At 39.5% G+C, this 115,343-nt stretch carries 94 protein-coding genes, 1 other RNA gene, 1 CRISPR repeat array and 1 riboswitch (2 of these 97 only partly in view); of the genes, 43 read left to right on the top strand and 52 right to left on the bottom strand.

The window, feature by feature from the left end; genetic code table 11:
• Positions 1–6,771: a CRISPR direct-repeat array (repeat unit 30 nt; unit sequence ATTTCAATTCCTGTATGGTGCGATTGAGAG) (it extends 3,912 nt beyond the left edge of the window).
• A gap of 205 nt (positions 6,772–6,976) precedes the next feature.
• The 17 genes from cas2 to IPZ59_RS11470 form a co-directional block, all read right to left on the bottom strand.
• A complete protein-coding gene (cas2, locus tag IPZ59_RS11390; protein ID WP_236136171.1) occupies positions 6,977–7,240 on the bottom strand; it encodes a CRISPR-associated endonuclease Cas2 in 264 nt (87 codons plus the stop codon).
• A 26-nt stretch (positions 7,241–7,266) separates the two neighbouring features.
• Positions 7,267–8,271 (bottom strand): type I-B CRISPR-associated endonuclease Cas1b, encoded by a 1,005-nt coding sequence (gene cas1b / locus IPZ59_RS11395; RefSeq protein WP_236136172.1) that lies wholly within the window; start codon positions 8,269–8,271, stop codon positions 7,267–7,269.
• 58 nt (positions 8,272–8,329) lie between these two features.
• Entirely contained in the window at positions 8,330–8,845 is a 516-nt protein-coding gene (locus IPZ59_RS11400) for a CRISPR-associated protein Cas4 (protein ID WP_236136173.1), read from the bottom strand.
• A 441-nt stretch (positions 8,846–9,286) separates the two neighbouring features.
• Complete coding sequence (locus tag IPZ59_RS11405; RefSeq protein ID WP_236136174.1) at positions 9,287–10,360, bottom strand: CRISPR-associated protein Cas7; 1,074 nt, start codon at positions 10,358–10,360, stop codon at positions 9,287–9,289.
• 17 nt (positions 10,361–10,377) lie between these two features.
• Positions 10,378–11,694, bottom strand: a complete 1,317-nt coding sequence (locus IPZ59_RS11410; RefSeq protein WP_236136175.1) for a hypothetical protein — start codon at positions 11,692–11,694, stop codon at positions 10,378–10,380.
• The gene (gene cas3 / locus IPZ59_RS11415; RefSeq protein ID WP_236136176.1) at positions 11,691–13,838 is read right to left on the bottom strand and encodes a CRISPR-associated helicase Cas3'; all 2,148 of its coding nucleotides are present in this window, start codon (positions 13,836–13,838) and stop codon (positions 11,691–11,693) included. The genes IPZ59_RS11410 and cas3 overlap by 4 nt, the downstream gene beginning before the upstream one ends.
• Positions 13,838–14,422 carry a hypothetical protein gene (locus IPZ59_RS11420; protein WP_236136177.1) on the bottom strand — a complete coding sequence of 195 codons (585 nt, stop codon included), beginning with the start codon at positions 14,420–14,422 and terminating at the stop codon, positions 13,838–13,840. Before IPZ59_RS11420 ends, cas3 begins: the two co-directional genes overlap by 1 nt.
• Positions 14,423–14,427: 5 nt before the next feature.
• The gene (gene cas6 / locus IPZ59_RS11425; RefSeq protein ID WP_236136178.1) at positions 14,428–15,084 is read right to left on the bottom strand and encodes a CRISPR-associated endoribonuclease Cas6; all 657 of its coding nucleotides are present in this window, start codon (positions 15,082–15,084) and stop codon (positions 14,428–14,430) included.
• Between the two features lie 171 nt (positions 15,085–15,255).
• Positions 15,256–16,041, bottom strand: a complete 786-nt coding sequence (gene cas6 / locus IPZ59_RS11430; RefSeq protein ID WP_236136179.1) for a CRISPR-associated endoribonuclease Cas6 — start codon at positions 16,039–16,041, stop codon at positions 15,256–15,258.
• 259 nt (positions 16,042–16,300) lie between these two features.
• Entirely contained in the window at positions 16,301–16,867 is a 567-nt protein-coding gene (locus IPZ59_RS11435; protein WP_236136180.1) for a phosphatase PAP2 family protein, read from the bottom strand.
• A gap of 110 nt (positions 16,868–16,977) precedes the next feature.
• Positions 16,978–17,694, bottom strand: a complete 717-nt coding sequence (locus IPZ59_RS11440; protein ID WP_236136181.1) for an SGNH/GDSL hydrolase family protein — start codon at positions 17,692–17,694, stop codon at positions 16,978–16,980.
• Between the two features lie 28 nt (positions 17,695–17,722).
• Positions 17,723–18,079, bottom strand: coding sequence for a translation initiation factor (locus IPZ59_RS11445; protein WP_236136182.1), 357 nt, complete (start codon positions 18,077–18,079; stop codon positions 17,723–17,725).
• 1 nt (position 18,080) lies between these two features.
• Positions 18,081–18,932 (bottom strand): universal stress protein, encoded by an 852-nt coding sequence (locus IPZ59_RS11450; RefSeq protein WP_236136183.1) that lies wholly within the window; start codon positions 18,930–18,932, stop codon positions 18,081–18,083.
• A gap of 66 nt (positions 18,933–18,998) precedes the next feature.
• Positions 18,999–19,913: a 1,4-dihydroxy-2-naphthoate polyprenyltransferase gene (locus IPZ59_RS11455; protein WP_236139805.1), complete on the bottom strand. Its 915-nt coding sequence runs from the start codon at positions 19,911–19,913 to the stop codon at positions 18,999–19,001.
• A 109-nt stretch (positions 19,914–20,022) separates the two neighbouring features.
• A complete protein-coding gene (locus IPZ59_RS11460; protein WP_236136184.1) occupies positions 20,023–20,604 on the bottom strand; it encodes a glutathione peroxidase in 582 nt (193 codons plus the stop codon).
• Between the two features lies 1 nt (position 20,605).
• Positions 20,606–22,396: an arginine--tRNA ligase gene (gene argS / locus IPZ59_RS11465; RefSeq protein ID WP_236136185.1), complete on the bottom strand. Its 1,791-nt coding sequence runs from the start codon at positions 22,394–22,396 to the stop codon at positions 20,606–20,608.
• A 3-nt stretch (positions 22,397–22,399) separates the two neighbouring features.
• On the bottom strand, positions 22,400–23,350 hold the full coding sequence (locus tag IPZ59_RS11470) for an arginase (RefSeq protein ID WP_236136186.1): 951 nt from the start codon (positions 23,348–23,350) through the stop codon (positions 22,400–22,402).
• 242 nt (positions 23,351–23,592) lie between these two features.
• Here IPZ59_RS11470 and IPZ59_RS11475 point away from each other — a divergent pair, with 242 nt between their 5' ends.
• Entirely contained in the window at positions 23,593–24,747 is a 1,155-nt protein-coding gene (locus IPZ59_RS11475) for a methionine aminotransferase (RefSeq protein ID WP_236136187.1), read from the top strand.
• Between the two features lie 11 nt (positions 24,748–24,758).
• On the opposite strand, the gene IPZ59_RS11480 is transcribed toward IPZ59_RS11475, so the two are convergent.
• The gene (locus IPZ59_RS11480) at positions 24,759–25,433 is read right to left on the bottom strand and encodes a hypothetical protein (RefSeq protein WP_236136188.1); all 675 of its coding nucleotides are present in this window, start codon (positions 25,431–25,433) and stop codon (positions 24,759–24,761) included.
• Positions 25,434–25,503: 70 nt separating this feature from the next.
• Here IPZ59_RS11480 and IPZ59_RS11485 point away from each other — a divergent pair, with 70 nt between their 5' ends.
• Positions 25,504–26,499 carry a long-chain-fatty-acid--protein ligase gene (locus IPZ59_RS11485; protein WP_236136189.1) on the top strand — a complete coding sequence of 332 codons (996 nt, stop codon included), beginning with the start codon at positions 25,504–25,506 and terminating at the stop codon, positions 26,497–26,499.
• Between the two features lie 187 nt (positions 26,500–26,686).
• Here IPZ59_RS11485 and IPZ59_RS11490 read toward each other — a convergent pair whose 3' ends face one another.
• Both IPZ59_RS11490 and rnpB read right to left on the bottom strand, forming a co-directional pair.
• The gene (locus IPZ59_RS11490; protein ID WP_236136190.1) at positions 26,687–27,844 is read right to left on the bottom strand and encodes a sigma-54-dependent transcriptional regulator; all 1,158 of its coding nucleotides are present in this window, start codon (positions 27,842–27,844) and stop codon (positions 26,687–26,689) included.
• Between the two features lie 23 nt (positions 27,845–27,867).
• Positions 27,868–28,256: RNase P RNA component class A (gene rnpB / locus IPZ59_RS11495), an RNA gene on the bottom strand.
• A gap of 307 nt (positions 28,257–28,563) precedes the next feature.
• Between rnpB and IPZ59_RS11500 the strand changes: the two genes are divergently transcribed.
• From IPZ59_RS11500 to IPZ59_RS11510, 3 genes are all read left to right on the top strand, one after another.
• Positions 28,564–31,011, top strand: a complete 2,448-nt coding sequence (locus tag IPZ59_RS11500) for a TonB-dependent receptor (RefSeq protein WP_236136191.1) — start codon at positions 28,564–28,566, stop codon at positions 31,009–31,011.
• 272 nt (positions 31,012–31,283) lie between these two features.
• Positions 31,284–31,742, top strand: a complete 459-nt coding sequence (locus IPZ59_RS11505) for a DUF4442 domain-containing protein (protein ID WP_236136192.1) — start codon at positions 31,284–31,286, stop codon at positions 31,740–31,742.
• 45 nt (positions 31,743–31,787) lie between these two features.
• On the top strand, positions 31,788–32,351 hold the full coding sequence (locus IPZ59_RS11510) for a DUF3109 family protein (RefSeq protein ID WP_236136193.1): 564 nt from the start codon (positions 31,788–31,790) through the stop codon (positions 32,349–32,351).
• Positions 32,352–32,426: 75 nt separating this feature from the next.
• Here IPZ59_RS11510 and IPZ59_RS11515 read toward each other — a convergent pair whose 3' ends face one another.
• Positions 32,427–32,714, bottom strand: coding sequence for a TIGR03643 family protein (locus tag IPZ59_RS11515; RefSeq protein ID WP_236136194.1), 288 nt, complete (start codon positions 32,712–32,714; stop codon positions 32,427–32,429).
• Between the two features lie 40 nt (positions 32,715–32,754).
• Between IPZ59_RS11515 and IPZ59_RS11520 the strand changes: the two genes are divergently transcribed.
• On the top strand, positions 32,755–34,224 hold the full coding sequence (locus IPZ59_RS11520; RefSeq protein WP_236136195.1) for an FAD-binding domain-containing protein: 1,470 nt from the start codon (positions 32,755–32,757) through the stop codon (positions 34,222–34,224).
• Between the two features lie 342 nt (positions 34,225–34,566).
• On the opposite strand, the gene IPZ59_RS11525 is transcribed toward IPZ59_RS11520, so the two are convergent.
• Together IPZ59_RS11525 and IPZ59_RS11530 are read right to left on the bottom strand one after the other, a co-directional pair.
• Positions 34,567–36,474: a M14 family metallopeptidase gene (locus IPZ59_RS11525; RefSeq protein ID WP_394800709.1), complete on the bottom strand. Its 1,908-nt coding sequence runs from the start codon at positions 36,472–36,474 to the stop codon at positions 34,567–34,569.
• A 108-nt stretch (positions 36,475–36,582) separates the two neighbouring features.
• Positions 36,583–37,080: a hypothetical protein gene (locus IPZ59_RS11530; protein WP_236136196.1), complete on the bottom strand. Its 498-nt coding sequence runs from the start codon at positions 37,078–37,080 to the stop codon at positions 36,583–36,585.
• 329 nt (positions 37,081–37,409) lie between these two features.
• On the opposite strand from IPZ59_RS11530, the gene IPZ59_RS11535 reads away from it, so the two are divergent.
• From IPZ59_RS11535 to IPZ59_RS11620, 18 genes are all read left to right on the top strand, one after another.
• Complete coding sequence (locus tag IPZ59_RS11535; protein WP_236136197.1) at positions 37,410–37,877, top strand: Lrp/AsnC ligand binding domain-containing protein; 468 nt, start codon at positions 37,410–37,412, stop codon at positions 37,875–37,877.
• A gap of 249 nt (positions 37,878–38,126) precedes the next feature.
• Positions 38,127–39,572 (top strand): Fe-S cluster assembly protein SufB, encoded by a 1,446-nt coding sequence (gene sufB, locus IPZ59_RS11540; RefSeq protein WP_236136198.1) that lies wholly within the window; start codon positions 38,127–38,129, stop codon positions 39,570–39,572.
• Between the two features lie 26 nt (positions 39,573–39,598).
• Positions 39,599–40,360, top strand: coding sequence for a Fe-S cluster assembly ATPase SufC (gene sufC / locus IPZ59_RS11545; protein WP_236136199.1), 762 nt, complete (start codon positions 39,599–39,601; stop codon positions 40,358–40,360).
• A gap of 11 nt (positions 40,361–40,371) precedes the next feature.
• Positions 40,372–41,643, top strand: coding sequence for a Fe-S cluster assembly protein SufD (gene sufD / locus IPZ59_RS11550; RefSeq protein WP_236136200.1), 1,272 nt, complete (start codon positions 40,372–40,374; stop codon positions 41,641–41,643).
• 7 nt (positions 41,644–41,650) lie between these two features.
• Complete coding sequence (locus IPZ59_RS11555; protein WP_236136201.1) at positions 41,651–42,874, top strand: cysteine desulfurase; 1,224 nt, start codon at positions 41,651–41,653, stop codon at positions 42,872–42,874.
• Positions 42,871–43,308, top strand: a complete 438-nt coding sequence (locus IPZ59_RS11560) for a SufE family protein (RefSeq protein WP_236136202.1) — start codon at positions 42,871–42,873, stop codon at positions 43,306–43,308. Before IPZ59_RS11555 ends, IPZ59_RS11560 begins: the two co-directional genes overlap by 4 nt.
• A gap of 1 nt (position 43,309) precedes the next feature.
• Entirely contained in the window at positions 43,310–43,651 is a 342-nt protein-coding gene (locus IPZ59_RS11565; protein WP_236136203.1) for a DUF59 domain-containing protein, read from the top strand.
• A gap of 18 nt (positions 43,652–43,669) precedes the next feature.
• Positions 43,670–44,089: a BrxA/BrxB family bacilliredoxin gene (locus IPZ59_RS11570; protein WP_236136204.1), complete on the top strand. Its 420-nt coding sequence runs from the start codon at positions 43,670–43,672 to the stop codon at positions 44,087–44,089.
• Between the two features lie 301 nt (positions 44,090–44,390).
• Positions 44,391–45,677: a citrate synthase gene (locus IPZ59_RS11575; RefSeq protein ID WP_236136205.1), complete on the top strand. Its 1,287-nt coding sequence runs from the start codon at positions 44,391–44,393 to the stop codon at positions 45,675–45,677.
• A gap of 143 nt (positions 45,678–45,820) precedes the next feature.
• Positions 45,821–46,081 (top strand): acyl-CoA-binding protein, encoded by a 261-nt coding sequence (locus tag IPZ59_RS11580; protein WP_236136206.1) that lies wholly within the window; start codon positions 45,821–45,823, stop codon positions 46,079–46,081.
• A gap of 263 nt (positions 46,082–46,344) precedes the next feature.
• A complete protein-coding gene (locus IPZ59_RS11585) occupies positions 46,345–48,093 on the top strand; it encodes a DEAD/DEAH box helicase (protein WP_236136207.1) in 1,749 nt (582 codons plus the stop codon).
• A gap of 179 nt (positions 48,094–48,272) precedes the next feature.
• Positions 48,273–48,989, top strand: a complete 717-nt coding sequence (locus tag IPZ59_RS11590; protein WP_236136208.1) for a 16S rRNA (uracil(1498)-N(3))-methyltransferase — start codon at positions 48,273–48,275, stop codon at positions 48,987–48,989.
• Entirely contained in the window at positions 48,986–49,477 is a 492-nt protein-coding gene (locus IPZ59_RS11595; protein ID WP_236136209.1) for a hypothetical protein, read from the top strand. The genes IPZ59_RS11590 and IPZ59_RS11595 overlap by 4 nt, the downstream gene beginning before the upstream one ends.
• A 25-nt stretch (positions 49,478–49,502) precedes the next feature.
• A complete protein-coding gene (locus IPZ59_RS11600; protein ID WP_236136210.1) occupies positions 49,503–50,672 on the top strand; it encodes an alpha/beta hydrolase in 1,170 nt (389 codons plus the stop codon).
• A gap of 11 nt (positions 50,673–50,683) precedes the next feature.
• Positions 50,684–52,108: a leucyl aminopeptidase family protein gene (locus IPZ59_RS11605; RefSeq protein WP_236136211.1), complete on the top strand. Its 1,425-nt coding sequence runs from the start codon at positions 50,684–50,686 to the stop codon at positions 52,106–52,108.
• A 2-nt stretch (positions 52,109–52,110) separates the two neighbouring features.
• Entirely contained in the window at positions 52,111–53,328 is a 1,218-nt protein-coding gene (locus tag IPZ59_RS11610; RefSeq protein ID WP_236136212.1) for an ATP-grasp domain-containing protein, read from the top strand.
• A 190-nt stretch (positions 53,329–53,518) separates the two neighbouring features.
• Positions 53,519–54,076 (top strand): fasciclin domain-containing protein, encoded by a 558-nt coding sequence (locus IPZ59_RS11615; protein ID WP_236136213.1) that lies wholly within the window; start codon positions 53,519–53,521, stop codon positions 54,074–54,076.
• A 77-nt stretch (positions 54,077–54,153) separates the two neighbouring features.
• Entirely contained in the window at positions 54,154–54,375 is a 222-nt protein-coding gene (locus IPZ59_RS11620) for a CDGSH iron-sulfur domain-containing protein (protein ID WP_236136214.1), read from the top strand.
• A gap of 54 nt (positions 54,376–54,429) precedes the next feature.
• On the opposite strand, the gene IPZ59_RS11625 is transcribed toward IPZ59_RS11620, so the two are convergent.
• From IPZ59_RS11625 to pdeM, 8 genes are read right to left on the bottom strand one after another with little or no spacing between them, the layout of a single operon-like run.
• Positions 54,430–55,089 (bottom strand): 3-oxoacid CoA-transferase subunit B, encoded by a 660-nt coding sequence (locus IPZ59_RS11625; protein WP_236136215.1) that lies wholly within the window; start codon positions 55,087–55,089, stop codon positions 54,430–54,432.
• A 5-nt stretch (positions 55,090–55,094) separates the two neighbouring features.
• Positions 55,095–55,793 carry a CoA transferase subunit A gene (locus IPZ59_RS11630; RefSeq protein ID WP_236136216.1) on the bottom strand — a complete coding sequence of 233 codons (699 nt, stop codon included), beginning with the start codon at positions 55,791–55,793 and terminating at the stop codon, positions 55,095–55,097.
• A 3-nt stretch (positions 55,794–55,796) separates the two neighbouring features.
• Positions 55,797–56,744, bottom strand: a complete 948-nt coding sequence (locus IPZ59_RS11635; protein ID WP_236136217.1) for a bifunctional riboflavin kinase/FAD synthetase — start codon at positions 56,742–56,744, stop codon at positions 55,797–55,799.
• Positions 56,741–57,415 (bottom strand): tRNA pseudouridine(55) synthase TruB, encoded by a 675-nt coding sequence (truB, locus tag IPZ59_RS11640; protein ID WP_236136218.1) that lies wholly within the window; start codon positions 57,413–57,415, stop codon positions 56,741–56,743. Before truB ends, IPZ59_RS11635 begins: the two co-directional genes overlap by 4 nt.
• Before the next feature lie 9 nt (positions 57,416–57,424).
• Positions 57,425–58,222 carry an undecaprenyl-diphosphate phosphatase gene (locus tag IPZ59_RS11645; RefSeq protein WP_236136219.1) on the bottom strand — a complete coding sequence of 266 codons (798 nt, stop codon included), beginning with the start codon at positions 58,220–58,222 and terminating at the stop codon, positions 57,425–57,427.
• A 2-nt stretch (positions 58,223–58,224) separates the two neighbouring features.
• Positions 58,225–58,419, bottom strand: a complete 195-nt coding sequence (locus tag IPZ59_RS11650; RefSeq protein WP_236136220.1) for a DUF3098 domain-containing protein — start codon at positions 58,417–58,419, stop codon at positions 58,225–58,227.
• A 16-nt stretch (positions 58,420–58,435) separates the two neighbouring features.
• Complete coding sequence (locus tag IPZ59_RS11655) at positions 58,436–59,326, bottom strand: cell division protein FtsX (protein ID WP_236136221.1); 891 nt, start codon at positions 59,324–59,326, stop codon at positions 58,436–58,438.
• A 51-nt stretch (positions 59,327–59,377) separates the two neighbouring features.
• Positions 59,378–60,136, bottom strand: a complete 759-nt coding sequence (gene pdeM, locus IPZ59_RS11660) for a ligase-associated DNA damage response endonuclease PdeM (protein ID WP_236136222.1) — start codon at positions 60,134–60,136, stop codon at positions 59,378–59,380.
• Between pdeM and IPZ59_RS11665 the strand changes: the two genes are divergently transcribed.
• Positions 60,137–60,568 carry a DUF2147 domain-containing protein gene (locus IPZ59_RS11665; RefSeq protein ID WP_236136223.1) on the top strand — a complete coding sequence of 144 codons (432 nt, stop codon included), beginning with the start codon at positions 60,137–60,139 and terminating at the stop codon, positions 60,566–60,568. It abuts the gene before it with no gap.
• 7 nt (positions 60,569–60,575) lie between these two features.
• Here the strand turns inward: IPZ59_RS11665 and IPZ59_RS11670 are convergent, their stop codons facing one another.
• The 3 genes from IPZ59_RS11670 to xseA form a co-directional block, all read right to left on the bottom strand.
• A complete protein-coding gene (locus tag IPZ59_RS11670) occupies positions 60,576–61,277 on the bottom strand; it encodes a hypothetical protein (RefSeq protein WP_236136224.1) in 702 nt (233 codons plus the stop codon).
• 140 nt (positions 61,278–61,417) lie between these two features.
• A complete protein-coding gene (xseB, locus tag IPZ59_RS11675) occupies positions 61,418–61,621 on the bottom strand; it encodes an exodeoxyribonuclease VII small subunit (protein WP_236136225.1) in 204 nt (67 codons plus the stop codon).
• Entirely contained in the window at positions 61,602–62,918 is a 1,317-nt protein-coding gene (gene xseA / locus IPZ59_RS11680; RefSeq protein ID WP_236136226.1) for an exodeoxyribonuclease VII large subunit, read from the bottom strand. The genes xseB and xseA overlap by 20 nt, the downstream gene beginning before the upstream one ends.
• Before the next feature lie 326 nt (positions 62,919–63,244).
• Between xseA and katG the strand changes: the two genes are divergently transcribed.
• Positions 63,245–65,476, top strand: coding sequence for a catalase/peroxidase HPI (katG, locus tag IPZ59_RS11685; RefSeq protein WP_236136227.1), 2,232 nt, complete (start codon positions 63,245–63,247; stop codon positions 65,474–65,476).
• 438 nt (positions 65,477–65,914) lie between these two features.
• Here katG and IPZ59_RS11690 read toward each other — a convergent pair whose 3' ends face one another.
• Positions 65,915–66,337 carry a hypothetical protein gene (locus tag IPZ59_RS11690; protein ID WP_236136228.1) on the bottom strand — a complete coding sequence of 141 codons (423 nt, stop codon included), beginning with the start codon at positions 66,335–66,337 and terminating at the stop codon, positions 65,915–65,917.
• 146 nt (positions 66,338–66,483) lie between these two features.
• On the opposite strand from IPZ59_RS11690, the gene tcmP reads away from it, so the two are divergent.
• Together tcmP and IPZ59_RS11700 are read left to right on the top strand one after the other, a co-directional pair.
• Positions 66,484–67,605, top strand: coding sequence for a three-Cys-motif partner protein TcmP (gene tcmP, locus IPZ59_RS11695; RefSeq protein WP_236136229.1), 1,122 nt, complete (start codon positions 66,484–66,486; stop codon positions 67,603–67,605).
• 6 nt (positions 67,606–67,611) lie between these two features.
• Entirely contained in the window at positions 67,612–68,340 is a 729-nt protein-coding gene (locus IPZ59_RS11700) for a DUF5131 family protein (RefSeq protein ID WP_236136230.1), read from the top strand.
• A 3-nt stretch (positions 68,341–68,343) separates the two neighbouring features.
• Here IPZ59_RS11700 and IPZ59_RS11705 read toward each other — a convergent pair whose 3' ends face one another.
• The 9 genes from IPZ59_RS11705 to ligA all read right to left on the bottom strand — a co-directional run bounded on the left by IPZ59_RS11705 (position 68,344) and on the right by ligA (position 80,887).
• Complete coding sequence (locus tag IPZ59_RS11705) at positions 68,344–68,787, bottom strand: hypothetical protein (protein WP_236136231.1); 444 nt, start codon at positions 68,785–68,787, stop codon at positions 68,344–68,346.
• Positions 68,788–69,528: 741 nt separating this feature from the next.
• Positions 69,529–70,398, bottom strand: coding sequence for a DUF4747 family protein (locus IPZ59_RS11710; protein WP_236136232.1), 870 nt, complete (start codon positions 70,396–70,398; stop codon positions 69,529–69,531).
• Between the two features lie 39 nt (positions 70,399–70,437).
• On the bottom strand, positions 70,438–72,186 hold the full coding sequence (locus IPZ59_RS11715) for a restriction endonuclease subunit S (protein WP_236136233.1): 1,749 nt from the start codon (positions 72,184–72,186) through the stop codon (positions 70,438–70,440).
• Positions 72,187–72,189: 3 nt separating this feature from the next.
• Positions 72,190–73,629, bottom strand: coding sequence for a class I SAM-dependent DNA methyltransferase (locus tag IPZ59_RS11720; protein ID WP_236136234.1), 1,440 nt, complete (start codon positions 73,627–73,629; stop codon positions 72,190–72,192).
• 323 nt (positions 73,630–73,952) lie between these two features.
• Positions 73,953–74,420 (bottom strand): IS200/IS605 family transposase, encoded by a 468-nt coding sequence (gene tnpA, locus IPZ59_RS11725; RefSeq protein WP_236136235.1) that lies wholly within the window; start codon positions 74,418–74,420, stop codon positions 73,953–73,955.
• A 28-nt stretch (positions 74,421–74,448) separates the two neighbouring features.
• A complete protein-coding gene (gene hsdR / locus IPZ59_RS11730) occupies positions 74,449–76,836 on the bottom strand; it encodes an EcoAI/FtnUII family type I restriction enzme subunit R (RefSeq protein ID WP_236136236.1) in 2,388 nt (795 codons plus the stop codon).
• A 233-nt stretch (positions 76,837–77,069) separates the two neighbouring features.
• A complete protein-coding gene (gene dapA / locus IPZ59_RS11735; RefSeq protein ID WP_236136237.1) occupies positions 77,070–77,924 on the bottom strand; it encodes a 4-hydroxy-tetrahydrodipicolinate synthase in 855 nt (284 codons plus the stop codon).
• Positions 77,918–78,430 (bottom strand): DUF6913 domain-containing protein, encoded by a 513-nt coding sequence (locus IPZ59_RS11740; RefSeq protein ID WP_236136238.1) that lies wholly within the window; start codon positions 78,428–78,430, stop codon positions 77,918–77,920. Before IPZ59_RS11740 ends, dapA begins: the two co-directional genes overlap by 7 nt.
• 3 nt (positions 78,431–78,433) lie before the next feature.
• The gene (gene ligA / locus IPZ59_RS11745; protein WP_236136239.1) at positions 78,434–80,887 is read right to left on the bottom strand and encodes an NAD-dependent DNA ligase LigA; all 2,454 of its coding nucleotides are present in this window, start codon (positions 80,885–80,887) and stop codon (positions 78,434–78,436) included.
• A 144-nt stretch (positions 80,888–81,031) separates the two neighbouring features.
• Between ligA and IPZ59_RS11750 the strand changes: the two genes are divergently transcribed.
• The 3 genes from IPZ59_RS11750 (at position 81,032) to IPZ59_RS11760 (ending at position 87,198) form a co-directional block, all read left to right on the top strand.
• Positions 81,032–81,664 (top strand): TetR/AcrR family transcriptional regulator, encoded by a 633-nt coding sequence (locus tag IPZ59_RS11750; protein WP_236136240.1) that lies wholly within the window; start codon positions 81,032–81,034, stop codon positions 81,662–81,664.
• 32 nt (positions 81,665–81,696) lie between these two features.
• Positions 81,697–83,751, top strand: coding sequence for a methionine--tRNA ligase (gene metG, locus IPZ59_RS11755; protein WP_236136241.1), 2,055 nt, complete (start codon positions 81,697–81,699; stop codon positions 83,749–83,751).
• 1,245 nt (positions 83,752–84,996) lie between these two features.
• The gene (locus tag IPZ59_RS11760; RefSeq protein WP_236136242.1) at positions 84,997–87,198 is read left to right on the top strand and encodes a penicillin acylase family protein; all 2,202 of its coding nucleotides are present in this window, start codon (positions 84,997–84,999) and stop codon (positions 87,196–87,198) included.
• 17 nt (positions 87,199–87,215) lie between these two features.
• On the opposite strand, the gene IPZ59_RS11765 is transcribed toward IPZ59_RS11760, so the two are convergent.
• Positions 87,216–88,076, bottom strand: a complete 861-nt coding sequence (locus IPZ59_RS11765; RefSeq protein WP_236136243.1) for a TraB/GumN family protein — start codon at positions 88,074–88,076, stop codon at positions 87,216–87,218.
• A 1,266-nt stretch (positions 88,077–89,342) separates the two neighbouring features.
• On the opposite strand from IPZ59_RS11765, the gene IPZ59_RS11770 reads away from it, so the two are divergent.
• From IPZ59_RS11770 to IPZ59_RS11785, 4 genes are all read left to right on the top strand, one after another.
• Complete coding sequence (locus IPZ59_RS11770) at positions 89,343–91,040, top strand: bifunctional metallophosphatase/5'-nucleotidase (RefSeq protein WP_236136244.1); 1,698 nt, start codon at positions 89,343–89,345, stop codon at positions 91,038–91,040.
• A gap of 314 nt (positions 91,041–91,354) precedes the next feature.
• On the top strand, positions 91,355–92,800 hold the full coding sequence (locus IPZ59_RS11775; RefSeq protein WP_236136245.1) for a PhoPQ-activated pathogenicity-related family protein: 1,446 nt from the start codon (positions 91,355–91,357) through the stop codon (positions 92,798–92,800).
• A 116-nt stretch (positions 92,801–92,916) separates the two neighbouring features.
• On the top strand, positions 92,917–95,631 hold the full coding sequence (locus IPZ59_RS11780) for a M14 family metallopeptidase (protein WP_236136246.1): 2,715 nt from the start codon (positions 92,917–92,919) through the stop codon (positions 95,629–95,631).
• A gap of 821 nt (positions 95,632–96,452) precedes the next feature.
• Positions 96,453–97,598 (top strand): hypothetical protein, encoded by a 1,146-nt coding sequence (locus IPZ59_RS11785; protein WP_236136247.1) that lies wholly within the window; start codon positions 96,453–96,455, stop codon positions 97,596–97,598.
• A gap of 3 nt (positions 97,599–97,601) precedes the next feature.
• Here IPZ59_RS11785 and IPZ59_RS11790 read toward each other — a convergent pair whose 3' ends face one another.
• Both IPZ59_RS11790 and IPZ59_RS11795 read right to left on the bottom strand, forming a co-directional pair.
• Entirely contained in the window at positions 97,602–98,768 is a 1,167-nt protein-coding gene (locus tag IPZ59_RS11790; protein WP_236136248.1) for a hypothetical protein, read from the bottom strand.
• 436 nt (positions 98,769–99,204) lie between these two features.
• Positions 99,205–100,293 carry an MBL fold metallo-hydrolase gene (locus tag IPZ59_RS11795; RefSeq protein ID WP_236136249.1) on the bottom strand — a complete coding sequence of 363 codons (1,089 nt, stop codon included), beginning with the start codon at positions 100,291–100,293 and terminating at the stop codon, positions 99,205–99,207.
• A 249-nt stretch (positions 100,294–100,542) separates the two neighbouring features.
• Here IPZ59_RS11795 and IPZ59_RS11800 point away from each other — a divergent pair, with 249 nt between their 5' ends.
• Together IPZ59_RS11800 and IPZ59_RS11805 are read left to right on the top strand one after the other, a co-directional pair.
• The gene (locus tag IPZ59_RS11800) at positions 100,543–100,929 is read left to right on the top strand and encodes a Dabb family protein (RefSeq protein WP_236136250.1); all 387 of its coding nucleotides are present in this window, start codon (positions 100,543–100,545) and stop codon (positions 100,927–100,929) included.
• A gap of 49 nt (positions 100,930–100,978) precedes the next feature.
• A complete protein-coding gene (locus IPZ59_RS11805) occupies positions 100,979–102,304 on the top strand; it encodes a S41 family peptidase (RefSeq protein WP_236136251.1) in 1,326 nt (441 codons plus the stop codon).
• A gap of 28 nt (positions 102,305–102,332) precedes the next feature.
• Here IPZ59_RS11805 and IPZ59_RS11810 read toward each other — a convergent pair whose 3' ends face one another.
• Entirely contained in the window at positions 102,333–103,133 is an 801-nt protein-coding gene (locus tag IPZ59_RS11810) for an alpha/beta fold hydrolase (protein ID WP_236136252.1), read from the bottom strand.
• Between the two features lie 221 nt (positions 103,134–103,354).
• Between IPZ59_RS11810 and IPZ59_RS11815 the strand changes: the two genes are divergently transcribed.
• From IPZ59_RS11815 to IPZ59_RS11835, 5 genes are all read left to right on the top strand, one after another.
• A complete protein-coding gene (locus tag IPZ59_RS11815; RefSeq protein WP_236136253.1) occupies positions 103,355–103,963 on the top strand; it encodes a TetR/AcrR family transcriptional regulator in 609 nt (202 codons plus the stop codon).
• Complete coding sequence (locus IPZ59_RS11820; RefSeq protein ID WP_236136254.1) at positions 103,960–105,321, top strand: TolC family protein; 1,362 nt, start codon at positions 103,960–103,962, stop codon at positions 105,319–105,321. The genes IPZ59_RS11815 and IPZ59_RS11820 overlap by 4 nt, the downstream gene beginning before the upstream one ends.
• 35 nt (positions 105,322–105,356) lie before the next feature.
• Entirely contained in the window at positions 105,357–106,484 is a 1,128-nt protein-coding gene (locus tag IPZ59_RS11825; protein ID WP_236139807.1) for an efflux RND transporter periplasmic adaptor subunit, read from the top strand.
• A 6-nt stretch (positions 106,485–106,490) separates the two neighbouring features.
• Complete coding sequence (locus tag IPZ59_RS11830; protein ID WP_236136255.1) at positions 106,491–109,895, top strand: efflux RND transporter permease subunit; 3,405 nt, start codon at positions 106,491–106,493, stop codon at positions 109,893–109,895.
• A 133-nt stretch (positions 109,896–110,028) separates the two neighbouring features.
• Positions 110,029–110,529: a UpxY family transcription antiterminator gene (locus IPZ59_RS11835; protein ID WP_236136256.1), complete on the top strand. Its 501-nt coding sequence runs from the start codon at positions 110,029–110,031 to the stop codon at positions 110,527–110,529.
• On the opposite strand, the gene IPZ59_RS11840 is transcribed toward IPZ59_RS11835, so the two are convergent.
• Positions 110,526–110,918 carry a VOC family protein gene (locus tag IPZ59_RS11840; RefSeq protein WP_236136257.1) on the bottom strand — a complete coding sequence of 131 codons (393 nt, stop codon included), beginning with the start codon at positions 110,916–110,918 and terminating at the stop codon, positions 110,526–110,528. The two genes, IPZ59_RS11835 and IPZ59_RS11840, sit on opposite strands and share 4 nt — an antisense overlap.
• A gap of 127 nt (positions 110,919–111,045) precedes the next feature.
• On the opposite strand from IPZ59_RS11840, the gene IPZ59_RS11845 reads away from it, so the two are divergent.
• Complete coding sequence (locus tag IPZ59_RS11845) at positions 111,046–112,164, top strand: DUF4221 family protein (RefSeq protein ID WP_236136258.1); 1,119 nt, start codon at positions 111,046–111,048, stop codon at positions 112,162–112,164.
• Between the two features lie 3 nt (positions 112,165–112,167).
• Here the strand turns inward: IPZ59_RS11845 and IPZ59_RS11850 are convergent, their stop codons facing one another.
• The 3 genes from IPZ59_RS11850 to IPZ59_RS11860 all read right to left on the bottom strand — a co-directional run.
• Positions 112,168–113,223 (bottom strand): homoserine O-acetyltransferase family protein, encoded by a 1,056-nt coding sequence (locus IPZ59_RS11850; protein WP_236136259.1) that lies wholly within the window; start codon positions 113,221–113,223, stop codon positions 112,168–112,170.
• A 137-nt stretch (positions 113,224–113,360) separates the two neighbouring features.
• Positions 113,361–113,470, bottom strand: a riboswitch (SAM riboswitch).
• 76 nt (positions 113,471–113,546) lie between these two features.
• Entirely contained in the window at positions 113,547–114,278 is a 732-nt protein-coding gene (locus IPZ59_RS11855; protein ID WP_236139808.1) for a succinate dehydrogenase/fumarate reductase iron-sulfur subunit, read from the bottom strand.
• A gap of 2 nt (positions 114,279–114,280) precedes the next feature.
• Positions 114,281–115,343, bottom strand: the 3' portion of a protein-coding gene (locus IPZ59_RS11860) for a fumarate reductase/succinate dehydrogenase flavoprotein subunit (protein WP_236136260.1). It continues 839 nt past the right edge of the window; 1,063 of the gene's 1,902 nt are visible here — the last part of the coding sequence; its start codon lies beyond the right edge, outside the window; it ends in the stop codon at positions 114,281–114,283.

Consider the following 115,343-nt stretch of genomic DNA (forward strand, 5'->3'; position numbering starts at 1 on the left):
AGTAAGCCTCCATTCATCATCAACTAAGTCTGTAAGGTATTTCAATTCCTGTATGGTGCGATTGAGAGTTTCGTTTTGATTAATAGCAGGAACATTTAAATTATATTTCAATTCCTGTATGGTGCGATTGAGAGCAGGTGACCAAATTAGTTCTTACACGCTATCAGGAAATTTCAATTCCTGTATGGTGCGATTGAGAGATAAATCAAAAGGTTTAGTAAGTCTATTTTACAGAGATTTCAATTCCTGTATGGTGCGATTGAGAGGAAGAGGCTTGTATCTTATCTGTTGCACTTGAAAATATTTCAATTCCTGTATGGTGCGATTGAGAGAGTACATTTCTTTTTTACTGATTATGAAGTTGGGTAATTTCAATTCCTGTATGGTGCGATTGAGAGCTTAACAGCGTCTAGCTTTGGGCCTTCATTGAGCCAATTTCAATTCCTGTATGGTGCGATTGAGAGTTCAAGGGGTAGATTTTAATGGTAAAGGGTATTTATATTTCAATTCCTGTATGGTGCGATTGAGAGAAGCCAAAGAACATCAATTGTCGCAACATCGATTCTATTTCAATTCCTGTATGGTGCGATTGAGAGATGTTCAAATGGTTTTGCGTGATATGAGCTTACTAAATTTCAATTCCTGTATGGTGCGATTGAGAGAAAATTATTAGCAGTTGCAAGATTGAAATCAACACTATTTCAATTCCTGTATGGTGCGATTGAGAGTTCAGGAAATATAGCAGGTGCGAGCCGTGCGATTATATTTCAATTCCTGTATGGTGCGATTGAGAGACTCTATAAGCGTATTAATTACCTCCATACTTTGCAATTTCAATTCCTGTATGGTGCGATTGAGAGTCTGTACGATGTATTGCCTAAAATTGCCGTGCCTAATTTCAATTCCTGTATGGTGCGATTGAGAGGGTCAACAATGTTGCCCAACGACAAAGCATAACCAAATTTCAATTCCTGTATGGTGCGATTGAGAGTTTCCTGAGCTGTTCTTCGTGGAGTAGATGCTTTAAGATTTCAATTCCTGTATGGTGCGATTGAGAGAAAAGACCTATTAAATTCTTTGAAGTATTTAGGATTTCAATTCCTGTATGGTGCGATTGAGAGGACAGAGGGAGCACCGAAATTCATCCCGCATTACTATTTCAATTCCTGTATGGTGCGATTGAGAGAAAAATCGCAGGATCTGCTGGTTTACTTTTAGGTGATTTCAATTCCTGTATGGTGCGATTGAGAGTATGTGAAGACCGCCCGATCGGAAGCAGCCGAAGGAGATTTCAATTCCTGTATGGTGCGATTGAGAGTCCGCCAAAGGAAATATTTGTAGAACCACTAATTCCATTTCAATTCCTGTATGGTGCGATTGAGAGTCAACGAACTTACCCAAATACCATTCAATATATTTATTTCAATTCCTGTATGGTGCGATTGAGAGTCGGTGTATGGGTAGTTATGCATTTCCCTGTATTTATTTCAATTCCTGTATGGTGCGATTGAGAGCTTCCGGATACGTGCTGTTAAGCCTTTCGGCATTTTATTTCAATTCCTGTATGGTGCGATTGAGAGGCTGGCGCTGCCATGTTTAAGCCTGTTAATACTGCATTTCAATTCCTGTATGGTGCGATTGAGAGTTTGATCGTCTGAGCGCAAGTCCAGATCGTAGTGTGATTTCAATTCCTGTATGGTGCGATTGAGAGCGAGTGGATTGCCATCGTCTTCCTCTTGAGTGGCCTATTTCAATTCCTGTATGGTGCGATTGAGAGGCAGCAAGTAGCGGCTAATTTGTCCTTTACGGCGGTATTTCAATTCCTGTATGGTGCGATTGAGAGTCAAAGCGAATAAGGAAGCGTTGACAAACCTAGTTAATTTCAATTCCTGTATGGTGCGATTGAGAGTTCGTCAAAGGATTTTAATCCAATCATATTAGTTTCATTTCAATTCCTGTATGGTGCGATTGAGAGCAGCCATTTACCAAATGGGCGGTGTAGTATTATCTGATTTCAATTCCTGTATGGTGCGATTGAGAGCAGAGCCTTCCATCATCTTTACTTCTTTGATAATGTATTTCAATTCCTGTATGGTGCGATTGAGAGTTTTCCACCAATTCAAGTTTTCCAAGCCTAAGCAATATTTCAATTCCTGTATGGTGCGATTGAGAGCTCGCAAGAATAAGCCATGCTATAAGGATGTATTCTATTTCAATTCCTGTATGGTGCGATTGAGAGAACATTAAATATCTAGGTTACAATCAAGCAAGTTTATTTCAATTCCTGTATGGTGCGATTGAGAGAAAGCCACAGAGATGGAGCTTTTAAGTTTTAGACTTATTTCAATTCCTGTATGGTGCGATTGAGAGCCTCTTGCACTTGAGCATTAGCATCTTCCGCTCTATATTTCAATTCCTGTATGGTGCGATTGAGAGATTTTTTTCTTGCGCTGGATTTTAGCCTCCAATTTGATTTCAATTCCTGTATGGTGCGATTGAGAGTTAAACCCTACTGCTGTAACAGGAAAGTCTTGTGATATTTCAATTCCTGTATGGTGCGATTGAGAGGATGCAATCCACAAGGCTTCAAACGAGTTTATTAAGATTTCAATTCCTGTATGGTGCGATTGAGAGTCTAATTCTGTTAATACCTCACTTATTAGCGGTGATATTTCAATTCCTGTATGGTGCGATTGAGAGATTGAATCCTGTAACATTAAATGAAGGTTTGGCTTTATTTCAATTCCTGTATGGTGCGATTGAGAGATAAAAGGCTTGATATTGAGATTTATGCTCACTAAATTTCAATTCCTGTATGGTGCGATTGAGAGAGTCTAAGCCGATCACAAGAACTGAAAGCATATTAAATTTCAATTCCTGTATGGTGCGATTGAGAGACCAAACACATGAGTTGTTTCATTGGATGTAATTGAATTTCAATTCCTGTATGGTGCGATTGAGAGTTTCCAATAAACCGACTTTCTTTCAGTGCTTTCGCTATTTCAATTCCTGTATGGTGCGATTGAGAGCCGATTCGGTCGCCCATTGATTAGCGCTCTGTTGCTATTTCAATTCCTGTATGGTGCGATTGAGAGTAAATACAGAAACGACATGTACTTATGATTCAATTATTTCAATTCCTGTATGGTGCGATTGAGAGTTAATAGAAAAAATCAATTTGACATTCTTTGTAATAATTTCAATTCCTGTATGGTGCGATTGAGAGCTTAAAAGTTGCATAAGTGTTATCCAATTCAACCAAATTTCAATTCCTGTATGGTGCGATTGAGAGTATTCTTTGCACATCGGTTTATAAGCTCGTTTCGTATTTCAATTCCTGTATGGTGCGATTGAGAGAGTTACTTTAACTCTATGCTTCACAGGGGAGATCAGATTTCAATTCCTGTATGGTGCGATTGAGAGCAAAAAAAGGTGAAGAAATTGCAAGCCGTTCAAGTTATTTCAATTCCTGTATGGTGCGATTGAGAGCCGCCAAAGGAAATATTTGTAGAACCGCTAATTCCATTTCAATTCCTGTATGGTGCGATTGAGAGTAACGGTCGATGATGGTAATTCACAGTTGCCAATTAATTTCAATTCCTGTATGGTGCGATTGAGAGTCTAATCTTGAAACTATCTTTAACTGTACTCTTGAATTTCAATTCCTGTATGGTGCGATTGAGAGCGTAACTCCACAGGCAGTCAGGAAGCAATTAGCACTATTTCAATTCCTGTATGGTGCGATTGAGAGATTGAGTGACGGCATTAACGGTTATGTCCGTTGTTAATTTCAATTCCTGTATGGTGCGATTGAGAGCTTCAATGGCTTTTTTTTTGTCTCGCTTTCAGGTTCATTTCAATTCCTGTATGGTGCGATTGAGAGCCTGTAGCTTGAATGCTCGTCTGAGATCGGTAATAGATTTCAATTCCTGTATGGTGCGATTGAGAGTCTTGTCCTATTCCAGGTCCTCCACCAGTGATCTTATTTCAATTCCTGTATGGTGCGATTGAGAGTGGTTACTGCTGCCTTTACTCCTTTGGTGATCAAAGATTTCAATTCCTGTATGGTGCGATTGAGAGTATTAAATCGGTTTCAGTTGCTGCTTTTGCTAGTATATTTCAATTCCTGTATGGTGCGATTGAGAGCAAGATGAAAAACGTTAATTCAATCTTAACTATATATTTCAATTCCTGTATGGTGCGATTGAGAGAGGAATTAAGGCATTTGAATCAAAATGGATAGTTCTATTTCAATTCCTGTATGGTGCGATTGAGAGTTTAAGTTGTGTCATGAAGGGGAGAGAAGCAGATGAATTTCAATTCCTGTATGGTGCGATTGAGAGCAGAGACATCGAAAAAGGTAATTCTAATTATTTTAAATTTCAATTCCTGTATGGTGCGATTGAGAGAAAGTTGATTTTTTTTAGTAGTTGGCAAGTTGGACTATTTCAATTCCTGTATGGTGCGATTGAGAGAATATCAATTTTGATATAGTGACTAAGTTCCCTAGATTTCAATTCCTGTATGGTGCGATTGAGAGCAAAATTGAAGCGGATGTAATGGTTGATACAGTTGAATTTCAATTCCTGTATGGTGCGATTGAGAGAAAATTGGCAATCGGTATTTGCTCCGATGCAATCAAATTTCAATTCCTGTATGGTGCGATTGAGAGCATATCAGGCTAATTTCTCCCCACATACCATGTATAATTTCAATTCCTGTATGGTGCGATTGAGAGTTCTACCACGACATCTGAAATATCTACATCTGTCAAATTTCAATTCCTGTATGGTGCGATTGAGAGGATGCGATTCACAAGGCTTCAAACGAGTTCATCAAGATTTCAATTCCTGTATGGTGCGATTGAGAGTATGCAAACAGTTAGAACCTTACAAGCATCTTTCTATTTCAATTCCTGTATGGTGCGATTGAGAGTTAGCGGTATTCTTACTGAGAGATCGGGCGATCATATTTCAATTCCTGTATGGTGCGATTGAGAGATGCGATTCACAAGGCTTCAAACGAGTTCATCAAGATTTCAATTCCTGTATGGTGCGATTGAGAGCAGCTGCAAACGCTCGAATTAGGCATGAACTAAACTATTTCAATTCCTGTATGGTGCGATTGAGAGGAACAGGACTTAAAACAAGATTGGAGCGACATGCGAATTTCAATTCCTGTATGGTGCGATTGAGAGCAGCGACAGTTAATCGTATTAGCTGCGCTTCCTCTATTTCAATTCCTGTATGGTGCGATTGAGAGCACAAACAACATAACCCCACAGGACAATATCCTTATATTTCAATTCCTGTATGGTGCGATTGAGAGAGCGTTAAAACCATACTGATACCCTGTGATTCGATATTTCAATTCCTGTATGGTGCGATTGAGAGTTAGTAGAATCAAACGTTACCGTTTACGCATCTGATATTTCAATTCCTGTATGGTGCGATTGAGAGCTTTGGTTGCTTATCTAACCACTACCCAAGAGGGTAATTTCAATTCCTGTATGGTGCGATTGAGAGGATAGGATAATTACAAAGGCAAAGATGACTTCCTTATTTCAATTCCTGTATGGTGCGATTGAGAGAACAGAGGCGCTTATTGGAATGGTACTATGAATACAATTTCAATTCCTGTATGGTGCGATTGAGAGTGAGTGATCCAACATCTTGGAAAGTTCCATCCGTTATTTCAATTCCTGTATGGTGCGATTGAGAGAATACAAAAAGCATGGAGTATCTACGGACGCCACTTATTTCAATTCCTGTATGGTGCGATTGAGAGTGTGAGCCTTCGGGGATGTCGGCATTCCATCCGATTATTTCAATTCCTGTATGGTGCGATTGAGAGGTTGACAAAGATATTGTTGAATCCTATCGCACTTACATTTCAATTCCTGTATGGTGCGATTGAGAGCATACGCTCGAATGGTATTACAGCCTCTTTACCGCTATTTCAATTCCTGTATGGTGCGATTGAGAGTGAGGGAGACGAGCGCACCTATTACATGACCTACTATTTCAATTCCTGTATGGTGCGATTGAGAGCCAAAATGGAAATGCTATTGCTGCTGGAATTCAATTATTTCAATTCCTGTATGGTGCGATTGAGAGACCGATTCTGAGCGCCTAACTGATAGTTTCAAGGTCATTTCAATTCCTGTATGGTGCGATTGAGAGATTGACATTCTTTGGAGTATCAACATTTACTAATGCATTTCAATTCCTGTATGGTGCGATTGAGAGCTTCGCATAGGGAGCAAATATTTAGCAATTGAAAAATTTCAATTCCTGTATGGTGCGATTGAGAGCTTAGATTGGAGGCTTATTTGTGTCCGGCCCATGTAATTTCAATTCCTGTATGGTGCGATTGAGAGCCAGAGGTCCTTACGTTTCCGATGAATGTTATAAGAATTTCAATTCCTGTATGGTGCGATTGAGAGTGTTGAGATGTATTTGGACTACATAGACTTGCATATTTCAATTCCTGTATGGTGCGATTGAGAGAGCGTATCATTCACCTATACAGCAACCCTAACGAAGATTTCAATTCCTGTATGGTGCGATTGAGAGGTGGTCTTGGAAGCTAGGAGAGATGAATTTATGGACATTTCAATTCCTGTATGGTGCGATTGAGAGCAAAATGGAAACGCTCAGGCTACTGGGATTCAATTATTTCAATTCCTGTATGGTGCGATTGAGAGCGCATTTTACAGTCATAACACAAGCCACAAGGGACATTTCAATTCCTGTATGGTGCGATTGAGAGCCGCCGAAACGACAAACTAAAATAGGGCTTTTTGAATCAATTTGACTGTTTTAGCTAATTAATTTAGTGGTAAAAATGCGTCGACCTTCAATAGTCAATTTTTTACCCACGTTCGACAACTTTATAATATGATGTTTACCAGTGTTTTATGGAAGGTATGGACCTATAAGCTTGGGTATGCCGTGCTTTTGGCTGCCTTCGACAACTAAATAAAGGTATCCAAATCATTTCTTTCTTGTCCAATGACCTCTTTATCCAGCCATTTTTCTTCTCTACTCTTAAATACAATTAAACTATCTTCCTCGATTTTCATTATCTTCTTGGCGTAGATTATCAACTCTTTGTACTTCACCTCTGTGATCTCTCCTTCAAATACCGAATTCTGAATCCAGTTCAAGTATTTTCTACAAAGCTTCAGCATCTTGCCAACTCGCTTTTCTCCGATATCGTAGACTAAAATTATGTACATAGTTTAATTATTCAATTATTCAACCCCTACCACCAAATCTTAAATGGCTGATAGGTTTCCATTTCCAGCAGGTGCTTGCTCAGTTTGTAGCATTCTAATTTTACTAAACTTTTGTAACTCACTTGCTTGTTTAATGTCCGGTGTTTGATGGTTTCATTAAGGCGCTCTTCAAAAGCTCGGATAAAAACTTTTTTGCCAGACTCTTTTAAAATCACTTTGTTGACATGAAAATCAAAATCTTTGGATTGGATTTCTTTTTTGTTTAATACCCTGAATATAATCCTATCCACTAAAATCGGTTTGAAAATCTCCGCTAAATCAAGCGCCAAAGAATACCTTCTATATCCAGGTTCATGCAAAAAGCTGATTGTAGGGTTTAATTGGGTATGGTAAATTTGATCCAAGCATAATGTATAGCACATCATATTCCCAAATGAAATCAAAGCATTAAGTTCATTCATGGGAGGCTGCTTGCTGCGTCCTTCCATTGCATGGTCCTTTATTATAATGTCAAATGCCTGATAATACACCTGCCGAATATTCCCTTCTATTCCCATAAGACCTGAGATCGTAGTAGTATTTTCAATTTCTTGCGCATAGAGGTCGATTTTCGTCAGCTGGATTTCCAAGTCTTTGCCTCGATTATGGTAATATTTCAGGTTTTTGGACATATTGAATGCTGCTCCAGTGATCAACTTCTGGGCAATGGCCATACGCTTACCAGTATGGAGGTAATGCTGGGTTTGGTTGATTTGCATTTTACCAGCTAGCAAATACTCTTTGGACTGGAAGCTTCCGGTGTAGTGCTCGTAATAATCGAAAAAGTGCACGCTTATCCCATTTTTTCCTAGAAAATTGTAAAGTGCACTGTTGGCATCTAGTGAACCGAAACAATAGAAATCAGATACTCCCTCTACTGGGATGTACTTAGGCATACCTTCTTTGCCAGATTCATCTACAGGAGTGAATTTGAGCGTATTGTCCTTTCGACTCATTCGTCCAGGATTAAAAAGATAATAGGTCTTTTTCATTTTTTTCCTATTTTTTGAATTTCGTTACTTATTGATGGAGAAGGGTAGGACTCCTTTTTTATAGTTCATATTCCTCTCCGGCATAGCAAAAATCGTGGTAGCTACATTTTTTGCAGATTGATTTTTTTAATAATGGAGGGCAGTCATACTGATGAGTGATAGCAGAACATTCGCTTTTCCATTTTTCTACTTCAGCCAAATCTCCTTCGTCCCAATCGACGATTTGTCGTTGTTTCATTTTTGGGTATTCAAGGATGGCAGAGGGATTTTCTATGCCATTTTTGATCAATATATAGAGGTAGTATTTTACTTGGGCAAAATGTGCATGCTCTACCTTATCGGATTTTTTTACTTCATGAATCACTTGATTTTTGGCATCATAGTAATCGATTTTGATACCATCCAGCTCGAGTTCTGTGTATTTTCTCGCTCTGTCCAAATAGGTGGTCTCAGCAATTAGTTTTCCTTCAGCCACAATTTGAGAGGTATGTTCCATTTGGATTCCATTGGCAAATAGCCAAAGTTTCCTATGACAGGTGTGGAGGTAAGCAATATGTGTTCCGGTGATGTTCATGGGTTAATAAAGAAAGACAAATAGCCATTGAGAAATTTTGTTTTTATGGCTTATTTCAATATTGTCTGCTATGATAAAAGCATTTTGTTCATTTCAGTTTTAATTATAAGCTTTTCTAGGGATATTTTTTCTATTCAACAATTTGGAGGTAAAAGGTTGTATTGAAAAAACGTTTTAAGTCTTTCGTAATAGGTTTGGATAATTTCAGATAGTTATTTTTCATGATTTATATCAAACTTGAAACGATCAGCCTAAAAGAATAAGTGAGATTTATTTGACTCTCTCGCTATTATTTTTCAGAGTTGGTGAGTGAAATGTATATTTTTTGATTTTGTAAGGCTTCTAAGAAACTTGCAGGTAGAATTGGTCAAAAATGGAAGGGGAGGGTGGATGAAAAAGCACCTTCTTTTAGATATTCATCAAAGAAGGTGCTTTTAAATATTAAGCGATTTGGTTTTCGTAATCAAAGGCAGACATTTTATCAATTAGCGCTTGTTCTGCACGGTCAAGGGCATCAGCTGTTTCTCCCTTAGTATGAATAAAACCTCCTGCTTGAAGCGAAATAAATGTTTCTACTCCATTCAGATTTTCATCAATAATTGGATCAGCTTTTCGCGAATCTTCTTCTGATAACTTGGCTCGAATACTTCCTGCAATCAAATTGGCATTATCACTAATGGAGACGGCGAGGGTGTCCATTAAGCTAAAGGTTCTAGATTGGTTAGAAGTGATTCGCCAGTTAATTATAGCATGCGCCAAACCTTTGATCCATTCTTCCCTTATTGATTTAGGAGCGACTAGGCAAGGACCAAACACATTTTTGGATTCAATCCAGCCTTCCTCTTTCAGTTTGGCTATTGTAGCATCTGCCATCTCCGGCTCCAACTGATTGGTGCTAACAGAAAAAAGTCTCCTCAAATCAATTGCAATGTCAAATACGAAGAGGCCTGTTGCCCTTTCAGCAGGATTCAGCCATTTTCTTCCTAGGCTTCTATCTGTATTTCCTTCGGTTTTCAAAACGATATCGATTTCTTCGTCAGTTAGAATATTCCCTTTATCATCCCGAATAATCACGGCATTATTCGAGCGTTCACTTCTGTCAAACGAGCCAGCTTCTCCTCCGTTGGAGTCTAATCCAGCTAATAATGGGTGTAATGCCCTCATGGCAGAAATGGACAGAGGACTTCTTCTTTTTAGCGTTCTTTCTCCACCACCTTTTGAAGCTTTCATCCAGCCTCCAAATAGTTGATCGGCATATGTAGGGTCACATGTTCCATAAACCTCTCCTTCTTTAAGTTTCTTCTGTTTGTCTACCTCAAACAGAAAGGTCGTAGGCGACGGGATTTGGTCAATCGCCTCGCAAAGGGCGTCAATCAATGAACGCTTTACCTGTTGTCCACTGGAAAAAGGAATTCTCTTGTTAAACTGAACATCATAGTAGTACTTTTGCCCATTGGCCACATTGAAAACGGTGTGCTCAGCTCTCTTTAAAGTTCTTATATAAATAGTATTCATTTTTTGATTGTTTATGGTTATGATTTCTTTTGTTGGTAAGCGTAATCAAATTTTAAAAGCGTTAAAAAGTAGCCAAATTCCTCGTTGGTCATCAGGTGTACTTCGTCTTTTAGCGTTTTTAGTGTTTCTAAATCTTCCTCTTCCAGATCAGGGATCATAAGTGTCAATGACTCTATAAATCCCCTTTTGGATTTGGATGTAAACATTTCCTTTTCTACCAGTGTGACTCTTGACATGCCTTTTCCGGTATTTCTATACCGCAAAATGACCTCAGCCAATTTGGGGGTATAGTCTGTGATTTCTTCTTTGTTTCGTGTTAACATAGCGACTAACCAGGTTTTGTATGCGTGATAATTTATTGTGTCTTCTTCTTTTTTGAAGGTTAAATTTTTTTCCTCAGTCATGTATTTTTTTAAACTGTCAGGACGTAAAGCCCGCAAACCAATACTACCTAATTCACAAGCTCGCTTGATATGCATCCCAAAAAGGCTTTCAAATTCCTTTTTATTGATTTTAAATTCTCCAAACAGTTTCTGATAAACTTCCTTGATATTTCCTCCTGACTTAAGTTGAAATGGGATAAATCCTATCGTTTTATTAGTCTGCCCGAACCCATACACATAGCCCATCATTTCACGATCAGGGAATTGGGTAGATAGGCTAAAGAATAGTTGACTCCAATTTACTGTGGCAACTTCTGCCAGATTAGTATCAACTTTAAAAATTTTCTGATTGGTAAGTTCCGAAAAATCAAAGTCCTCTCGGTACTCTTCAGGATTGAGAGAATAGGTCAACCACTGCCCATTCCAAGTGTTAATCTGATTCCCACGAAGCTTTTCTAAAGTAGGGTCGTTCAAATACTTTCGGTAAACCTTCCAGCCTTCAAAGGTGTGTAAGGTGATTTCAGAATTGTCAAAAAGTATCGTAAAGCCACCAGCAACCGTAATTCCCAGCCCACTGCCGATCCACGAAAGATAAACTTCATCTTCATCCACAGGAATGATTACATCACTGACCAAGCCAGAAGTGCTGGCATACTCCTTAGCCTCAGAAGCTGGATATCCCAAAGCAAAACTGGCATCGGGAATTTCATTTCCAGCCTTTTCAAACAAGTTTACCAGTTTTTCAATCCTTTCATCTACCGAAAGTAAATGTGGTTTTTGCCCACTTTTCATTTGCACAAAAGGAGAATTGGTCACCCATTGCATGTATTTGGAATGATTATAAAATAATTCCCAGTATTCTAGCTCAAAAAACTCTTTTGGGGAAAGTTCTTTAGCATACTTCTCGTTGTATGCATTTAGAAATGTTTTACCGATAACTGCTGTGATCATAATATTTGGTTATTTACATCAAAGTTGTTTTCTCTGATTTTCTTTACATCTAAGCCAATTTCAAAATCATATGCTTTATCAGGTATGATAAAGGGCTTATTTCCTTTTTGTACTTGGTTCATTCCTCTCACCGCAAAATACCTTACTGGAATCTCTAGCTCTAGTCTCTTTTCAAAATCAGTATTTTCATACATCTCCAAATCTCCTTCACAAATACAGGATACACTGTCTATTTCGAGTAATTCAAATAGAATGGACTTGCTTCTGTGAGTAAGTTTGTCAATGGTAATTCTGCCATCAGATTTGAATACAGCATGTTCTTCTATATCCATAAAATCAATCTCTGGAAATACATAGTCAATTTTACCTTGCAAATCCCTTTCCTTTAAAACCTGGCTATCCTCTAAAACTTCATAGGATCTTTTAAGCACTTCCAAATCATAAGGCAAGGCATCGTTTTTATTTTCTGGAGGTGCGATTATATAGATGGGTTTGGTTTTCCCTATAGTGTCCTTGGTTCTTTTTCTGTTTACTCTACCAAAGCGCTGTATCATAGCATCGATAGGTGCTGTCTCAGTTACCATAAGGTCAAAACTGATATCCAGACTTACTTCTACGATCTGAGTAGATACGACAATACATGCCTTGGTAGAAGTATTGAATTCACCGTTTGGATTTCCGTCCTCATCCAAGCCTAGTAGTTGTTTCTCCTTAAAATTTCTATCGCCTCTTTTAAAGCGACTGTGGAGCAAAAGGATTGGGATTTCGGGATACATTACTTTTAATTGGTCATAGGCTTCCTGCGCTCTTGCGACACGGTTAAAGACTACCAAATTTTTTTTATCTTCTTCAATGGCTTGGCTGATTTTTGGCAAACTCTCTTCAAATGAATTGATTTTGTATAAGGTATGTCTATCAAATTCATCCAACTCTTCGAGGGTCAGTTTCTCTAACAAAATATCCTCACCCAATTCTTCTACTATTTTCTGATATAGTTTTGTAGGCATGGTGGCCGTACCTATATGAATGGAGCAGTCAAGCTCCTTAAGGATCTGAACCAATTTCAATACGATTGCTTGGGATATCCCAGTGTAGGTATGGATTTCATCTAAAATGAAATCACAGCCTTTTAAATCTAACAGCATGGCTTCATAACCTTTCATTCCAAAGGCAATGGCTGCTAGTTGATGGGGAGTTAGAATTTTAATTGCTGAACCGAAAAGTGGTTGTAAGACACTTTCCTCTTCTTTACCATTTTGTCTGACGACCATGGAAGCAGAATGGAGAACTCGTATATCCAAGTCAGGATTGTCCATTTTTAGGTCCATGTACACCCGTTTAAACATGGCGTTGATAGAAGCCTGAAACGGAAGAGTATAAAAAACCCGTCCCTGGGTTCTTTTGAAAAGATAGTCTGTTTTGCCTGCACCTGTACTGGCCACAACCAAGGTATGTTTCTTTGATGAAGCCGTTTCTTTAAAGGAAAGCGGATAAAGTGGATGTGAACGGTTATAGAATGAAAGATTTGGTGTCTTAAAAGCCTTGCTAAGCTTTTGCTCTGTATCATTAATCAAAGCCGAAGCAAAGTGATCTGATCCCATTAGCAAGCCTCTCCACTTTGAATACCCTCTGGTTTTCGTTTGCTTTTTGCAATAAGATATAGCGTATGAAAGGTTGTGGCGAGCTTCTTTCTCACCAAATGGAGCACACTGTATTCCAATCTCTTGTATTAGTCTAAACGCTTCTGGAGCCCATTGCTCCCAATTACCAACATGAAAGTCAATATAGTCATATCCGTTTTCCAAGTCCAGCAACCCTTTGTCTCCAGCATCATTTTTGGCTGATTTATGATGGGCGATAACCATATCCAATAAAGCCGAATATTCTGATTCTGGAAACACGGATAAGAAAAGAAGAGAACTTATTTCATGTCTGAATACTTTGCTATTTTGTCCGTTTCCTTTAACTCTTCTTTGAAACTCAGGGTGAGCCTTTCCCAAATCATGTAGGATTGCACCATTGAATGCTACTAATTCATCCATCTTTAGATAGTTGGCAAATGCTTTTGCGGCATAGGACACGTGTAAAAGATGATCTTTTAAGGAAGTGTATTCTGGAGCAGATTTGGCAAGAAGATGTTCCATCAGAAGTTGGTTACGGGTTGTCCTACTACTCTAATCCAGCCATACATGGGTTTATTGTTCAGCCTATGATACCCGACTAAAAATGATTTATCATTTTTCCCGAAAACCAACTCGAAACCAGGGAATTTATCTTCATCTCCTTCAAATGCTTCTTTGGTAGTTTTGATGATAGAATCTGGATACATTACATCCTCGTTTCTACAAAGGCAAACATGCTGTTTAGCCGCATTAGATGCATCTTCTTTAGATGTAAAAGCTAGTAATAGGGTCGGGTTTTGTAAAACTCCACGTATCAAGATTGCTTTAGGTCTGTCAAAAAGAAATTCTTTCCCTTTTCTAGTTGAATTCCAGCCTCTCGTTTGAATTACTTCTTGTTGTCCACTTACTTGATCATAAGACAATCTATGACCGATTATTTTATGGATACCTTCATTACCAAGTAATTCTGGAAACAATTTCTTTTCAATTCCCTCCACTATAGATGGAGTTAAAAATTGTTGACTAAATGTTTCACTGTCTCTAACTGCCGTCCAAGGTTTAATGAAACCAAAGGGGCCAGAATATTTTACTACATAGTATGTCATACCTTTTATTTTAAAGAGCCAAATCCAATTCCAGTACTATTCCCAATGCCCACATTCCAAGCGAATTTGAGCTGTTCTTCACTCCCTTCAAGAATCACGGGACAAATACTCGCTCTGCACTTGATGCCATTATAATTGATCATCTTGGTACTTGGTTTTTGATATGTAGAGTCAAAATAGACCTTTACACCATTTGGGTCAAGACCTGCCTTTTCGAGTTTCACTTGTAGGGTTTGAGTCATATAAAGCCCTGATTCAGCATCAGAGAATGTATAATGATGCACTCTATCTTCTAATTTCCTCTTAATGAATATGGGGCTGTTTAAGTAAAATCTTTGGATAGACTCAACTGTTGGTTCAGTCATAATCGATACTTCTTTGACTCTCATTCCAAAATTCAATTCAGGATCATGCTGAATTCCTTTGATAAGTGTTTTAATCAAAGCTGTATCATAAGAACTGATTTGCCAATAGGCACCATTTTTAAAATCAAAACTTTTTTTATCAATTTTACCACCCATTAGCCACGACAGAGAATACAGAGAAATATCATCGTGAACATGGTTTTCTCCAAGCCATTTATGGAATGTGCCAACAAGACTTCTTTGATAATCGAAAGGAACTGATTCAGTATTTTGGCTAAGTTTTATATTTAATCTCATATTTTTAACTTTAATTTTTTTTACTCGGCCTCCTCAGAAGCCCCAAATTCAATAATTTCTTCATTTATTTGGTCATTCTTTTTTGTTAGGTATCGTTTATTGTGATTAGTCAATTTAAATAGACTTTACTCTTAACAGTATTATTGCATCTATTTAATTCAATCATTTTTCTCAATCTTTCACCTCCACACACCCAAAACCCTGACTGCCTAAATGTCCAAAACCGGCATAAAAGCCTATTTCATGAAGTTCTAGCGGTGCAGTTAGTTCAAATTCAAACATATACCCTATAAGGTGAGAGGCCATTTGAGTATGCTGTTTGATACGTATTCCTTTTTTATAGATTTTTCCATTGACCACTAGTTCACAAGCAGGAATCGATTCTGTCAAAAATTTATGTTCAATGGTTAATGCAAATGCAAGAGCCTTATTGCATAGATTTTGAATTAGAATTTCTTTGTAAAGGGCATGTTCAGGCTCTAAGTAGTTCTCACCTCCATCGGCTCTTTTTTGCTTAATTAGCAAAGGAGAAATGCAGCGATAGTTCATTCTTTCTTGAAATACTGGTGGTGTACAGCCTTCTATCCCTACTACTTCAAAATCAACCCTAGAAATTTTATCACCTATGCTAATCTTTTGGTAAATAAATAAGCCCTTGACAAATTCTTCGGCTGCTTTATCTACCAAAAAACTTATAAAAAAATAAGCAAATTCACCCTGATGTTCGATTCGCTGCTCGCTTGTGTATACCTTGCTTTTATCAAACTTTATCTGAGAAAAAGTAAAGAGTTTGAAACTATTCCCCTTGACGGAGTAGCCTGTTTCATGCAAAAATTTCGCGAAATCACTATCTGAATTATTGATGATTTTATAAATGACAGACGATAATTCGTATTGATAGTTAATTGGAATAAATTTTCCTCTACTTATTCTTGATAGATTTATTTTGAACCTCATAACTATTATTTTTGTGTAAGGTAAAAACTGCTTCCATATAAATAAAATTACTGACACAAACTGTCAATATAAAATTCATAAGTCCTGTAAGTTTTAAAAATTAGTTTGTAGTTGCAATACCCTGATCAGGGTATTTTAATGAATCCAAACGATAATTTTGAGAAATCTCAGAACCAACAGCTTCTGAATCTCTAATTTCAGACCTGGCAGGTTTCGAAAACCTGCCAGGTATCGATTTGGTTTCTACCCCTTCAAACTATTAAATCTGCAAAGCCAAAAAGCCAAAAACAGCACCCAAAACGCCACCTACCAGTACTTCAGATACTTGATGTTTTTGAGTATAGACTCTGGACCAAGCGGTAAGGACGGCAAAGATAAGTAAGCCGACTACCCATAGCAGATCTAAATGAAGCAAACTGAAGCAGATATAAAATAGGATGGCTGTATGCAGTGATGCTTTCAAAACATAGTTGATGGCAAAAGAGAGAAGCAACATTCCTGTAAAAACTCCTGTTTGAACACTTACCTCTTGAGGAAAATCTAAATAATAAATAAGCAAATTGATGCAACTAAATAGCCCTAATAAAAAGGGATAAAAGCCTTTTCGCTGTTCCCGTTGAGATACATCAAAGTTGGTGTAACTCCCTTTTTTGACTTTATAAAAATTATGGATGATGATGGGAATGGTAACGACGCCTAAGACCATTCCCAATAAAAGGAGCGCTTGATGCGTGCTTAACTTGTCGAATGCCATCAATCCCACATAGGCAGGTCCTACCAACAGCGGGTGTCCAAGAATTGAAAAAAATCGTGCTAGTTTCTCCATTTTTTTTGATACCTGCAATCCAAATCAATTATCGGTTTCGTATATGTATTTGGCTGGATTTTTTTTTAAATGGTTAGGCATTTTTTGTTAAAGGGGTGGCTCTTGCGGGGTCACCCTTTTATAAATCGGTATGCTTCTTCTGCCATTTTTTCATACCCCAAATCCGAAGGATGAATTCCGTCGCTTGCAAAAAACTCATCAGTGAAGCTTGTTTTCCAATCGTGAAAGTAGAGTTTATGGAGGTTTTTACTTAATCGATAGATTTCTTTGTTCAATATATACCGATGTACTCCTAAGAAAAAGCGTAACAAAGCGGGAATGGCGGGGAAATGATTGACGGGAGCAATGGCAGGAATAAATACCATTTGGGTACTATCAAGCTGTTCAAAGATTTCAATGAATGCTTTCAATTCTTTTCGGAATTTACCGGGAGGGGTGAATTTGAAGCAATCGTTGGCTCCAATCAAAATAATCACCCGATCAAATGATGTGGGGATATCTGGCTTGGCATGCGTGAGTAAGCGGGGCAGTCTTGCTGCTTTGAGTCCATTTTTCCCCAAATTGAGCACTTCAAAATCCCCTTTACTTGCTTCAAAAAGACGTGCGGCAAAGGTTGTTTCGGGGCTACTTGCGCCTACCCCCGCAGCGGTAGATTCCCCTATGACCAATACCCGTTTGGAAGCATGGGAGTTAGACAGTTTCAAATAGGTAGAATGTTGGGGCAGTCGCTGTACTTGCTCCCTTAGACTCTTTCCTTTCCAATAAAGAAATGGAAAAAAGGGAAGGAGCAGCAGCAACTCAAAAGCGTAAATCAGACGATTCATCATGGATGGTTGAATAAAAGAAAAGGAGGGATTACCCTCCTGATTTTTTTGCTTTGTAACCTTCTTTGAGCAGAAGATCCAGGGTTTTATCTCGAAGGTCTCCTTGGAGGAGGATTTCTCCATCCTTGGCAGAACCACCGACCCCGCATTTATTTTTCAAGAGCTTCCCGAGTGTTTGTAAATCCTCCTCAGTTCCAACAAATCCTGTAATCAAAGTGACCTGTTTTCCTGCCCTTGCTTTTTTATCCAACTGAACTTTCAATTGTTGCTTGGCAGGAGGGAGGGTTGCTACCTCCTCGTCTGCTAAAAGGTTGAATTCAAAGTTATCCGAAGTGGAGTAAACTACTCCATCTCGTTTTTTCCAATCGTTGTTCTTTTTTTTACTCATGTTATTTTTTTGCTTTCATCGTCCATACGGGCCTGATTGCGGAGTTTACTACATCTTCTGCAATGCTACCTGTCAAAAGGTGTAGAAAACCTGTTCTCCCTGTAGTGGCCATAGCGATCATATCAGCTTTAATATCGTCGGCATAATCTACGATTCCTTCTTCTTCTGAAGGAGCATTGTAAATTTTCATGGAACTCACTTGTAGATTGAATTCTTTGGTAAACGCTTCCATTTTTTGGGTAGACACCCTGCTGTGTTCAAACATGCTCGGTGTATTTATTTTTACCAAATGCAATGTGGCATCAATTACAGCCAAAGAAGCTTTCAGGCGTTCTACTACGTTGGAAGGAACTTCATTAAAATCAGAAGCGAAAACTATTTGTTGAATTTCGTCTGGTAGGATGGCTGACTTGATCGTTAAGACTGGACAAGCAGCATTCCGGACCACTTTTTCAGTATTGGACCCAATCAATACTTCCTCTATTCCAGAAGAACCTTTGCTTCCCATGACTACAATATCCGCGTCTGCATCTACGATTTCTTTGGCTATCCCTGCAAATGGATTTCCGAAAACCATTTTAGTTTCGAATTGGAATGCTGCATCCTTGTATGTTTCTTCCAACTCTGCCATTTGTTTTTTTCGCTTATCTATGAGCTCAATCATGAATATGTTAGCAGTCTCACTGCTCATGCCTCCTGCTTCTCCAAAAGAGCTGAAACTTGTAGGTGTTGGCAATTCGATCACGTGGAGCAGTTCGAGTTTATTTTTTGTTTTTTCAGCTAACTTGGTTGCGAAATTTAAGGCAAAGCCGGCCTGTGTCGAAAAATCATAAGGAACAAGAATAGTCTTCATATGGGTTTGGTTTATTAACCATGGAAATTACAAAAAATACCGAAAAATAAAGGAATTAACCCCGACTTATTTTATGAAATAGAGCCCTAAACCAAATCCCAATACCCACAAAAGCGTAGAAATAGCCATTTTTTTAAGCATAGGATCAATTTTAGAGGCCTCTTTTTCCCGTTGTACCCCTTTTGCAACGGATAGCATAAGAGGAAAGGCAAGTAAAGCCGCCAATGTACCCCAAGCTTGATACACGAATGCAAAAACGAGTAAAAGCATATTCCCTCCAAGAATCAATAACCAATTGTACTGAACGGCTCGCTTTCTTCCGATTCTGACAGGAATGGATCGTTTTCCAGCCAGCGTATCAGATGGAATGTCTCGGATATTATTGATATTGAGAACTGCTGTACTAAACAACCCTAAAGATATGGCAGGTAACCAAACCCCTGCATTCACTTGTAAATTATGGAGAAAGAAGGTGCCAACTACCCCTAAAAGGCCAAAAAATATAAATACCGAAATATCTCCTAATCCTATGTAGCCATAAGGATTTTTCCCTGAAGTATAGGTGATGGCTGCATAAATCGCAGTAAGGCCAAAACCAATGAATAGCACGATGAGCTTCCAATTTTGGAGAGCTACCAATAGGAGTATGATGCCGGAAATAAAGGATAATATCCCACACAGGATCATGGCTCGCTTCATCTCGGGTAGAGAGATTACTCCGGATTGAACTGCCCGGATAGGTCCTTCTCGCTCCTTACTATCAGCTCCATGAACAGAGTCACCATAATCATTGGCTAAGTTGGATAAGATCTGTAAAAAAGTGGTTGTGAGGGAAGCGAGTACCAATACCTCCCAATGCATGTCTCCAAAGAAATGAGCGACAAAGCTTCCAAGAAAAATGCTGGACAAGGCTAAAGGAAGCGTACGTAATCGAAGGGCATGAAGCCAAGCTTGTTTTTTATTCGTCAGTGCTGTTTCCACAGATAGGGCGTGTAAGACAAGAGGTGCTTGTAAGTAGAGCCAAGTGATATTCACAAAATCAATAGTGAATAGTCGCTTGGCTCTAAGGTATGATTTATTAAATTAATTATCAGGCTTTTATCAAATCCACTATTTGTTGGTCAGTGGGTTTTACGGATGAAGGAAAGAATTTCACCAATTCTCCATTTTCATCGATAAAATATTTACAAAAATTCCACGATGGCTCTTTGTCATTCCAACCATTCATATCCTTATCCGAAAGCCATCTGTACAAAGGATGCTTGTCGGCTCCTTTGACGGATATTTTATCCATCATGGTAAAAGTTACTCCAAACTTGGATGAACAAAATTCCTTGATTTGCTCGTTAGTGCCAGGTTCTTGACCTCCAAAATTGTTGGCCGGGAACCCTATGATCGTTACTTGTTCGCCATACTGCTCGTGCAATTTTTGCAAATCTTCATACTGAGGAGTATATCCGCATTTGGAGGCAACATTCACAAGAAGCAATTTTTGACCTTTAAACTGGGAGAAATCTACTTCATCCCCGTTGATGTCCTTCATTTTAAAATCGTAAATGGATTTTTCCATAAGTAATTGGTCTAGTGTAGTAATTGTTTCTGGATTTTGTTTTTGAACACTGGAAGTGCAAGCAAAAACAATCATAGCTGATAAAAAGAGTAGTTTCTTCATATTACATTCGTTCTGGAACTTGTATACCTAATAACTCCATCCCGCGTTTGATTGTTTGGGCGGTTTGGAAAGAGAGTGCAATTCGGAAAGATTGGATCGCCTTTTCCTGTTCGTTGAAAATAGGAAGGTCTGCATAAAAGTGGTTGTATTCTTTCGCCAAGTCAAAAAGATATTGAGCCAAAATGGCTGGAGAATAGTCTTCTGATGCTTGAATTAATTTTTTTTCAAAATCATGTAGCATGCTGATCAAATCCCGTTCAGAATCCTGTATGCTTGATACATTAGCAAAGGCATCTGATTGATAGGAAACGCCAATCTGCTTAGCTTTACGCAATATAGAAGCTATGCGCGCATGCGAATACTGAATAAAAGGACCTGTATTACCTTGAAATTCGATGGATTCCTGAGGGTTAAACAGCATTCGCTTTTTAGGGTCAACTTTCAGAAGGAAGTATTTTAGTGCGCCCAATCCCAATGTTTCGTACAATTCAGCTGCTTGCTCATCTGAAAATCCATCTATTTTACCCAATTCCTTGGTATGGGATTCTGCAGTATCTATCATTTCCTGAATCAAATCATCTGCATCCACGACCGTGCCTTCACGGGATTTCATCTTTCCGGTAGGTAGATCTACCATTCCATAAGAAAGGTGATAGAGACCTGCGCCATAAGAACGACCCAGTTTTCGCATGATTTTAAAGAGAACATCAAAATGGTAGTCCTGTTCATTGCCAACAACATAGACGGATTTATCAATCTGAAAGTCTTGGTATTTAAGGTCTGCAGTACCCATATCTTGGGTGATATACACAGAAGTGCCATCCGCTCTTAAAACCAATTTCTCATCTAAACCTTCGTCAGTCAAGTCAACCCAAATTGAGCCATTTTCTTTTTTGAAAAAGACACCTTTAGCCAATCCCTCCTCCACAATGTCTTTGCCTAAAAGGTAGGTGTCTGATTCGTAGTAAAACTTATCAAAACTAACCCCCATTCTTTTGTAAGTAGCGTCGAAACCTTCGTACACCCAGCCATTCATCAATTTCCATAACCCCACGACTGCGGCGTCTCCTTGTTCCCACATGCGAAGCATTTCCTGAGCTTCCAGCATCCAGGGAGCATTTTTTTTGGCATCTTCTTCAGAAAACCCATCAGCGATCAATTCAGCGATTTGATTTTTGTAGGTTTTGTCAAAAAGGACATAATACTTTCCTGCCAAATGATCTCCTTTGAGTCCGCTACTGCTTGGGGTCTCTTCATTCCCTAGGTGCTTGTATGCTACCATGGATTTACAGATGTGGATACCGCGGTCGTTGACCAAGTTGGCTTTGATGACTTCATATCCGGTAGCTTTCATGATTTCAGCTACGGAGAAGCCTAGAAAATTATTTCTTAAATGACCTAAATGAAGCGGCTTATTGGTGTTGGGACTACTGTACTCTACCATAACCTTTTTGCCATTGGCAGGTAGCTGTCCGACTGTTGGCTTTGCCAAGAGATTGTTGAAAATATCTAGCCAGGAACGTTGGTTGATAACAAGGTTTAAGAATCCTTTGACAACATTGTAGGCTGTGACTGACTCGCAAGAATTCACCAAATAATCTCCCAGTGCTTTTGCAGTAGCCTCGGGATTAAGTTTGGTTACTTTCAAATAGGGAAATACTACAAAAGTGTAGCTTCCTTCAAATTCCTTACGGGTGGGTTGCAACTGTAAGTCTTCTACAGCTAGTGGATGATCATACAGTTCAGCAAATGCCTGTTGAATGGATGTGAGTATTCCTTGTTCTAAGCTCATATGTTAAAAGTGATCTACAAGTGATTTGGTGGTGGCTTCTAAGATATCAAATGCATTTTCAGCCATTAGGTTTTCAGTGTCCAAAGTTGGGTTAACTTCTACAATTTCCCAACAGCATACACGCTTATCTTTGATGAGTTTAGCATTCAGGTTCAACGCCTCGTCTACGGTCAGCCCATTGGGAACAGGGGTTCCTGTCCCTACTGAGATGGAAGAATCTAAACTATCTACATCAAAGGAAATATAAATTTGATCACAATCTTTCAAGATTTCCAGTGCTTCTTGTGCGATTTGTGATACTCCTTTTTCCCTTACCTCCTCTGTTTTAAAGTTTTTGATGCCATATTTATCAATCAGGTAGTCCTCGGGTTGTTCGGTATCCCTAACGGAGATAAAAACAATGTCTTTTGGGTAGACTTTCGGATAGTCGCCGCCTATAACTTTGATTTTATCCCAAAAAAGGAGCGTGTCTTCAGAAGGTTGATTCACTTGACAATCCAAGTTGTCCGTCTGTATGCACATCGCCAAAGGCATTCCGTGCATGTTTCCCGAGGGCGTGGTAAACGGGGTATGTAAATCGGCATGCGCATCAATCCAAATGACCCCTAACCGCAACTGAGGGTGGGCTGCTTTGATGCCCATGATTGTTCCCGCTGCTGTGGAATGGTCTCCTGCAAGGACAATAGGGAACATTTTCTCCAAACGCAAGGTCTCGATGGTACTGTAGACATTTTTCAAAACGTGGTATACGCCATCGATGTATTTTGCATGGGGGTATTTATTGCCACGAAAGAGAAAATTATTGGCGTCGGCAACATGGACGGGTTCAAATTTTGTAAAAAAATCAGATGTTTTATCCAAACTAGCAATTTTTAAGGCATCTATCCCTAGACTAGCCCCTCGGGTCCCGGCTGCAATTTCCGAGCGTACTTCTACCAATTTTATATTTCTCATTGTTAAAAATTTGGGTTTATTTCAAATTGAACCGCGCAAAAGTAGCTAAAATCCCTCAATTAACCATTTTTTCTATCAATTGAAATGGTTCGCTGAATGGCGATCTGTTCGCTAGCGCTAGGAATTTCTAATGAAAAAACCACCAAAAAAAGGGTGATAAAACTTAAGCGTTTAAGATTGATTGACTTGTTTTTTTAGAAGAAGACATTGCTTAATTTTAGGCAAGTAAACCCTTATCATCCATGTTTAGATCTAAATTACCTCAAGTTGAGACGACAATCTTTACTGTAATGACCAACTTAGCCAATACCTATGAAGCCATCAACCTGGCTCAAGGATTTCCTGGTTTTGATTGTTATCCTTACCTGCAAGATTTGGTAGCTGAATATATGCAAAAAGGATACAATCAGTATGCCCCTATGCATGGGGTAGGGCTGCTAAGGCAACGGATTGAAGAGAAATCCAAGAATCTCTATGGTGTAAATTTTGATATGGAAACCGAAATAACAGTCGTCTCTGGAGCAACCGAGGCTTTGTTTGTAGCAATCACGACGGTAGTGCAGCCTGGAGATGAAGTGATTGTCTTAGAACCAGCCTACGATAGTTATGTGCCAGCCATCCAACTCAGCGGGGGGCTGCCTGTCTATGTGCAGCTACATGCCAAAGATTTTAGTGTAGACTGGCAACAAGTAAAAGATGCCATCAGTGAACGAACCAAGGCAATTATCATCAACAATCCACATAACCCAGGTGGCTATGTATGGAAAAAAGCTGATTTTGAAACCTTGAGTGAATTGATAGGTGAACGAGAGATTTATATTATCAGCGATGAGGTCTACGATCATATATTATTTGATGAACGCAAGCACCTTTCTCCATGCATGTTTGAATCTCTTCAGCAGAAAACCTTTGTCTGTGGCTCCTTGGGTAAAACTTTTCATGTGACAGGTTGGAAAATCGGCTATTGTTTGGCCCCTGTTCAGTTGACCAAAGAGTTCCGGAAAATTCATCAGTATGTAACTTTCAGTACGGCTACCCCATTTCAGTTTGCTTTAGCGGATTTCATGGTGGACCCAACCCGTTATTTACACGTCGGAGAGTTTTATGAATCTAAGCGAAACCTTTTTTTAAAGGGATTACGAGAAACCAAGTTTAAGTTTACACCAGCAGAGGGTAGTTTTTTTCAAACCGTATCTTATGGTCATCTGAGTAAAGAAGCGGACTATGAATTGGCAAAAAAGATGACCGTACAAGCAAAAGTTGCGGCAATCCCTGTTTCATCATTCTATCATGAAAAAAAAGATCACAAACAGTTACGATTTTGCTTTGCAAAAGAAGACGATGTATTGGAAGAAGCAGTCGATCGATTAATTGACTTTTCTAGACACATACGGTAATAAGCAATTCCTTAGCGTCGCCTTATTTGATTGAGCGTGACTTCTGGCGAAGAGGCAATATTGCTTCTATGAAGCGAACGGTCTTGGATTTGAACATCAATTCGGATGGTATCATTTCTAAAAATAGATTCCCAACCGAAAGATTGCATGGCATATTGGATACTTCCTTCAACCGCTTGACCGGTGTTGCTGTTGAGTATTCGCGGAAAACGTCCATTGAACGATGTGAAAAAAGGTGGATCCTGCCAACGGAATTCAGAAAATTGACCATTTCGCTTGATGAAGAACCGAACGAAGATATTATTATGATTTTCGTTTTGTTCTACCCATACAGTGTCTCTGACGATGACATTATTGACCAATGGGTTGATTATCCAATCCAATGGATTGAAGTTGGGGGCCTCAGCAGGTCTATTGCTGAAAAAAATCAAAGCTCCTTGAGGTGTCCTTCGAAAGTTGATAGGATTGAATGGTGGGTCTATCTCCGTTGGATTGAGTCCTAAATCTCCCTCCGCATCTTTAAATCCAATACGGATGATTAAGGAGTCTGCTCCAGCTGTGGGTACAAATTCAACACTTTCAAAATTGATTTCAGGGACCGTTGGGAAATTTTCAGGGGCGTTGACACAACCCACTCCCAAGAGTAATATGGCTACGATAAAAAGATAATTTTTTAGGCTTCGCATGCGCTTGTATCTTTACATTCACGAATAAAACGTAAAATTGCTGAAATTTCCGAGGACAAATTATAAAACGATGAAATATTTCAAAAGTTTTGAAGCTGATTTAATTAATATCACAGAGGAAAATTTTGAGTCCTTAGCTCTTCGGGTATTTTATTTTCAGGCATTGCACAATCCTGTTTACAAAAAATACCTATTTCATCGCAATATTTCAGCACAAACTATTCATACTTTAGAAGAAATCCCCTTTTTACCTATACAGTTTTTTAAAGACAACAAGGTTTATTGCTTAGGAGAAGAGCAGGAGGAAGGGTTCTTTTCCAGTTCAGGGACTACAGGAATGATCACAAGCAAGCATTACTATTGGTCTAAAGCATTTTATTTGCAGCATGCGCGCAGGATCTTCGAAAAGGAATATGGAGCTTTGAATAAGTTTCATGTCTTGGCTTTATTGCCTGCATATTTAGAGCGGGAGGGGAGTTCATTAGTTGCAATGGCAGAAGATTTTATACTTCATTCGGAAAGCAGCTATTCCGGATTTTATCTTTACGACCACGACCGATTGCTCGATCAATTGCAGCTTTTAGCTGGGACTGACAAGCAAGTTTTATTATTGGGAGTGACCTTCGCTTTATTGGATTTGGCAGAAAAATTCGAAAAAATCCCCCAAATGAACAATTTGATTGTGATGGAAACGGGGGGAATGAAAGGGAGAAGAAAAGAAATGATCCGCGAGGAAGTTCATGATATTCTCAAAGACGCGTATAAAGTGAAGCAGATTCATTCGGAGTATGGAATGACGGAATTGCTTTCTCAAGCCTATTCCAAAGGAGAGGGAAAATATACCTTGCCTCCAAGCATGCGGATTTTGTTGCGCGACATCAATGACCCATTATCGTACACCACCCGTAGCACAGGGGGAATAAATGTAATCGATTTAGCCAATTTTCACTCCTGTTCATTTATTGAAACCCAGGATTTAGGCAGGTTTGATGAAGTGGGGAAATTGGAAGTATTGGGTAGGTTTGATAACAGTGAAACGCGCGGGTGTAATTTAATGGTGAATTAATTCTTGTATATCTTGATCGAATTAGACATATTTGACACAAAATAGTAACTATATGAAAAGGTTTGGAATTATTGTTATGGCATTGGCTATTTTTGCGCTTTCTTCATGTGCGGCAAGTAAACCATGTCCAGCTTACGCTAAAGTAACTGATAATCAGGAAGTAAAAGGATAAAAAATATGCTGACTTTTAATAGTCAGCATATTTTTTTACATCGTCTAGAGAAATTGTTTTTTCTCCCAATATCACTAAGCGTTCGACTACGTTTCTCAGCTCCCGTATATTGCCTGTCCAAGAAAATTTTTGTAATTCTTTGATGGCATCGGCTGAAATGCTCTTTTGGCTTGTACCATAATCTGCGGCGATATCTCCCAAGAATTTATCAACCAATTCCGGGATGTCTTCTACCCGCTCTTTTAATGCAGGTACTTGAATCAAAATAACACTTAATCTATGATATAAGTCTTCCCTGAATTTACCCTCTTCAATTTCTTTTTTAAGGTCTTTGTTGGTCGCTGCTAATACACGAACATCTACTTTGATATCCTTATCTCCTCCAACACGCGTAACTTTATGTTCTTGAAGTGCCCGAAGTACCTTTGATTGAGCGGATAAACTCATATCTCCAATTTCATCCAAAAACAGAGTCCCTCCGTTAGCCTGTTCAAACTTCCCTACTCTTTGTTTTATAGCCGATGTGAAAGCGCCTTTTTCATGACCAAATAATTCACTTTCAATCAATTCGGCTGGAATTGCCGCACAGTTTACGGCAATAAAGGGTGCTTGGGACCTGTTACTTTTGGCATGCAGCCAATGCGCCACCAATTCTTTTCCTGTCCCATTGGGTCCAGTAATCAAAACCCGTGCATCGGTAGGTGCAACTTTTTCTATCGTATTTTTCACATCTTGGATAGCTGAAGAATTTCCCACCATATCCAATTTTTGGGATAATTTCTTCTTCAGGACCTTCGTCTCGGAAACCAAGTTTTTTTTGTCTAGGGCATTCCTTACGGTCAATAGCAAACGATTAAGATCCGGCGGTTTGGGTACAAAGTCAAAAGCGCCTTTTTTAGTGGCTTCTACAGCGGTTTCAATGCTTCCATGTGCAGAAATCATGATGAATTGGGGGTTTTTCTCAAGTTCTTTTGCCTTTTCTAAAACCTCCATACCGTCCATTTTAGGCATTTTGATATCACATAAGACAAGGTCATAATCCTCCTCAATGATCTTTTTCAAACCAATTTCTCCATCAGGAGCCTCATCTACTTGGTACTTCTCATACTCTAAAATTTCTTTTAAAGTAGCTCTAATGACTTTTTCGTCATCGATAATCAAAATTTTTGACATATCCCTAATTGATCAAATGCAAAGAAAAATGCAAGCCTATAAGCCGGGTTCTGTTCCTCTTGCGAGGCATCTGTCATTTATCTAGGTCTTGATTTGCACCAAGACTCCATCGACCTACCCATCCCGCACAAAGGCGAGCCACCTTTCCCGAAATTTAATTCGGCGCGGGACCTATTTGGTCTTTCAACCCATAAGGTTTACCCTGCAGTCTTTGTCACCAAAAACCCGGTGGGCTCTTACCCCACCTTTTCACCCTTATCCCGATAGCTATCGGGACGGTTTGTTTTCTGTGGCACTGTCTGTAGACCTACCATCTCTAGTAAGCCCCCTTCCCGTTAGGAAGTATGGTGCTCTGTGTTGCCCGGACTTTCCTCTCTCCCGTACATGGGACAGCGACAGATCGGCTTGCATCTTGCAAAGTAAGTTAATATTTTTATTTGTAACACACCTGTATGAAGTTTAATGACAAGGCTCAGCTGAGTCTTGAGAAGTGACAAATGGACAACAATGCCATCATTTTTAAATATCATTTATCCTGTAAATGAAAAAAATCAACGCCAATGACAGCAAGCTTGATTTTAGTCTATAATCTTTATTAATGATTTCCATCAAAATAGTTAATATATAGAAAGAATCAATGAAAGAGATCTGATTCTTATTTGGATTAAGTTTAAATAGACTATACTTTTGCATCGTTAATTGAATTTAATCTAAATAAGATGAGAATCGCTATACAAAATATTTTAGCAATAATTTTCACACTAGCTTTTGTACAGGTTGTGAAAGCGCATAGCATTGAATACAATTCGGAATATTATACTGTTGATGAGGATGAGGAAGTGGTGAAAGGAATTATCCGAGCCCAAAGTGGTGACCCAGTTCCTTTTGCAAACATTCAGGTTCTCGGCACCATCAAAGGAGCGGTGGCAGATATCAATGGAGTATTTTCACTTGTGAATATTCCCAACGGTACCTATGAAATCAAAGTATCAGCGGTAGGGTATCGCTCGGAGACTAGAAAGGTCGAGATCATCAATGGTCAAATTCAGGAATTGGAAGTTATTTTTTCTGAGATAGGTGTTGATATGCCTGAAATAACAATCATTTCAAGCAAAGATCGCTTATTTTCAAAAACTCCAGGATCAGTAAACTATATAGACAGACGGGAACTTGATTTTGTCAATCCGATCAGTATTGCAGAGGCATTGCGACGCACCCCGGGGGTCAATGTGGTAGAAGATGACCTCACTGGCATGCGTTTGAGTATGGGTATCCGCGGTTTGGATCCTAACATGAGTCGCTCCATATTGATTATGGAGGATGGAGTTCCTGTTGCTTTGAATCCCTATGGAGAGCCTGAGATGTACTACACCCCTCCAGTAGATCGCATGGAAGGAATGGAGATATTGAAGGGTTCCGGTCAGATTCTCTATGGACCTCGTACAGTAGGGGGGGTTGTCAATTTTATTACTGCGAATCCTCCAGAATCGTCTCAAGGCAGAATCAACATCCAAGGGGGACAGGGTGGTTATTTTTCAGGGTTGGTCAATTATGGAAATACAGTAGGTAATACAGGTTATCATGTGAGTCTGTTGAGAAGAAGTGCGGATAACTTAGGCCCAACAACCTTTGGTTTGACAGATTTGAATGCAAAATTTCTTTTTGATCTAAATGAACGGTCTGAGTTGGGTATGAAAATTGGCGTTTATGAGGAAACCTCCAATACTACCTACATAGGCCTAAATCAATTGATGTTTGACAGAGGAGGAAATGATTTTACTCATTTATCTCCCGATGATAGGTTGGATGTTAGACGGCTTTCTTTGAGTTTATCACATCAATATAGAATCAACGAGCATGTAAAGCTTAGGACTATTGCTTACGGATACTCGACCATTCGTAATTGGAGTAGACAGGATTTTTCTCAAAACATTAACAATACCCCTCCTGCGAATTGGACAGGCGTAGTATGGGGGGACGTGGAAGTTCCTGGTGGGGCTATTTTCATGAGAGACGGTACAGGAAATCGGGATCGTACCTACGAGGTGGCAGGAATCGAACCTAGGATCGAGGCTAATCACAATTTGTTTAACTTGAAAAATGAATTAATTACCGGAGTTCGCCTTCATTATGAAAGAGCTTTTGTGCGACGGATCAACGGTACCAAGGCTGGTGTTCGCAGTGGTGATTTACGAGAAGATGAAATCAGGACAGGTCATGCATTGAGCGGATATTTTCAAAATACTACCAATATCTCATCAAAGTTTGATGTAAATGTTGGTCTTCGCTATGAAAATTATGTTGCAGAACGAGATATTTTAAGAAGACCTTTTGGGGGAGTTGTCATAGATACTGTTTTGGTAGGAACCAATGTGGTCAGTGAGTTTATTCCAGGAGCGGGATTCAACTACCGTCCTTCTACTAAAGTGAATATATTTGGTGGAGTACATAGGGGTTTTGGTCCTCCAAGATTACAAGATGCAGTTACGGGTGAAGGTCAAGCATTGGATTTAGATGCTGAATCTTCTGTTAACATTGAGTTGGGGATGCGTTCTCAATTCACCCCTTGGTTATTTGTTGAAGTAGCAGGTTTTCGAATGGATTTCAGTAATCAGATTATTCCTGTTGCCCAATCGTTGGGTGGTGCTGGTTTTGGAGTTGTTAACGCTGGACGAACACTCCATGAGGGGGTAGAGGCGATGGTGAATTTTGAGCTTTCAAAGTTACTCAATTGGGAAAAGACCAACTTATTTTATGATGCAAATATTACCTATGTTAATTCAGTTTTTGGTGCTGATCGAATCATTAATGAGGTGAATGTTAGAGGCCTTAGGACTCCCTACGCTCCAGAATGGTTGATTAATACAGCATTGACTCTTGAAACGGAAATGGGTTTTGGAGGACGTCTGACATTAAATCATGTTGGCCAGCAATTTACAGATCAATTGAATACAGTAGAACCGCGTTTTGATGGCCGCATAGGATTGATGCCAGCATTTACCACCATTGATGCTACCTTGATCTATGATGTTAAAAAGTGGAATTCACGATTTAATTTGACAATCAAAAATTTAACAAACGAACGTTTTATTGCATCTAGAAGGCCAGAAGGAATTCGCTTAGGTCTGCCTAGATTCATTACAGCGGGATATGAGTTTAGGTTCTAACTCTCCTGATGTCTAATAAGAGTATTTGTAGAAATGAGCCTAGGCTGTCATGTTTGCATGTTTTAACTTGGTTTCTAACACGTAATGAAAAAAAAATAAATATTTTTTCTACTGTTCGAAACAAAAATAAAGCGAAGCTGTTCTACTATCATAAAGGCTTTAAAAGCTTTTCTTCATAGTGCTGGGTTGAACCGTTCCATTCATTTGGAGCGGTTCTTTTTTTTGCTCACCTTAGTTTTTGTAAGTTCGTAATCTTAAGTTGAATCCATGCTATGAATCCCAAAGCCAAAAAGAAGTACATTCGATTGATCAAATTACTGAATTTTTACCCTCCCTATCTGTTTTCAGGCATTCGGGTGATCGATTACAATGAATCTTTTACCTATTTTAAAGTTCGGCTTAACTTAACTTGGTACAATCGCAATTTGGTAGGCACGGCATTTGGTGGCTCGCTGTATGCCATGTGTGATCCTTTTTTTATGTTTATCCTCATCATCAATTTAGGGAAAGAATATATTGTGTGGGATAAGGCGGCATGCATTGATTTTGTAAAGCCAGGGAAGGGGACTGTTTATGCGGAATTTTCTTTGACTACGCAGGATATTGAAAATATTCGTGAAGAAGTGGATTCCTTGGGTAAAAAGGTATTTACTTTCCCATGTAAAGTGGTGGATAAAGATGGCAACACCATAGCAACCCTCTCCAAAGATGTGTATGTAAGGAAAAAATAAGTAGGCTTTCTGTAAATCTCTCTACATTTGTAAAAATTTAGGATTATGATATTGGTTGGGAATGCTGTGATCAGCGACGATATAAAGGAACAGTTTTTTGTTTGCGATCTGGAAAAATGTAAAGGGGCCTGTTGTGTAGAAGGAGATGCAGGAGCTCCCTTGGAGGATCATGAAACAGAAATTTTAGAAAAAATATATCCTGCTATCAAAGATTACATAACACCGGAGGGGAGAGCGGTCATAGAAAAACAGGGAACTTGGGTGATCGATAAAGACGGAGACAAAGGTACACCTACTATCGGAGAAAATAGAGAGTGTGCTTATGCCTTGTATGATGAAAAAGGAGTCTTAAAATGTGGCATCGAACAGGCGCATAAGGATGGCAAAACTGATTTTCAAAAACCTATTAGCTGTCATTTGTATCCTATCCGCATTAAAAAATACGATGAATTTGAGGCCTTAAATTACGATCGCTGGGATATTTGCAGTGCCGCCTGTGTATTGGGGCAAAAATTGGGAGTACCCTTGTATATTTTCCTCAAAGATGCATTAGTCCGCCACTTTGGCCCAGATTGGTATGCGGAATTAGTGAAGGAGATTGAGGGGTAGAATAGTCTTTGTGTAAGAGACCAAACCCGGCAGGTTTAAAAAACCTGCCGGGTTTTTTTATTCTTCTAGCTTTTTTTATTTCCGCTTACTGATTTTATTAAAAGTAATTTTCCGCTGCTGATTGGATTTAAAGCGTAGCAAATTATCGGGTGCTTTGGCAATGTGTTTGGTTTTGCGTCCTTGTACACGTTCGCGCCACATTTTGAAGGAACTTGCCTTCATTTCTCTGCGCATGAGTTGGATTACTTCTTGTTCGGCAACACCAAATTGTAATTCAATGGCATCAAAGGGTGTACGGTCTTCCCAAGCCATCTCCACAATCCGATCTATGTCTTCGGGGCTGAGTTCCTTAATTTTTTCCATACTCGCAAAACTTTGAAAAGGCTTCTTTGTTTGATCATTGATGCAAAAAGTTTCGATTGTATGGTTTAAGCGAGATTTACGCTTAGAAGATCATGAAGCCCTAGCAGCAGCCTGCGAGGCAGGATTGCCTGTGATCTTACTTTATATTTTTGAGCCAAATCTTGTTGGGGCACCTCAAAGTGATGCCAGGCATTGGCGCTTTGTATGGGAAAGTTTGGAAGATCTCAACAATTCTTTAAAGCCCTACGATGCACGCATTCACGTGTTCTATGCAGATCCTATCCATGTTTTTCAATCGTTGGCAACTATGTATAGGGTTGTTGCAGTCTATTCTCATATAGAAACAGGCCTGAAAGTAACGTATGATCGGGATAAACAAATGCAACATTTTTTCAAGGAATCTAGAATTGGCTGGCTTGAATATCGGCAGCAAGGAGTCAAGCGTGGTAGAAAAAGTAGGTCCAAATGGTCCCAAGAATGGTATGCGCAAATGTCTTCCCCTCAGGTTCATCCAAACTTGAAAAAAGCTATCATCTATACTTTACCCAAAGCAGTCAATGAACGCATTGAATCTTTATCCATTCCTGAGGTTTGGAAAATACCGGTTCCTCAGATGCAAAAAGGTGGCCCGAGTACTGCCAGGCGATATTTTGATTCGTTTTTTGCGGAAAGGGCTGCTAATTATAACCGGCATATTTCTAAGCCAGAATTGAGTAGGAGGGGATGCAGCCGTTTATCACCGTACTTGGCTTGGGGGAATTTGTCTATTCGTCAAGTATATCAAGAGGCCGAACGGATTAAGAAAATGAAAAAATTTGTCCGGAACCTAACAAATTTTCAATCTAGGCTACGATGGCATTGCCACTTTATCCAAAAATTTGAATCTGAGTGTAGAATGGAATTTGAACACGTCAACCGTGGCTTTGATGAGCTAGTGAAGCCTTTCGATGAGCGTAAAGTTGAAGCTTGGAAAAATGGACAGACCGGGATTCCTATGGTAGATGCCTGTATGCGCTGTGTAGTGGAGACTGGCTATTTGAATTTCCGTATGCGCGCTATGTTAGTGTCTTTTTTAACCCATCATCTCTGGCAGGATTGGAGAACAGGGGAGGTGCATTTGGCTAATCAATTCTTGGACTTTGAGCCTGGGATTCATTTTCCCCAATTTCAGATGCAGGCAGGTGTGACAGGTATCAATACAGTTCGGATTTATAATCCAGTGAAGCAATCTCAAGAACACGATCCAGAGGGAACGTTTATTAAAAAATGGGTCCCTGAGTTGGCAAATTTGAAAGCACCATACTATCACGAGCCTTGGAAAATGACTGTTATGGAACAGCAGATGTTGGGATTTACGCTTGGGGTGGATTATCCGTACCCTATCGTAGATGTGGAAGAGGCTAGGAGATTTGCCCGAGATACGATCTGGAAAGCTCAAAAGCTGCTACCTGTCCAAGAGGATGCCTTGAGGATTTTGGAGAAGCATACGGTGCCGAATCGTTGGCCATGAAGGGTTTCTTGCAACGAATCCAAAGGATGATGCAACGATCGCAAAGTTCTAATTCGATGATAATTTGAGGATGACATTAAAAACCATAGCTTTTTTCTTCAATAGACTTCAAGGTTTTCAGATTCTGGTAATGAAAGTTTTTTTCATTTGTAAGACTCATCAAACAAAGTTAACAATACCCATTGTAAGAGGTGTCATGTACAAGGAACTACTGCTAAACATTTAAAAAAACAAATTTAAAATCCCCTTTAGACCTGTCAGGTTTTCAAAACCTGACAGGTCTAAAGGGGAGTCAACAGCTTCGGAAGTCTTTTTTCAACCTCGAAGATTTTTCATTTTGAATTATTGAAGCGTAACTTCTTGCTCCAAGTAACCACCTCTCGTAGAAAGCAACTTTACTTTGGCTTTTATAGGGTCTTTTTGGTTGACTTTAACACGGAACTTCACTTCTTTTTCTTCACCAGCTTCTGTATAGCCAGCGTAGATTGTTTTATCGTATAAACTTGGTTCGCTGATTTGCACGATTGCTTTTTCATGGCCTTTGGTCAGCTCTTTGTCAAACTCCAGCATTACTCGGTCTTCCTGTACGATTTTCACACGTTTTGCTTGGTCAAGCGCTACGGGAAGTTTACCGACATTTTTCCACTTGACAGTGATCTCGTACTCATTCCCGATTTTTTGTACGATAGGGTCTTCCATAATCAGCTCCGGCAAATCCATGGCCATGGCTACATTGAATAAGGATTGTTTTTTAATCCATCCTTCCAATTGCCAAGGTGGGCCATTTTGGGAGAAAAATTTGGGGTGGAAACCACCGATTTCTACTTCGCCCAATTGTGGGTGCATGAATTTCTCCCATACTTTGAATCCTCTGCTACCATTTTCCTCATCATCCCAGCGGAGGGCATCGTAATCATCTAAAATTCCGTCACCATCATAGTCTTTCATGGCGCCATTATTCCAGAGTTCATCGCCATACCAGATAGCCCCATAATAGAAGTAACCAAAATCAGGTCCATGACCAAAAAGAGGGTTTGGTTTTAACGGATCACCTGTTAGGCGATTGAATCCACCACGTGTACTGTAGGTTTCATATACATCACCTGCCCAAGGGTAGCCAGTGATACTCATGCCGAGGCTATCGTAGTATTCGTAAATCTTTCGATCTTTTTCAAACATAGACTCTGCACTGCTGGAAGTAGATGGTGGTCTTAGGTGCATGGGAACGCGCGTATCCAAGGAGTTGACTACGGAAATGTTTGGGTGCTTAATAAGCCATAAGAAGGTAGCTCTTGTTTCTATTTCGCTGAGGGGATATTCTCCCGCTCCAAACTGGGTGTAACCCCTTCCTGTAGCCTCTTCGCGCGTATTGGGTCTCCAGTTTTCCGGATAATTTCTATGCAGATCTAAGCCGCCAATTCCATCTTCATTGAATCGCCCGTCTCCATCATTGTCTATACCCTCGGTGTACATCAAGTATTCGCCTTTACCATCCAAAACACGTTTCATCAGGCGCTTTTTAGGATCTCTAGGATCGATGATATAGTTTGCTTTCTCTTTTTCCTCTGCAGTTACTGCTTTTTTACGCATCATATGGATAACACCGTCACCGTTGAGATCTTCTTCTGGATCTTCATCATATAATCCGTCACCATCTACATCAAAGGGGCGAACGGTACTTCTGTTTCGCTGCTCAGAAAATAGGTACATATTAGTGCCGTCCGGGTTATTTTGTGGACGTACATAGATAGTTTTAGTATCGATCAAATGTGTAATTTCGGGATCTTTACCATAATTTTCCAACAAATACTGCGTCAGCCATAAGACCGCTTCACTGGCAGTAACTTCACCTCCATGTCTTCCTCCTTCAAAGAATGCAGCCGGCTTATTGGTATGTTTGCCGGTTTTTTTATTGGTAATAGTCATCTGCAAGATGGGACGGCCTTCAAATGAACGGGCAACTTCATAGAGTTCGGTGATATCTGGATATTTTTCGGCCCATAGTCTGTACCAATGATACATTACATCCGGTGTGTGGTAGATATCAAAGGTTAGTTTGTCACCAGGAGTGTATTCCACTTCGGGAAATTCATATTTTTTGAAAAAGGATTGTCCGTGCCGTTCTCCTGCAACAGTGTAAAATTTGGACTTAGGATCTTGTTCAGGAAAAGACTTCCCGTATTCCTGAGCATAGAGCCCACTACTTCCTATTAGGATAGCGAGCAAAGTACAGTAAAGTTTTCTCATCATAGGATTGGTTTACATTTCCTTAAAAATAAGCGCAGGGTAACTGCTTTCATAACCATTCAAAAAAAAATCCCCGACTTTCGTCGAGGATCGTTGATGAGTTGTACTCAATTAGTAACTGATGAGCAATTCAAAAGATGTATCGCTGTAGCTTGTAAATCCAGGTACTGGTTGAGCATTAGGTAATTTTCTCAACACATGAGCAACTCGTTCTTTAGTCCCTTTGTCAACATTTTCGGTCATTAAATCAAATCCAATAATTTTTCCTTTAGAATTGATATTTACCACTATTTTTAATTCATCTAATTCAGCAGCTTTTTTTGTTCTAAATATAAAAGGCAAATGACTGTCAATTACATCAAGAGTATGTTCAGGCCAAGCCCATTCACAAATAAAACTCTCAGAGGTTGAAGTAGCAGAAATGGTTGAAATTGGTTTCAAAGCAACATATCCATCTTTTTCTGCTGAACCGTTCCCAAGGTTGGAACCTAGTACACTTAGAGAAGTGAATACTGCTAAAACTCCGGTGGTCAATATTTTTATGAAGAGTGACATGGCTTTTTCTCTGCTTTGATGATGTAAAAATACATCAAAAAACTTTTCAAACAAATAAATTTGCATTTTATATCAAAAAAAAGGCAACAAAAAAGTCTTGCCATAGACAAGACTCTTTTCAGAATATAAACCCAAATATAACTTTAGAGATTAAAAGTTTCAGAACTATGTAAAGCTTCTAGGTTGAAGCATTTGGCGTAGAAACAATATTTAATTTTGACAATCTAATTACTTCTCAAATTAAATATTTGAATCGAAAGCAACGTCAAAATAAAAGGGTTTAAATTTAAAATGCAAATTGAAAAATAAATTTTGTAAATTTTTAACTGTTTCATAATTTACGCATGGTTTTATTAACACGACTTCAAAATCACCTATAAAAAATGGATAAAATTTCAGATATTGATAATGTTGATCTCAAGATCATTTCATTATTAAACCAAGATGCAAAGACTCCTTATACAGAAATTGCAAAAAAGGTATTTGTTTCTTCAGGGACTGTGCATGTGCGTATGCGTAAGTTGGAAGATATGGGAGTGGTAAAAAGTGCTACTCTAAATATAGATTTCGCAAAATTAGGGTATGATATATCTGCATTTTTAGGTATTTATCTTGAGAAAAGTAGCTTGTATGATAATGTAATAGAAATGTTAAAGCAGATTCCAGAGGTCATCAACGCTTATTATACAACTGGCAATTATTCAATTTTTGCTAAAATCATTTGTAAAGACACCAATCATCTTCGAACCGTTTTGGATAATATTCAAAAGGTGGATGGAATCGATCGTACGGAAACATTGATTGTCTTGGAGGAAAGCATTAATCGTCCAATTCAGTTTTTTGACAAGTAAAAATAAATTATTTAGATTAAATCCAAATAAAACATTTTTTTAATTATTCTTAGAAACTGTATCACTATAAGGAAAGGGCTGAATTGTTTAAATTTAGCCCTTTAATTTTTTATTCTACTCAATATGAGGTTGATATGTGATCTTTGTTACTTTTTTTTATGATTTTTTTTGTGCTTGTGAACAATAATTTTTCCAATTGTGTTGTACATTCACACCATAAAATGTAATTAGTCTAAATAATTCAGCCCAATGAGCAAGGATAATCAAATACTGGAAGAATTAACATCAAAAGAATACGAGCATGGCTGGTCTGTCGCACTTGAAGCAGATGAAGCCCCTCTCGGTCTCAACGAAGATATCGTACGATGGATTTCTGCAAAAAAAGAGGAACCTGAATGGATGCTAGAATGGAGATTGAAAGCTTTTAAAGTTTGGCAAGCCATGAAGGAGCCAACGTGGGCAAATGTTCATTATCCTAAGATAGATCTTCAAGCTGTCAGATATTATTCGGCTCCTAAGCAAGCGAATAAGCCTAAAAGTTTGGATGAAATTGATCCTGAATTATTGCAGATTTACGAACGTTTGGGTATCAATCTTAATGAGCAGAAACGCCTGCAGGGAATTGCAGTAGATGCGGTATTAGATTCAGTATCTGTTGGAACCACTTTTAAAGACACTTTATCTAAGCTAGGAATCATCTTCTGTTCTTTCAGTGAAGCGGTGAAGGAACATCCCGAATTGGTCAAGAAATATTTGGGCTCTGTTGTACCTGTTGCTGACAATTATTATGCAGCACTAAATTCGGCGGTGTTTTCAGACGGATCTTTTTGTTATATCCCCAAAGGCGTACGTTGCCCGATGGAGTTATCAACTTATTTCAGAATTAATGCAGCGAATACAGGGCAATTTGAGCGAACATTAATTATTGCAGATGAGAATTCCTATGTATCCTATTTGGAAGGCTGTACAGCTCCTCAGCGCGATGAAAATCAATTACACGCAGCAGTAGTTGAAATTTATGCTGATAAGCATGCGGAAGTAAAATACTCCACCGTTCAGAATTGGTTCCCGGGAGACAAGGAAGGAAAGGGCGGAATCTACAATTTTGTTACGAAACGAGGAATCTGTGCAGGAGATTATTCTAAAATATCTTGGACCCAAGTAGAAACAGGTTCGGCCGTTACATGGAAGTACCCGTCTTGTATATTAAAAGGTGATCATTCCGTAGGTGAGTTTTACTCAGTCGCTGTAACTAATAACTATCAGCAGGCAGATACAGGGACAAAAATGATCCACATCGGGAAAAACACACGTTCTAGAATTGTATCGAAAGGAATTTCTGCTGGTAAATCTCAAAATTCTTACAGGGGACAAGTGCAAGTCATGAAACGTGCCGACAATGCACGTAATTTCTCCCAATGCGACTCCTTATTAATGGGTGACAGATGTGGTGCTCATACGTTCCCTTACATTGATATACAAAACTCTTCCGCTAAGGTAGAACATGAGGCAACCACTTCGAAAATCGGAGAAGATCAATTATTCTATTGTAATCAGCGAGGCATTTCCACAGAGGATGCTGTAGCATTGATTGTGAATGGATATGCGAAAGAAGTTTTGAACCAACTTCCTATGGAGTTTGCAGTAGAAGCTCAAAAATTACTTGCCTTAACCTTGGAAGGCTCTGTCGGTTAATCTAACTATTTGAAAACTACATACCTATGTTATCTATAAAAAATCTTCATGCCTCCATTGAAGGAAATGAAATCTTAAGAGGCATCAATCTTGAAGTTAAAGCAGGAGAAGTACATGCAATCATGGGGCCCAACGGCTCCGGTAAATCTACCCTAGCATCTGTTTTGGCAGGTAGAGAAGAGTATGAAATTACGGAAGGTGAAGTTGTATTCCAAAACAAAGATTTATTGGAGATGGCTCCGGAAGAAAGAGCTAGAGAAGGTGTTTTCTTGGCATTCCAGTACCCAGTTGAAATCCCGGGCGTATCTACCACTAATTTTTTAAGAACAGCTGTGAATCAAGTAAGAGAGCACAGAGGTTTAGACCCATTAGATGCCGTTAAGTTTTTGTCCATGATGAAGGAAAAAATGCAATTAGTGGAAATTGATCAAAAATTAATGAGCAGGTCACTGAATGAAGGTTTTTCCGGTGGTGAAAAGAAGAGAAATGAAATCTTCCAAATGGCTATGTTGGAACCTACACTTTCCATCTTGGATGAGACAGATTCTGGTTTGGATATCGATGCTTTAAGAATCGTTTCTAACGGTGTCAATAAATTGAAAAATGAGAAAACGGCCACCATCGTAGTCACTCATTATCAGCGTCTATTGGATTACATTGTTCCGGATTATGTACACGTATTATATAAAGGCCGTATTGTGAAATCTGGTACCAAAGAACTTGCACTGGAATTGGAAGAAAAGGGATACGATTGGATCAAGGAAGAAGTTGAATCTGCCTCTGTATAAATCTTAAACCAATGATGACAATAGCGACGACAAGTAAATTATACAATCAGGTTCAATCTCTTTTGCAAGCTGCTGATGGCTTTCAGTCTGTCCGACAACTTGCTCTGGAAAATTTGGAGACTACGGGCTTCCCAGCTCCCAAAGCGGAAGAATACAAGTTTACCAATCTGACTAAAAAACTGGAAAATGCGCTGACAAATACCGCATTCGCCAAATCTTTCTCTTTGGATCAATCGTCTGTTGATGCACATATTTTTGCTGATTTTGACGGAGATGTGCTCGTGTTTACCAATGGTTTTTGGAATCAAGAGCTTTCTTCCATTTCGCAAGAATATCAAGTAAGTAGTGTGAAGGAGGATGCTTTGGTTGGTAGTATAGCCAAACCTGGTAAAGATGCGTTTGCAGATTTAAACACAGTTGCATTTCAGGAGGTAATAAAGATCAGAGTTGCCAAAGGTAAAGTGATCGAAAAGCCTGTTTTATTGCTTCATTTGAATCAACCTAGCGACGGTCAAATCTTGATGCCTCGATTATTGGTTGAGGTAGATGAAGTTGCTCAGGTTACCTTGCTGGAATATACAGTTGACTTAGAAGATGGCGTATATTTCTCAAATGCGCTAACAGAAGTAAGAGTTGGTGCAGCTAGCCATGTAAATTTCTTTAGACTCCAAAATCAATCTTCTAATGCCATTGTTATGGATACGCTAGAAACTGATATACACAGGGATTCAGTTTTTACTTCTGTGAAAATTTCTTTGGCTGCAGATATGATCCGTAACAATCTTACGCTGAATTTATTGGATTCAGGATGCGAGGGGAATATGTATGGTTTGTATTTATTGAATGGAAAAGTCCATGTGGATAATCACACCAATGTGGACCACACCAAGCCACACGCGGTTTCCAATGAATTGTATAAAGGAATTTTGACTGATAGTTCTAGGGGAGTTTTCAACGGGAAAATTTTCGTTAGGCAGGATGCTCAAAAAACCAATGCGTTCCAGCAAAACAACAATATTTTACTTTCGGAGAATGCCATTATCAATACCAAGCCACAATTAGAAATTTGGGCAGATGATGTAAAATGTTCTCACGGATGTACTACCGGACAGTTGGATGAAGAAGCCCTGTTTTACTTACAGGCGAGGGGATTGGATAAAACACAAGCGAAGGGAATGTTGCTGTATGCATTTGCAGGTGAAGTATTGGAGTTTATCTCTGATGAGCCTTTCAAAGCTTACATCACTAACCTAGTTGTGGAGCGATTAGGAACTCAGTTTTAAATTAAAAATGTCTTTAGATATAGAAAAGTTAAGAGGCTTGTTTCCCATCCTTCATCAAGAAGTGCATGGCAAGCCTCTTATTTATTTGGATAATGCAGCCACCACGCAAAAGCCTCAATCGGTCATTGATGCCATCTCTGACTATTACGAAAAGGATAATGCGAATATTCATAGGGGAGCGCATGCATTGGCAGATAGATCTACCAATTATTTTGAAAGTACCAGAGAAGCAGTACGTGCATTCATCAATGCACGAGAATCTGCTGAAATTATCTTGACCAAAGGTACCACAGAAAGTATCAATTTAGTTGCGGCTACGTTTGGTCGTAAGTTTATTGGTGCTGGTGATGAAATAATAATTTCCACACTGGAGCACCACTCCAACATTGTGCCTTGGCAAATGCTCTGTGAAGAAAAAGGGGCAGTGCTTAAAATCATTCCTATCAATGATCAAGGTGAGCTAATTTTTGAGGAGTTTGTAAAGTTGACATCTGAGCGAACAAAATTCGTCAGTGTGGTGCATGCTTCCAATGCTTTGGGAACAATCAATCCTGTAAAGGAAATCATAAGCCACGCCCATAAAGTTGGCGCCAAGGTTTTATTAGATGGAGCGCAGTCCACTTCCCACTTGGATATCGATGTTCAGGATTTAGATTGTGATTTCTTAGCATTTTCAGCACATAAATTATATGGACCAACCGGATTAGGTATTCTTTATGGAAAGCGGGAAGTTTTAGAATCTATGCCACCTTATCAGGGTGGGGGAGAGATGATTAAAGAAGTGAGTTTTGAAGGCACCACCTTTAATGATATCCCTTTTAAGTTTGAAGCAGGAACTCCGAACATCGGAGATGTGATTGCATTTAAAAAGGCGCTTGAATTTATTCAAGAATTGGGAAAAGGTGCTATCAAAGCTCATGAAGATGAGTTGCTGAGGTATGCAGTGGAGAAATTGTCTGATATCAAGGGCTTCATCCCAGTGGGGGTGGCAAAAGATAAAGTGAGTGTACTTTCTTTTTCTATTCAGGGAATGCATCCATTTGATGTAGGTGTTATGCTTGATGCCAAAGGAATTGCAGTAAGAACGGGGCACCATTGTACCCAGCCGTTAATGAAACGATTGGGCTTGGAGGGAACTGTAAGGGCTTCGTTTGCTGTTTACAATACCAAAGCTGAAATCGATGCCTTGGCAGAAGCTGTACAAAAAATTGCACGAATTAAAAACAAATGAGAGATATCAAAGAAGTTCAGGAGGAAATCATCAGTGAATTTGAGATCCTAGGGGATGATAAAGAGTCTACAATATTTTATATCATGGAATTGGGTGCAGGCTTAGATGATTTTCCTGAAGAACAAAAAATAGATGAACATATCATCAAAGGCTGTCAATCGAAAGTTTGGTTGACCGCAAGTGAAAAAGAAGGAAAAATCCAGTATCAGGCAGATTCAAATACGGACATTACCAAAGGATTGATCAGTCTGTTGATCAGGGTACTTTCCGATAGGAAGCCTGCTGAAATAGCTTATGCTGATCTTTATTTCATTGATAAAATCGGTATGGGTTCTATTATTGGTTCACAACGCTCCAATGGCTTGGCTTCTATGATTAAGCAGATGAAATTATATGCTTTAGCATTCGATGCTAAATTAAACGCAGGAATTTAATATGTCAGAAACCACAACAACTGTACAAGAAATACCATCTCAGGAATTAAAGGAAAAAGTGATTGCTGCCATAAAGTTGGTCTATGATCCTGAAATCCCTGTTGATGTGTATGAATTGGGATTGATTTATGAAATCAGCATTTATCCGGTTAATAATGTGTATGTGCTGATGACTTTGACTTCTCCCAACTGTCCTTCTGCTGAATTTATTCCTTCGGAGATCAAGGACAAGATCCAACACATACAAGGCGTCAATCATGTGGAGATGGAGTTGACTTTTGATCCTCCTTATTCGCAGGATATGATGTCAGAAGCGGCAAAACTTGAATTAGGATTTCTTTAAAAATAAATATCCATAAATATGTATCCAGAGGATTTAATAGCCCCCATGCGTTCTGAATTGACTACTGTTGGTTTTCAGGAATTTAGAACTGCTGAAGATGTAGAAAATCATTTGAAAGATCATAAAGGTACTACCTTTATTGTGATCAATTCTGTCTGCGGTTGTGCCGCAGGTGCTGCCCGACCTGGGGTTCGCTTTGCATTGGATCAAAGTGAAGCGAAACCAGATACTTTAGCAACTGTATTTGCAGGAAATGATAGAGATGCTGTTGCAAAAGTAAGAGAAATGCACATGCCATATCCTCCTTCCTCGCCCTCCATGGCTTTGTTTAAAGATGGTGAATTGGTTCATTTCATTGAAAGACATCACATCGAAGGTAGAAATGCAAAAATGATCGGAGACCACTTAGTAGAGGTTTTTCAGCATTTCTGTAAGTAATAAGAGCCCTTAGGGGCTTTTTTTATGCTAAAAAACTATAGTAAGACAACAACCTTTTGAACTCATAATCGTTGGTTATTTGGTTTGCGTAGCCAACTAAAACAGCTAAATTTCGCTAATTTCCAAAGGTTTGTTTGGAGTATAATCAAACGTTAAAAATAGGTGTTTTTTATACTTATACACATCTAGGAGTAGCTCGTGTAATAATTCGTGTAAAAAATACCCGTTTTTACTAACTTAAGGGCTCAGAAGAAGTTAAAAGGTCAAGGAAAACAATAAACTGTCAATAAATAAAATATATATGTCTGAAATTGCTAAGTTATCTTATGCAGGCAAGGAGTATGAACTCCCTGTTATTGGAGGTACGGAAAACGAAAAGGCGATTGATATCGCAAAACTTCGTGCACAGTCCGGACTGATTACGATCGACCCAGGATTTAAAAATACGGGTTCTACGACCAGCTCCATTACTTTTTTGGATGGTGAACAAGGAATATTGAGATACAGAGGTTACAGGATAGAAGATCTAGCCGAAAAGTCCTCGTTCTTGGAGGTAGCTTATCTTTTGATTTACGGTTCACTGCCAACTCAACAAGAATATGAAAAATTCAGTAGAGATATCACTACTCATACACTTGTACATGAAGATATCAAAAAGATTTTGGATGGTTTCCCCTCCAATTCTCACCCAATGGGTGTGTTGTCTTCCTTGATATGTTCTTTGACAGCATTCTATCCAGAGTCTTTGGACCCTAATAGAAATGAGGAGGCTGTAAATTTAAGTATCATCCGCCTGTTGGCTAAAATGCCAACTTTTGCAGCTTGGGCTTACAAAAATGAGGTAGGTCATCCGGTGAATTATCCTGATAATAGCTTAGATTATTGTTCAAACTTTTTGAAAATGATGTTTGCCTTACCTGCAGAGCGTTACGATGTAGACCCTGTGGTAGCCAAAGCTTTGGATCAATTGCTGATTTTGCACGCCGATCATGAGCAAAACTGTTCAACCTCAACGGTACGTATTGTAGGTTCTTCTCAAGCAAGTATTTATGCTGCGATTTCAGCAGGGATAAATGCCTTGTGGGGTCCTTTGCACGGCGGTGCCAATCAGGCAGTTATCGAAATGCTTGAAGCTATTAAGGCTGACGGTGGTGATGCTCAGAAATACTTGAATAAAGCAAAAGATAAGAATGATCCATTCCGTTTGATGGGCTTTGGACACAGAGTGTACAAAAACTTTGATCCTAGAGCAAAAATCATCAAAAAGGCTGCTGATGACGTATTGAGTAAGTTGGGTGTCAATGATCCAGTTTTGGATATTGCCAAAGAATTGGAATATGCCGCATTGAATGATCAATATTTCATTGATAGAAACTTATATCCAAACGTAGATTTCTATTCTGGAATTATTTACAGAGCCTTAGGTATTCCTACTGATATGTTTACCGTGCTTTTTGCATTGGGCCGTCTTCCAGGATGGATTGCTCAGTGGAAAGAAATGAGAGAAAATGGTGAACCAATCGGAAGACCTCGTCAGATTTACACCGGTGAAACTGAAAGGGATTACGTATCTATGAACAGAAGATAAGTATAGATTGTTCATTCCAAAACGTTGAAAGAAAGGCCTGTTATATGGTAACAAGGCCTTTCTTTTTTTACCCCATTTCCACTTGATAGGAAGTGAAAAATTTATGTATATTTGGAAACCCAAAAATATTAAATGAGTTTCTTATGAGCGCAATTACATTAGAAGACGCAGTAGCGTTGACTAAAAAATTTACAAGCAAGCCTTCCAATGAAGAGCTGCTTAAATTATATAGTCTTTACAAACAAGCAACCGAGGGAGACAACACAGGCGAACGTCCCGGAGGATTTGATTTTGTAGCAGCGGCCAAATACAATGCTTGGCTAGCTTTGAAAGGAAAAGATAAGCAAGAGGCCGAAGAAGAATATATTTCTACGGTAAATAATCTCTCAGCGAAGTATATGTAATCTCTAAAGGTAAAGGCCAAGCAAATGAAATAAGCTTTGGCCTTTATTGCTTCTTGCGTGTCATTACAAAATTTTTAAAAAAAATGCAGCTGTTTAACCTAACAATATTCTAAAAGTTTTTAATCGTTGTTTGGTAATACAAATTATTGTCTTTAACTTTGCACCCGAATTAAACAATAACATTTTTCTAACCGTGGTTCCTTACTGTCGCTTGACTTGGGTTACTTCAGGAGTACATGGTTGAGAAAAGTAAGGCAAATTTCATGGAAAAAGAATTATTATTCTCAGACCTTGGGGTATCCGCAGAGATCCTTAAGGCAGTAGAAGATATGGGCTATACCCATCCTTCTACCATTCAAACACAATCTATCCCTTTGTTGCTTAGCGGGCGTGATGTCATTGGACAGGCGCAAACTGGAACTGGTAAGACAGCTTCTTTTGCTATTCCTATCATTGATCAAATAGATGTGTCTTTCAACAAGCCTCAGGCGCTTATTTTATGTCCTACTCGTGAACTTGCTGTACAAGTAGAAGGAGAGATCGTAAAATTAGCTAAATATAAAAGAGGTCTTTCTTCCACTTGTATTTACGGTGGAGAAGCAATCGACAGGCAAATCAAATCCTTAAGAAAAGGAGTTCAGATTGTAGTCGGTACACCAGGCCGTATCATGGATCACATGGAGCGTGGTACACTAAAACTGGAACACGTAGGTATGATCGTGTTGGACGAAGCGGATGAAATGTTGGATATGGGTTTCAGAGACGATATCGAAAGAATCTTGAGCGACTGTCCAGATGAAAGACAAACGGTATTTTTCTCTGCCACGATGGCTAAGCCTATCTTGGATTTGACTAAGAAATATCAAAATAATCCGGAAATCGTTAAGGTTTTAAGAAAAGAACTAACGGTAGAAAATATCTCTCAAGTATATTATGAGGTGAAGTCCCCATTGAAGCTTGAGTTGATGTCTCGATTAATTAACTTAAATCAGTTTGCTTTAAGTGTTGTATTCTGCAACACAAAGCGTACAACAGATGAAGTAACAGAAGAGTTAATTGCAAGAGGAATCATGGCTGAAGCTTTGCACGGAGATTTATCCCAAGCACAGCGAAGCAAAGTGATGGCTAAATTCCGTAAAGGTCATGTATCTGTATTAGTTGCTACGGATGTAGCGGCAAGAGGTATAGATGTAGACAACGTAGAAGCAGTTTTCAACTACGATTTGCCATTGGATGAGGAAAACTACGTACACAGAATCGGAAGAACAGGTCGTGCTGGTAAGTCTGGAGCTGCTATCAGTTTTGCAACTGGTAGAAAAGACATGTTCAAATTGAGAGATTTGGAAAAGTTTATCAAGACTTCTATCACCAAAATGTCTCCTCCGAGCGTCAAGGATTTGATCCAACTGAAGAAGGATCAATTGATAAAGGATGTGTATACGCAATTGAGCAAGGAAGATGACAATAGTTTCTATGAAGAAACCATTGGTCAAATGCTTGCTGAAGGCTTGACAATGGAACAAGTGATGATGGGATTGATCAAAATCCAAATGGCTGATGCTGTTCATGAGATGGAAGATCAAAACTTTGAAATTGATCTTGGAAGAGAGCGAAGCAGCAGAGAGCGTACTGAGCGTGGTGGAAGAGAACGTGATCGTTCTGAAAGAGGTAGCAGACCAGAAAGAGGTGCTCGTCGTGAGCGAACTGAGCGTTCTGAAAGAAGCGGGGATCGTCCTGAAAGAAGAGGTTCAAGAGAAAAAGCAGTTAGAGAGCCGGGAATGGCGCGACTATTTATCAATCTAGGTAAAAAAGACCGTGTACGTCCCAATGATATTGTAGGTGCTATTGCTGGAGAATCAGGTGTTTCTGGTAGAAGTATCGGAGGGATTGATATCTTTGATAACTTCTCATTTGTAGATGTGCCATCCAAGGATGCGGATCATATCATCAAAGTGATGAAAAATAATACCATCAAGGGCAAAACCGTAAATATGGAAATCTCCAAAGGCTAAGAAATTAATAAAAGGTTAATTAGTTTATAAAGGTTAGTGATCAAAAGCGCAGTTTCTCAAGAACTGCGCTTTTTTTTATCCCCTCATTTGATTGGCACTCCCGATAAGACTGCGTATTTTTAAAGCCTGATGTTGTATTTAATAGTACACGTACACAACGAGTATTTCCTTTCTAACTTATGCAGCTGTTCTACCACGAAAAATCTTTAGATAGTACTTTTGAACTCGATCAAGAGGAATCCCGCCATTTGATCAAAGTACTGCGTAAAACTAAAGGTGATCAAGTGCAGTTTACAGACGGAAAGGGTTGTTTGGTACATGGAGCCATCTTGGATGCTGATCCTAAAAGAGCAAAGATTATAGTTGAGCAGCGCTTATATCAACCTCAAGATGATTTTTACATACATTTGGCTATCTGTCCAACAAAAAACCTCGACCGTATGGAGTGGATGTTGGAAAAGATTACAGAGATCGGAGTTCATGAAATCTCATTTATTGAATCCAAACACTCCGAACGGGTATTCTTAAAAATGGATCGATTGGAAAAGAAAATGATTGCGGCTTGTAAGCAAAGTTTGAAATTCCATTTCCCTATTCTTAATGGCTTAAGACCTTTAGAAGAAATCTTAAAAGAGTCTAGATTGGACAGCTATCAGCGCTTCATTGCTTATTTGGACGAGGATAATACCCGACATTTGTATGAGAAAGCTGAACCAAATCAATCCTATATTGTCTTAATAGGACCAGAAGGAGACTTTTCAAAAGAAGAAGTAGCTATGGCCTTTGATTATCACTTTCTTCCCTGTTCACTTGGGAGATCTAGACTTCGAACTGAAACGGCGGGAGTTGCCGCTGTTCACTCATTGCAATTAAAAAACACCTTAATAATACCATGAAAAAATATCTATTTGCAGCTGCAGCACTTGTGCTATTTCAGTATTGTCAACCTAGTCAAACAGATAGCACCTCTTCTCATGGAGAAGATGGATGGCTTTCAGGAACCAATGATGAAAAATTTGATGAAATAGCCCATCAATTAGGTGGTTTTAGTAAAACTATGGTGGAGGTTTCTTACAGATACTCTGAACTGTATTGGGCAGGGATGGATGAGAACTGGGGATATGCAGAGCATCAAATCGAGCATATCATTGAAGCGATGGAGGATGGATTGAAAAGAAGGCCTGTTCGTGCAGCCTCTGCGGAAGCCTTTATGGAAGAAGCGATCCCTGCAATAGAGGAAATCATTGAAGCAAAAGATAAAGAAATGTTTATTAAAGGTTTCCAAGCTTTTACATCTGCCTGTAATGCCTGCCATGCGAAGGAAGGTGAGTCTTATATCATGATTCAAGAACCTTTGAACAGGTTGTCACCAGTAAGATTCTAACTAGTAATTTAACAAACGCGTATTCATGCAATCAGATAGCCCACAGTCTATCCAAGCCACACCCGATGATATGGAGACTTCAGATCGACTGATTATTCTGCTCCAAACAGGTGAAGATGATCATCGTCCAGTCTATTTATCAGGCAATTTTAACAATTGGCAGACGCAGGATAGACGCTACATGATGAAGCGTTTGGAGACAGGTGAATATAGCTACCAATTTTCTCCTGATTTTATTTTTCCGGAGGAATTGATTTACAAATTTACCAAAGGGGACTGGTCAGAAGTAGAGATTGATCGCTATGGTAATAAAACCCCCAACCGTTCTTGTCGAAAAACTACAGGTATTCAACAAGAGTTTGTTCCTCGCTGGCGTAAAAACTGGTTGCCATACAGACCTTCTCAATTACCACGAGTTCATTTGATTTCGGATGGCTTTGAAATTCCTCAATTGAAGAAAAAACGTAAGGTGTGGGCACTATTGCCACATGATTACGATACTTCGGAGGAGCATTATCCAGTCTTGTATTTGCAGGATGCACAAAATTTATTCAATGAAAATTCGCCTTACGGAAATTGGCAAATAGATAAGAAGTTGGCCGTTATGTCCGACTATGGTATTGGAAAGATCATTGTCATTGCTGTAGAACATGCAGAAAAGGAGCGGGTTATAGAATACAATGTTGGAAAAACGCTATTAGGAGAGGGGCAGGGGAAAAAGTATATGCGTTTTTTGGCCGACACCTTAAAGCCTTTTGTGGATAAAAGTTTTCGTACCAAGCCTGAACGTGAGTTCACAGGAATTGGAGGTAGTTCGATGGGTGGATTGATTACTATTTTTTCTGGTCTTATGTATCCGGAGGTATTTGGTAAGTTAATGGTGTTTTCCCCCTCGCTTTGGGTTATTCCAAAATTGAAATTTTCTTTTTTGGATGTTTTTGAGCCTATGGAAACTAAAATTTATCTCTATGCAGGAGGGGATGAATCAGAGACGATGGTCAAACATGTCAAGAAATTCCGCAAAAAATTATTGAAACATGAAGCCGCTCAGGCCAACATGAATATACAGCTTTCGATTAATATGGAGGGAAAGCACTCTGAAACTTATTGGAGTGATGAATTCCCAAAAGCAGTGGAGTGGCTGTTTTTTGCAGACCGGGCAGGGGATGAGCTAGGTGATTTAGAAGAAGAATAAAAATATATGCTATGAAATTTTCAATATACCTGGAGACTGCAAAATCGGTTTCCAACACAATTATTATTCCTTGTGTAGAAGCGGATAGCATCCGATATTCATGGAATGATCAATCTTTGGAACTCAAAAGTTCCCTTTTTACGGGTAAAAAAGACACGGTATACTCATTAGTTCAAGATGGACGCTTGTTTATTTTTGTGGGGTTGGGTAGCTCGCCTGAATTTAAGACTATTCAAAATAGTTTTCGTAGATTGACAGCCAAGCAATCATCCTTATTAGAGGGTGAAATTGTACTTGATTTATCCAATTTTTCTGAGGATTGGTTCCTAGAAGCAGCAGTTTCAGGATTAAAGTTAGGTTCGTATCGTTTGTCTCATTTTAAGACAGATGATCTTGGGTCTAATCATTTGGACATGGTTTCTTTTGTATGTTTGAGCAATATCTCTCAAACGGAAGAAGCTATCGACAGAGGTGAAAAAATAGCCCATGCGCAATTGGAGACGTTCAAGCTAGTAGATCTACCAGCCAATACGGTAACTCCTCAATACTTGGCTGACTGGGCTAATCGTATGGGTGCCCAGTATAATGTAGCAGTTGAAGTATTTGATGAACATCAGGCGCTGGAAAAAGGGCTTCATGCATTTTTAGCAGTAGGTCGGGCAAGCAATCGTCCTCCTCGATTTATCATTCTTGACTATGTGCCTGAAAACCCCGAAAAGCATATTGGCTTAGTAGGTAAAGGGGTCACTTTTGATACAGGAGGCTTAAATATCAAAACCCAAGGGATGGTCCATATGAAGTGTGACATGGGGGGGGCAGCTACTGTTTTAGGAGCCATGCAATTAGCCGCATCTTTAAAGGTGCCTCATAGACTGACAGCAATTGTTCCCTGTGTAGAAAATGCAATTGACTCCAACGCCTATCTACCTTCAGATGTCATTGGAAGTTACAGTGGAAAGACCATTGAAGTGATAGATACTGATGCAGAAGGCCGCTTGATTTTGGCAGATGGATTGAGTTATATGGTGAAAAATTATGCTCCGGAAATATTGATTGATTTTGCTACTTTGACAGGGAGTACAGTTGGTACATTCGGTTATTCTTGTGCTGCTTTGTTTTCAAAAAATGATTCATTAGTCAAAGATTTGCAAAAGGCAGGGGATGCAGTGGGGGAGCGGATGTGGCCTTTGCCTATGTGGGATAGCTATCAATCAGAAATGGATTCAGAGATAGCTGATATCAAAAACTACCATGGAAAACCATTTGCTGGAGCAATTACTGCGGCTAAATTTTTGGAGTTTTTTACTGAAAAACATCCGGCATATGCTCATATAGATATTGCTGGGACAGCATTTGGAGATTCAGAATTTGCAAAAACCAAGCATGCAACTGCGTACGGTGTGCATTTATTCCTTAAATTGTTGGAAAATTTATAACCATGAGTGACAACCATAAAACCTTTTTATGTATCTCCAATTATTTTAAAGGAGGTGCTTTTCTATCATCCTTGAAAAAAGCTGGGAACAAAGTGTTCTTGGTGACTACAGAAAAATTGAAAGATAGTCCTTGGCCACACGAAGATCTTGACGAGGTTTTTTACATGCCTGGTCAGGACTTGGATTGGGATCTAGATCGGTTGCTGATAGGCGTGGCGGGTGTAATGAAGGCGAATAAGATTGATGCAATCGTAGCTTTGGATGATTATGACGTAGAAAAAGCCACTTTCTTACGGGAAAGCTTACGGATTCCGGGTATGGGTCAGACCACTGGAAGGTATTTCCGGGATAAGCTGGCAATGCGTATGAAAGCCAAAGATGAAGGAGTGTTGGTTCCTCCTTTTTCTCCGCTTTTCAACGATGAAGAAATTAATCATTTTGCAGATACTGTTCCAGCTCCATGGGTATTGAAACCTCGTTCTGAGGCTTCTGCACATGGTATCATTAAAGTGCATGATAAGGATAGCCTTTGGGCAACTATTCACGAATTAGGGGATAACCGTGTTCGCTATTTAGTAGAGCAATTTATGCCTGGTGATGTGTACCATGCTGATAGCTTAAATTTAGATGATAAAGTAATTTTCTGCACAGTTTCTCGCTATTTAGCTACACCGATGGAGATTTCTCAAGGTGGTGGTATTTTCCGGAGTGCTAATGTAGCGTATGGTTCTGCTGATGACAAGGCTATCCAAAAAGCCAATAAGCAAGTCATGAAGGCTTTTGGGATGAAAAGCGGTGCAGCTCATACAGAGTTTATCAAAGGAAGGGAAGATGGAAAAATTTACTTTTTAGAAACTTCATCCAGAGTAGGAGGTGCACATCTTGCTGAGATGGTAGAAGCTGCTTCAGATATAAGTTTGTGGGCTGAGTGGGCCAGAATAGAAGATGCTAAGGTTAAAAATCTCTCGTACACCTTGCCATCTGTCAAAAAGGGATATGCAGGTATTGTGTTGACACTTTCCAAGTTTCAACATCCAGATCTCTCTGGGTTCAGTGATTCGGAAGTTTGCTTTAGAGTTCCATTAGACTATCATGCAGGCTTGATTGTCAAGTCCGATTCTAAAGAGCGGGTTTTACAGTTATTGGATGATTATGCCGAGCGATTGAGTAAAGATTTCTCAACAGTTGCAGAGCAAGAAAAAGTAAAAAAATTCCATTGATAGCAGCGTTTGACGCAGCAGAAGACTTTCAATAGCCACGTCAAATTTACAAGTAAAATTTAGTGATTCACCAAGTCAGCGTTAGTATCCTTTCTGGGTATCAATTAAGATTTGGTGTTTTTTTTAGTCAAATTTGTAACCTTTGGCTATTTTATTCGATTATTAATTCATAAACCAACGAATAAATAGTATGCTAAACCTAAAAAATTACTTCAGTTTATTGGTAGTTCTTGGATTTACTACATTGGGTGCTTGTGTTTCAGATGATGAACCACAGGCTGAGGTTGAGGAACAAGAACTTACATTAACCGAACATCTAAGAAATCTTCAAAATACGGATATGGATCTGTTTTTGGATGCTATTCCTGAGTTTTGGGAGTCATTGGAGCAAATTCAAGGAATTACATTATTTGAACCTTCACCTGCTGCTTTTCTGGCTTTTCGCGAGGCGAATAATGCAGATTCAGTGGAAGAGGCTATTGAGATAGTAGGAAAAGAGACTTTAGAGGAATTTTTATCCTATCATGTCATCAATGAGGTAGTTCGGTTTGATAATCTTCCAGAAGGGGATCACCTATTTAGAACTATATCAGGCTTACCAATAGTGCTGCGACGAACAACCGCTCCCCCGAGGGGATTTGTAGTAGATGGATCTGGTGGTGAGGTAATCGTAAATCTCGGAGGTGTACCTATTCGAAATGGTGTTTCATACTTGACTTCTAGGATACTTGTTCCGAGACCAAACTAAGTTATTTCCCAAATCATTTACGTTGAGTGTTTGAAATTAGGGATTCTTTAGCGTATTTGGATAAAAAATTACGCACGATGTCAACAAAAATAACAGTTAATCCAAATGGTTCTCTTAAGATTGAAGGGGACTTCGAGATAGTCGATAACCAAGGGAACACTTATGGTCTTCAAGGTAGGACGGTTTTAGGACTTTGCAGATGTGGACTTTCCAACAATAAACCATTTTGTGATGGCTCTCATCGCAATGGTTTTGAACATACAGCGGTTGCATTTGACCTTCCTCCAAAAAAGGTGTAAAAAGTAAAAACCGAGCTCTGCGGCTCGGTTTTTTTAATGTATACCGTGGATTAACTAATCAAATTTCATTTCAGGAATTTCACCTTCTACAATCAGTCTACCTTCTGTCTTGGCAATGATTTCTTCTACGCTGATTCCTGGTGCACGTTCCAATAATTTGAAACCTCCCTCAGGAAGTACATCAAGCACTGCTAGATCGGATACAATTTTCTTCACACAACGAATACCCGTAATCGGAAGGCTACATTCTTTCAATAATTTGGATTTACCATCCTTACTGCAATGCTGCATGGCTACGATGATATTATCGGCGGATGCTACCAAATCCATCGCTCCTCCCATGCCCTTCACCATCTTTCCAGGGATTTTCCAGTTGGCGATATCTCCATTTTCAGAGACTTCCATGGCACCTAGAATGGTCAACTGAACATGACCCCCACGAATCATCGCAAACGACTCCGCAGAACTGAATAAAGCCGAACCTTTGGCCATGGTAATGGTCTGCTTCCCAGCATTGATTAAGTCGGGATCAATGGCATCCTCCGTAGGAAATGGACCGATCCCTAACAAGCCATTCTCTGACTGTAATACTACCTCCAAGTCTTCAGGAATGTAGTTGGCTACTAAAGTAGGGATTCCAATGCCTAGATTGATGTATTGTCCTCCTTTCACCTCTCGGGCGATGCGTTGGGCTATTTGATCTTTTGATAACATGGCTCTTAGGATTTTCTGATGGTTCGTTGTTCGATTCTCTTCTCGTAGTTTACACCTTGGAATATCCGTTGCACATAAATTCCAGGGGTATGGATTTGATTAGGATCCAACTCGCCAGCCGGAACCAATTCTTCCACCTCAGCGATTGTAATTCTTCCTGCAGCAGCCATCATAGGATTAAAGTTTCTGGCAGTTCCTTTGAAGATCAGGTTACCAGCAGTATCTCCTTTCCAAGCTTTCACAAATGAAAAGTCAGCTCTCAGCCATCTTTCCATCAAGTATAATTTTCCATCAAACTCACGGATTTCTTTTCCCTCAGCCACTTCTGTACCCACACCTGCAGGAGTAAAAAAGGCAGGAATTCCTGCTCCTCCCGCACGTACGCGTTCTGCAAGTGTCCCTTGAGGGATCAATTCTACTTCCAACTCCCCGCTGAGTAGCTGACGTTCAAACTCAGCATTTTCACCTACATAGCTGGAAATCATTTTTTTAACCATGCGTTTTTTGAGCATCAGACCGATACCAAAATCATCTACACCAGCATTATTAGAAATACAGGTGAGGCCGCTCAGGTCTTTTTCTAGGAGTGCAGCTATGGAATTTTCCGGTAATCCGGATAATCCAAAACCGCCAAACATCAGCACATCGTCGGAAAAAACATCTTTTACCGCTTCTGCTGCATTCGCTACAGTTTTATTGATCATGTGTTATTTGGATTTAGTTAATTGATTGGTCAATATTTGCAATGCTGTTAACCTGTCCTGCTCCAACTGAGCTTTCAATGAATCCAATCCTTCAAATTTTACTTCTGAGCGAAGATAAGATTTTAAATAGACGCTAACACGTTTATCATATAAATCCCCGCTAAATTCAAATATATTTACCTCTATTGTGCGTGAGTTTCCATTGACTGTAGGACGGTTACCGATATTCAACATGCCTTGGTAACGAAGGCCTTCCACACGAACTTCAACTGCATATACGCCGTCAGCTGGGATTAGTTTATAATCGTGAGGGATATGGATATTGGCTGTTGGGAAGCCAATAGATCGACCCAATTGCTGCCCTTTGATGATGATCCCATTCAGCTCGTAGTCTCTTCCCAAATATTCGTTGGCTACCTCTACTTTTCCTACTTCTAGGGCTTTTCTGATCTTAGTGCTCGATACACCTACATCGTCTACATCTTCCCTTGCAATTTCTTCCAAGTCAAAAGGGTAGTATGCCAAATTAGCCTTTAAGTAATCAAAACCTCCTTCTCTATTTTTTCCAAAGCGGTGATCGTAGCCAATTACAAGTTTTTCTGTATTGATTCCGTCAATCAGAATTTTTTGAATAAACTCCTCGGAGCTGAGGTTGGAGAATTCCCTAGTGAAAGGAATGGTTAGTAAGTGATCAATACCAGCATTCCGTAGAAGAGCTGTCTTTTCTTCAAAAGTACTGAGTAAGCGTAATTGATGATTCTCTGGTTGCAAAACTAGCCTAGGATGAGGCCAAAATGTGATCAAAACAGTTTCACCAGCGATTTCATCAGCAATGGAACGAATGCGACGAAGGATTTTTTGATGGCCTAAATGAACTCCATCAAATGTACCGCTTGTCACTACGGCATTTTTGATAGGAGAAAAATCAGCTAAACCTTCGTAAATCCTCATACGGCTCGTTCCTTAATTTTTGAAATCAATGATGGTAAGTCTTCACTATTTTCCAACAGGAAATCACCGATTCTTGTTCGACAAAGAGAGGACATATAGGCTCCAACACCAAGGCTTACTCCTAAGTCACGAGCTAAACTTCTAATATATGTTCCTTTGCTACATACAATCCGAAAGTGAATGACAGGGTTTTCAAATTTTGTAATTTCAAAAATTGACACTGTCACTGGCCGAGGGTTAATGAGTATTTCCTGTCCCTTTCTTGCTGCTTCATAGACCCTTTTCCCATCTATTTTGATAGCAGAATGCATGGGAGGTATTTGCATGATATCTCCTGTTAACTTCGCTGCGGCATCTTTTACGTCTTCTAATGTGATATGGGAGGGATCTGCAATTGCAATCACTTCTTTTTCTAAGTCAAAACTTTCGGTGGTAGCTCCCAAAACAAAAGTACCAGTATATTCTTTTTCTTGGCCCATAAAGAGCTCAATGGACTTGGTCATCTTACCTGCACAAACGATAAGTAAGCCAGTTGCCAAAGGGTCTAAGGTACCTGCATGTCCGACTTTTTTTATTTGAAGTGCATTTCTTACTTTTTTGACTACATCAAAGGAAGTCCATTCCAGTGGTTTATTGATCAAAAAAACTTCTCCGTAAGGTACTTGTTCCATTGAAATAAATTAAGAATTGTAGAATCCTGCGGCAATTGCAATCAAGCCAACAACGGTACAGTAAATAGCAAAGTAGGTCAATTTACTCTTGCGCACGAGGGCAATCATGATGGTACATGCAAAATATCCGGATATAAATGCCGCTACAAAACCTACCGAAAGATATCCAATACTATCACTGTTGTATGTCAGAGCCCCATCCAAGATATCTTTGGCCATTTTTCCCAAAATCAAAGGGACTACCATTAAGAATGAAAAGCGAGCGGCCTTATTTTTATCAATTCCAAGGAGAACTGATGCGGAAATAGTGGCTCCTGAGCGGGAAATCCCTGGTAACATAGCGATAGCTTGTGCAATACCTACCAAAACAGCATTGGTAAACCCTACATTTTTGTTGGTATTTTTTGCTTTATCTGCCAAAAAAAGCAGAGTAGCGGTTACGAGTAGCATAAAACCTACAAACATGATTTTCCCCCCAAAAAACTGTTCCAATTCTTCTTCAAAAAACAAGCCTATGATGACTGCGGGGATCATGGATAGGATGATTTTTACTGAGAATTGAGTTTCCTCATTCCACTTAAACTTGATCAGTCCTCCTAAAATCTCCAGTATGTCTTTTCTAAAAACAACAATGGTGGCTAATGCAGTAGCTGCATGCAGTACCACAGTGAATAAAAGACTTTCCTCGGGCAATTTGCTATCGCCAAGTAAGGCACTAGCGAGTTCAAGATGTCCACTGGAAGAAACTGGTAAAAACTCAGTCAATCCTTGAATGATTCCAAGGATGATTGCATCAATAAAATCCATGATTACTTATTGGATGGTTTATGGAAAATAGCGTAAAACTGGAAGATAAATCCTGCTAATGTTACGATGGGTCCAAGCACGAGACCTAAAAAGCCAAAACCATGAGGTTCATTATCAAGACCTATGAGCACAAATCCCAAAGTGATGATGGCAAGTCCTATGAGCATCAATTGATAATTTTTTTTCGAAAAAGGCATATGAGAGTGTTCCATTTTAGTATAGATCGTCCAAAGACATGTTTAAATATTTGTTAACCGCTTGTAAGGTACTAAATACAGAAAGTATTACGCCAATGATGACTAAGCTACCAAATAAACCATACAGTAGGGTATAGTCTTGTAGTAACGCAAAACCATCAATATTAGCTTTTATGTATTCAATAATCCCGTATAAAAGAGCAGAAGCTAGGATTCCCGAAGCTATTCCGAATAGAAAAGCACGTGATAGGAACGGCATGCGGATAAAACCACGAGTAGCCCCAACCAATTGCATACTTCTGATAAGGAATCGTTGAGAGAATAGTGCAAGCTTGATGGTATTGTTGATCAGCATAATGACCGTAAAAATCAAGATTACAATAAACCCTCCCAGCACTAAGGCTACTTTGGTTAAATTTTGATTGATGGATTCCACCAAATCAGCCATGTATGTTACTTCAAATACACCATCAATCAAACGTAATTCCTCCACAATATCAGTAATGAGTTCCGAAGTTTGGTATTCTTCAGCAATTGCCAAGGTAAAGGAGTCTCTTAATGGGTTATCGTCAAGAAACTTCGTGAAATCTTCCCCAGTGCTTTCTAAAAACTCCTTAGCAGCCTCCTCTTGAGAGATATACTGAAAGCCCGTCCCATCTTCTTTTTGGATGATGTAGGGTTTGGATTTTAGCATGTCACTGATCTTTTGGATATCTTTTTCGCTAAGATTTTTATTGAGGAAGACTTGTACTTCAATATTTTCCCGGATAATCTTGGTTAAGGTTTTGGCTTGGATCACAATCACCCCAAACAAACCTAAAATAAAAAGCGATAGTGTAGTGCTGAATAGCACGGAGGCGAATTTGAATCTACCTAGTTTCGTCTTTTTCCTTTGATTGCGGCTCATGGTTTGAAAATATAAATGTCAAAATTACTCAGGACGGTCGATTAAACAAATCTAAGCCTTTAAATTAGCTTCTACTACTTTCTTTCCTGTAACAACGTATGCTTGGTTATTTTTGGTACAAGGAAGTATGTGGAGACCTGTAAATCTACCAAAAGCAGGGAGTATGAGTTGATTTGGGCTGATAAAAAAGCAAGGTAACGAAATTCTTTGCCTGCCATTTCCATGCAATCGAATCCCCGGATGAATATGCCCACAAAGGTTAAACTTTGTTAAGGGAACATCTTTCATAGGTTCATGTGTTAAAACCAACTTTCCTAGCTCCAGTTTTTCAGGCACAATCTCCCATCGAGTCGATTGATAAATAGCAGGAGGAAGGATATCATGGTTACCTTTGATAAGTGTAAAACAAGTCTCAGGAAATTGATCTAAAAAATCTTCCAATGCAAACCAAGATTCATTCAGATCACTATGAAACAAATCCCCTAAAAAGTACACGTGGCTTGGTCTCCAAGTATTCAGAAGTTTTTCAATAATCAATAGGTCTTCCTGATGCAAACTTTCTGGAATTGGTATACCTGCTTTTCTGAAATGTGCGGCCTTGCCAAAGTGTGTATCTGCCAGGAGAAGACATTTATCCTCAGGAATAAACAGTGCCTTTTCAGGCAGTAATTGAAAATCTATACCTTCCCAAGTGTAGGTCTGCATGGTACTAAAATTCTGTAAAGTTTGGAAAGTATTCTGTTTAACAATTTGAAAACTTATGCGTTTGTATGTGTAAAAGCCTCTTTTTACTACCACAAACTTATGCATATGTTTAATAAAATCGTCTTAGGATTCGTTTTCTTTTTTATCCAATCAGCTTTATTTGCGCAGCAAGGAGATGAAATTTTAGGAGAATGGTACACCACAGAGCGGGATGCAAAAATCGAAATATTCAAAGAAGGAAACCTGTACTCAGGAAAGGTAGTATGGTTGGAGCAGCCTACAGAAAACGGAAAGCCTATACTAGATACTAATAACACGGATAAAAGTAAGCGCAATAGGCCAATACTAGGGATGAGATTGATTGAAGGTTTTCAATTTAAGAATGGTACTTGGGAAAATGGGCAAATTTATGATCCTAGAAATGGTAAGAGCTATTCCTGTGTGATCAAAAAGAAAAACAATGAAACCCTTGAAGTCAGAGGTTTTGTAGGCTTTTCAATGATAGGACGTACGGTAGAGTGGTATAAAGTCAAGTAAGTGATCTCTATTTTCTGTTAAACAAGTACTTGTATTTGATTTGCATTTGAAACAAATGATCATAAAAACTATTATATCCGGCATTCCCATCTAAATAATCAGAAAAGGAAAAAAGAATAGTGCCCTCTAAACTTAAGTCGGAAAAAGAACTGAGTTTTAAATCTATTCCTCCCCGTACAGGAATGTACCCGCTAGTAATGCTTGCTTTGCTAGGTTGTTCGGATGGATCAAAGCTAAAATATTCCTTTCTGTCCACATGAATTATTCCGATGCCAGTACCGACGTAAATATTTACTAAAGGTCTGTTCATGTGATTGAAATATGGCATCAAGTAGAAAGTAGGCATAACATCAGCAAAATAAGCAAGCCCATTGAAACGAAAGGCTCCTCCAGTCTCTTGCCATCGTCTAATAGGGGCTAAGCCAGGGGTTCCTCCGCTTTCAATAATTTGGAGACCAGTAGTTGTTTGTAATCCCCAATGATTGTGAAATCGAAGTATGTAAGCAATACTTGCAGCAGGATTGATTTCGAAATTTTTTTGGTGATATTGAGCCCCATTATCCGCATAAATAAACGAGGGACCAACTCCTATTGACAACACGCTTGTTCTTGGAGTCAATTCTTTATAAAAACTTTGGGCATGAAGAGTGAGAGTTACTCCCCAAAAGATTAAAATCAAAAAACTATTCTTTGCAAGATGTAACTGCATTGTAACCGGTGTTTAATTATAAGAAAAATAGAATCACACTCATCTCTACAATTTAGAGACCAAAAAATTTTGGTTTTGAAAAAAATAGCTGCTTGAGCTAATTACCTTGAACCCTCCCGTGTTTTAAATAGCAAGCGCTGTTAATTTTCAAAATCGTCACCCAGGGCAAGATTAACTTCCTCTTCTGTTGTGCGAAGCTTTTTTCTGCAAAACTTCATGAGATCAGAGGCTTCTTTCACCAATGCTGTAAGCTCATCTATTCCCTTTTCTCCTTTTTCCAGTGTTTCTACAATTTCCTGAATACGCTTAATTGCTGAATCATAACTAAGATTTTGAATTTCCATAATCGGTTGTTGATTTAATAATACTTTCGATTTTTTGTTTAATTCCGTAGGTTGTCAACTGATCGCCCGCCCTAGGTTGAGTAGTGTGCAAAGGTACTCCATTTATTTCTGATCGGGTATACCCTCTTTTAAAATGCTCTTCAGGATCTAAACGAATGATGTCTCTTTGTAGTTGAGTAAGGCTTTTTTGTTCTCTCTCGATTAACTGGCCCCATGTTTTGGATAGAAGGGAGCTTTGTTCATGAACTTTGAGTTGTTGAATTTTTAGCTCCTGTAAACTCCAAGACTTGATTTGATAGTGCAACTGATCAATGCTTTTTTCCTCTTGTTTCAATTCTTGTCTTGCCAAACTTTTCACATACAGTCCCAGCTGTTGGATGAGCTTAAAATTGTTTTGTGTTTGCATCATCGTACTTCGTTCCATTCGTTTATGAAGCATAACTATATGTTCTTCAAATGCCAAAAAACCATCCAATAGAAAAGCCGCTACTGCGGTGGGGGTTTTAAGTTTAGTATGAGCGACAAGGTCCGCAACGCTTTCATCTCGCTCATGTCCAATTCCCGTCAAAACTGGAATAGGACACACTGCCAAGTCCCTAGCAAGTTCATATTCATCAAAGCATTCAAGATCTAACGAAGACCCACCCCCGCGGACTACTACTATAGCCTGGAACTTTTTCCCAAGAATAGCTTTTTGTAGGGCAGTTCGAATAGATGTTGCTGCTTCTGCGCCTTGCATAAGGGCAGGAAACAGGGTGGTGTGTATTTGGTAGCCGTAGGGATTATTTTCCAATTGATTGATAAAGTCTTCGTAACCAGCAGCATTGGGAGAGCTGATGACAGCAATTCGCTGAGGAACAGAAGGGAGTATGAGTTGTTTGTTTTTATCGATCAATCCTTCTCGTTGTAGACGGTCTATGGTGACCTGCCTATTTTTCGCACGTTCTCCTAACGTGAAGTTTGGATCTACATCTTTGATATGTAAGCTGATTCCATAAATTTCGTGAAAGGTTACAGAAACCAATGCCAAAATTTTCATCGAAGCTTGCAATCGTTGACCAGTAGCTTGTTCAAATTTGGAGGAAATGCCTCGGTAACTATATGACCAAATGTTTGCCCGAATTTTAGCCAAGGTTTGATTCCCTTGTTTTTCAAGTAATTCTAAATAGGCATGACCATTATGCCCCACCTTGAGTTCACCTATCTCGGCAATCACCCAATAGCTAGGTTCAAGCTGAGTATCTAAAGTGTCTCTGATAAGCCTATTTAAAACGATTAATGAAAGTGCATCTTGCATACGACAAAAATATAATCTTTTGTGCGTAACTAAGAAATCTAGAGTGTTGGTTTTTTGAAAAGAGAAGAAATAGCCAGTAAAATTTCATTTGCTAAACCCCCAAGTGGGTTTTTCCCGTAGGATATAGAGTTATCTATGAACGTTTGTTTCAATTCAACTTAAATAATTGGTGAATTTGTTCACTGGTAAAAGTTTATTTGTAAAGCTACAAGCGTCAATGCATAAAAAATCGATTGTTTATAGATTTTATCAATCGTATTTTAATTTGCATACAGAAAAATAATTGTTATTTTAGCAAACATAAACCCTCTATAAACAAAAAAATTATGGATAAACATCACGATCATGCCACTCAAGCAAGTAATGGCGCTGCAGGCAAATGTCCTGTCATGCACGGAGCAAATACCAAAGTAGGAGCGGGCGGTACTATGAATAAAGATTGGTGGCCCAATCAATTGAATCTGAATATTTTGCATCAGCATACGCCGAAGTCTAATCCATTGGGAGAGGATTTTAACTATGCCGAGGAATTCAAAAAAGTAGATTTGCCACAATTGAAAAAAGACTTAGAGGAGGTTTTGACTACTTCTCAGGACTGGTGGCCGGCTGATTATGGTCATTATGGACCCTTTATGATCCGAATGGCCTGGCATGCGGCAGGAACTTATCGTACAGGAGATGGACGTGGAGGTGCCAACACCGGTAATCAGCGATTTGCTCCTTTGAATAGCTGGCCGGATAATGGCAACTTGGATAAGGCTAGAAGATTGCTATGGCCAATCAAGCAGAAATATGGAAATAAGATCTCTTGGGCTGACTTATTTATTTTGGCAGGAAACGTTGCAATTGAGTCTATGGGACTTCCAACGTTTGGTTTCTCTGGAGGTAGAGAAGATATTTTTCAGCCAGAAGAAGATATCTACTGGGGAGCTGAGGATACCTGGTTAGGAAATAAGCGCTACACAGGAGAAAGAAATTTGGAGAATCCATTGGCAGCAGTGCAGATGGGGTTGATCTATGTGAATCCAGAAGGACCTGATGGTAATCCAGACCCACTGGCTTCCGCAAAAGATATCCGTGAGACATTTGCTCGCATGGCAATGAATGATTATGAAACCGTAGCCTTGACCGCAGGTGGCCATACCTTTGGAAAGGCTCATGGTGCAGGAGATGCTGCTTTGGTGGGTGTAGAACCAGAAGGAGCACCGATGGAGCAGATGGGCTTTGGATGGAAGAGTTCTTTTAAGAGTGGGAAGGGTAGAGATGCCATCACTTCAGGCATTGAAGGTGCATGGACGCCTACACCAACTACTTGGGATATGAGCTATTTCGATGTATTGTTTGGCTATGAGTGGGAATTGAGCAAAAGTCCCGCGGGAGCACATCAGTGGGTTCCTAAAAATCTGAAGCCAGAAGATCATGCGCCGGATGCAGAAGATACTTCTTTGAAAGTGGGTATCATGATGACTACTGCGGATATGGCTATGCGTGAGGATCCTTCCTATCGCAAGATCTCTGAGCATTTCCACAAAAATCCAGAAGAATTTGCCGATGCCTTTACTAGGGCTTGGTTTAAATTGACGCATCGAGACATGGGACCAAAAACCCGCTATTTAGGTTCTGAAGTTCCTGCCGAAGATTTGATCTGGCAAGACCCAATTCCTGCGGTAGATTTCGAAGTGATCAATGATGCAGATGTTGCCTCCTTGAAAGCAACTATCCTCGCGTCAGGTCTGACTGTTTCCGAGCTAGTGTACACAGCTTGGTCTGCTGCGTCTACCTTTAGAGGTTCGGACTTAAGAGGTGGTGCGAATGGTGCGCGTATCCGATTAGCACCTCAGAAATTCTGGCAGGTAAATATGCCCGAGCAATTAAGCAAAGTACTGGGAACCTTGGAAAAAGTACAGCAGGAATTCAATGCTGCTCAGGCTGGCAATAAAAAAGTTTCTTTAGCCGATTTGATTGTTTTGGGCGGATGTGCCGCAGTTGAAAAAGCAGCTAAGGATGCTGGTTTTGATGTAACGGTTCCATTTACAGCAGGTAGAAATGATACTACCCAGGAATTGACGGATGTGGAATCTTTTGCAGTATTGAATCCGGAAGCAGATGGCTTTAGAAATTACAGAAAGGCTTCCTTCACAGTTCCTGATGAGGAAATGCTACTAGATAAAGCACAGTTGCTGACCTTAAGTGCACCTGAAATGACTGTCTTGGTCGGTGGTATGCGAGCTTTGGGGGCCAACTACAATGGTTCTACCCATGGAGTATTTACCCATACCCCAGGTCAGTTGACCAATGATTTCTTTGTAAACTTGGTGGATATGGGCATTGCGTGGAATCAGTCCAGCAAAGAAGCCGATACCTTCGAAGGTAGGGATAGAAAGACCGGTCAGGTGAAGTGGACAGGTACCCGAGTAGATTTGGTATTCGGTTCCAACTCACAATTAAGAGCCATCGCCGAAGTCTATGCACAAGACGATTCCAAAGAGAAATTCGTGAAGGATTTCATCAAAGCATGGGATAAAGTGATGAATTTGGATCGATTTGATGTGAAGTGATTCAATGAGAATGATTGATAATGAAAAAAGACGGCTGAAAGGCCGTCTTTTTTATTTTGTATAGATCTCAAGGGGATTAGATGTTTATTTTCCGAAATACGTATTGGGTATGTGCGACCCCGACTGGGGTCGAATGAGGCTAGTTGGGTTGATGTTAGCTATAAACATGTGACCTCTTTGAGGTCGGGTACATATTTCATTCATTTTATGACGCTAATTTTTCGATTTTCTCTTGATCCCAACGGGATCACATGTTTATAGCACGGAATGCGTCTAGGGTATGTGCGACCCCGACTGGGGTCGAATGAGGCTAGTTGGGTTGATGTTAGCTATAAACATGTGACCTCTTTGAGGTCGGGTTTTAGAGCTCAATTAAACAGATTTTAGATTTTTGTTGACCCCATCTAAACTTTCCAATCTGCTTTCTTCTAGTCGCCTCTAATTTAAATACCTCCTAATTCTGTCATTACTCCAACTTCCAGCCTCTTTTAAAAGCACGATTTTTAGATATTGGAGTATATCTTCTTCTATAAACTCAGGGTTTTCATCTTCTTCCTCATCGTAGTAAACCCCATTATCAGTTTGCAGCCAAATTGCAAATTGTTCATGAGTGGTGAGCTTTTTTGTTTCTTCCTTCAAGTGGTTATCTATCATAAATTCATATGCCTCCCAATCAAATGAATACTCCCCTTGGATCTGAACACATATCTCATCCCATGAATTTACCAAACCAGAATCATCTCCAGAGAGGATTATAGTTATTCTTTGTAATTTTTTAATGCTTTTTTTGATAATTCTTGCTGCAATCTCATTCGCAAAAGACAGAATAATCGACTGTTTGTTTAATCTTGTATAATCCATTCCGTTTTTTTGACCATTAAGGTAAATTTAAAAATTATTAACTCTCGTAATCGATGATTATTGATTTTTTAGAAAAAAATAGTTGGAATGATTTTTTACAAACTTTTTCATTAAATTAGCCTTAGTTTAATTTTTCAAAACTTTTTATGAAAGAGTCACAGTCGTCCATGTTTGAGCATTCGGAGGTAAAAGTAAGATTGCTCAATTTGTATATTCAAAAATACCTAAACATCTTGAGCAGGGCAGCAGGCATTGAAAAAGTCCATCTCTACGATTTGTTTTGTGGGGAAGGGATTTATGAAAATGGCGGAGAGGGGAGTCCAATCATTTTTTTGAAGGCCATCAAAGACATCTACTATAGGAATCAAGCTGGCAAGCATAAGATTATCCAAGTGGATTGTGTATTCAACGACCTGGAAACTTGGAAGACAGAAAAAGTCAAATCTATTGTAGAAAGCAAAAAGTTGCATTACCCCATTTTTGGTGATTTGAGATTCCGAAACGTGGATTATGCTGAAGCTGTGCCACGGGTAGTGGCCCAAATGTCCAAATCAAAGAAAGCCAAAGCCTTTGTCTTTATTGACCCCTATGGATATAAAGATGTTAGAGCTTTTCAAATCAGATCAATTTTACAGACCAAAAAAACAGAAGTTTTACTGTTTCTGCCTACACAATTTATGTTTAGGTTTGAGAGAAAAGGGATTCCCACGGCACTACAAGCTTTCATAGAGGATTTGGTTCCGAAAGATAAATGGCCAAATTCTTCTACAGGAATTGATTTCATTGAGAACCTGAAATCAGCCTTTCGAAATTATCTTGGTGATGATTTTTTCGTGGACACATTTATCATCTCAAGAGATTCCAACCAATATTTTTGTCTTTTCTTTTTTACCAGTCACATTTATGGTTTTGATAAAATGCTTGAAGCCAAATGGGAAATTGATTCTGAGCAGGGAAGGGGATGGAGTTATAAGAATCCTGATGCACCAACACTATTTACTCCTTCTAAAGCCGATAAGGTAAATAAGTTAGAGAGTTTCTTTCATTCCTATTTGAAAGAACCGAGAACGAATGGAGAAATTTATCAAGCTACCCTTCATCAGGGATTTAGGCCTACGCATGCGGTAGAAGTTTTGAAGGGGCTTGCTTCTCAGAATAAAATTAGTGTGACATCAAATGACGGACAAAAAGTTAGAAAGGGCTCTTATTACATAAATTATAACGAATTTTACAGAAGACCTAATCAAATATCAATCCAACTAATCTGACCCAAAATGGCACAAACCTCAATCGAATGGACTGAATTGACATGGAATCCTGTCACAGGCTGTACCAAGATCTCAGCAGGATGTAAATTCTGTTATGCAGAAGTCATGACCAAGCGACTTAAAGCCATGGGAGTAGAAAAGTATAAGGATGGATTTAAGAAGGTGAGGATTCATGAAGATGCCTTGGGCATCCCATATACTTGGAAAAAATCAAAGGTGGTGTTTGTGAACTCAATGTCTGACTTGTTTCACAAAGATGTACCTTTGGAATTTATTCAGAAAGTGTTTCAAGTTATGAAAGATAATGGACAACATGTTTTCCAAGTTCTCACCAAGCGGGCTGATCGTCTTGCTGAAATCAGTCATCTTTTACCTTGGTCACACAATATCTGGATGGGTGTTTCTGTCGAAGACGAAAGAGTTCTCGACAGAATAGACTTTCTCCGTCAAACGGGTGCTAGAGTAAAATTCCTATCCTGCGAACCCTTGATTGGTGCACTATCAAATATGAACCTAAACGGTATCGACTGGGTCATAGTCGGAGGGGAAAGTGGACACAAAGCAAGACCTATGAATCCAGATTGGGTATTGGATATTCAGGAGCAATGCCAAACAGCTAAAGTTGCTTTCTTCTTCAAACAATGGGGAGGGAAGAACAAGAAAAAAGCTGGTAGAGAACTTAATGGGCAGACTTATGATGAAATGCCTTATGTGGAGTTGGAGAAGTATATTTAGGATTTAAATATCAAGTCTAAAGTTACCTTTTTTAACTCTTTTTAGAAGTTTTTGGTTGAAATGATCAAGCCCTAATTCATCTCTCATTTGATTGATTAGTGACTCAAAATTATCAATCTGCAATTTCAGGTGAGATTCAAGTTCACCCTCTATTTTTTGCTTGTTTGTCAAAGTATTGACATTTATTTCACCATATAATGTATCTACTTTAGATAGAATTTCTTCAATAAATTTATTTGAAAAACAAGCTGATTTCTTTGCAATCTCATTTCTGCTATTATCGATTTCTGAATCAATTTGAAGTGATAGTTCATTCAGTTCTACAAGATTTCCAATTGGCTTATTGGAGAACTCAAGTGAATTGATTTTTTCAATGGACTTCTGTAAAATGGAAATCACTTTTTGAAACTCCCCGATAATGGCCTCATAAGCATCCAGCTTTTTCAAATATAGTTGGTTCTGAAGGTCAATATTTCTGCCACGGAAATAGGCTAAACCTGATATGACTAATGCCAAGCTTGATATAATGATTGATATTTGGTTGTCCATAACAAATACTAATTCACAATGAGATATAAAGTGTATTGAGTTTTAAACTATTCATTTTTCTTAGAAAGTTTTTCAATGATAGAAACAAAATTAATTAATTGCCCATAATTAAAGAGATTAAGTAGAGTTCTAGGTATCAATAAAATAGAATAGAAAAAGAGAAATGAGAACAAGAACAAAACTACGTGGTTAAAAATATTCGAAATTAGTGGTTCGCAGAAAATAGACTTCAATTCGAGCGTTATTGTAAAATCTACTAAAATTAATATAATTAGAAATATAGATTGAATGATAATGGCCCATGAAATAATAGCTAATACCTTTTGAAAAGTAGATATCCCTAGGTTCATATTATCATTAAATTCCGAGGTGTCATTATCAATTAGACGTGAAATAGGGTTTGAATTCGAAACCGAAATTATGATTCCAAAAGAAGCAAATGCTAATCCAAGTATGGAAGGAATTATTTTATATCCAGAATTTATCAAGAATTTAAAAATGTCGAATAATTCAACCCTAATAGTTAGTAGCAAAATAAATATTGAGATTACAATTGAAAACCAAAAAGGCTTACTCTTTCTAATTATTTTTATATCGTAAATAAAAAGCAGGGTTTTAAAATCCCCACTGTGAAGTTCTTTAATCGGCTTTTTCATTTCTAAATTTAAAAAGATTTTTTATCGCTTCTATTGCAAATACTAATGGAGAAGTGTTATTCGTTAGTTCAATTTGGAAAATTTGTGGGTGTTTTAAAGTGTTTAGTTTCTGTTTTTTGCCAGATCGATCAGTGTAACTAACTTGAGCAAAACCATTTTCAGTTGCTAAACCTAATGAACCATTTACCAAATCACCATTTAGATCTATTTCAGAATTGCCACTGCTTTTTCCAGTAATTTCTAAATCACCAAATCCAGATTCTCTAATAAGCCTATCCATTAAATCTTCAGATTCCTTTTTGAAATCATCATTTGTAAAAGTCAGTTTTATAAATACTTTGGAGATTTTTTTTGCCTTTTCTAAGACCTCTAAACTATCTTTATCTTGTTGAATTATAATATCAAGATGTTCACCTTCTTTTTCCAGAAAATTGTTGAAGAATATTTGAAAGAATTCCTTAATTATATTTGGACTAAAATTTGATTTTGCCTGAACTACTACTCTGTGATGATCAGGAGTATATGCAAAATAGACTTCTTTTAAGCCAGGTACTGCCCCTTTTGGTATATGAACATCAACTAATTCCGCTGTCTCTCTATCCTTCCATTCCAATCCTTCAACATTAATATTTCTGGAAATTATTCCATAGACAACATCTTTTCCATCTACGCTACTTGTGAAAACATTTCTAAAATACATAATTGTATTTGCACGCATTTGTACACCCTTCCTAGAATACTCTGTTTCAAGAATAATTTTCCTGAAAGTTTCTCCACCTTTTCTTTTATTTGATTTCAAATTTAAATTGAATGTGTAAAATGATGATTTGTAGCTTTTTTCTTTCTTTTCCATACAGTGTTTTTAAATTGGTTAATAGTTGTATAATTATAATTATCTCTCCACTACCCCCCTCAAACAACTCTGCATCCATTCTTCTTCCGTAGTTTGATGGGTATCTATTTCTTGTTCTAGTTTATCGCAGAGTGCCATTAATGCATTGACTTTTTCTACAATGGCTTTTTGTTCATCTAGTGGTGGTAATGGGATTAATATATTTTTTAGTTCCTTTACCCCAACCATATTTGGTTGAGCCATTCCCTGAGCCTTTTGCCAAATTAGTTCTTGGATATATTTGGATCTAAAAAGCTTTAGAAAATATTCAGCTAAAATTAAATCTCGGTTTAGAGTTAATTTTAGTAAAGCTTGGTTTATAATTCCAGTAACGGTTCCTTTTGGCAAATAGACTATTCTACCTAGTGTTGCACCAGAACAGCTAATAAGAAAATCTCCAGCCTTGGCCGTAAATCCTTTCATAGATTCATATTTCTCTTCTGTGATAAAATATCTCATCCAATGTGGGTCATCATTTATTGGATTGTATTGTTCAAAGACTCTTATGCCAATTTCAACAAAATCATCTTTTCTTAAAGAGCTACCAAACGGTCCTCTTTTCATAGGGTAATTCACACATCCTAAAAGGTCAACCCATCTACACCAAACCCACCCCTCAGGCAATTCATAAGGTATCTCCTCCTCCGAAATCTCAGGAAGTGGCTTTTCTTTTTTGATTTTTTTCTCCTTGATCAGTTGCTCTTTCTCTGCCTTGATTTTTTCAAGTAGGGTAGATGCGTGTTCGATTGGTAATCCCTGAGTTTGTCGATGGGTACGCCAATCTCGTGTCAACTTCCCCTGAACAGCCAATTGCAATATGCCTTCTCGGAGTTTTTTGATGTTTTCCTTTTCGGTAAAAAAGGTACCGAAATGCTGCTGTAAAAATATCCACTGACTAGCGGTATCCTGTTCTGCTGCTTGGGTCAACTGATTCAAGGTAGAAGTCACAAAATCTGACTTCAACTGAATCCGCTCTTTTGTCAATTCTTCCAATTGCTCCACTTCTGCAAACAATTGATTGACTACTTCTACAATGGCTTTTTGTTCTTCGAGGGGTGGGATTGGAATCAGACCAACAAGAAGATTAGCATCGTTAATTGCTGGATATGCTACACCTTTCATGCAGCTTTCAACATACTCAATAAAAAAGTATGATCGTAAAACATGATACAAGTAAATCTCGGAGCATCCTAGAACAGGATTAAGAATTGCAAAAGCTGTACTTGCGATAGCTTTGTAAGAAAACTCTCTGTCCACAACTGCAATATTCAAAAGATAAGGTCGAACAGTAGAATAAATTACACACCCCTTCTCTACAATTTTTCTTGCTCTTGAGGGAGCGTCACTTGGCGAAAGAATATTTAGCTCATTTTTTATAACCCCAAATTGATTATCAATAGACGCTACGTCAATATATTCAAATTCTTTATCTGGAGTTTTCTGTCCAAAATTATGGGTATAATTACCTAGTCTGCTCCATGCCCAGCTTTCGGGTAGATTAAAAGGAATTTCTTCTTTAGATATTTTAGGATATATTTTATCCTTCTTAATCTTATTTTCCCTTATAAGTCTTTCTTTCTCTTTATTAATTCTTTCCAATAAAATCGAAGCAGATTCCACATCTACATTCTCCTCCCTCCATTGCCTAGTCAATTTCCCTTGCACTGCCAATTGCAAAATCAACCCTTTTAGCTCTTCCGCATTTTTGGGATGCAGGGTCAGTTCTTTAAAATGTTCTAATAACTGCATGGCTTAGCGTAAGGCTTCTGTTAAGACTTTGATAATCTCGTCTTGAATGTTTGAGATCTTCTTTTCTGTTGCTTGATATTTCTTCAGCAGGATTTCAGGGCTTTCCAAGTCGTCGGCTACCTGATGTGGGTTTTTGATATCCAGGTTGTAGCCTCGGTTTTTGATCTCTTCAGCGGAAACCTTCCAGGCATATTGGCTATAAGCTTCATTTTCCCGATCACTCCACCAAGCTTTTTCCAAATCAAATTCCTTGATATGGATTGGTTTGCCTTTGTTGTAGCTCTTCACTCCATCTGGATAGGGATGATCAAAGTACCAGATGTCTTTGGTCTGTTGCCCTTTTTCAAAGAAGAGCAAATTGGTTTTGATCCCTGTGTAGGGGTTGAACACGCCATTGGGCAGACGCACGATGGTGTGCAGGTTGCAGCGTTCCATTAGTTCTTCTTTGATGCGGGTTTTGACACCTTCACCAAAGAGCGTCCCATCTGGCAAGACCACGGCGCATCTTCCGCCATCTTTCAGCAAGCGGATAATCAAGGCCAAGAATAGATCGGCTGTTTCCTTGGTTCGGAACTTCTGGGGGAAATTGGTTTCCGTCCCATCTTCTTCCACTCCGCCAAAAGGAGGGTTGGTCAAAATGATATCTACCTTATCTCTTGCACCCCAGTCTGCATAAGGTTTGCTGAGGAGATTATCTCTCCGCACCGCAGGCACATCAAAGCCATGCAGCATCAGGTTAGTCGTGCAGAGCAAATGGGGTAGGGGCTTCTTTTCTATTCCACGGATGGTGGCTTGCAGGTCACGCTCGTCTTGGTCGTTTTGTACCAATTTCTTCTTATGGTCTATGGTGCAAGTAAGGAATCCTCCCGTACCAGAAGCCGGATCGAGAACGGTTTCCTTGAGTTGGGGATTGATGATATCCACCATAAACTGTGTCACCGCCCGAGGGGTGTAATATTCACCTGATGAACCAGCGGATTGCAGTTCTTTTAGAATCGTTTCGTAGAGGTCATTGAACAAATGACGGTCTTTGGAACTGTTGAAATCGATGCGGTTGATTTGATTGATCACCTGACGGAAGAGCGTTCCGTTTTTCATATAGTTGTAGGTGTCCTCAAATACAGATCGGATGATCTTGGCCTGAGGACTGATGCTGAAATCCAGTTCTTTCAAGGCTGGAAACAACTCATTGTTGACAAAGTCCATCAATGCATCGCCGGTCAGGCCTTCTTCATTGGCTGCCCAGTTTTGCCATTTGAATTGGTCAGGAATGGGGCTTTGATAGCCTTCGATGGTGATTTCCCATTCTTCTTCCTTATCTGCAAAAATCTTCATAAAGAGCATCCAGACCATTTGCGAGATGCGTTGTGCATCCCCATCTACTCCTGTGTCCTTCCGCATGATGTCGCGGATGCCTTTGATATTGGTGGTAATTGTGGTCATTTTCTGTTTTAAATTTTTTGTATTTACCCCTAAGGGAATTTTAAATGTACCTTTTTGGAGAAATGTCTTTAACATTTCGATTTTGATCCCGAATGGGATCATATGTTTATAGCAACATTCCCTACGATGATTAATGGTTCGACCCCGAAGGGGTCGAATGGATCATGGGAGGATCTATTTCTATAAACATGTGACCTCTTCGAGGTCAAAATATCGTTGGTTATTTATCCATTTCTATAAACATGTGACCTCTTCGAGGTCGGGATATCGATTATCATTTTTACATTTTTATAAACATGTGACCTTTTCAAGGTCAAATCTACCTAATCCTCTTCCTCTATCCATTTAAATAAATACGCTGAATTATAATCAACTTCAAATTTTTTCAAGAAATCAATGTATTCTTCTTTGAATGTTTTTTTCTTATGATGTTCTTTTTGATTTTGAATATATGCAATCACATGATTCAATGAAGATTGAGAATAGGAGAAAGCACCAAAGCCTTCTTGCCATTCAAATTTTGATCTGATAAATCTCTTTTCATTTACAAATGCATTCGACGCCTTTTTTACTTCTCGAACCAAATCCGATAAGCAACACGACGGTTTCATACCTATTAAAATATGAACATGGTCCGGCATTCCATTAATTGCAATTAATTTTTGTCCCTTATTTGTGATTATTCCTGTGATGTATTTATACAATTCTTCCTCCCAAGTCTGAGAGATTAAACTATACCGTCCTTTAACGGCTATTACTATTTGAATATAAATCTGTGAATATGTGCTCATCTTCCTAGCTAAATATTTAAGGACTTCATTAAGCTATCTGATAAATTTCCTTTTCCAATTCCTTGATTGCATTTTCAAAATCCTTCCCATTCCCAAAAGCTCTCACTAACTCCACAGGTGAGCCTAATTTATTGAGCGGCTGAACTTTGAGGATAGAGCCTTGTTCGATAGTTGTGATCCCTTCTTGTTCATATTTATCCAAAAGTGCGTTGAGCACCGCCTGAGCTTTATCACCGTACTTGGCAAAGTAATTTCTTTTGCGCACTTGTTCTGCTCTTTCCTTTCGCGTCAAGGCAGGTTGGTCAAAAGCAATATGACAGATCAGGTCAAAATCATCCATTTCTTTGCCTACTTCCTCCCGAAGTGCTTCCAATAAAATCCCCTGTTCGGCTAATTCGGCAAGCAAAACTTCTTTTTTGTTTGCTGCTGTCCAGCGCTGAATGAATACGTCCAGAGAGCTGAAGTTTTGATCTATGTTTTTGCGAGTATAATCTTTCAAAGACTCTGTGATCAATCGTCCATCCGCTCCAAAATATTGAATACGTTGATTGATGACAGAAACCTCTACATCGTTGACATAGTATTTCTTAGGTTCAAAATCTGGGTCAGGTTCGTGAATAAGGATGTCTGGAGGATTTGTTCCAAACTCAGGAGGTTCGGGTTCTCCAAATATATTATCAGACTCATTGTTTTCTTCATCATATTCAGGATAGGCTGGAGGTACCGGTGAATCATCAATTCCAGGTTCGTAAATCTGAACAGGATCTCCATCGAATTCCGGATCAGCAAATAGATTGGTAGCTTTTCTGAAATCCATAATCGTAAAATAGAGCTTTCCTTCGGCTTCTCTGATCCTTGTACCTCTGCCTACGATCTGTTTGAATTCTGTCATGGAAGCAATATTTGCTTCAAGTACTATCAGCTTCACCATCTTGGTGTCAATACCAGTAGTTAGCATTTTTGAAGTGGTTGCGATTACAGGGAATCGCTCTTCCACATCTGTAAAATTGTCCAACTCCCTTTTGCCTACTTCATCATCTCCAGTGATCTTGACAACATAATGCGGGTGTTTTGAGACTAGGTCAGCATTGGCGTTTATCAATGCCTGTCGCATGCGTTGTGCATGTTCTATGTCTATACAAAAGACAATAGTTTTGGCAAACCGATCGGTGGCTTTCAAAAATTCGGTAATTTTTTCTGCAATTAGCTGAGTCCTTTGATCGATGACCATATTCCGGTCATAGTCTTTCAGGTTATAGATACGGTCTTTGATTTCATGGCCATATTTATCTAACATCCCCGCACTAGGCCGCCAGCCTTCATCTAGGTTGGTTGTGATCCTGACAACTTTATAAGGTGCCAAAAATCCATCCATAATTCCCTGTTTGAGGGAATACGTGTATACAGGTTCCCCATAATAATCCATATTGGAGATGTCCTTGGTTTCTTTTGGAGTGGCTGTCATACCTATTTGGGTAGCCCCTTCAAAATATTCTAAAACCTCTCGCCAAGCAGAAGCTTCGGAAGCCGATCCTCTGTGACACTCATCGACTACAATTAGGTCAAAAAAGTCTCTACTGAATTCCTTATAAGCATTTTTTTCCTCCTCGTTACTTGTCAGTCCTTGATAGAGGGCAAAATAAATTTGGTATGATTTATCAATTTTTCGATTCTTTATGATATGCATGATATCATTTCCGAAAGGGGAGAAGTCGCCGTTTTTTGTTTGTGTAAGAAGGGCATTTCTGTCTGCTAGAAATAGAATCCGCTTTTTGATGCCAGCTTTCCACAAGCGCCAGATTAAGTTGAAGGCAGTAAAAGTTTTCCCCGTTCCAGTTGCCATAACTAATAGGACTCTATTTTGCCCACGGGCAATGGCTTCCATAGCTCGATTGACTGCATTTGCTTGGTAATAGCGAAGATTCATACCCGAATCATCAGTGTAGTAATCTTGCTCTACTATCTTTCTTGCTTCAGTGCTTTCAAGATTTCGATGCTTGAGATATTTCTCCCATAATCGTTCAGGAGAAGGGAATTCATCCAAGCTGATTTCTTTTTCTCGTACCTCCTCGTTGGTTTTATCATGAAAAACAAAAGAGTCCCCATTGGAGGTAAATACAAATGGGAGTTGGAGTATTTCAGCATATTCTAAGGCTTGTTGCATGCCTGTACCTACGCTATGTTTGTTATCTTTTGCTTCAATGATGGCTATAGGATTATCTTTTTTATAGTACAAGATATAATCGGCACGTTTTCTTACTCCTCTTGTATGAAGAGAGCCTTGTACGATGATTCTTCCATCAGTGAAAAATACTTCTTCACGGATTTGCTTCTGAATATCCCATCCAGCCTTCACTATGGCAGGTGTGATAAATTTTGTGCAGATATCCCGCTCAGTTAACCGTTTTTTATCCATGGAAAAAATAAAAATGTCTTGACTTCTTAAAGATATTAGTTAACTGCCTAAAAGAAAACTATTCGTTTTAAATTTTTGATGTTCCTAAATTGATGGACACAGTTTTCTTCAATGGTGAAAAATAACTTGTTTCAGTTCATGTTTATGAATTGTTATAAAAAAAAGGCCTTGGTTTATTCGCCAAAGCCCTTTATTTAACTAGTCATTGTCAACAAAAGTATTTCAATTTTTCATCAAATCAACTCCCCCTTAATCCTCTCTTTCAAGGACTCCGAAGCTCTCAATAATGGCAATCTTACCTGATCGCCGCAAAGTCCTAAAATGGCCATCAAGGCCTTCACACCAACTGGGTTGGCTTCTTCGTACATCAATGGATTGATGTCAAGCATTTGGAAGGCAGCGTCGTTGGCTTCTTCCAAGGTGCCGTGGGCGATGGTTTTGAATAGGGCAGGATAGGCGTTGGCCAATACGGATATTACGCCTGCACCTCCCATCAAACGCATAGCTGGTGTCAAGATATCGTCACCGGAAATCAACAAGAAGTCTTTAGGCATCTTGGAAGCAATGCGCATGCACTGGGACATGTCACTGCTCGCCTCTTTCATTCCAATGATATTGGGGTGAGCAGCTAATTTTATGGTAGTGCTCCAACTCAAATTGGACATAGTTCTACCCGGTACATTGTATAAAATCACCGGAACTGGACTTTCATCTGCAATAGCGGTATAATGGGCAATGATACCTGCCTGCGTGGGCTTATTGTAGTAAGGACTTACCGAAAGAATTGCTGAAATTCCTTCAAAATCAATGCCTTTCAGATCTTCCAACACTGCTTGTGTATTGTTTCCACCGCATCCGTAGACTAAAGGAACTCTGCCAGCATTGCTTACTTTAACTGCTTTGAGCACTTCCTTTTTTTCTTCTTTGGTAAGAGTAACGCTTTCTCCAGTAGTTCCTAACACTACCAAATAGTCTACGCCTCCATCAATCACATGATTGACCACTCGATCTAATCCCGTGAAATCTATGCTATAATCCTCGTTGAAAGGGGTGATAAGGGCCACACCTGTGCCTCTTAATGTTAACATGCGCGTTTTATTTTTAATAAATATTCTATCAATAAATTTAAATTTCCCGAAAGATCGCTGCTTGCATCATAGGCTAGCATCAGATCAAAATAGGGTTTGTTTTGGGAGGAATAGAAGCCAATAGCAAAGCTGTCTTTCTTTGTCAGCAACAAATATCGTAAATAGGGATTCAGTTTGGCAGATGAAACTAAGATAAAATCCAATTGTTCATCCATAAAATTATTCAGACGGTCAGAAGGCAACCCTGACCATGTGAAGTGTTTATGAGAAAAGGCCTCGATCTGAGTAGAATTTTCTTCACTATAATGATAGGCGATGATTCGAACTTTGAGCCCCCATTCTTTGCGGATCAATATTTTGGCTTCTTCCAATGCATCGAAGTTTTCCGCTAGTATCCCAATGGTTTTGATTTCAGTTGGTACTGTAATTCCTCTTTGATGAAGGTCTACTTTCTTCAATAGCTGTTTCAATCGCCAGTTGACAAGAAGGTCTTTTATCCACTTCATACCTTAGGATTTACCGACCATCTTCATGAATTCCTCTTCTGAAATCATTTTTACACCCAATTTTTCAGCTTTTTCCTTTTTACTAGGCCCCATGTCTTCACCTTCAATAATAAAATCCAAACTTTTTGACACTGCCTTAACATAGGTGCCGCCATTTGATTCTATAAAATCTATAATTTCATCCCGTTTGAAATGGTTCAATTTACCGGATGCCAAAATCTTCATTCCTTCCAATTGATTGCTATCCAAAACACGCACTTCTTCTTGCATGTCTAAACTGAGTCCATGTCCACGTAAGCGCTCAATGATGGTCAAGTTTTCTTGTTCTCCGAAAAACTCTTGAATACTTTGCACCAAGGTTTCTCCTACACCATTGACAGCCAATAGGGCTTCCGCTGAGGCAGTTTTTAAAGCATCTATGCTCTTGAATTCCTTAGCTAAAATCTGAGCTGTATTTTCTCCGATATTTCGTATCCCCAAGGCAAAGAGAACCTTAGGAAATCCCTGTTGTTTTGATTTTTCAATCCCTTCCATCATGTTGGAAATTACTCCTTCCTGAAAGGTATTGGCTTTGAGTTTTTTGATTCGGTCTTCCACTTCGGAAGGTAAGTCGAGATTGAGTTCAAGTAAAACCGCATGAACGGTTGAACAATGTGCACTTACTCGTAACAACTCTTCCAAACTCACCCGCGATCCCAACAAAACTTTCAAAACCGCACTCACAGGAACATATTCTTCCAAAGTAGGAAGTGCAGCATAATGAATATGATCTTTGAGCAAAAGTAAGTTTCCGGTATTTTGAGCAACCTTTTTATTGCTTTTGCGGATAAATAACTCAAAGGATTTGAGCGTTTCCTCCAAACTCTTTTCCTGTTCTTCGGCTAGGAATTTTTGGATAGCACTGAGGGATATTCCTTCTGTTAACGCAAAAAAGGCTTTCAACAAAGAAATGTATAAGTACCCTTCCTCCGTTTTCTGATATTGATCCTGAGACATTTCCAGACCGAGTAATCGGTCTTTTTGTGTTTCCAGTTCATACAGGTCGGCGTAGTTTTTAATATATCCTTGATCAATAAGCGTTTTGATGCGTTCTGTGCCCAAAGAATCAATGTCCATGGCGCGCTTATGCAGGAAGTGTTCGATTCGTCCCAAAATCTGTGGAGGACATCCGGCATGATTAGGACAGTAATGCTTTGCTTCCCCTTCTTTTCGGGTCAGTTCGGTGTGACATTCTGGGCAATGTTGAATATAGGCGATTGGTTTCGCATCGGTTTTCCGTTTTTCAGAAATGACGGTAGTTATTTTAGGGATGATTTCACCGCCTTTTTCAATGGACACCCAATCTCCTTCGTGTAAACCTAAGCGTTCGATTTCATTGGCATTGTGTAAGGAGGCGCGTTTTACCGTTGTTCCTGCTAAGTGCACAGGTGCCAAATTAGCTACAGGTGTAATTGCTCCTGTTCTGCCAACCTGATAGGTAATGGATAGTAATTGACTGATGGCAGATTCTGCTTGGTATTTATAAGCAATGGCCCAACGAGGAATCTTTGCTGTGAAGCCTAATTCCTCCCGTTGATCGTAATTATTAACTTTTAAAACTACCCCATCAGTGTCCAAAGGCAATTCAAAACGCTTTTCTTGCCACTCGTTGATGTAGGATAATACATCTTGAACACTCAAACATTTGGCATAAGTAGGGGAGACATTGAAACCCCACTGTTCCAGTTGGTGAATAGCTTTATCGTGTTCTTCAACCCCAATTTCCTCTCCCAACAATTGATAAAAGTAACAATTGAGTCTTCGCTTGGCCACGATACTGCTGTCTTGCATTTTGACAGTTCCCGAGGCTGCATTTCTTGGGTTTGCCAAGAGTGCCTCTCCGTTAGCTTCGCGCTCGGCATTGATTTTGTCAAATTCCTTTCGAGGCAAAAAGATCTCTCCTCGTACTTCAAATTTTTCAGGAACCTTGTCACCTTTGATGTGTAAAGGGATGTTTCGGATGGTTTTGATATTCTCGGTGACCACATCCCCTTTGGTACCATCTCCCCGGGTTACCGCACGGATAAGCCTTCCATTTTCATATACTAAACTGATTGCAACTCCATCGAATTTCAATTCGCAGAAATACTCATAGTTTCGATGCCCCAATCCCTTGGCTACTCGCTCATCAAAAGCTAGTAGTTCCTCTGGAGAGTAGGTGTTACCCAAAGATAGCATGCGATACTCGTGTTCCACAGTTTCAAATTCCTTGGTAATCGTACCACCTACCCGTTGGGAAGGGCTGTCAGCATCCAAAAATTCAGGGAACTGCGTCTCCAAAGTAATCAGTTCCTGCAACAACTGATCAAACTCGAAATCTGATATTTCGCTTCGGTCTTCGTTGTAATAAAGCTGATTATGATAATTGATCTGATTGCTAAGTTCGGATATACGGAGTTGAGCCTCTTGTGAAGTCATACGTTGGTGATCGTTAATGTATGCAGTAAACTCCAAAAATAGCGTGAAGGATTTCAACGGCCAAAGATTTCTCCACAACGATCAAATAAAATCATACCATAGAAATCAAGCTCATTTCTTATATTTGCCCACTTCCCAGATACCATGAGTAAAAAGACCGAAATAGAGTCCAAAATATTAGAAGTTGCGTACAAGTTGTTTTTGAAGCAGGGGTACAAAAATACTACCATGGATGATATCGCGCAGGAGTTGTCCATGAGTAAAAAGACCCTTTATAAATACTTTCCCGGCAAACTAGAGCTGCTGGCAGCCTCTTTTGATATTTTAAAAACCAGGTTGTCTCTTAAAGTAGAGACCTTATTGGATAACAAATACATTCCATTTACAGGGAAACTTAAATCCTTGCTCACTACGGTGGCAGCAGATTTGGCCCCGATTAATCCGGAATTACTTGATGATTTGCGGGAACATGCGACGGAAATATGGGCTGAATTACAAACCTACATCCGCGAGTCTGCTTTTCTTCGTTTTCAAAAATTGATTCAAGAGGGCGTAAGTCAGGGGTTTATACTTCCCCATATAAATATTAGTTTAGTGGTTTGCCTTTATGCGGCAGCCATTCAAAGTCTGATCGACAGTCATTTTTTGGAGCAGTTTCCGGCCGAAATGCAAAAGCAAATGAATATCAGCACAGCTGACAAATACGATCAAGCCATACAAATTATTTTCCAAGGGATTCTCACAGATGAAGCCCGGAAGGAATTTCAATCGACCTAAGGGTCTTTCAGCATCACTATTACAATTGCAAGATGAAAACATTTAAACGATATACCATTACCTCTGCTTTACCTTACGCCAATGGACCCTTGCATATTGGGCACTTGGCAGGGTGTTACATTCCCTCGGATATTTATGCACGCTATCTTCGTTTACGAGAGCGGAATGTGGCCTATATCTGTGGTTCGGATGAACATGGGGTGGCTATTACGATTAAGGCAAAAAAAGAAGGTATCAGTCCTCAGGATGTAGTCGACCGCTATCATGAAATGATGAAAAAGAGTTTTCAGGAGTTTGGAATAAGTTTTGATCATTACTCCCGAACATCTGCACCGATTCATCATGAGACAGCTTCAGAGTTTTTCAAAGATTTGTATGAGAAAGGGGAGTTTTTGGAGCAAATTACGCAGCAGTATTACGATGAAGAGGCAGGTCAGTTTTTGGCAGATCGCTACATCGAAGGAACTTGTCCTAAGTGTGGCTACGAACATGCCTACGGAGATCAGTGTGAGAAATGTGGATCTTCTTTGAGTCCAACTGATTTGTTGAATCCTAAATCTAAATTATCAGGCAGCAGCCCGGTGATGAAGGATACCAAGCATTGGTTTTTGGATTTGGCCCGTTATACCGATTTCTTGAAAAACTGGATTTTGGAAGAACATCAAGGAGATTGGAAAAACAATGTTTTGGGTCAGTGTCGTTCTTGGTTGGAAGCAGGAGATGGTTTACAGGCGCGTTCTATGACTCGAGATATGGACTGGGGGATTCCTGTTCCCGTTGAAGGTGCCGAAGGTAAAGTATTGTATGTTTGGTTTGATGCACCGATTGGCTACATCTCATCCACCAAAGAATGGGCAGCTGAACACGGAAAAGATTGGGAACCCTACTGGAAAGATCAGGATACCAAATTGGTGCATTTTATCGGCAAAGACAATATTGTATTCCACTGCATCATTTTTCCTGCCATTTTGAAAACACATGGGGGATACGTATTGCCTGATAATGTGCCTGCGAATGAATTCTTGAATTTGGAAGGTGATAAAATTTCTACTTCCAGAAACTGGGCCGTATGGTTGCATGAATACTTGGAAGAATTCCCAGGAAAACAGGATGTGCTTCGTTATGTATTGACCGCTAATGCCCCAGAAACCAAGGATAATGACTTTACTTGGAAGGACTTTCAAGGAAGAAATAACTCTGAGTTGGTGGCCATCTTCGGCAATTTTGTCAACCGTGCAGTCGTATTGACCCATAAGTTTTTTGACGGGAAAGTTCCTGCTTTGGGTAAACTGGAAGCGGTGGACAGAGATGTCTTGGAAGAAATGGCCGGATTCCCTGATCGGATTGCGGATTCGATTGAGCGTTATAGATTCCGTGAGGCTTTGTCTTTGGTGATGGATTTTGCTAGGATGGGTAATAAGTACTTGGCTGAAACCGAACCTTGGAAATCGATCAAAACCGATCCAGAGAGAACAGCCACGGTCTTGAATATTGCCTTGAATATTGCTGCGAACTTAGCTGTGGTGGCCGAACCTTTCTTGCCATTTACGGCGAAAAAGATATATGACATGTTTGAGTTGAATGGACTGACTTGGAAAGATGCAGGAAAGTCTGATTTGTTGTTGGAAGGAAATGTGTTGAATCAAGCAGCCTTGTTGTTTGAGAAAATTGAGGATCAAACAGTAGAGCAGCAAGTCAATAAATTATTAGATACCAAGAAGAAGAATGCTATGGAAACAGCGCCTGCAGCACCGATGAAGGAGTTGATTACCTATGACGATTTTGTAAAATTAGATATGCGGGTGGTGAAAGTGCTGACTGCTGAGCCTATGCCAAAATCCAAAAAATTATTAAAATTGACGGTAGATACAGGACTTGGGCAGCGCACAGTACTGAGTGGTGTTGCTGAGCATTTCAAACCAGAAGATTTGGTAGGCAAGCAGGTGGTGATGTTGATCAACTTGGCGCCTCGAAAGATGATGGGGATTGATTCCGAGGGGATGATCTTGATGGCGGAAGACAAGGATGGTAGTTTGAAGTTATTGCAGCCACATGAAGGTGTTGCGCCTGGGTCCACGATTTCATAAATTACTGAAAGGATGAAGGAGGATAGGGGAAACCCGTCCTCCTTTTTTTTGTAGGCCCACGAATGGCACTATTTATACGAACTCAATCTAAAATCTACCCTGTAAAATCTAAAATGAAAAGGTCCACGAATGGCACTAATTACACGAAGGGTGTCATAGGAGTTTGATTTTAAATAGCTGGCTTTTGCTTTTAATTAATTGCCTATGCTACAAATTTTAGCTCGCTAGCTCGCGATTCCACTAATATTTTGTCATAATTTCCTTTGGTTTCGGTGCTTTCTGCGAGAGACAGAAAAAAGTCCACGAATGGCACTAATTACACGAAGGGTTTTTATGGGAGTTTGGTTTTAAATAGTTGGCTTTTGCTTTTAATTGATTGCCTATGTCTATGAATTTTAGCTCGCTGGCTCGAGATTTCACTAATTTTCTGTTATCATTTTTCTATGCTTTCGGTGCTTTCTGCGAGAGACAGAAAAAAGTCCACAAATGGCATGAATAAATACGAGTTTAAATTTAAAATCTACCTTCTAAAATCTAAAGTAGAAAGGTCCACAGATTACGCAGATTTTCACAGATAGAGGTAAATTGATAGTCTTTTTGGGGGTAGGAAGGATGTTATGATTGGGTTGACTTTTTTAATTTGCTCGCAAGGCTCGGGGATTTCCACGAATCCACAACTAAAATCTAAAATGAAAAGGTTCACGAATGGCACTAATTACACGAAGGGTGTCATAGGAGTTTGATTTTAAATAGCTGGCTTTTGCTTTTAATTAATTGCCTATGCTACAAATTTTAGCTCGCTAGCTCGCGATTCCACTAATATTTTGTCATAATTTCCTTTGGTTTCGGTGCTTTCTGCGAGAGACAGAAAAAAGTCCACGAATGGCACTAATTACACGAAGGGTTTTTATGGGAGTTTGCTTTTAAATAGTTGGCTTTTACTTTTAATTAATTGCCTATGTCTATGAATTTTAGCTTGCTGGCTCGAGATTTCACTAATTTTCTACCATGGTTTTTCTGCGCTTTCTGTGTATTCTGCGAGATTTCTACATCTACAATCTGCCCTCTAAAATCTAAAATCAGTTTCCAATCCGCGCCTGCTTGCATCCGTCTCATCCGCGTTCCCATGACGGAATAGCTTTTGAAAATTACCAATTATCAAAAAGTATTGCATCCAAATCATGCTTTTAGGTAGCTTTCCGATAAGTTCTTATCTTAAGCATTCCAATTGAAAAATTAATACCCATGATACACCCCTCTTACTTTCAAAAGATTCTTTTGCTTGTTGTCATTTTTTGTTGCTCACTTATTACCTTCCCCAGTATTGCCCAATTGTCGGATGTACAGCGATGGGAGCAAAGGGCTTCGCAGGTCGAGATTTTTAGGGATGGATTTGGAGTACCGCATATTTATGGCAAAACAGATGCAGATGCGGTTTTTGGGATGATTTATGCACAATGCGAGGATGATTTCAACCGAGTGGAAATGAATTATATCACAGCCATGGGTAGAATGGCGGAAGTGGAAGGGGTGAAGGAGTTATATGCCGATTTTCGGATGAAGTTGTATATCGATGAGGCAGTGGTCAAAAAAGAGTATCAACAAGCACCGGAATGGTTGAAACAATTGATGGATGCTTGGGCAGATGGGATTAATTTCTTTCTACATACTCATCCCGAAGTCAACCCCAAACTGATCACCAAATTCGAACCATGGATGGCCTTGACATTTTCGGAAGGAAGTATAGGAGGAGATATTGAAACCATTTCTGTAAATCAACTGAAGGCTTTTTATGATAAAGAATTTCAGGCTTCACTCGTTTATCAAGAACGTAATTTTGACGAAGAACCCAAAGGTTCCAATGGTTTTGCCATTGCACCTCAGCTGTCATCAACAGGGAATGCTTTATTGATGATCAACCCGCATACGTCTTTTTATTTTAGACCGGAAGTTCACATGGTCAGTGAGGAAGGATTAAATGCTTATGGAGCGGTGACTTGGGGACAGTTTTTTATCTACCAGGGTTTTAATGAGTATAATGGTTGGATGCATACTTCCGCCAAGGCTGATGCAATAGACCACTTTGCTCTGACAGTGGAGCAAAGAAATGGGAGGTATCATTACAAATTTGGAGAGGAGTGGAGACCTCTGATGGAAAAGCCGATAGCATTGACTTACAAGGAAGATGGACGACAATTCAAGAGAACTATTACGGCTTACTACAGCCATCATGGTCCCGTTATCAGAGAAGAGGATGGAAAGTGGGTTGCCATTGCGTTGATGGTGGAACGAGAGAAGGCACTCACTCAATCTTATCTCCGTACCAAAACTACCAATCATCAGGAGTTTAGGGCGATCATGGACCTGAAAACCAACAGTTCCAATAGTACCATGTATGCTGATAGAGACGGGAATATTGTGTATTACCACGGGAATTTTGTTCCTAGAAGAGATCCCTCTTTTGATTGGAGAGGAGTGGTAGATGGCAGTAACCCGGCTACTGATTGGCAAGGTTTACACGACGTTTCAGAGTTACTTTACCTAGAAAATCCAATGACCGGGTGGATTCAGCACTGTAATTCTGACCCATTTAATGCACTTGGAAAGGCTAGTCCGAAGCGTTCAGATTTCCCTGCTTATGTGGCATGGGATGTAGAAAATGCTCGGGGCATCAATGCGGTCCGAATTTTGGAACAGCCTAGAAAATGGACCATTGAATCCATGATCTATGAATTGGCTTATGATCCGCATATAGTAGCTTTTGAGCCATTGGTACCTGTGTTGAAAAAGGCTTTCGATGAATTACCTGTAAGTGATCCAAGGAAATCGCAGCTTCAATCAGCAGTGGATACACTAGTCGCTTGGGATCTGAAAACCCATGTGAATTCGGTAGCCACATCAGTAGCGGTCTTTTGGGGCAATCAATTGATGGGAATGGGTAGAGGTTTAGATAGACCTTGGGATGCTTATGTATTTGATTATTTGGCGGAGCATTTAACTCAGAAGCAATTGATCGATGCATTGGATAAAGCTGTAGCCAAATTAGGTGAAGATTTTGGTCAATGGAATACGCCTTGGGGAGAGATCAACCGATTTCAACGGGTGACGAATGCCATTCAGGGGAAGTTTTATGACGAGTTGCCAAGTTTACCTGTAGGATTTAATTCATCCATGTGGGGTTCTTTAGCCGCTTATGGGAGTCGGGCTTATCCAAATACCAAACGCTTTTATGGGAATGTGGGCAATAGCTTTGTAGCAGCCGTGGAGTTTGGTGAGAAAGTAAAAGCCAAATCCATCTTGGCAGGGGGACAGTCAGGGAATCCTTTTTCTCCTCATTTTGTAGATCAGGCGGAGATGTACACCCAGGCCCAATTTAAAGATGTCTTCTATTATCGGGAAGATGTGGAGCAACATGCCCGTAAAAAATACAAGCCTGGACAACGCTAGTCCAGGCTCTTATGTATTTATCGTACCGGTTCAACAGTGTAACCTGCATTTCGGAGGAGTTGGATGACTCCTTTTTCGGAGGGGAGATGGCCTGCGCCAACTGCGATAAAGGTGCTTTCTTGTTTGATCAGTTGCTCAATTTTTGGGATCCAATCTAGGTTACGTTGGTCGATTAAAATCGCTCCATATTCACCTGTCAATCCATCGGCAGTAATAATTTCTTGAAGTTTACCCAGATCTTCTGCTGTATAGGCATCTACCATACCTTTGAATTCCTCAGCACTGGCATCGGTAAGAATCATGTTAGACAAATCTGCAATCTGACGTTCTAACGGTATTTTATCAAAAAGACTGATCTGATAAGTAGCAGTTTCCAAACCTTCCATAGGAATCTTCCATTCTTGGGATTTATTGGTAAAAAAGAGCTCATAGCTATCGGGTGTTTCACAAGGGAGTTGCTTCATCAGTACCATAGTGGATAGAATGAACGGTTTCATAATCCCGATTTGTGCCAAGCCCATGCCATAGTTATCCGATAGAAATGCATCTAATGCTGCTTGGGCTTCGGGGTCAAATTCATTTTGAATATTGTAGAAATCAGCATTCATAGAGTTTTGCTGCATTTCCTGCACCAGCATAGGGTCGGACATGTTCAATTCCAAGACAATTTTTTTGCTGGATTGCAAGGCCGAAAGGATGCGCTCGTCCATTTTAAAATCTTCCGGACAAATCACATGAATGGTGCCGAAAAGATAGGATGGCTGCTCGAGTCCATTGTCAGAAATTTTCCACAACAAGGAATTTTCTAACGGCTGTTGAGCAATGGCAGGGAATAGTTGGATCAAAATAAAGATCCAGAGTAAAACGGATTTTCTCATAGGTTTTTAGTTCTCACAGATAAAACGGATATGGCGGATTGAACGCAGATCTAAATTTAAGGAAAAAATTGGAGATGGAACGCGGATGATGTAGATGCTTTACATCTCGAATTTTTGCCACTAAGGCACGAGGGCACAAAGTTATAGTCCACGAATGGCACGAAATTGCACGAAGGATTTTGGTTGGATTAGAGGCTTGAAAAACTCTGTGATCTCTCCGTAAACCTTTGCTTTCTTAGCGGTAAAAAAGTCCACAGATTGACAAAGATAGGTGGTTATTTGGAGTTGTTCGTATTAAATAGGATTAGCTGGTTATTTTTGTTTAGTTGGATTTGCTCGCATGGCTCGTGGATTTCCACAAATCTTAAAATCTAAAATCTTAACTCTAAAATAAAAAGGTCCACGAATGACACGAAGGATTTTGGGAGATGGTGAGGATAAGGTTAAGTTAGTTAAATGGATAGTTTTTTAATTTGCTCGCATGGCTCGTGGATTTCCACAAATCTAAAATCTAAAATCTTAACTCTAAAATAAAAAGGTCCACGAATGGCACGAAATTGCACGAAGGATTTTGTTGGAGATTAAGATGGTGGTCATAGCTTACAAGCTGGAAAAATTTTGTATTCTCTGCCTAAACCTTTACTTCTTTGGCGGTTCAAAAAGTCCACATATTTCACAGATTGGCACAGAATGAGGGGTTGCTTGGGAGATAGTGTGGTTAAGGTTAAGTTAGTTAAATGGATAGTTTTTTAATTTGCTCGCATGGCTCGTGGATTTCCACCAATCTAAAATCTAAAATCTTAACTCTAAAATAAAAAGGTCCACGAATGACACGAAATTGCACGAAGGATTTTGGTTGGATTAGAGGCTTGAAAAACTCTGTGATCTCTCCGTAAACCTTTGCTTTCTTACCGGTAAAAAAGTCCACAGATTTCACAGATTGGCACAGAATGAGGAGTTGCTTGGGAGATAGTGTGGTTAAGGTAGTTAAATGGACAGTTTTTTAATTTACTTGCATGGCTCGTGGATTTCCACAGATCTAAAATCTAAAATCTAAAATCTAAAATCTAAAATTCAAAATCTATTCAAATCCGCCAAGATCCGATCGATCTGTGAGAACCTTGTAATATTTGTCACAGAAAAGCTCACTTAAAAAGTAGACTTTTGAATCATTACCTAATTTGGGGAAGTCTATGGTTGTCGTTGCAGCATGGATTTTCCTGAAAAGGTATTAAATTCAATTAAAATCATTAACAACACCCACGTATGAACCTAACCAAACGATCATTTCTAAAGAAACTAGGCGCACTGAGTGCAGGAACAGGATTGATAGGAGCAGGAGCACTGCAATCTTCTTGCAGTAGCAATACTGACAATCAGATAGTTTCTGGAGAAATGGATCCACCTGCTGCATTTAAAGTTACAATTTTACAGACCACCGATGTGCATTGTCAGATTCATCCTCACGATGAACTGTATTGGGAGAATGGAGAAAAAGTCTTTAAAAAAGCTGGAGGCTATGCCAATATGCATGCCTTTATTCAACAGCAACGAGCACAAGCAGCGCATTCGTTTTTGGTAGATACAGGGGATATGTTTCAGGGATCTATGCTTTCTGTCAAAACCAAAGGCGAAGCGATAGTACCCATTTTGAACGCTATGTCTTATGATTTGTATTCGCCTGGCAACTGGGAGGTTGTGTACAATAAAAAGCCCATGCAGAAACTCATGGGTGCTTTGACAGCAGGGAAAGTTTGTGCCAATATGTACCATGATTTGGGTAATGGAGAGCGTGGAGAATTGATTTTTCCTCCCTACCATATCTGGACCGTGAATGGGGTGAAGTTTGGTTTTATTGGATACAATGATCATTTGGTTCCAAGAAGACAGTCTCCAGGATACAGCGAAGGAATTATTTTCACCAGACCAGAAGCTAACTTAGCGCATTATGTAGATGTATTGAGAAATCAGGAAGGATGTGCTTTTGTAGCGATTATGTCTCATATCGGACTTTCTCAAGAAATAGCACTTTCAAATAATCCAGCTTGTGAAGGGGTAGATTATATCTTGGGAGCGGATACCCATGAACGCGTTCGCAAGCCTATCCAAGGGAAATATGCCAAAGTGGTGCAGCCGGGTGCTTTTGGGTCATTTTTAGGGAAATTGGAGTTGCAGGTGAACGATGGAAAAGTTGTTGGCGAAACTTACGAATTATTGGATGTGTTGGCTGATACGATTGAACCTTCCCCTCGCATCAGTAGAATTGTGGAGGAAGTAGAAAAGCCATTCAAAGAGGAAATCAATCGGGTAGTTGGTTACAGTACGATTCCGCTTTATAGGTATTTTGTTATTGAAAATCCTATTGACACCATGGTAGTGGATGCTGTGAAATGGCAGTTGCCCGATGTAGATATTGCGTTGTCTAATGGTTTCCGTTTCTGTCCTCCAAACGTCACTCCCGATGAAACCGGAAATATTCCGATTACAAGAGGCAATGTGTACGATATGCTTCCAGTAGATTCCATCGTGCGTGTAGGTGAGGTTACTGGGCAGCAATTGATGGATTGGATGGAAGTGGAGTTAAACAACGTTTTTGCAGAGGATGCCAATAGACGTTTTGGAGGTTGGGTGACTAAGTTCAAGGGTATGGAGATTACCTTCAATGCTTTTGGTGAACAAGGAAAGCGGGTGCAGTCCATGATTATCAAAGGAGAACCTGTTGATTTGAATAAAACCTATACAATATCTGCTTGCGAACGAGAAGGAGATCCTGCGGATGTAGTTTGTAGAATGAACAATGTGAAAAATGTGCAAAATACAGAACATACCCTACATGGAGTGATGTTGGCTTACCTAGAAGCAAATTCTCCTGTATCTCCAACTCCAAGAGGAGATGCTCGGGCATTGGATGCTCCGGCTACTTTATTGTCCCAAGTGACAGGAGTGGATTATGAGTTTCATTGATGCATATCATTTCTCTAACTAAAGCGGCTTTCTGAAAAATAAAAATTCAGTTTTGTAGCTCAAGTAAATTACTAATTTAGGTTTTATCCTTTGTGACTTAGTGTCTTTGTGGCTTAAAATGCCACGAAGGCTCTAAGGCACAAAGCCTCTTGTCATATAGTTTAAAATGTGTTTTAATGATTTGCTGAAGGGAAAGTCTCCTGCATGTTGAAATAAATGGTCATTCCATTTTTGATATTTTTTTAATCTGAAAATACGGAGTTTTCCAGTTTTGATTTTTTTCCAGTATCTTTTGTCTTTAAAATCAAGACGATATGAACCGACAATTGACCCGACGATTTTCGATAGCCTTTGTACTTTTCTTTTCTTTGTGGGCATGTACCAGTAAGGTTGAAGTCATCCCCAGTTCTTCCGTGGATAGCTTTCACTTGTTGGAGGCCTATGTGATGGCAGATGATCCAGCTTTTTCTTATGAATTGGTACATTCTACCAGCAATGAAGCCTATGATTACCATGTGGTACGCATGGTCTCTCAGACATGGTTGACTACCGAGGAAGTAAATGAAACCGAGTGGTGGCATTATGTTTCTTTCGTAGTTCCCAAAAATGCCAGTTTTGAAACAGGCTTCTTGTGGATAGGGGGAGGCGCGATAGAATCACCTTTGCCAGAAGAACCCAATCCCATCATTTTAGAAGCCGCCCTTCGCACGAATTCGGTGGCTGCAGAAATTCACAATGTTCCTTTTCAGCCACTGACGTTTTTGGATGATGACAAAGGCCCTCGCTACGAAGATGATATCATCGCTTATGGTTGGAGGAAGTTTATGGAAGGTGGTGCTAAGGATGAAGATGCTAGATGGCTTTTGCGCTTGCCTATGACCAAAGCTGCTAAGCTGGCCATGGATGTGGTGGTGGAAATAGTGGGAGAAAAGTACGAACTTCCATTGAACCATTTTGTGGTTTCGGGGGCATCTAAAAGAGGTTGGACTACCTGGACTACGGCTGCTGTTGACAAGCGAGTGGTGGCCATGGCGCCTATTGTAATTGATCTTTTGAATTTGGAGGAATCATTTCAGCACCATTGGAGGAACTATGGGTATTGGGCTCCGGCGGTCACTTCTTATGTCAATGAGGATATCATGGACTGGCAAGGTTCCCTAGAGTTTGAGCGCTTACTTTCCATTACCGAGCCCTATTCATTCAAAGAGAAGTTTGCAGATATACCCAAATTAATCGTTAATGCAGCTGGTGATGAATTTTTTCAGCCGGATAGTTGGAAGTTTTACTGGGATGAGTTGCCCGGTGAAAAGCACTTGATGTATGTACCCAATTATGGGCATGATTTACGGAATTCTGATGCTTTGGCAAATGTATTGTCCTTTTATGCTTCTATTTTGAATCAATCCTCTAGACCTACCTATGAGTGGAGTATCCAAGATAATTCCATTGTGTTACAAACAGATCCGAATCAAAAGCCAGCTTCCATCAAGTTGTGGTCGGCGAGCAATGAAAAGGAGCGAAACTTTATGATTGATCGCTTTGGCCCTCATTGGACAGCTTCTGAGGTCTTGATCAATGAAAGTGGTCGCTACGAAATTCAGATTCCTACTCCTGAAATAGGCTACACAGGATACTTTGTAGAAGTCACCTATCCTGGTCAGATTCCTATAAAAATCACAAGTGGAGTGGAGGTTTTGCCGAGGGAATATCCCTTTGAAACCTATGTTCCATCTAAGGCTTTGGGAACACCAAGCCAATGACAAAGGGATGCATGCACATTCTTTACCAATTAACCCTTATTTCGCCCGATTAGCAGGGCTAATTTTGAAGAGGAGTTTGTGAATTGTACCTTCGGATATACCTAATTTGATACGCTATGAGAAAAATTTACCTTTGGGGATTTCTATTGTTTTCGCTGATCCTTCAGCAGGCGGTAGCCCAACAAATACCTACACCAAAAGAGCACTTTGGTTTCGAAATAGGAGATGATTATAAGTTAGTTACGTTTACGGATATGGATGCCTATTTCCGTAAAGTTTCTGCATTATCCGATCGTGTGAAATACGTGGAAATCGGTGAAACAGAAATGGGCAAGCAAATGCCGATGATGATTATCACTTCTCCTAGAAACCATCAAAATCTGGCCCGTTACCAAGAAATATCCCAAAAATTAGGCAGGGCAGAGGTTACTCCGCAGGAAGCCAAAGCTTTGGTAGCGGAAGGCAAGCCGGTGATTTGGATTGACGGGGGCCTGCATAGTACAGAAACTGTGGCTTCCCATCAGCTGATCCCAACGTTTTATGAATTAGTAAGCAGCAATGATCCGGAGGTGTTACGCTTTTTGGATGATCTGATTATTCTGATGTTGCAGGTGAATCCGGATGGTCAGGATATCGTCACGGATTGGTATATGGGGCCTAGCGATGTAAGCAAACGAAATATGAGTACGCCTTACATGTATCAAAAATATGTGGGACATGATAATAACCGTGATTTTTTTATGAACAATATGAAGGAGACTACCCATGTTTCCAGACAAATGTATGTAGAGTGGATTCCTCAGATTGTCTATAATCACCATCAAACTTCTCCGGCTGGAACAGTCGTAGCCGGCCCTCCTTACCGCGATCCTTTCAACCATGTTTTTGATCCTTTGATCATGACTTCGCTGGATGGTGTTGGTTCGGCGATGATCAACCGACTAAATGCAGAAAATAAACCAGGTTACACTCGTTTAGGTGGCTCGGTATTTTCTTCTTGGTGGAATGGTGGCTTGAGAACTACTCCTTATTTCCATAATATCATCGGGATTTTGACAGAGACTACCGGTGGCCCAACGCCTTCTACTATTCCATTGGTCCCTGATCGCTTGATTCCTACGCATGCAACTCCTTTTCCGATTGAGCCGCAACCTTGGAATTTCAAAAAATCAATTGATTACTCTGTGTCCATGAATATGGCCGTATTGGATTATGCAAGTAGAAATGCGGATGCCTTGCTGATGAATATTTACACCATGGGTAAGAACGCCATCGACAGAGGGAATATGGACCATTGGACGAAATATCCCAAAAGAGCAGCGGCTGTTCAGGAGGCCTTTAATAAAAGCCGTCAGCAAAGACAGGCCGATGATCCTGAAGCTGCTTTCTATGGTATGAGAAGTGGATTACCGGTACAGTTTTTCGACTCTGTGTATAGAAATCCAGCATTGCGTGATCCAAGAGGGTTTATTTTACCAGCTAATCAGGCAGATTTTCCTACAGCTACTCGATTTGTCAATGCCTTGATCAAGTCAGGCGTTCAGGTGCATAAGGCTACCGCTGCTTTCACTGTCAATGGAAAACAATATCCAGCGGGATCTTATGTGGTCAAATCAGCTCAGGCATTCCGTCCTCATGTATTGGATATGTTTGAGCCACAGGATCATCCCAATGACTTTGAATATCCAGGTGGCCCTCCCAAAAGGCCTTATGATGCAGCAGGTTGGAGTTTAGCCTTGCAAATGGGCGTTGAATTTGACCGTATCTTGGAAGGATTTGAGGGGCCATTTGAAGCCATCGCTTACGGCGAAGTGCAGCCATTTACACCTACTCGCATGCCATCAGGCTCAGGATTTTTGATTGATGTCCGAGGGAATAATGCTTTCATAGCTGTTAATGATTTGTTAAAGGCAGGTGTGAATGTTTCCAGAACTACCACTGCTCATGCAGGTTTGCCAGCTGGAAGCTTCTTTGTCAGTGGCAATAGAGCGGCGATTGAGAAAGCTGCATCCACTTATGGAATCAACGTAGTGTCAGCTTCTAGACCATCTCCTACAGTTGCTATCAAACCGGCCCGTGTAGCGCTTTTTGATCACTATGGAGGATCCATGCCTTCAGGTTGGGTTCGTTGGATGTTGGAGCAGTACAATTTTGCCTTCAATGTGGTGTATCCAAAAGAATTGGATGCGGGTAACTTGAAAGCGAAATACGATGTCATTTTATTCATTGGTGCTGGATCTCCGGGAACAGTCAGAAACTGGGGTGGTGCTGTGAGAGAAGAAGGCGTAGCAGCAGAATATCATGCTTTGATTGGAAATGTGACCAAAGAGAAAACCGTACCTGCTTTGAAAGCATTTATGGAAGCAGGAGGTTCTATCGTTGCAGTTGGAGCTTCTACTGCTTTTGCGTATGAATTCCAGTTGCCGGTTAGTAATGCCTTGGTAGAGAAATTGCCTGATGGACGTGAGCGACCACTGAGTGGAGATAAGTATTATATCCCTGGGAGTATTTTGAAAGCTCATTTGGATGGCACACATGCAGCCAACTGGGGCATGGGTGAATCAGCCAATATGGTCTTCAATAACAGCCCGGTATTTAACCTGGCTCCTAATGCTTTGCTTCAAGGTGTGAAACCATTGGCATGGTTTGGAACAGAGTCTCCACTAGTGTCCGGTTGGGCATGGGGTGAAGGCTACTTGAGAAATGGGGTAGTTGCTTTTGAAGCTCCGGTTGGAAAAGGAAAGTTCTATGCCTTTGGACCAGAAATCACCTTCCGAGCTCAAGCACACAATACGTTTAAGATGTTGTTTAATCAGTTGTATGTGAAGTAGGGGTGAGTGAACAGTTGACAGTGAAAAGTGAACAGTTAGCACTGATTAGTTGATTAGGTAACTAGTGATTAGTTGATTGAGTGAGTAGTGAGGGGAGGTGGAAGTCCTTAATCCCCTTAATTCCTTACTAGTTTTCCTTCTTTGACAATCTTCACTTAGTAAATGACTAGTGACTAGTTGATTGAGTGAATAGTATTGGGAATTGGAAAATCTTAATACTCTTACTTCCTTACTAGTTTTCCTCCTTTGACACTCTTCACTTAGTAAATGATTAGTGACTAGTTGATTGAGTGAATAGTGTTGGGAGTTGGGAAATCTTAATACTCTTAATACCTTAATGGTTTTCCTCCTTTGACAATCTTCACTTAGTAAATGACTAGTGACTAGTTGATTGAGTGAATAGTATTGGGAGTTGGAAAATCTTAATACTCTTACTTCCTTACTAGTTTTCCTCCTTTGACACTCTTCACTTAGTAAATGATTAGTGACTAGTTGATTGAGTGAATAGTGTTGGGAGGTGGAAGTCCTTAATCCTCTTAATTCCTTAATGGTTTTCCTCCTTTGACACTTTTCACTTGGGATCTTGCTTCTTGGTTCTTGTCTTCCCGATTCTCGGGACAGGCTTTGATTCTTAGAACATTGTCTTTAATCCACGCTTAGTGATAAATTAGGCCCGGCAGGTTTTAAAAATCAGCCGGGTTTTTCTTTTTAAATCAATATTCAATTAATTTTTTGCTGACGAAAGTCATGGTTTGAGATGATATGTTAAAGGTAAGATACAAATAGACCTGTTTAACTTTGGAAGACAACCAATTCTCAAGATGATGAAATACGCTATCCTTTTTTTATTCTTAATCAGCTCTTGTTCTGAAAAAACGATTTCCAATGAAGAAATTTTGGCTAGGTATGATACCGTAGAGGCAAAAGCGTTCATCAATCCTTTCAGTTTTGAAGCGGATCCGATGGAAAGATTACTTCTGGTAAATTTTGAAAAGGATCCCGATGAGCACTATGTTGGTTTAGAACCTCAATTTTTCAATGATTCTATCAATGGAGTGGGTTTGCTGGTGATCGCTTGGAGAAAGGATATGCATATTGATGTGTATCATGCAAAAAGTCTAAATCTAAACCCGGCAAAATTTAACATAGCAGGAAAAGGACTGGGTGATATGGTAGCAGTAGATTTCCAAGAGGATTTGTTTGAAATTACTGATCATGGAGTTCAGGTAGCAATCAATTTTATGGATAAATGGGGAAGAGCGATTGCTATCCATTTAAGAGAGAGTAATTCGAAATCGAGAAAGCCATTTGGCTTGTTGGCTCCAATGGGAGATGCTGCTATCAATCCTTCTTCCATGCCTTTAGTATGGCTGGAGGATTTTTATTTCATCAGGCGAAAAGCCACTGAGCAGCAGGTGTCTATTGATGGAGAAGAAAGAAAGCTAGATAAGTTACCCATACCTATGGATGGAACTTGGATGTATTTTGCAAGATATTCGGAAAATCCATGGATTCTGATGTTGAATCCTGATCAGCATGGGAATGAGCTAAAACCCCAAGAACATCATGCGTTAGAATTAATACTGCGTGATGGACAAGAGGAGCTGAAAAGTTTGGTTTTTTATGATGGTGAAAAGCAAGTTAGGTTAGCTTTTGAACCCTCTTTTCCAAATATTTTAGCCATGGAACTGGGTTCCACAGCCAAAGGTACTTTCTCTTTAGAGCCACACCACGAAGGCTTGGGAGTAATAGCAGGGAACTATGAAGTGAACAAATCCTTAACCGAGGCAATGATTAAACTAAATCCCTCAAAAGGCTGGATTCCAAATCCTGATAGGTGGGAACTGAAGTTTCTTTACAAAGCCGGGAAAGTGTTTAAAGACTGGCCCATTAATTATGAGTGGGATGCTCGGATTGATTTTTCGATAGACCCACCCATAATTTATTCAACCTGGGAAAAGAGATAAGCTTCAATGAAACGCTATCCCATTCAACAATTGCTCAGCTGAAAGGGCAGGATCATTTTCGGGAGCAGAGTCCCAGAAACTTTCTAGACTTTTGGTAAAAAGCCCTTGATTGGTAGCTGCAAAAACTTTTCCTTGAAATTTTTGAAGAGCAAACAATTGAGAAAAGTTGATCCCTTCGGAATTCAATAGTCTGATTTTAAATAGTTCAGGATCTAAGCTGTCGAAATTCTCAACTTCCGATAAAATAGATGATCCTGATAACCATATTGCTAAGCGGTCCTCATGAATAAAGAATTCGATTAAACTGTTAAAGGTAACCCTCAGCTCCAAGTCATCTATGCTACCGCTAGGGGAAATGAAAAGATTTCTGAATGTCTTCACGAGTAATCGTCCATCAGATGTGAATACATGTCCGTAGTAGGGGGTAAAATTACCGTTGGCATCCCTCAATTCAAACGGAGTGGTACTTCCGTCAGGGGCAACAAAGAAATTTTGATTGATTGTAGAAACCAGCCATCCATCTTGAAAAGCGTCTATCTGCTGAATTATATTTAACCCCTCAATTGTAGAGTTTTCAATGGCTGGTGGAGTAATCTTGATTACAGTTGTGTCAGGGACTACTCCAACAAAATTTGTATTATTCTCAATGTCAAATAGATAAATAGCTCTTTCAAATGTCTCTCCAATCAAATCAACAGCAGCCAATAATTTTCCATTATTGATATCGAAATTTTTTAATCGATTTGGAATTGAGGATACTTTTGCTCTGCCTCCCGGTACTTTTATCAGGCGATTGAAATCAAGAAGTCCCACACCTCCATTGCCTTGATTTCGAAAAATGTAAAATCCAAATAGATTCCGGTCTACTGCACCAATGTATTGTTTGGTTAAACTTTGTCGGAATTCCATTTGATTTGGTCGTGCACAGCACAGTTGATTTACAGTCATGTCAGGGTTAATGAATCCCGGATTACTTACATGACTAAAAAACAACTGATTATCAATTACTTTGATGTTATTCACAATAGAACTCCGAAAGTTGAAGTGTGGGTCTCCAAATCGTTCAAACTTTTCAAGTGCTATGGTTGGTTCTACTGGATTTTCGGGTTCTTGACAGGATGAAACTATTCCGAGAATTAAAAGTAAAATAATTGGGTAGCTGGCTTTCATTTGGCTTTAAAATTTTCTTAATTATAAATATCAAAAAAATAGTTGAGTTTACAACTAGATTTATTGTTAAGTTTTTATTACCAAAGTAGGGAGTATACGTAGAGAGTTTATTTCGTTCGTAGAATGCTTGCCAAACTATGTCAATATTGCCCTAATTTTATATTATTCCGTGTGGTATGGAAAACAGGCCTTAGAACGACCTTGTAATTTATTTCATCAACGGTATAATGGACCGTATATGGGAACTTCTTCATTGGAAGACATCGAACATTATCATAACGGATGTTAAATAGAGGATTCTTTTCAAGCGTTTGGGCATGAGTATATAGTGTTGATTCAAAAAAATCACCAAGCCCAAACTGCTGTTCCTTGTAAGAATCGATTTGTCCTTTAATAATTACATTAAATGGTGCTTAGTATATCAATTTTTAGCTGTTTATCTTAGTAGATTCTTCCCCAAAATCGGTTCTACCAATTCTCCGTTCAATTTTCCTTGATTAGTTACCAAAATATCCCAAGGCTCCATCCGCGGCTCATCTGATAAATCAAAGGTGCCATAGTGCATGGGAATAAAATAGGAGCCACCTAAAATATTGAATGCTTGGATGGCATCCGTAGGGCTGATATGGGCTTGGTTCATAAACCACTCCGGTCGGAAAGCACCCACGCCCATCAGGCAATAATCAGGTTGCCCCATAACCTGTCTGATATCCTCGAAATGTGGACCAAAACCAGAATCACCCATAAAGTAAATGCTTTTATCGCCAGATTGAATCCAAAAACCACCCCAAAGATTCTCGTTCAGATCCCATAGCCATCTTCGAGACCAGTGTCTTGACGGGACATAGACTATTTGCAGGGAACTATCCGATGTAGCATATTCCTGAAACCATCCAGCTTCCTGAATACGGCCAAAATCTCCCCACTTACCAATCACATCACCTACTTTCAATCCAGTCAGCACTTCTACTCCCGGCTGTAATTTCAAGAGTTTTTGGATGGTGGCTTTGTCGATATGGTCCCGATGGTTATGAGACAGCAATAGGTAATCAATCTTAGGAAGGTCCTCAACTTGCAGTACCTCGGGAGATTCTCTCTTGAGGAAGGTGTTTTTTTCCAAGAATGGATCAATGAGTAACACCTTTCCATTTACCTGAATCAAATAGCTGGCATGGCCTAGCCAAATGAGGTAGTCTTCTTGTGAACCGAGGATAGAAGAGTCAAAATCTTTTGATAACCGTCTTTCTTCATTATTCTTCGCTTCCTTCAAGGGATTTTTTGATAGCTGCCATTTGATGAGGTCAGAGAAACTATCCTCAAAGGGTTGATATAAATTGACAAAATTACCTTTCGTATCCATAGGTGTACCCTGCCAAGAGGCAGGAACAGTAGAAACAGTTCGCAATGCTTTGTTTTCAATAAATTCGATTTGCTCATCGACGGTATGATTCATCATTGCAAGGATAAGGATGGTTGGAATGAGGGTGAAAAAGGCAAGTGTTCTTTTTTTTGGTTTCGTTTTCATGTGGATCACAACTGTTGGTACCCTTATTCAATGGATTTCTTTTGCTGTACCTACGAATATCTTGAGTGAGGGTTTATGGTGAACCTCTTTATCGGAGGATTGTTTGTTGCGGAATATTTGATAGCGTAAAGGGAGTATTGCGAAATAATCTTTTTTGATAAGGTGCGTAATTGTTCTCCTGGAATAAATTTTCGAAAAAAGGTTTGATAACCAAAGAAAAAATCTCCTATTTTCCTAAAAAATTTAGGAATGAGTAGTAGAAGAAAGTTTATTCAAAAGGCGGCGATCGGAGGTGCACTTCTGACACTCCCGAATGTAAGTTTTTCTTCGACACCCGAACAACCGATGATTCATCAGGTGTTTTTTTGGTTGAATGAAGAAGTGACTATTCAAGAATTTATCCAAGAAGCAAAAAAGCTTGCTTCCATTCAAACAGTAAGGAAGTTTTATATCGGAACCCCCGCGGAAACAGTCTCTAGGGATGTCATTGATAGTAGTTATTCCATTGCTTGCACTTTTTTCTTCGACAGTGTGTCGGATGAGCAAGAATACCAAGTAGATCCTATGCATCTTGCATTTGTAGAAGAAAACAAGAACAAATGGCACAAAGTTGTAGTTTATGATTTTGTAATTTAATCCAAACCCAAAATAATTTCGTATTTATTTATTAAAAGTTAATTGTTGTATGAAGCGTTTAAAAATTTGGTCATTAATAGTAGCAGCGTTAACCATCTTCGCTGCTTGTGAACCTAAAGAGGAAGAGGTTCCACAGGTGAACCAAGAAGATCAAGTGAAGTTGGCTGTGTTTGAAACTATGCGTGAGTTTTACTATTGGACTAATGAACTCCCCTTAAGAATCGATCCAAGTGAATTTTCTACAAAAGAGGAAGTATTGGAGGCTTTGAGGTTTAGACCTTTAGACCGTTTTACTAGTTTTACTACTGCGCAAGCTAGAGCTGATCAAATCGTGGGTAACGTGTCTGGAGTCCATGGTATTCGTATTGCATTTAATCAGGAGGAGCGTCTCTTTTTAGCTTCAGTTACACGCACGGGACCTGCAGGACAAGATGGATGGCAAAGAGGCTGGGAAATTATTGAAATCAATGGTAGAACCATTCCTTCTTTTAGAAACCCTAACGGAAGTTATTCAATTGATCTAGGACCCAATCAAGTTGGTGTAACCAATACATTCAAATTCAGATTAGCAGATGGGTCTGAGATTACTCGAACCATCCCAAAAACAGCTTTTGCTGCTAATTCAGTGGCTCATGAAAGTATATTTGAAATGGGAGGAAAGAAAATCGGGTATTGGGTGTATGAAAATTTCAGAGCCACTCCAGGTGGTACTCCGGGAAGAAGTAATGAAGTAGATGAGTCCTTTGGAAGATTCCAAGCTGCTAATATCGATGAATTGATTATTGATTTGCGATATAACGGAGGAGGATTGGTTTCAGTAGCAGAGCAAATATTGAATCTAGTCGCTCCCAATTCGGCAAATGGTCAAGTGATGTACACCTATAGATGGGGACCTAATCAAGTTCAGAGAAATGAAAGTGCTACGTTTAGAAAAGTTGGTTCACTCAACCTCAATAGGATAGTATTTATTACTTCGAGATCATCTGCATCTGCTTCCGAGTTAGTGATAAATAGTTTACGTCCTTTTGTGAATACAGTAATAATTGGGGATAACACTTTCGGAAAACCTGTTGGATCTATTGGAGTAGCCAATAGAGTACTTACTGATAATAATATTTTGATTGAGCTCATCACTTTTTCTATCGCCAACGCCAATGGAGATGCCGATTACTTTGAAGGTTTTGTCCCAGCTGTTAGAGCAGGTGATGACTTGACAAGAAATTGGGGAGATCCTCAGGAGTTTAGATTGGCTGCTGCATTAAGTTTGGTAACTGAGGGAGCTGTTGGTGCACGGTTGACTAATACCTACTACAGGCCAGTATGGCACATGCACGAGCAATTTAAAGGTCTAGAACAAGAATACTTTATGTATTAATAGAAAAGCGGGTTTAGGCCCGCTTTTTTTATGCTTTCAAATGGATCTTTGTGTAGTCATCTATCAAGGTATTGTGACCAGACTCCAAAACTAAGCGTCGGATTTGCGGGATTTTTGAGCTGAACTTTTGCAAATTCTCTGAAGTCACCATTTTATCGTACTTCCCTGTTACCAAGGTGATGGGCGTGCTACTCATTCGAAGATGTCGGATTATGCTAGACAAATCTGGTTGCATTGTTTTAAAGACATTCCAAGTAAAATAAACTTGCGCTCGCATGGTACGCGTATGCATTTGGGATTTTACAAATTTGATAAAGCTGGATTCCAACAGTCCCATGCGATGCAGAACATCCATCGTTTTGAAGAATCGCGCGGGATGGAAGACCACATGTTGGAATAAGCGGTTAAATATCCCAGGGAAGGTGGCCATGTTGTACCAAAAACCTGTTTTTATCCCATCTGGAGCCATCAATAATAGTGATTGCACATAATTGGGGAACAATTCATAGCTTACCAAGCAGAACTTACCTCCCATGCTGTAGCCTACCAAATGGAATTTTTCAAAATTTTCTTCCTGCATCAATTGCAAAAGAATTGCTCTCCAGATTTCTTTGGTCAATTTTTGCTGCACACTGTTCCAACTGCTTTGTCCATGATAGAAAACATCGATAACTAAATAGGTTTCATCTGCTTGTCTGAGTGGTAAAAATGACTGATAAGCTTTGCTACTTTGACCAAAACCATGAAAAAGCAAATACATATTGCTACCATTTCCATATTTGTAGTAGGCCAAATTACCAAAACTGGTCTTTAGAAAGGAAGTTTTCATAATTCAAAATTAAAGGAATTATTCTATTTTCACAGTGAAATATAAAGGGTATTTTTTGTTTATACATGGAATTTAATTTTGTTAAATCCAATTTTATACCATTTTGTCATTAGTTGTTAAAAGTTAATTTTTGTTTCTCAGAAAAAAATATTGAAAAAAACTTAAGAAACTTTGAACCTACTGATAGTTTCCTGAGTTTAATTTCTCAAATTTGCACCCAAATGGAGACCAAAGAAAAAATTATAGAAACTGCTGAAGACTTATTCATGAAGTTTGGGGTCAGGTCTGTTACCATGGATGATATTGCAAGACAAGCTGGTATTTCAAAAAAAACCATTTACCAAGAGTTTGCAGATAAAAATCAGTTGGTATTCGAGACCTTTTCTCAGGCTCTGGAAAAGGATAAATGCAAACTAGGAGAGTACCCAGGACTGGATCAGGGGGTGATTGCGCATATGGTAGGGATGAGTGCTTACATTAGGAAACGTTTTGCAGACTTCAACCCCTTAGTAATGAATGAAATTCAGCGCTACTTTCCACAGTGCTGGCAATTGTTTGAAGAATTCAAACAAGAGTTTGTCTTCAAAGAAATTGTGGAAGTATTGGATAAAGGCAAAGAAGAGGGAATGTTCAGAGCAGAAATTAATTCTGAAATTCTTGCCTTTCTAAGAATGGAGCAAATGGACAGTTTATTTGATCCCATCAAGTTTCCTCCTTCAAAATTTAATTTAATCGAATTGCATTTGGAGGTGTTTGAGCACTTCTTATATGGCATATTAACCGATTCAGGAAAACAAGCATATCTAAACCAAAAACACACCACCGCATGAAAACCTTGATTAAAGGGCTTGCAATAACGCTGTTGTTGCTATTCCAACTTGTCAGTCCTCCGCAACTATCGGCTCAAAATACCGTGGTTTTTACCCTCGAGGAGGCAATATCCTATGCCCTACAAAATAATCCCGATGCTAAAAATGCAGCTTTGGAGTTGTTGGCATCTAAAGCAATCATTCGTCAGAATTTGGCTACGGGTCTACCGCAGATTAATGGAACGTTTGATTTTACGTATAATGCTGCTATTCCACTAATCTTTTTGCCGAATGTGCCGGGATCTCCTGGGTTTAATCCAGATAACCCATCAGAAGTAGTAGGCTTAAGGTTTGGGGTTGATTTTCAATCAGGTTTAGGTGTCAGAGTAGATCAGATGATCTTTGATGGTTCCTACTTTGTAGGTTTGAAAGCAGCCAAGACTTTAAATATCTTGACTGCGTTTGATAAAGAAAAAGCAGAGATCGACGTACGAGAGACAGTAAAAAAGGCCTATTTTACCGTCTTGGTAAACGATGAGCGTAGACGCATTTTTCAGGTAAATTTAGATCGTGTAGAAACCTTGCTTAGAGAAACAGAAGCTCTCTATGAGGCTGGTTTTGTTGAAAAGATTGACGTTAGCAGAACCAAAGTGCAGCGAAATAATCTGAAAACAGAATTGGATAAAATTGTTGCTGCTACTGCAATTAGTGTGGAGATCTTGAAACTACAAATGGGACTTCCATCGGATTACACGATTGAATTGGCAGAGACTATTCGTGATTTTAATAATTTAGCTGAAGTCACTGAGCTCTTGACTACTGACCTGACTAGAAGGGTAGAATTGGATCAGTTGAAGACGAATATGGATTTGACCCGTTTGGATTTAAAGAATAATCAAATTCAGTACATGCCTCGTTTAAATGCTTTTTTAACCTACAATAGGTCCGGCGCCTCTTTGCTATTACCAGATTTATACAGTAGTGATTGGTTTACAGCTGCCTTTGTAGGTGTTAATTTGACTATTCCAATTTTCGATGGCTTTTCCAAAGCTGCGCGAATCCAACAGAATAGGGTGCAGTTAAGGCAATTGGAAAATCAACAAACTTTTTTGAAAAACTCTTTCGAAGTAGAGGTTTATCAAGCTAAAGTTAATTTGCAAAACTCCGTTGCGACTCTTCAGTTGCAGACCGAAAATATTGAGTTGGCAACAGAAGTATTTGAAATGGCTAAAATTAAATTTCAAGAGGGAGTTGGCTCAAATCTCGAAGTAGTGGATGCCGACTCAGCATTGAAAGAAGCAGAGAATAACTATTTCGCGGCATTATATGATGCCTTAATTGCTAAAGTAGATTTAGAAAAAGCTCTGGGATTATTGTAATGAAAACTAATATAAGGATATACACCAACACACATATGAAAACCTATTCATCCGTTATTTTGCTGCTTTTAGTAGTATTTGTTTTTTCCTGCGGGAAAAAAGATGAGCTCACACTAAAAAAAGATGAGTTATCTGCACTTAAGAATGAATCCAATGAACTTCGGTTAAAAATTGAAGCACTGGAAAAAGAAATTTCATTGCTCGATCCTGAGTTTGGTATCGCGAATAGAAAACCTGTACTTGTTTCTGTTATCTCACCATCCCTCGGAAAGTTTGAGAATTATGTTGAAGTAGCAGGTTCTGTCTTATCCAAAAAGAATGTTAGCATATCCAGTGAATTATCAGGGAGAGCTGTGGAAGTAATTGCCATTGAAGGTATGCAGGTAAACAAAGGACAGGTAATGGCGAGGATTGATGCTGAATCGATCGTTAGAAATATTGAAGAACTTCAAAAGCAATTGGAGTTAGCAAGCATTGTGTTTGATAAGCAGGAGCGCTTATGGAATCAACAAATTGGGACCGAAATTCAGTATCTAGAAGCTAAAAACCGAAAAGAAACACTTGAGAAAAGTCTAGCAAGCTTGCGTACACAAGAGTCAAAAACACTCATTCGCGCACCATTTAGTGGAACGGTGGAAACTGTTCAAGTGCGGTTAGGTGAATTGGTTCAACCAGGTTCTCCCATGTTCCAGTTTGTAGGAGTTAGTGATTTATACGTAGAGGCTGATGTTTCAGAACGTTATATTGGTGTGATCAGTAAAGGTGACTCTGTGGAGATTTCATTTCCATCTATCAATGAAGCCTTTAGGACAAAGGTTTCTGCTGTAGGCTCCATTATCAATCCGACGAATAGAACATTTAAAGTGGAGGTCTTTTTACCAAATCTCCCTAATGTGAAGCCCAATATGATTTCGGTACTTAAAATCAAAGATTATGAAGTAGCGCAAGCAGTGAAAGTTCCCAATTACTTGATTTTGCAGGATAATAAGGGTGAATATGTATTTATCGTAGAAGATGGCTTGAGTAAAAAACGATATATCCAACGTGGAAGAACCTACAAGGACCGTTCTGAAATCCTAGAGGGTTTGACAGGAACCGAAACCTTGGTTGATAAAGGGTTTAGAGAAGTAGGGGATAATTTTTCAGTTACTATTGCACAATAAGCAGTTATGTCTCAAGAGAATCAATCAAAAAAAATAATCAGAGAGTTTGGGCTGAGCTCCCTCTCGGTAGATAATCAGACATCGGTTGTCATCTTAGCGGTGATTATTACAGTCTTGGGTATTTTGGCGTACCGAACCATGCCCAAGGAATCTTTTCCTGAAATCGTCATTCCTACTGTATATGTGGGTACGGCTTATCCGGGCAACTCTCCTGTAGATATGGAGAATTTGATTACTAGACCTATTGAAAAAGAGTTAAAATCCATCAATAACGTCAAGAGTATCAAGTCTACTTCTGTTCAGGATTTCTCATCCGTAGTTGTCGAATTCAACCCTGGTGTTGAAATTTCCAAAGCAATTCAGGATGTTAAGGATGCAGTTGATAAATCCAAAAGTGAGTTGCCCTCTGATTTGGATCAGGATCCGGATGTCATTGAAGTAAATACTTCGGATTTCCCTATCATGAATGTCAACCTTTCGGGGAATTATACAGAGGAAGAGCTCAAGAAATTTGGGGAATTTTTGGAAGATGAAATCGAGAAGCTTCCAGAGATTTCGAAGGCAGAGCTTCGTGGGACGGTGGAGCGCGAAATCAGAATAGATGCTGACATATTCAAGATGGAGGCCTTAGGAGTTGCTTTTTCTGATATTTCAGAGGCAGTTGCTCAAGAAAATGTCACTATTTCAGGAGGGAATATTTTAGATGGGCAGTTTAGGCGCTCTTTGAGAATAACAGGAGAATTTAAAACTCCTGATGAACTCAATGGTATCATTGTTAAAACAGAAAGTCAAAAAATAGTTTACCTCTCAGATGTTGCTGAGGTAAGAGATACCTATAAAGAACGGGAGTCATATGCACGTAGCAACAAACTTCCGGTAGTGACTGTCAATGTGGTGAAGAGGAGTGGAGAAAATTTATTAGACGCTGCTGATAAAATCAAGCTGATTATTGACGATGCAAAATCTAACAGATTCCCACCCGACTTGGAAGTAAGCATTACCAATGATCAATCAAAAACAACACGTGCACAAGTCAATGACTTGGAAAACTCTATCATATTTGGTGTTATCCTGGTGGTATTGGTTTTGATGTTTTTCCTTGGATTTAGAAATGCCTTATTTGTTGGAATAGCGATTCCACTCTCTATGTTTATTTCATTCTTAGTCCTCAACTCTTTTGGCATTACCCTTAATTTGATGGTTTTGTTTGCCCTGATTTTGGCTTTGGGAATGTTGGTGGACAATGGAATTGTAGTGGTAGAAAATATCTATCGCTTAATGCAGGAAGGAAAGAGTCCCATACGAGCTGCCAAAGAGGGTGTGGGGGAAGTTGCATGGCCAATCATTACTTCTACGGCTACCACGTTGGCAGCATTTATGCCGTTGGCTTTTTGGGATGATATTATTGGAGAGTTTATGAAGTATCTCCCGATCACCCTGATAATTGTGCTTTCTTCCTCGCTATTTGTAGCCTTGGTTGTCAATCCTGTGTTGACATCCTTATTTATGAAAGTGCAGGAAGTGGAGTCTGTAAAACCCAAAACTAAAAATGTATTGATAGCTATAGTTTTTGGTGTGATGGGTATCATTAGCTACTTGGCTGGATCCATTACATTTGGGAACTTATTCACTATAGTAGCCATTCTGACAGTTTTTAATGTCTATGCATTAAGGCCTGCGATCCGATGGTTTCAAAATGTGTTTTTGGTCAAATTGGAAACATTGTATGAAAACACGCTGGTTTTTGCACTTAGAGGTAAGAACCCTTACTTCTTTTTTGCGGGCATTAATCTTCTGTTAGTTTTATCAATTGTATTATTGGGAGTTCGCTCACCGAAAGTGCTCTTTTTCCCTGATAATCAGCCTTCTTTGGTAAATGTATTCATTGAAAATCCTATAGGTACAGATACAGAGGCTACCAATGATTTTATGATCGGTATGGAAGATGAGCTTTTGACCTTGATGGAACCTTACAGTGCCGTTGTGGAGTCCATCATTTCCCAAGTGGGTCAAGGAACAGGAGATCAGTCCGAAGGGCCGAGTACTGCTAATACGCCCCACAAGGCAAAAGTCACTATCAGCTTTGTCGAATATCAATATCGTCAAGGGGTAAATACGAACAAAATCATGGAAGAAATCCGTGAGTTAGCGGATCAATATCCAGGTGTTTTGATTACAGTAGATAAGCAAACGAATGGCCCCCCTGTAGGCAAGCCAATCAATATTGAAGTAAGCGGCGAGGACTTTGGAAAATTAATTGTTTTTGAAGGTCAGTTAAGAGAAGCATTGATTTCGGCAAATATTCCTGGTATTGAAGAATTAAAATCTGATTTAGAGCTTGGAAGTCCAGAAGTAGTATTGAATATTGATCGGGAGAATGCCCGTAGATTCGGATTATCAACTTCTCAGATTGCCACTGAATTGAGAACAGCTTTGTTTGGACAGGAAGTTTCCAAGTTTAAAGAGGGTGAGGATGATTTCCCAATTCAACTCCGGTTGAAAGATGAATATCGCTATGATTTGGCATCACTTGTAAATAAGAAAATCAATTTCCGTGATAAGCTAGGTAACAAAAAAGAAGTGCCTATTTCAGCAGTTGCTAAATTAGAGTATGGCTCTACATTTGGATCGGTCAAACGTAAAGATTTGAACAAGGTTATTACCATCTTCTCCAATGTATTAGATGGATACAATCCTACAGAGATCAATAATGAATTGAAGCAGCTTGTTGCCAACTACTCCGTTCCGGATGGAATATCGGTTAAATTCACAGGTGAACAGGAAGAACAAGCAAAATCTACGGAGTTTTTGATGAGAGCCTTGTTTATTGCTGTTTCTGTAATATTCCTGATTATTGTCGCTCAGTTTAATTCGGTAACCACACCATTTATCATTATGGCTTCAGTTGTCCTGAGTACCATTGGTGTATTCTTAGGCCTAGTTATTTTCAACATGGATTTTGTGGTAATTATGACTGGTATTGGAATCATTTCCTTAGCGGGTGTCGTTGTCAACAATGCCATCGTCTTGATTGACTATACCAATTTGGTGCGTGAGCGAAGAAGAGAGGAACTAGGAATCAAAGAAGGTGAATACCTTTCTTACCAAGAGTTGCTGAATAGTATTATTCAGGGTGGTAAAACTAGGCTAAGACCAGTATTGCTGACAGCAATTACAACTGTACTAGGACTTATCCCACTTGCTATCGGGATGAATATCAACTTTGCTACATTGCTGAGTGAATTTGATCCACAATTCTATATTGGAGGAGATAATGCAGATTTCTGGGGACCGATGGCATGGACTGTAATATTTGGTCTAACCTTTGCAACCTTCCTTACGTTAGTAATTGTACCTGTCATGTATTTGTTGGCGGACAAACTGAATATGCTTATTCGCAGATTTAAATAACATGATTTAATAAAGGTTGGTGGTTTTTAATTGTTTAAACCCTTGAGATAATAGCTCAAGGGTTTTTTACTTTTAAGGACGTGGAAAGAGACTTCTTTTTTGATTACTTTTGAAGCTGCTAGGAATAAAAATTATGAGTGATTTGAATTGGTTTGTGCTATATACAACCTCCCGAGCGGAGAAGAAAGTGGCGCAACGATTACAAGAAAAAGGATTGGAAGTGTACTTGCCATTGATAGAAGAGTTGCGTCAATGGTCTGATCGTAAAAAGAAAGTTCAAAAAGCCCTATTCAATGGGTATTTGTTTGTTAAAACAAGCAGAACCAATCTTTGGGAATCCTTGCAGGTACCTGGTGCTGTGAAGTTTGTTCATTTTGCAGGTGAGCATGCTACTGTACGAGAGGAAGAAATCAAAACCATTCAACGGATTTTGGAAACAGGTGTAGCAGTTGAGACCGAATCTGGTGAAATAGAAAAAGGTCAGCTAGTGAAAATTGTAGGAGGTGCTTTGGAAGGAATGGAAGGGGAGTGCATCAATAAAGGGAATAAGGACTATTTCATCATCCGCATTCCAGGGATTGCTCAAAATATGCTAGTAAACCTTCCCCGAAAGTTTTTGCAGGTAATGCCCTAATATTCCCAAATTCCTTTGGGTACGATCTCCAATACGTGCCCAAAAGGGTCTTCAAAATAAAAACTTTGAAGATTATCTCTCCAGCCTTGTTCATGTGTGATATTGATGCCCTTAGCCAATAGCTTTGATTTTGTTTGTAGATAATCTTTTTTATTGACTTCGAATGCGATGTGCTGCTTGCCTTTAGCATAATGCGCTGGGAGTGAAGTCTCTTTAGCTGTCACCTCAGGAATAAAGCATAGTAAGACAGAAGTACCACAGCGAAAGAAAATATGCCTTCCACTTACTTTTGAAATCATGGGCATTTCCAACGTGTCACCATAGAAATCCTCTGCCAAATCCAAATCGGAAATGTACAAGCAAATTTCTTTGATTTGTGTGAATTTCATGGGATTAAACTAGTAAAAAAGTAAGATTTGTCCAATGAAATTTGTTTGAGCTTATGTCTGTACATGTAAGTGGTTAAAAAATTAGTTGCATAGTTGAAACTTAATTTTTAAATTTAAATTAAAAACGATGATTCGACACTTTTTCTTCGCTGTAATTGGATTGCTGCTGCTATCCTGTGGTACTAAATCCGACAAAATCGATGCGCTCATTTTTGAATTGACAGGACAAACCAAGCAGCTCCAGTTACCAGAAGGTTGGGGACAGTTTAATCTTGGATGGAGGGTGTCGCCCGCTGGCAACATCTTAGTGATTAACAATCCTACTTCGGAAATTGCCATTTATAAGGACATTGAGGATGCATCTCCTTTGGTTATCAAGTTAGAAGAAGATGGTCCAGATGGTTTAGACGGACCTAGACAGGATATTCAATGGGGGTATGATGAGTCATTTTGGGTTTCGACTTTTGGCGATAAACTAATTCAATTCGATGCAGAAGGCACTATTCTTCAACGGGTTTCTATACCCACTGAGAGGCTTTTGGCTCAAAATGTTTCACTTTTGAATTTTAATTTTATTGTGGAGGAATCTAGTATTTACTTTCCTGCGGCACCGTTGACATTTGCTTGGAATACCTTAAGTGTAGAAGAAATTCAAAAAACACCTAATTTGCTTCGTTTGGATTTGGAATCGAATGAAATCAGTGTTGTTTCCACTTACTCTACCGATTTTTTAGGAACTAACCTGAATAAAAATATCATGCCTACCTTATTTAGAGGACTGAATGGTGCAGTAATCATCAATCACAATTTTAAGGATATTTGGGCCTTCCAAGAAGGAGAATTGCTGCAAAAAGAAGTTTCTTTTAGTCAATTTTCCCCTATGCCTCCTTCCTCTTCAAAAGATATTTTTGAAGATATGGATGAAATTATGCGGTTGTTAAATTATTCAGATGCTTATTGGGAGCTCTTTCCATTACCAAAACAGCAATTGCTTGCTAGAATTGTAAAGTTTGAGGAAAAACCTGAAGAAGAGGTTTTTGGAATGGAATTTATTCCTTCCAAATGGGGAATGATTTTGGTGAACTCTACCTATGAAAAGCAAGGTGAATTCTTGTTTCCTTCAAATTCCTACAATCCTCAATTACTTTATTCCGATCTGGCAGGAATGTGGGTTTGCACGACACATCCCAACCGAGCGGATATAGAAGAGGGCGTATTGGTCTTCGAGCTTTTGATTACCAAGTAACCCTCAAAGCGTATCTTCTAAATAGAAACTACTGAGAATATAACTCATTTGTTCATATTCTATAAGAAATGCATCATGTCCCAAATGAGAGCTAATTTCCCGATAGGTTCCTTTGGGTACATTCTTAGCAATGAATTGGGATTCTTCCTTTAAAAACAGCATATCGGTATCCACCCCAATGGCCAAAACCTTGCTAGGTATTTGTTGTAAGGCTAATGTCAGTCCGCCTCTTTTTCTTCCCAAGTCATGGGAGTCCATCGATTTGCTCAAGGCCCAGTAAGAAAAAGCATTGAAGCGCTGGGAAAGTTTCTGACCTTGGTATTGGAGGTAAGAGGAGATGCGGTAGTTGTCCAGTTTTTCTTCTTGATCTTCTTGTTTGAGTTCAAAATCTTTGGGATGCCGATAGGAAAGCATGGCTATGGCGCGTGCTGTCTTGAGGCCTTCTTTGCCAGCATTTGGCTGCCGTTCGCCCCAGGTACAATCAGAAGCGATGGCCATTCGCTGCGTTTCGTTAAAGCCCCGTATCCATGGCGTAGCTTTGGCATTAGATGCTATGATAATGCTGTGTCTAACTCGATCTTGGAGGAGATATGACCATTCCAATCCTACTTGACCTCCCAAGGAACCACCAATAATGGTGTCTATGCTCTCAATTTCAAGATGTTGTCTCAGCAAGTCCAAAGAATTCGCCATATCTCGGGGTGTGACATGCGGGAAGTCATAATAATAGAAATCTCCGGTAATTGGGTTCACTGAAAGGGGAGAGGTACTGCCATAACTGGAACCCAATAAATTAGCACAGATAATAAAATGCTTGGATGGATCATAGAAGCGGTCCTCACCGATGAGTCCACTCCACCAATCTGATACCTTTGCATCGCCTGTTAATGCATGGATAACCCATATCACATTGTCTTTGGAAGCATTGAGATTACCCATGGTCGTATAGGATAACTCAAATTCGGGTAAAACTTCTCCGGATTCTAGTGTAAAGGATTCACGATGGATAAAGGTATCTTGACTCATATCGATGGTATAATAACTGCTGATCAAATTCATGGGAAAGGTAAACTAAGAAGATGTAACACAAGTAAATGCGATTGGCCCAAAGCCAATGGAAGAAACGAATAGGATTAATCGTTTGCTTTTGAATAAGATGTGTTAATGCTGTATGGGTATACGTATCATAACTGTTGAATTTATAGTTCCGAAGGGAGATATTCCAATCGGCAGGAATTGGCACCTTTCCACACGGATGGTTGCCAGAGGGTCTCAGAGCCTGTCTCTCGCCTCTTCTATATAAATCCAAGCACTAAAAAGTGAAAGGATACTGCAAAGTAATAGTTGGAATTTGGATTATCCAACGATTACTAAATATTTTTTTAAGCTTTCCAATATTCTGAATTCATCCGTACGATATTCGCAACAGAAATCCCTTGTGGACAGACTGCTTCACAGGCTTTGGTCATGGTGCAAGAGCCAAAGCCTTCCGCATCCATTTGAGCTACCATGGATTTGACGCGCTTACCAGCTTCTACACTTCCTTGTGGCAACATGGCTAAATGACTGATTTTGGCCCCTGTAAAGAGAGCTGCACTGGCATTTTTACACATAGCTACACAAGCACCACAACCGATACATGCAGCTGAGTCAAAAGCTTCTTCGGCTAATTCATGTGAGATTCGGGTACTGTTAGCTTCAGGAGCTTGCCCTGTATTGACACTGATGTAGCCACCGGCCATGATGATACGATCAAAAGCTCTCCGGTCTATACAAAGGTCTTTTTTGATGGGGAAGGCTTTGGCACGGAAAGGCTCGATGACTAAAGTTTCTCCACTTTTAAAACTTCTCAAATGGGTTTGACAAGTAGTCACACCTTTTTCCGGGCTATGAATATTTCCATTGATAACAAAGCCACATTGTCCACAGATACCTTCTCTACAATCTGAGTCAAATGCTACAGGTTCCTTGCCTTCCAAAATGAGCTGCTCATTTAACACATCCAACATCTCTGGTACTGACATCTCTGGATGTAAATCAATCAACTCATACGTTTCAAATGATCCTTTGGATACATTGGATGCTTGTCTCCATATTTTTAATGTTAGTTTCATCATCAGGTGTAGGTACGTTCTTGTGGTTTGATAAATTCAAAATGTAAGTCTTCCTTGTGGAGTTTAAAGTTGCCATCTGCATATTCCCATGCAGATACAAATTGATAGTTTAAATCATCCCTTTTGGCTTCTCCTCCGGGAGTTTGATGTTCTACTCTAAAGTGTGCGCCACAGGATTCCTCGCGTTGCAAAGCATCGTGGAAGATTAACTGAGCAAGTTCTAAATAGTCTTCAACTCGGGCGGCTTTTTCCAATTCCATGTTCAATTGTTTGGCATTACCGGGGACTTTTAAATGGGTGTAGAATTCTTGTTGCAGGGCTTTGATTTTTTCAAGTCCTGCTTCCATGACGGATTTTTCACGAGCTAGCCCACATTCTTTGGTAAGGATGGTTCCTAATGCTCTGTGGAATTGTTCGGCAGTTTTATTACCGCCGATCTGAAGCAATCGTTGGATTCGTTTTTCGGTTTCTAAGCGTTCGATAGTGCCAAATTCATGATGTGGAGTTTCGGAAGGCTTTTCCCCTGCTAGGTAATTCATGACTGTATGCGGAGCAATAAAATACCCATCCACACATGCTTGTAGCAGGGAGTTGGCACCTAGCCTATTGGCTCCATGATCTGCAAAATTTGCTTCTCCTAGAACAAATAAACCCGGGATGGTGCTTTGTAATTCGTAATCTACCCATAATCCTCCCATCGAGAAATGAGCGGACGGTGATATCAGCATGGGGGAGCTATAAGTGTTGACCCCCGTAATCTTTTCATACATATCGAATAGATTGCCATAGCGTTTTTGGATGGTTTCTTTTCCATCTCGTTGAATAGCTGTCTGGAAATCCAAGTACACAGCATTTTTCATGGGTCCTACTCCTTTACCTGCATCAATTTGCTCTTTTGCAGCACGGGAGGAAATGTCTCTGGGAGCAAGGTTTCCATAGGAAGGATACTTTCGTTCAAGGTAATAATCCCTTTCTTCTTCTGGTATATCTTGAGGAGCTCTTGTATCGTGGGCTTTGAGCGGTACCCAGATTCTTCCATCATTGCGAAGAGACTCCGACATCAAG

This window comes from Mongoliitalea daihaiensis, from assembly GCF_021596945.1.
Taxonomy (GTDB): domain Bacteria; phylum Bacteroidota; class Bacteroidia; order Cytophagales; family Cyclobacteriaceae; genus Mongoliitalea; species Mongoliitalea daihaiensis.

What these genes read in the sequence shown, in the direction of transcription:
- IPZ59_RS11815 (WP_236136253.1), top strand. Translation starts at nt 103,355, where the DNA reads ATGGAGACCAAAGAAAAAATTATAGAAACTGCTGAAGACTTATTCATG.
- IPZ59_RS11770 (WP_236136244.1), top strand. Translation starts at nt 89,343, where the DNA reads ATGAACCTAACCAAACGATCATTTCTAAAGAAACTAGGCGCACTGAGT.
- IPZ59_RS11700 (WP_236136230.1), top strand. Translation starts at nt 67,612, where the DNA reads ATGGCACAAACCTCAATCGAATGGACTGAATTGACATGGAATCCTGTC.
- IPZ59_RS11590 (WP_236136208.1), top strand. Translation starts at nt 48,273, where the DNA reads ATGCAGCTGTTCTACCACGAAAAATCTTTAGATAGTACTTTTGAACTC.
- metG (WP_236136241.1), top strand. Translation starts at nt 81,697, where the DNA reads ATGAAAACATTTAAACGATATACCATTACCTCTGCTTTACCTTACGCC.
- IPZ59_RS11600 (WP_236136210.1), top strand. Translation starts at nt 49,503, where the DNA reads ATGCAATCAGATAGCCCACAGTCTATCCAAGCCACACCCGATGATATG.
- IPZ59_RS11820 (WP_236136254.1), top strand. Translation starts at nt 103,960, where the DNA reads ATGAAAACCTTGATTAAAGGGCTTGCAATAACGCTGTTGTTGCTATTC.
- IPZ59_RS11790 (WP_236136248.1), bottom strand. Translation starts at nt 98,768, where the DNA reads ATGAAAGCCAGCTACCCAATTATTTTACTTTTAATTCTCGGAATAGTT.
- sufB (WP_236136198.1), top strand. Translation starts at nt 38,127, where the DNA reads ATGAGCAAGGATAATCAAATACTGGAAGAATTAACATCAAAAGAATAC.
- IPZ59_RS11670 (WP_236136224.1), bottom strand. Translation starts at nt 61,277, where the DNA reads ATGCAGTTACATCTTGCAAAGAATAGTTTTTTGATTTTAATCTTTTGG.
- sufC (WP_236136199.1), top strand. Translation starts at nt 39,599, where the DNA reads ATGTTATCTATAAAAAATCTTCATGCCTCCATTGAAGGAAATGAAATC.
- IPZ59_RS11615 (WP_236136213.1), top strand. Translation starts at nt 53,519, where the DNA reads ATGCTAAACCTAAAAAATTACTTCAGTTTATTGGTAGTTCTTGGATTT.
- IPZ59_RS11715 (WP_236136233.1), bottom strand. Translation starts at nt 72,186, where the DNA reads ATGCAGTTATTAGAACATTTTAAAGAACTGACCCTGCATCCCAAAAAT.
- cas6 (WP_236136178.1), bottom strand. Translation starts at nt 15,084, where the DNA reads ATGAGATTAAATATAAAACTTAGCCAAAATACTGAATCAGTTCCTTTC.
- xseB (WP_236136225.1), bottom strand. Translation starts at nt 61,621, where the DNA reads ATGGAAATTCAAAATCTTAGTTATGATTCAGCAATTAAGCGTATTCAG.
- cas1b (WP_236136172.1), bottom strand. Translation starts at nt 8,271, where the DNA reads ATGAAAAAGACCTATTATCTTTTTAATCCTGGACGAATGAGTCGAAAG.
- IPZ59_RS11620 (WP_236136214.1), top strand. Translation starts at nt 54,154, where the DNA reads ATGTCAACAAAAATAACAGTTAATCCAAATGGTTCTCTTAAGATTGAA.
- IPZ59_RS11610 (WP_236136212.1), top strand. Translation starts at nt 52,111, where the DNA reads ATGAGTGACAACCATAAAACCTTTTTATGTATCTCCAATTATTTTAAA.
- argS (WP_236136185.1), bottom strand. Translation starts at nt 22,396, where the DNA reads ATGAGCTTAGAACAAGGAATACTCACATCCATTCAACAGGCATTTGCT.
- tnpA (WP_236136235.1), bottom strand. Translation starts at nt 74,420, where the DNA reads ATGAGCACATATTCACAGATTTATATTCAAATAGTAATAGCCGTTAAA.
- IPZ59_RS11750 (WP_236136240.1), top strand. Translation starts at nt 81,032, where the DNA reads ATGAGTAAAAAGACCGAAATAGAGTCCAAAATATTAGAAGTTGCGTAC.
- IPZ59_RS11740 (WP_236136238.1), bottom strand. Translation starts at nt 78,430, where the DNA reads ATGAAGTGGATAAAAGACCTTCTTGTCAACTGGCGATTGAAACAGCTA.
- IPZ59_RS11570 (WP_236136204.1), top strand. Translation starts at nt 43,670, where the DNA reads ATGTATCCAGAGGATTTAATAGCCCCCATGCGTTCTGAATTGACTACT.
- IPZ59_RS11410 (WP_236136175.1), bottom strand. Translation starts at nt 11,694, where the DNA reads ATGATCACAGCAGTTATCGGTAAAACATTTCTAAATGCATACAACGAG.
- IPZ59_RS11505 (WP_236136192.1), top strand. Translation starts at nt 31,284, where the DNA reads ATGAATCCCAAAGCCAAAAAGAAGTACATTCGATTGATCAAATTACTG.
- IPZ59_RS11650 (WP_236136220.1), bottom strand. Translation starts at nt 58,419, where the DNA reads ATGCCTTTTTCGAAAAAAAATTATCAATTGATGCTCATAGGACTTGCC.
- hsdR (WP_236136236.1), bottom strand. Translation starts at nt 76,836, where the DNA reads ATGGATAAAAAACGGTTAACTGAGCGGGATATCTGCACAAAATTTATC.
- IPZ59_RS11645 (WP_236136219.1), bottom strand. Translation starts at nt 58,222, where the DNA reads ATGGATTTTATTGATGCAATCATCCTTGGAATCATTCAAGGATTGACT.
- ligA (WP_236136239.1), bottom strand. Translation starts at nt 80,887, where the DNA reads ATGACTTCACAAGAGGCTCAACTCCGTATATCCGAACTTAGCAATCAG.
- IPZ59_RS11595 (WP_236136209.1), top strand. Translation starts at nt 48,986, where the DNA reads ATGAAAAAATATCTATTTGCAGCTGCAGCACTTGTGCTATTTCAGTAT.
- cas2 (WP_236136171.1), bottom strand. Translation starts at nt 7,240, where the DNA reads ATGTACATAATTTTAGTCTACGATATCGGAGAAAAGCGAGTTGGCAAG.
- IPZ59_RS11775 (WP_236136245.1), top strand. Translation starts at nt 91,355, where the DNA reads ATGAACCGACAATTGACCCGACGATTTTCGATAGCCTTTGTACTTTTC.
- cas3 (WP_236136176.1), bottom strand. Translation starts at nt 13,838, where the DNA reads ATGGAACATCTTCTTGCCAAATCTGCTCCAGAATACACTTCCTTAAAA.
- IPZ59_RS11470 (WP_236136186.1), bottom strand. Translation starts at nt 23,350, where the DNA reads ATGAGAAATATAAAATTGGTAGAAGTACGCTCGGAAATTGCAGCCGGG.
- xseA (WP_236136226.1), bottom strand. Translation starts at nt 62,918, where the DNA reads ATGCAAGATGCACTTTCATTAATCGTTTTAAATAGGCTTATCAGAGAC.
- IPZ59_RS11720 (WP_236136234.1), bottom strand. Translation starts at nt 73,629, where the DNA reads ATGACCACAATTACCACCAATATCAAAGGCATCCGCGACATCATGCGG.
- dapA (WP_236136237.1), bottom strand. Translation starts at nt 77,924, where the DNA reads ATGTTAACATTAAGAGGCACAGGTGTGGCCCTTATCACCCCTTTCAAC.
- IPZ59_RS11795 (WP_236136249.1), bottom strand. Translation starts at nt 100,293, where the DNA reads ATGAAAACGAAACCAAAAAAAAGAACACTTGCCTTTTTCACCCTCATT.
- IPZ59_RS11760 (WP_236136242.1), top strand. Translation starts at nt 84,997, where the DNA reads ATGATACACCCCTCTTACTTTCAAAAGATTCTTTTGCTTGTTGTCATT.
- IPZ59_RS11800 (WP_236136250.1), top strand. Translation starts at nt 100,543, where the DNA reads ATGAGTAGTAGAAGAAAGTTTATTCAAAAGGCGGCGATCGGAGGTGCA.
- IPZ59_RS11525 (WP_394800709.1), bottom strand. Translation starts at nt 36,474, where the DNA reads ATGATGAGAAAACTTTACTGTACTTTGCTCGCTATCCTAATAGGAAGT.
- IPZ59_RS11510 (WP_236136193.1), top strand. Translation starts at nt 31,788, where the DNA reads ATGATATTGGTTGGGAATGCTGTGATCAGCGACGATATAAAGGAACAG.
- IPZ59_RS11580 (WP_236136206.1), top strand. Translation starts at nt 45,821, where the DNA reads ATGAGCGCAATTACATTAGAAGACGCAGTAGCGTTGACTAAAAAATTT.
- IPZ59_RS11710 (WP_236136232.1), bottom strand. Translation starts at nt 70,398, where the DNA reads ATGGAAAAGAAAGAAAAAAGCTACAAATCATCATTTTACACATTCAAT.
- IPZ59_RS11515 (WP_236136194.1), bottom strand. Translation starts at nt 32,714, where the DNA reads ATGGAAAAAATTAAGGAACTCAGCCCCGAAGACATAGATCGGATTGTG.
- IPZ59_RS11460 (WP_236136184.1), bottom strand. Translation starts at nt 20,604, where the DNA reads ATGAAGAAACTACTCTTTTTATCAGCTATGATTGTTTTTGCTTGCACT.
- IPZ59_RS11475 (WP_236136187.1), top strand. Translation starts at nt 23,593, where the DNA reads ATGTTTAGATCTAAATTACCTCAAGTTGAGACGACAATCTTTACTGTA.
- IPZ59_RS11450 (WP_236136183.1), bottom strand. Translation starts at nt 18,932, where the DNA reads ATGAAGACTATTCTTGTTCCTTATGATTTTTCGACACAGGCCGGCTTT.
- IPZ59_RS11405 (WP_236136174.1), bottom strand. Translation starts at nt 10,360, where the DNA reads ATGAATACTATTTATATAAGAACTTTAAAGAGAGCTGAGCACACCGTT.
- IPZ59_RS11825 (WP_236139807.1), top strand. Translation starts at nt 105,357, where the DNA reads ATGAAAACCTATTCATCCGTTATTTTGCTGCTTTTAGTAGTATTTGTT.
- IPZ59_RS11855 (WP_236139808.1), bottom strand. Translation starts at nt 114,278, where the DNA reads ATGAAACTAACATTAAAAATATGGAGACAAGCATCCAATGTATCCAAA.
- IPZ59_RS11440 (WP_236136181.1), bottom strand. Translation starts at nt 17,694, where the DNA reads ATGATGAATCGTCTGATTTACGCTTTTGAGTTGCTGCTGCTCCTTCCC.
- IPZ59_RS11810 (WP_236136252.1), bottom strand. Translation starts at nt 103,133, where the DNA reads ATGAAAACTTCCTTTCTAAAGACCAGTTTTGGTAATTTGGCCTACTAC.
- tcmP (WP_236136229.1), top strand. Translation starts at nt 66,484, where the DNA reads ATGAAAGAGTCACAGTCGTCCATGTTTGAGCATTCGGAGGTAAAAGTA.
- IPZ59_RS11845 (WP_236136258.1), top strand. Translation starts at nt 111,046, where the DNA reads ATGATTCGACACTTTTTCTTCGCTGTAATTGGATTGCTGCTGCTATCC.
- IPZ59_RS11635 (WP_236136217.1), bottom strand. Translation starts at nt 56,744, where the DNA reads ATGAGGATTTACGAAGGTTTAGCTGATTTTTCTCCTATCAAAAATGCC.
- IPZ59_RS11555 (WP_236136201.1), top strand. Translation starts at nt 41,651, where the DNA reads ATGTCTTTAGATATAGAAAAGTTAAGAGGCTTGTTTCCCATCCTTCAT.
- IPZ59_RS11625 (WP_236136215.1), bottom strand. Translation starts at nt 55,089, where the DNA reads ATGTTATCAAAAGATCAAATAGCCCAACGCATCGCCCGAGAGGTGAAA.
- IPZ59_RS11485 (WP_236136189.1), top strand. Translation starts at nt 25,504, where the DNA reads ATGAAATATTTCAAAAGTTTTGAAGCTGATTTAATTAATATCACAGAG.
- IPZ59_RS11830 (WP_236136255.1), top strand. Translation starts at nt 106,491, where the DNA reads ATGTCTCAAGAGAATCAATCAAAAAAAATAATCAGAGAGTTTGGGCTG.
- IPZ59_RS11560 (WP_236136202.1), top strand. Translation starts at nt 42,871, where the DNA reads ATGAGAGATATCAAAGAAGTTCAGGAGGAAATCATCAGTGAATTTGAG.
- IPZ59_RS11690 (WP_236136228.1), bottom strand. Translation starts at nt 66,337, where the DNA reads ATGGATTATACAAGATTAAACAAACAGTCGATTATTCTGTCTTTTGCG.
- IPZ59_RS11565 (WP_236136203.1), top strand. Translation starts at nt 43,310, where the DNA reads ATGTCAGAAACCACAACAACTGTACAAGAAATACCATCTCAGGAATTA.
- IPZ59_RS11785 (WP_236136247.1), top strand. Translation starts at nt 96,453, where the DNA reads ATGATGAAATACGCTATCCTTTTTTTATTCTTAATCAGCTCTTGTTCT.
- IPZ59_RS11665 (WP_236136223.1), top strand. Translation starts at nt 60,137, where the DNA reads ATGTTTAATAAAATCGTCTTAGGATTCGTTTTCTTTTTTATCCAATCA.
- IPZ59_RS11605 (WP_236136211.1), top strand. Translation starts at nt 50,684, where the DNA reads ATGAAATTTTCAATATACCTGGAGACTGCAAAATCGGTTTCCAACACA.
- IPZ59_RS11765 (WP_236136243.1), bottom strand. Translation starts at nt 88,076, where the DNA reads ATGAGAAAATCCGTTTTACTCTGGATCTTTATTTTGATCCAACTATTC.
- katG (WP_236136227.1), top strand. Translation starts at nt 63,245, where the DNA reads ATGGATAAACATCACGATCATGCCACTCAAGCAAGTAATGGCGCTGCA.
- IPZ59_RS11585 (WP_236136207.1), top strand. Translation starts at nt 46,345, where the DNA reads ATGGAAAAAGAATTATTATTCTCAGACCTTGGGGTATCCGCAGAGATC.
- IPZ59_RS11850 (WP_236136259.1), bottom strand. Translation starts at nt 113,223, where the DNA reads ATGAATTTGATCAGCAGTTATTATACCATCGATATGAGTCAAGATACC.
- IPZ59_RS11400 (WP_236136173.1), bottom strand. Translation starts at nt 8,845, where the DNA reads ATGAACATCACCGGAACACATATTGCTTACCTCCACACCTGTCATAGG.
- IPZ59_RS11445 (WP_236136182.1), bottom strand. Translation starts at nt 18,079, where the DNA reads ATGAGTAAAAAAAAGAACAACGATTGGAAAAAACGAGATGGAGTAGTT.
- IPZ59_RS11480 (WP_236136188.1), bottom strand. Translation starts at nt 25,433, where the DNA reads ATGCGAAGCCTAAAAAATTATCTTTTTATCGTAGCCATATTACTCTTG.
- IPZ59_RS11435 (WP_236136180.1), bottom strand. Translation starts at nt 16,867, where the DNA reads ATGGAGAAACTAGCACGATTTTTTTCAATTCTTGGACACCCGCTGTTG.
- IPZ59_RS11500 (WP_236136191.1), top strand. Translation starts at nt 28,564, where the DNA reads ATGAGAATCGCTATACAAAATATTTTAGCAATAATTTTCACACTAGCT.
- IPZ59_RS11655 (WP_236136221.1), bottom strand. Translation starts at nt 59,326, where the DNA reads ATGAGCCGCAATCAAAGGAAAAAGACGAAACTAGGTAGATTCAAATTC.
- IPZ59_RS11805 (WP_236136251.1), top strand. Translation starts at nt 100,979, where the DNA reads ATGAAGCGTTTAAAAATTTGGTCATTAATAGTAGCAGCGTTAACCATC.
- truB (WP_236136218.1), bottom strand. Translation starts at nt 57,415, where the DNA reads ATGGAACAAGTACCTTACGGAGAAGTTTTTTTGATCAATAAACCACTG.
- IPZ59_RS11575 (WP_236136205.1), top strand. Translation starts at nt 44,391, where the DNA reads ATGTCTGAAATTGCTAAGTTATCTTATGCAGGCAAGGAGTATGAACTC.
- IPZ59_RS11535 (WP_236136197.1), top strand. Translation starts at nt 37,410, where the DNA reads ATGGATAAAATTTCAGATATTGATAATGTTGATCTCAAGATCATTTCA.
- pdeM (WP_236136222.1), bottom strand. Translation starts at nt 60,136, where the DNA reads ATGCATAAGTTTGTGGTAGTAAAAAGAGGCTTTTACACATACAAACGC.
- IPZ59_RS11490 (WP_236136190.1), bottom strand. Translation starts at nt 27,844, where the DNA reads ATGTCAAAAATTTTGATTATCGATGACGAAAAAGTCATTAGAGCTACT.
- IPZ59_RS11780 (WP_236136246.1), top strand. Translation starts at nt 92,917, where the DNA reads ATGAGAAAAATTTACCTTTGGGGATTTCTATTGTTTTCGCTGATCCTT.
- IPZ59_RS11840 (WP_236136257.1), bottom strand. Translation starts at nt 110,918, where the DNA reads ATGAAATTCACACAAATCAAAGAAATTTGCTTGTACATTTCCGATTTG.
- IPZ59_RS11630 (WP_236136216.1), bottom strand. Translation starts at nt 55,793, where the DNA reads ATGATCAATAAAACTGTAGCGAATGCAGCAGAAGCGGTAAAAGATGTT.
- cas6 (WP_236136179.1), bottom strand. Translation starts at nt 16,041, where the DNA reads ATGAGGTTCAAAATAAATCTATCAAGAATAAGTAGAGGAAAATTTATT.
- IPZ59_RS11835 (WP_236136256.1), top strand. Translation starts at nt 110,029, where the DNA reads ATGAGTGATTTGAATTGGTTTGTGCTATATACAACCTCCCGAGCGGAG.
- IPZ59_RS11420 (WP_236136177.1), bottom strand. Translation starts at nt 14,422, where the DNA reads ATGACATACTATGTAGTAAAATATTCTGGCCCCTTTGGTTTCATTAAA.
- IPZ59_RS11520 (WP_236136195.1), top strand. Translation starts at nt 32,755, where the DNA reads ATGCAAAAAGTTTCGATTGTATGGTTTAAGCGAGATTTACGCTTAGAA.
- sufD (WP_236136200.1), top strand. Translation starts at nt 40,372, where the DNA reads ATGATGACAATAGCGACGACAAGTAAATTATACAATCAGGTTCAATCT.